We start from the raw sequence: 114031 nt of genomic DNA on the forward strand, positions 1-114031 counted from the left end.
ATGCCCAGTGGCCGGGATATCGAGCCAGGGGTGCTGAAAAGTGCCGGTGTAGTATCCGCCGCATCCGACCCAATCGCGCCCTTCGGGTGTGGGGCCTGCCACCACGATGTAATCGCGCCGCTCAAGGTCCGGGATCGCGGCCAACAAAGGCGCGTAGGCTTTGGCCACATAGGCATCCACGCCCGACGTCGTTTCGAACGGAAAGGCCAGATGGAACCGAACATCTGCATCACAGATCGCGCCAAGGGCGGCGCGCACGGCATCGATGTCAAAGTCATACATCGCCGCCCTGACCGGGGCCAAAAGCGCCTTGTGGCGGGAGTGCGGATCGCTCATGCCGCAGGCTCCCGCACGCGCGCAAACAGATCGACGCCCATTTGCGCAAACAGATGCACCATATCCACGAACACCCAGTTTTCAGTGAATTGGCCGTCGGTGCGCAGCCAGAAATCAAGGCCAGACACTTCGATCCGTGCCCCGCTTGGCGGATGATCAAGATAAGGGCCGGTATGCGTGGCCACCACACCCATGGGGCCAGAGGCCGCAACCATGCGATCTTCGGCAAAGAGGCTTTCCAGATGCATCACCTTGCGGTCGGGAAAGGCGGTCAGCCAGGGGCGTTGATGCAGGGTTTCGAATGCGCTCAGCGACAGGCAGGCCCCGATGCCGCCGGGGCCATACCATTTGACGTCGGGATGAAAGAACCGCGCCATGCCCATGCTGGACAGATCGGTTTCATCAAAGCGGTTGAGACCGCCAAAGATGAGGGCGCGCCCTAGCGCCATGCTGGCATCAGTGGCGTTGTTGTCCTGAGGTTCCAGCAGCACGCCATCATAGGCCGTCGGAGCCGGAAAGACATGCGCCGCCCCTCGCGGCGCGGGCAGAGCCGGCAGGCCGATCTGATCGAACCAGTCCACAAAATCCCAGATCGTCTGGGCATGGGTCACCCGCCCCTGCGCGTCAAAACGCAAGAATTCCCCCCAACGAATGCGCAGGTCGTGATCGCGTGCAGGGATGCCAAAGGCAGGGGCGGTGGCGCGGCCCGTGTAATAGCCCGTTCCGGCCACCCACCAAGCCCCATCGCCGTGCCCGTCCTCATGGGCGTTGGACTGGCCGCCCATCAGAATGTGTGTCTCGCGGCGTAGATCGGGGATGGCGGCGCGCAAAGGCGCGAACAGGGCTGCGACGATGTCGGCGGCTTGGGTGTGGATGCCGATCGGCGCGGGCCCCTGCCATTGTTCCAATGCGTCAAGCAAGGGCAGTGCCGTGTCCGGATCGCGGTCAAGGGCCGCCCACAAAGTCAACGCTGCTGCTTTGTTCCTTTGATTGATGTCGCTGCCCATCGGGTCATCTTCTCTGATTTCAAAAATCCTTGGGGGTAACCGCAGGACAGAGGCAAAGCCGCCTATTCCGCAGCATCCCGCGCAGGCGCGCCTGTGCCGTAGGGTACGTTCACCCCGCCATAGCGGCGCACCCGCAGATTGCATTGTTCAGCATGACCCACGAACCCTTCGAGCATGCACAGGCGCGAGCCATAGGCGCCGATTTCTGCCGCGGCGGCGTCGGTGGTCACCTTCTGATAGGAGTGGGTCTTGAGGAACTTGCCGACCCACAGACCACCCGTGTAGCGCCCCGCCTTTTTGGTGGGCAGCGTGTGGTTGGTGCCGATCACCTTGTCCCCGTTGGCCACGTTGGTGCGTGGCCCGAGGAACAGCGCGCCGTAGCAGGTCATGTTCTCAAGGAACCAATCATCGCGATCCGTCATCACCTGCACATGTTCCGAGGCGATGTCATCGGCCACCGCCAGCATCTCGTCATAGGTGTCGCACAGGATCACCTCGCCGTAATCCTCCCAGCTTTTGGCGGCCGTGTCGGCGGTCGGCAGGATGGTTAGGATACGGTCAATCTCGACCAATGTCGCCTCGGCCAGCTTGCGCGAGTTGGTGAGCAGCACGGCGGGCGAGTTATAGCCATGTTCGGCCTGCCCCAAGAGATCGGTGGCGCACATTTCGGCGTCCACTGTGTCATCGGCGATCACCATGGTTTCGGTCGGACCGGCGAACAGATCAATCCCGACTTTACCGAACAGCTGGCGCTTGGCCTCAGCGACAAAGGCGTTGCCGGGGCCGACCAACATGTGCACGGGGTCGATGGTTTCGGTGCCGATGGCCATGGCCCCGACGGCCTGAATGCCGCCCATGACATAGATTTCGTGCGCACCGCCAAGGTGCATCGCCGCAATCACAGCCGGGTTCGGCTTGCCCTGCCAGGGCGGGGTGGCCGCGATGATGCGGGGCACGCCAGCGACACTCGCCGTCGCCACGGACATGTGGGCCGAGGCCACCATGGGGAATTTGCCCCCCGGCACGTAGCAACCCACGGATTGCACGGGGATGTTCTTGTGGCCCAAGATCACGCCGGGCATCGTCTCGACCTCGATATCCAGCATCGAGTCGCGCTGCGCCTGGGCAAAGTCGCGCACTTGAGCTTGGGCGAACTTGATGTCCTCCATCTCGCGCGGGGTCAGTTCGGCCATCAGCGCTTCGATCTCTGGCAGGGTCAGGCGGAAGCTGGCGGGGCTGTAATTGTCGAACTTTTCGGACAATTCACGCACCGCCACGTCCCCGCGCGCGGCGATATCGGCAAGGGTTGCCTCCACGACGGCCCGGGTCTTGGCGTCATCTTCGGCCCGCTCGGCCTCGGGCTTGCCGCGTTTCAAATGTTCAATCGTCATCTCGTCACCTCATACGTCCGGGCGCGGCGGGGTTTTGTCGCCGCGATCAAAGGCTTCCCAGCCCTCACCATCAAAAACGTCCCGGCCCAGCTGGGCGAGAACATGGGGAAAATCGACCATCACGTAATTGTCCGTGATGCGGCCATCCTCAACTTTCCAGAAATCCATGTAGCGGATTTCGATCCGTTTGCCGGTCGCGGCAATCCCCATGAAATCACCCGCATGGGTCGCCTCTTGCCGACCAAAGGCCGCCGCCCATTCGCCCATGTAAAGGCGGGCCTCGTCAACGCAGACCTTGTCGCTGAACGCCGCCTGAAACGGGCGCTGCCAATTGTCCTGAAACTCCTGCAGGCCCGTCTTCGACCCACAGCCCGCGTTGCCCATCCAGCGAAAGGATTTTGCAAAGAACTGGCCGATATCGTCGATGCGGTGATCGTTGAGGCCATCGACCATCCCCTCGATCACCGCGCGGGTCTCGTCCGTTTTGGACATGTCGGTGTCGTGTGTCAGGACGGCCTGTTCGGGGCGCGCGCCCTTCATGGCAAACTCCCGGAGTGTTGCAGAGTGCGGGTGCCTCCGGCGTGAGTTTATTTTGCGAGATGAAGCGGAACGTCATCCCTTGACCGCCCCCGCAGTGAGGCCCGAAACGATCTGGCGCTGGAAGACCATCACCAGCAGGAACAAGGGGGCCGTGATGCTGACAGCCGCTGCCACGGCTTCGACCTGATCTGTTGTGGTGGTTTCGCGGTTGAAATAGCCTGCAATGGCCGGAACCATCGTCTGGTTCTGCGCATCCAGCAGCAGGGCCGTCACAAGGAAGTCATTATACCCCAGCAGGAAGCTGAAGAGGCCCGTGGTAATCACCCCCGGCCACATGACGGGCATGATCACGCGCCGGAATGCCTGGAAGTGGGAACAACCATCGACACGGGCTGCTTCGTCCAACTCGCTTGGAATGTTCTGGAAGAACGAGCGCAGCATCCAGATCGTAAAGGGCTGGTTGATCGCCACAAGCACCGCGATGATCGCCCAGGGCTGACCGTAGAGCGTAGGCGCCAGATCCCCCAAGATCGGACGCAGGATTTCCGCCGAGTTGATGAACCACGGCAAGTACCCCGCCACCAGAACCGAGTGCGGCAACGCGCGAAACACCAGCGCGACGATCAGCAGCCAGAAGGCAAGGTTCGACCCCGACCGGGCCAGCCCGTAGCCTGCCAATGTGCCCACTGTCAGCGAAACTGTTACAACGCCAGCCGTCACGATCATCGAGTTCATGAAATTGCGGTAAAACTGGTTCTCGCCCCAGACGGCCACGTAATGTTCGGTGGTGAGGCCGATGATCGGCGTGCCAAGCGGGCCAAGGATGCTGTTGAGCGCCCCGGACACGTAAGGCAGCACCCCAAAGAAAATCAGCACGAACAACAGGCCATAGGCTGCGGCCCCGATGATCCATCCAAGCGCGATCAGGCCCGGGGGCGTGAACCGCTCGACCAGCCCGGGCAGCCGCGTAAAGGCCCAGCGCACGGCAAAGAAAAGGACGACCAGACCAAGTGCGATGTCGATCACACTGAGCCCATTCCCGCTTGCGCGCGTTGCAGGGCCGGTGATCACGTCCCACGCGCTGGCGGCAAAGGCGTCGCGCGGGGATTTCACGCTCATCACCGCGATCCAGGCGATGGGAAAGGCCGCAATCAGGCACCAGAAGGCGAGGAACGCACTGGAGGCGACCTTGAGTGACAGCGGTTGTGCTGTGGCTTTACTGCTCATTGCGGTTTTCCTTTGGAAAAACGGACATCAGTGTGCGCCCCCTTGTGGTCGCGCCATGTGCGGCGCAATGGCATGATCAGCAGGATGACGATCCCGATCATGGTCAGCATGGAGCTTGCCGCAGCCCGGCTGATGGCCCGGTTGCCCGCATCATCCGGCGTGAGGAAGTTGAATGTCAGCCACTGCAGCGAAATCACATGCGCTTCGCTGCGGAAGCCGATGATCTCGTCAAAGACGCGGTAGCAGTCCATCAGATGGATCAGCGCGATGAAGATGATCAGCGGCATCAGGTGCGGCACGATCACGTAGCGCAGGCGTTCGAACCGGTTGGCCCCGTCGATGATCGCGGATTCCAGCGTATCCATATTCACCGTCTGAAGGCCCGCATAGAAGATGACAAAGGCAAAGGGCGCCACGTGCCAGACCCGGTAGAAATACATGAGCAGCTCGATCGTCCAGGCCTGAGCGAACATCGCGATGTCCTGCCCAGTCCAGCGTTCAAGCGTGGCTGTCAGGATACCGTCGCCCACGAACAGCCAGTAGATCGACAGCGATCCGATCACGGGCGTGATGATGAACGGCAGCAGTGACACAAAGATCACCGGCCCTTTGAGCGACTTGGCCGCGTTGTTCACCGCCAGCGCAATCAACAGGCCCACGCCGACCACCAGCGGCAGGGTCAGCAGTGTGAACATGAGTGTAAAGCGCAGGGCGCGCCAGAAATCGATTTGCAGGATGTCGCGGAGCGCGCCGTCACTGACTGCGTCCCACACCTTGTCCATTTGCAGCACGTTGCGATAGCTTTGCAGACCCACCCACGATGTCGTTGTGATGGTCTTACCTGTGTCCTCGTCTATTGTCGGCACAGTCTTGATCTCGGTCGTGCAGGTCTGGGTGAGGAAGCCCGGGGTGCAGGTTTCCACCTCGACCTGCTGCATGACGGGTTGTGTCACCTGAAAGGACTGGATGAAGACCGACACAAGAGGGGCGGCGATGAACAGCAGCATCATGAAAACGGATGGTGCGACGAACCAGAAAAATGTCTTGAATTTCATGCGGCAAGCCTTTCTGCGGCAGCGGCGGCCAAAACGATATGATCGAATTCGGTTTGCATCGGTCCCCCCGGGGAAAACTGGCCGGGAGTGTCCCCGGCCAGCCTTGTGGTTTGCTTATTCCAGCACGCCGGCCTCTTTTGCCGAGGTGGTGTAGGCTTCTTCGATGGCCACAAGCGTGGCCGCCGCGTCGCGCTCACCTGTCAGGAAGGCAGGCAGTTCATTGCCCAGAGCGGTGTGCAACAGGCCCATCTGCGTGGTCGACGGATAAGGTGGAGCAGCAGGCGTGGCCGTGGCCGTCGCAATGGCACCCGCAGCCAGCGGACCGGGTTCGTACCCTTTCACCAGCCAGATCGCAGCCTCGTTGTTGGCTTTGACCATCTCTTCATCCATGCCCTCCATCGCCAGACGGAAGGCGGCGTCGGCCTCTTCGTCGGTGATGTTGGCCGCGATCACGATACCGTCCCACCACAGCGTGGTGGCTGGCGCGCCGCCTTCAACTGCCATGGGGGCTGCGGCCATCTTGACCTTGCCCACAACCGAGCTTTCGGCTGCATCGTCCATGGCGCCGCCGCGGCTGGCCCACAGGTTGGACATGGCGATCTTGCCCTGCTGGAACTGCTGCTGGACGTAGGTTGAGTCGCTGACAAGCACTTCGGGATCCGTGTACTCAAGCGTTTTGGCCATCGTCTCCAACGCCATGAGACCAGCATCGGAATTCACCGCCGCAGTGTTATCCGCGTTGAAGAACGCACCGCCAAAGGCCGGATACATGTTCACGAATTCCTGCGCGAGGTTCCAGCCAGATTTCATGGTGGCGCCAATGGCGTGATCCACAACGCCTGCTTCCTTGATGGTGTCCGCCGCGGCAAACACTTCGTCCCATGTTGTGGGCACGTCCAGACCGAGGTCGTTGAAGATGTCTTCGCGGTACATCAGGTGCTGGGTGTTGACCATCATGGCGACGGCCATGATCTGTCCGTTGACGCGGATCAGCTGGTTGGGCGACAGGTTCTGCCCGTATTTTTCAACCAGATCATCGAGCGGGCGGATGGTGCCTGCGTTCAGCAGCGGTGTGATGGTGCCGTTGGACACGCCACCGATATGATACAGCGACGGGTTCGCCTCGAAGGCGGCGGGCTGTTTGGTGCGGAATTCCTGATCCAGCTCAGCCTGGAAGTTTCCACATTCGGCCATGGCGTCAGTGACGGCTTTCCACGCCTCAAAACCCGCGCTCAGTGATTTCAGCGGCACGGTGTTTTCATAGGAACACGCGGCAAAGGCCGATGTGCCCATGAGCGAGACAGCGCCCGCCAGTGCCAGTTTCTTAAGATACATTTGCAAACTCCCTGTTGCGTTTGTGTCGGTGCATCTTGCAAGTCTGCACCGACCTGGATTGGCCCAGCACCCCGGGTGCCCCCGGGGACCGGGCAGGTGCGTCAGCCGAGGCGTTCGCCTGACGTGCTGTCAAATGCGTGACAGATCTCTGCCGGGATCGAGAATGACACGGTGTCACCGATCTCTGCCCGGAATTCCTTGTGTGCTTTGACGGAGACCAGCTGCCCACCCGCCCGCACGGTCAGCATGGTCGCATCGCCCAGCAATTCGATGGTGTAGATGGGGGCCGTGATCTGGCCATCCGCCTCTGCCAGTGCCGCGTCTTCTGCCCGAAAGCCCATGGTGACGGGGCCATCCGGCGCATTGATGCCGCTGATCTTGACTTTGTCACCGGTGAACGTGCCGCCCGACATCGCGCCGTCCATTAGGTTCATGGCGGGCGAGCCGATAAAGCTGGCAACAAATGTGTTCGCCGGGTTGTCATAAATCTCGGTCGGGGTGCCGACCTGCTGCACCTTGCCCTGTTTCATCACCACGACGCGGTCGGCGAGTGTCATCGCCTCGATCTGGTCGTGGGTCACGTAGACGGTGGTCACCTTCAACTCGTGGCTGAGGTTCTTGATCTGCGCACGGGTGCTGACCCGCAGTTTCGCATCAAGGTTGGACAGCGGTTCGTCCATCAGGAACACATTGGGTTCGCGCACAATGGCGCGCGCCAGGGCGACACGCTGGCGCTGGCCACCAGACAGTTCGGCGGGCTTGCGATGCAGGAATTCATCCAGTTCCACCATCGCACTGGCGCGGCGCACCCGTTCGTCATGGGTGGACGGATCGGCCTTGCGCACTTTCAGCGGAAAGCGGATGTTTTCATAGACATCCAGGTGCGGATAAAGCCCGTAGGACTGAAACACCATGGCCACGTCGCGGTCCTTTGGGTCCAGATCGTTCACGCGTTTGCCATCGATGATGATGTCGCCGTCGGTGGCATCCTCAAGACCTGCAATCATGCGCATCGTCGTCGTCTTGCCACAGCCCGACGGCCCCAGAAGCACAAGAAATTCCTGATCGGCGATGGTCAGGTCAAAGTTGTCGACCCCCACAAAACTGCCCCAGCGCTTGTTGATGTTGCGTAGCTGAATTTCGGCCATAGGAGTCCCTCGCACCAGCGTGATACACGAGGCTAGTCATCGCCTGCACGGCTTGGCAACTGTTTTTTGCACACGTGTGCAAAAAGGCGCGCACAAGCGGACAAGGTGATGAAAGCAGGCGTTTTCCACTCTGCCGCGCACAAGAGTTGCGCAGCTCAGGCACGCTACTTTGCCGAGATCAACTCTGCCGCAGCCATGCGAATCCCTGCCTCGGACGGCAAAGTATCTGCATATGCACGCCCGGTCGCGATGAAACTGTCATCCGCGGTGTAGCGCGCGATTTGGCGATGCCCGGCCTCAAAAAGGGCTGTCATCACCCCTTCGGCGACCCCACCGGATCGGCGTGTCTCATCCACCACGAGGATGTGTTTGCATCCCTTCACAGCGCGAAGAAGGCTGTCGATGGGCAGCGGTGCAAGCCAGCGCAGATCAATCAGCCGGGCGTTTGGAACTTGCGCCTGTGCTGCCAGATACCGGCCATTGGCAAAGGTCACGATGGCCAGATCGCCCTCCCCTTCAACGCCAACCTCGCCCAGCGCGATCCGCTGATCCGGCGCGGGGTAGGTCCGCATCCACGCCCCGTCCCCCGGATGCACGTCGCGCATCGAATAAAGGGCGATGGGTTCGACAAAGACGCACAGGCGATTCTCCTCGCGCGCAAGGCGGTGGCATTCGCGCAGCATTTTGACGGCCTCGGCCCCGTCCGAAGGACACGCAAGGATCAGCGCCGGAATATCGCGCAGCACGGCCAGCGCGTTGTCGTTGTGAAAGTGCCCGCCAAAACCTTTTTGATACCCAAGCCCCGCAATGCGCAGCACCATCGGGTTGGCCCATTGCCCGTTTGAGAAAAACGGCAGCGTCGCCGCCTCGCCCCGGATCTGGTCTTCGGCATTGTGCAGGTAGGCAAGGAACTGGATTTCCGGCATCGGGACAAAGCCATTGTGGGCCATGCCAATCGCCAACCCCAGAATGGATTGTTCGTCGAGCAGGGTATCGATCACACGGGACGGACCAAACCGCCCCAGCAGCTTTTGAGTGACGCCGTAAACCCCGCCCTTGCGCCCCACATCCTCGCCCATGATCACCGTTTCCGGGTGGGTCAGCATCAGATCCGTCAGCGCCCAGTTGATCAGCCGCGACATCGGCTGAGGGGTGTCCATCTGGGCCAGATCCGATCCAAACGTTTGTGCCCGCGTATCTGCATCCGGGCCGTTGGTCTGCGTATGTGTGCGTTCGGGCGGAATGATCGCGGCCATCACGGCGTCGGCCCCGCTGAGTGGAGCGGCCTGTGCCACATCTGCGGCTTCGGCGCGGGTACGGGCCAGCGCGGATTCATAGATCGCAAGCAAGGTATCGGGCGTTTCGCCTTGGCCGATCAGCCCCGCCGCCGTGTGCAACAGCGGATCGTTTGCCTCATCCGCCTCGACCTCGGCGCGCGGCAGGTAACTGGTCGCCACATCCGCGCCGGCATGCCCGTATAGGCGCACTGTGCGCAGATGCAGCACAGCCGGTTTGCGATGGGTGCGCACGAAGGATGCAGCGGCGCTGGCCGCCCGGTATGCATCCCACAGATCACAGCCATCGCCTGCAAAATAGGTCAGACCCGGACGATGCGCGAGGCTGGCAGCCACCCATCCAGCCGGCGTTTTCGTCGAAATCCCGATCCCGTTGTCCTCGCAGATGAGCAGCAGGGGCAAGGGCACGCCCTGCACGCTGGTCCACCCGGTGGCATTGATGGCCCCCTGGGCCGTGGAATGGTTCAGCGACGCATCCCCAAAGCTCGCCACGGCGATCCCGTCCGATGGCAGGATTGCCGCATCAGGCCGATTGCGCCGGGCCAGACCGATGCCGTAGGCCGCGCCAAGCGCCTTGGGCAAATGGCTTGCGATGGTCGAGGTCTGGGGCGGGATGAACAGATCGCGACTGCCCAGCACTTTGTGACGCCCGCCGCTGGTGGGATCATCCGCCGCACAGGCATAGCTGAGCAGCATATCGCGGCACATGTCCTGCCCTCTTTGCGCGGCACGCGCCACCTGAAACGCGCCATCACGGTAGTGCAGGAACGCGATATCGTCAGGGCGAAGCGCATGGGCCACCGCCGCCATCCCCTCGTGCCCGGATGAACCGATGGTGTAAAACCCCTGCCCCGCCTTCTGCATCTCGCGGCTGACGATATCGAGGGCGCGGGTCAGGCACTGGTGTTCGAACAGAGCGCGCGAGGCATCTGCATTCAGCCCCTGAGGTTTGACCTCGGGCAAATCGCGCGCGGCCACCCGGGCGAGAAAGTTGTCGTGAACGATTGAAACGCGGTCCATGAGGCCCCTGTCGGAATTTGGAATTCATGCCTCCGGCGGTGGTATTTTCGATCAGAAGAAACAGAACTCAAGTTCCTCCTGACCCGAAATACCATCGAGGGCAGACAGCCCCCGATCCCGACTTTAGAAAAAAGCCTGCAAGCCGGTCTGCGCACGCCCGAGGATCAATGCGTGCACATCATGGGTGCCCTCGTAGGTGTTCACCGTTTCAAGGTTCATCAAATGGCGCATCACCTGAAATTCACCGGAAATCCCGTTGCCGCCGTGCATGTCACGCGCGTGGCGCGCGATGTCGAGCGCCTTGCCACAGTTGTTGCGTTTGACGATCGAGATCATTTCGGGCGCGGCTTGGGCTGCGTCCATCAGACGGCCCACCTGCAACGAGGCCTGCAGGCCCAGCGCGATTTCGGTCTGCATATCCGCCAGTTTTTTCTGAAACAGTTGGGTCTGCGCCAGAGGCTTGCCGAACTGCTTGCGATCAAGCCCGTATTGGCGCGCCGCGTGCCAGCAGAATTCAGCCGCGCCCATCGCGCCCCAGCTGATCCCGTAGCGGGCGCGGTTCAGACAGCCAAACGGCCCCTTGAGGCCCTGCACATCCGGCAGCAGCGCCTCTTCGCCCACTTCCACGTCTTTCATCACGATTTCGCCTGTGATCGAGGCGCGCAGGGACAGCTTGTGCCCGATCTTGGGTGCGCTCAGACCTGCCATCCCCTTTTCCAGCACAAAGCCGCGGATCTTGCCGTCATGTGCGTCTGATTTGGCCCAGACCACGAACACATCGGCGATGGGCGCGTTGGAAATCCACATCTTGGCGCCGTTCAGCACATAACCGCCTTCTGTTTTGCGGGCCGTGGTTTTCATGCCTGCGGGGTCTGACCCGGCATCCGGCTCTGTCAGGCCAAAACAGCCGATCCACTCGCCGCTTGCAAGTTTGGGCAGGTATTTGGTGCGCTGCGCTTCCGAACCATAAGCATAGATCGGATACATCACGAGGCTCGATTGCACCGACATCATCGACCGATACCCCGAATCGATCCGCTCCACCTCGCGCGCAACAAGGCCGTAGGACACGTAAGAGCCGCCCAGCCCGCCATATTCCTCGGGAAGGGTCACGCCCAGCAGGCCCATCTCGCCCATCTCGCGGAAAATCTCGGGGTCGGTGGTTTCTTCCGAAAAGGCGTCCATCACGCGCGGTGCCAGCTTTTCCTCGGCATAGGCCGCAGCCGAGGACTGTATCATCCGCTCGTCCTCGCTCAGTTGCTGGGACAGGCGAAACGGGTCTGCCCAGTCAAAGCTGCCAAGGTCCGGAGCGTCCTTGGCTTTGAGAATTTTGGCTTCGGCATTCATGAGGTGGCTCCTTTGCGGATGTGGCGCGAGGGGCAGTATGGCAGATGTCAGTGCAACCTTCCAACGCAAGGCCGTTGTGCCGCAAAGTCGGGCGCGAATGCAATGTCGGCAACGTCGCATTCCTGACAATAATCTATTCCATATCCTGCAACGCAGGCCATGGACCAAGCGCGCGCATTGCGCACAACTGCCCAATCGCCGACGCCCTCTTGCCCCATTTTTGCCCCAATATCCGTACATACACTCACAAATATGATTCTGACTTTCGGGTGGGGCCGAAACGAGTAAAGGAGTGCTGCCATGAAGCGCGCGTTTTCCATAGTGGCAACGGTTGCCGCCCTGTCTGTCGCAACATCAGCGGCTGCCACTGAACACACAATTCTGATCCTGCCGGATGCCTATTTCCCGCAGATCACCTATCTGGATGAAGGCGACTCGGTCCGCTTCGTCAACATGTCGGGCCTTGAGCACAACATCGTTGCTGCCGATGCCGGATGGGAAATCGGCCCGATCCCCGATCAGGGCGAAGCTGTCCTTGAAGTCGACTCGGTCGGCGAAAAATCATTCTTCAACAAGGACGCCGTGAACGAAGACGGCGAATACTTTGTTCAGGGCGACATGAGCTTTGACTCCGCACCGCTGAACTAAGTCGGCCAAGGGTCGAGCGGTTCGATCAGATCGGGGCCTTCTGCCCGGTTTGAGTTGACAGCAGTATCGACCCGGTGCCAGCGCAATGCATTATCCGGGGCCGCACGCATCAGCGTTGCGGCCCCTTTCCCCTGTTCGCCAAGCCATAACGCGATGTCGTCCGGTTCAAGGATCACGGGCATACGGTGATGAATGGCAGACATCGCCACATTGGCGCCGGTCGTGACGATGGCCGCCGTGCGCATGTCATCGTCTACGTCCTTCGGCGACCAGGATTGCCAGATCGCCGCAAAGGCCAGCGGCGCACCATCCGCACGCGTGATGTACCATGGCAGGCGCAGGTCGCCATCCCGTGTCCATTCGTAAAACCCCGACGCGATCATCACCGCCCGGCGTTCCCGACAGGCTGCGCGAAACGCCGGCTTTTCGGCAATCGTCTCGGCCCGGGCGTTGATCAGCAGCGGCCCGTCATTCGGTTTCTTGTACCAGTGCGGAATGAACCCCCACCGCATCGCGCCCAACCTGCGCATGCCGTCCTGAGCCGTGATCATATGCACGGCGTTGGTCGGACAGACATTGTAATTGGGCACATCCGGCAGGTCATTGGCGGGCACTGCATTGAACAGTTGCGCCATGGCCTCAGGCGGCAGGGTAACGGAAAAACGTCCACACATTGGTCTGACAATGGATCGGAGGCGCAGCGCAGGCAAGCCATCGGGGCCAAATGAACCCATCCCTCACTGCAAGACCCCCGTCAGCCTGTGCCAGCGGGGGTCGTGGTGGTTTCAGCGGATGCACCCAGGTGCGTCCAAATGATTACTTCGCAGAAATGCGTCCGTCGGTATAGGGCGTGAACGGCCCTTTCGCGGCAAGGAACTCCGCCGTGACATCGGCGAGGTCTGGGCCGAAGTCATAGGCGTTTTGTGCGTCCTTGAACATCGCATAGCCGTCGCCGCCGTTGCGCACGTAGTTGTTGGACACAACGCCGTACAGCTTGTCCGGATCAATCGGCGCACCGCCAACCATCACATCACTCACGCGGCTGCCCGCAGGTTGGGACGCATCAAAAGCATAGCTCATCCCCGCCACTTGCGGGAAACGGCCAGCACCGTCCTCGATCTGGCTTACACCGTTTTCAAGGGCTGCGACGATGGTCGACCCACTCACCTGGAATGTGGACAGTGTGTTCTGGAACGGCAGCACGGTCAGCACCTCACCCATGGTGACGGGCCCTGCATCAATCGAGGCGCGGATGCCGCCACCGTTCTGAATGGCGATCTCAATGCCCTGATCCTTGACCCGGTCCAGCATCGCGTCAGCGATAAGCGATCCCATCGGGCACTCCTGCGCCCGACAGGTGTCGCGCCCGCCCTCAATGGCTTCGGCGGATTCGGCCACGACGCGTGTCTTCATCTCTTCGATTGGCGCGCCCATTTCAGCGATGCGGGCCAGGAACGCTTCGTTCGGGGACACGGACGCATCGAGCAGGATCGGATCGCCGGAGGCCGCCGTGACGTTGCCGTCATCATCAAAGTTCACAGTGAGGTGGCCAAGGTACTTCGTATAGGCATAGGCCTGCGCAACGGGTGTGCCATCCACCATCTCGGGATAGGCAGGCGTGCCGTCGTCGTCGTTGGACATCAGCGTGTGGCTGTGTCCGCCGATCACCACATCGATGGCCGGAACGGCTGCGGCGATTTCGCGGTCCCGGTTCAGCCCCACATGGTTCAGCGCGATGATGATATCGACGCCTTCAGCTTCAAGGGCGGCGGCATCCGCACTCAACGCCTCGATCTCGTCCTGAAACACCACGTTCTCGCCGGGGCTTGAGGTTTCGACTGTATCCGTCGCCAACGCCGAAATGATGCCGACACGTTTGCCACCGACCTCAAGGATCACATGGTCTTCGACCTTGCCCGCCAGCGACGCTTCGCCCGCGACATCGATATTGCCCGAAATCACCGGAAAGCTGACCGCATCCACGAACCCAGCCAGCCCTTCGGGGCCGTCGTCGAATTCGTGATTGCCCACCGCCATCACGTCATAGCCCATCTGTTCCATGAACTCGGCTTCGGCCGCACCTTTGTAGGTGGTGTAGAACAACGATCCCTGAAACGGGTCGCCCGCGTCCAGCACAACCACGTTCTGATTGCCAAGGGCCGCCTTCTTGTCGTCGATCGCTGTCTTGACCCGGGCCACCCCGCCAAAACACTCGCCCGCTGTCTCGCCCTCGGCATTGCAGGTTGAATCAAAACGGTTGATCGATTCGATCCGGCTGTGCATGTCGTTGGTGTGCAGGATGTGAAGCGTGTATTCGGCCGAAGCCATACCGGCGCTCAGAGCCAATGCGGCAGTGCCCATCAAAAGTCGGGTCATGTGGTGTCTCCCAGGTTGGTTATGTCGGCATCGTGACTCCAAGTCGCGCCGAGAGTCAAAGCCAGATATGGCCTGCTGACGCAACGACCGGATGACAACACGCACTTGACCGTTTGGTGGGCGACAGGCATCAGGTGCCCATGCTGATTTACAAGATTTTCCGCGCCAATGAATGGGCCGCCCTGCGCCGCGAGGGGACCACCGCAGGGGCTCCCATCGACATCACCGACGGCTATGTCCACTTTTCCACCGCCGCGCAGGCCTCCGAGACTGCCGCCAAACACTTTGCAGGTGTGGACAACCTGTTCCTGATCGCCGTCGAGGCCGATGCGCTTGGCGACGCCCTCAAGTGGGAAGTGTCGCGTGGTGACGCACTTTTCCCCCATCTCTATCGCGAGATGCGGATTGCAGACGTGCATTGGGCGCAACCTCTGCCCCTTGTGGATGGCGTCCACCAGTTTCCAGCCGGGGCCGGGTTCGCCACATGAGTGACGATAGCTTCGTCGACCCGACACGCGCACAGTTTGATGCGTTCAAGGCCCTTGATCGGGATCAGCCCATCGACATGCTCAACCTCGTGCGCTTTCGCGATCTGGCCAATTATCCCGGCGATCACGAACTGGCCCGCGACGGACTGACGGGCGCCGAGGCCTATGGTCTTTATGGCAAACACACCGCCGCCATTCTGAAAAAAGTCGGCGGCAGCATCCTCTGGCGCGCTGGTTTCGAGGCGACACTCATCGGCCCGGATGGCGAGGCATGGGATGCGATGTTCATTGCACACTATCCAACCGCTCATGCGTTCCTCGCCATGATCTCGGACCCGGTCTATCAGCGCGCCGTTGTGCACCGTCAGGCCGCCGTGGCCACATCACGCCTGATCCGTACGAGGCCTGCGGGCGGCGGGGACAGTTTTGGATGAAGCGGGCCATTGAACAGCTTGGCGTCGCTGCGTTGCGCCGCCTTGATCCGGAAACCGCGCACGGGCTGGCCTTGCGGGCGCTGCACACGCCACTGGCGCACCTCCCCGGCGCTGTGACCAGCGACCGGTTGCGCACCTCGATTGCCGGCCTGACATTGCCCAATCCCGTGGGCCTTGCTGCCGGGTTTGACAAGAATGCGACAGCTATCGCGCCCTTGTCGCGCGCCGGGTTCGGATGGCTCGAGGTGGGGGCCGCCACCCCCTCGCCCAGCCCGGCAACCCGCGTCCGCGCCTGTTCCGGCTGAGCGAGGACGCCGCAGCAATCAACCGCTTTGGTTTCAACAATGACGGGATGGAGGCGATTGGCGCGCGCCTGAAAAAACGCCCAAAGGGCGTACCTGTCGGCCTCAACCTCGGGGCCAACAAGGACAGCGCCAACCGCGCCGAAGACTTCGCGCGGGTCCTGCAGCATTGCGCGCCCTTCATCGACTTTGCGACTGTGAATGTATCCAGCCCCAACACCGAAAAACTGCGCGATCTGCAAGGGCCTATGGCGCTGGCCGCCCTGCTGGACGGCGTGATGCAGGTGCGCGGCAAAGTGCCCGTGTTCCTGAAAATCGCGCCCGACCTCACCGATCAGGACCTCGCCGACATCGCCAAAGTCGCAACAGACGCACGGGTGGCGGCGATCATCGCAACCAACACAACGCTGGACCGCGGCGGCCTGCGCAGCGCACATGCGCAGGAAAAGGGCGGGCTGTCAGGCAAACCGCTGTTCGCAAAATCCACCCGCGTGCTGGCAAAACTGCACAGGCTGACCGGTATCCCGCTGATCGGCGTGGGCGGGATCGGCTCGGCCGAGGATGCCTATGCGAAAATCCGCGCCGGAGCGTCGGCGGTGCAACTCTATACTGGTCTCGTCTATGGCGGGCTCAGCCTCGCCGCCACCATCGCACGCGACCTCGACACTCTGCTGGCACGGGATGGCCATGCCTCCGTCGCCGCAGCCGTCGGCACAAACATCAAGGACTGGCTCTGATCCAACTTCATCTCGCCAGATAAACTCCGGGGTCTGGGGCAGCGCCCCAGTCCTCACGCAGCCCCACGCTCCAACGCCGGATAGCGCGCACCCAGCGTCACACCGCGTGCCACAAAGGATATGAGAAGGGCCGCCCAAAGCCCGTGATTGCCCATGACCGGCAGCAACACCAGAATGGCGACCCAATAAATCACGAAAGACAGCGCCATCATGTTGCGCATGTCCCGCCCGCGTGCGGCCCCGATGAATATCCCATCCAGCATCCACGCCGCGCACCCGACCAGCGGGGCGGCCACCATCCACCACAGGTAGTCGCGCGCTTCGATCTGCACATCCACATCCTTGGCCATCAGATCGATCAGCCACGGACCGGCCAGCAGAAAGGCACCGGCCGTCAGCACACAGACCACCATCCCCCACATCCCGGTCATGATGGCGGATTTGCGCACACGCGCACGATCCTTGCGCCCATAGGCGCGCGCAATCAGCGTCTCGGCCGCAAAGGCAAACCCGTCCATCGCATAGGCGGTGATGTACATGAACTGGATCAGCACCTCGTTTGCCGCCAGCGTGACATCGCCAAAGCGCGCACCGATAAAGACAAAGCTGGAAAAGATGATCATCAGCATGGCCGAGCGCAGCAGGATATCGGTATTGAGCAGTGCCATGCGCACCAGTTTGGCCCGTTCCAGCACCCGCGCCCGGTCCCGCCACGCGGGGCGCGCAAATGCCCCTCGACAGAACCAAAGCCCCAGACCGGCCCCCAGCGCTTCGGCGATGACCGTGGCAATGGCGACGCCTTCGACCCCCCAGCCAAGGCCAAGCACAAAGACAAAGTTCAGCGCGATGTTGACCCCGTTCATGCTCAGTTGAATCCAGAATACCGCGCCTGTCCGCTCCATCGCGATCAGCCAGCCCGTCAGCGCATAGACAGCAATGGCGGCAGGGGCCGTCCAGATGCGGATGGCAAGGTAGCCGCGCGCGAGGTTTTCGACCTCTTCACTGGCCGGAGAAAGCTGGAAGGCCGCCCAGAACAGCGGCACCTGCAACAGGATCAGCCCCAGACCACCAATCCCCGCCACAAGAAGCGCGCGGGTCAGCCACGCAGACACTTCATCATAATCCCCTGCGCCTGCGGCCTGCCCGACCAGACCCACGGTGCCCATGCGCAGAAAACCGAAAATCCAGTAGACCGTGGTCAGAATAATCGCGCCCATGGCGACAGCCCCGATTGGCGCGGCCTCGCCCATCTGTCCGACCACACCGACATCGACGGCCCCGAGTATCGGCACGGTTGCGTTCGACAACACAATCGGCAGTGCGATCTTCAGAACCCTGCGATGGGTCAGCGGCGCCGGTGGCGCAGTCGGGGCAGCAGGCGCTTTCACCGACGCTGCGGCATCACGAAATGGCCTGTGCCTTGCGCAAACAACCGCTCACGATTGTCCTGCCAGCCTTCCACATGCACGCTTGCATAGCGCCGCCCGGCCCGGTTGATGCGCGCCCGCGCATAAGCATCGCGCGGCAGGCCCGAGCGCAGGTAGTCGACCGAAAAATCCACAGTCTTGGGCAAACGCGGCAAGGGCGGGCCGGTCTCCACTTCGAAATCCAAGGCCCCGCTTTCGATGTCTTCCCACAGGTATGACCAACTGAGGGTGATCACCGCCGTCACCTCAAGAAAGGCCGCCGTGACGCCACCGTGCAGCGCGGGCAGCATGGGATTGCCGATCAGCTTGTCGGCAAACGGCAACACGGCTGTCAGCTCGTCCCCGCGCCGGTCGATCTGCACGCCGAGGTACTGGATGTAAGGCACCCCGTCGACCAGGGCACGCAGGGCCGCATCGCGGCGTTGTTTGACCACCTGCACCGGCTCGGGGCGTTTCATCGCACGCCCTCCACGGTAAACGCACCCGTGGCGCTTGCCACCGGGTTGTCAGTGTCCTCATCCGTTGCCGTGGCGCGCACAAAGGCGACAGAGCGGGTCACGTGGTAACAGATCGCGCGGGCCGTGATGGCCTGCCCGGGCGTTGCGGCCCGCATGTAGTCGATGCGCAGATCCAGCGTCGCGGTCCCGCCCCGGTTCGCCGGATGGCTCATCACGGCGGCACCGCAACATGTGTCCATCACCGCCGATACCGCCCCACCGCTGATCACCCCGGTGTCGGGATCCCCGATCAGGCGCGGGTCGTACGGCATGACGATCACCGCCGCGCCCTCTCCGATCTCGGTCAGCTCCATGCCCAGATCGCGGGAATGCGGGATGGCTTCGATGAACTGTCGGGCCGCCTTGGTTTTATCGGACATCGGGTGCTTGCCTTAGTGCGTTGTCATCACGTTATGGGCGCGCACCCGGATCAGGGCAAGGCACCTGTTGCCCTCCGGGCTGTCCCGCCTTAGGATTCAACCCAGGGAGAGAGTTAAGCCATGGCAGACGACCGCTTGAGCTTTAAGCAGATGTGCGCAGAGTTCGACGTGACGCCGCGCACGCTGCGCTATTACGAATATATCGAGCTGTTGAAGCCCGACCGCGAAGGGCGGTCACGGTTTTACGGCGCGCGCGAACGGGCGCGCATGAAGCTGATCCTGCGGGGCCGCAAATTCGGCTTTCAGCTCGAAGACATCCGTCAGTGGCTTTTGATCTATGAAAAAGAAGGCAACGAGGCGCAGATGCGCGCCTGGGTCGAACTGGCCGATGGCCAACTGGCCGAGCTGGAAGAGCAACGCAAACAACTGGCCGATGCCACGGCCGAATTGAAGGACCTGCGCGACAGCGTTGCGTCCGAACTTGCCGACAAATAGCACATCTGACGCGCGGCATTCCGCGATTTAGCCCTAAGCGACAGCGCGTGGGTTTGACCTGCGCCTTGGCCGTCCTACACCATACCGGGCACGGGCAAAGGTGAAGACGGCAATGACAACTGCAGCAAAGACAGTGCTGATCCTTGGCAGTGCCCCCAATGTGCTTGCCGCGCGCGATCTGCCCAAATCCCTGTTTTCGTCGATCGTCGCCATCAATAACGCTTGGAAAGTGCGCAGCGATTGGGACTATCACATTTCGCCCGACGATTTCCCAACTGACCGGATGCCAACCGCTGTGCAGTCTGACCAGTCGCTTGTCGGGGCGTCTGATTACGTGCCTGCAAACAACGCCTATGGCGGTATCATCTATGCCGGTGCGACAATGGCGTTCACCGCCGGATACTGGGTGCTGGCGGCGTTGCGCCCATCTGCCATGGTCTTTGTGGGCTGCGACATGGTCTATTCGAACTCTGCCGCCCCGCATTTTTACGGCAAGGGGTCTGCTGATCCGCTGCGCGACGATATCACCCTGCGCAACCTCGAAGCCAAGTCCGCCCGCCTGATGCTGCACGCCTCGCAACAGGGATGCGCCTGCGTGCGCGCGCCCGGCGGCGACAGCAGGCTGGTCTTTCCCTCAATGGCGCTTGAAGAGCTTGGGCAGATCGACATGCCGCGCGTCCGCGCCAACCCGACCGCCTTTAATCGGGCGCAAAGCTATGAAGACAGCCTTGGGTATTTTGTCGAATCCGGGCGGTACTGGGATGTCGCGCCCGACTATTCAACGGACCACCTTGATGCGATTGACCAGTTGTGGATGTCGGCAGGGAACAGTTCGGACCGTGCCGATCGGCTGTCTGTCTAACGTGCACTGAGGGAAATCCCGCACCAGCCTACCGCAAAAAAGATGCAAGTTTTTGCCGAATTCACGCTTGACGCAGTTCACAGGTGCGTCAACTTTCAAAGTGACGCAACGTACGACTTACGTCAACGTCACAGTTTGGTTGCATCGCGCACAATCCTGTCCCATGTCATGCCCGTAACAGGATAGGCGAGTGATCCAGATGACCGAAATAACGATGACAATCCGCGAGATGTGCGACGCCTTTGACGTCACGCCGCGGACTTTACGATTTTACGAAGCCAAGGAACTGCTGTTCCCGATCCGGGATGGGCAGAAACGCCTGTTCACCAAGCGCGACCGGGCCCGCCTGAAACTGATCCTGCGCGGCAAGCGCTTTGGCTTCAGCCTCGAAGAGATACGCCAGCTGCTCGACCTCTACGACATGGGCGACCAGCAACAGACCCAACTGGCCCGCACCTTCGAGATCGCCAGCGACCGGCTGGCCGATATGGTCGCCCAGCGCGACGAACTGAACGAAGCGATCGAAGACCTGCAAGATCAGCTGAAATGGGGCGAGAAGATGCTTGCCTCGATGAACACCGCGAAAAAGGTCGCTGAGTAAGCGCCGCTGCACCTTTAGGGAGAGAAAACATGCCCAGCTACACACCGCCCACCAAAGACATGCAATTCATCCTGCACGATGTCCTCAACGTCACCGGCAGCGACATCCCCGGCTATGACGAGCTTGAGGCAGACTTTACTTCAGCCATTCTCGAAGAAGCAGGCAAGCTGACGTCCGGCGTCCTCGCCCCGCTCAATGTCGTCGGCGACACCGAAGGTTGCCGCCTCGAAAACGGCATCGTGTACACCCCCACCGGGTTCAAGGAAGCCTTCGAGCAGGTCAAGGAAGGCGGCTGGCCCGGTCTCGACATGCCTGAGGAATTTGGCGGTCAAAACATGCCTTACGTGATCGGCACAGCTGTGGGCGAGATGTTCTCGTCGGCCAACATGGCCTTTACCATGTATCAGGGCCTGACGCATGGTGCGGCATCTGCAATCCTCGCGCACGGCAGCCAGGAACAAAAGGAAACCTATCTGCCCAAGATGGTGTCCTGCGAATGGACCGGCACGATGAACCTGACCGAACCGCATTGCGGCACCGACCTGGGCCTGATGCGCACCAAGGCGGAACCACAGGACGATGGCAGCTACAAGATCACCGGACAAAAGATCTTCATCTCGGCCGGTGAACACGACATGGCCGACAACATCATCCACCTCGTGCTGGCGAAAATCGTCGGCGGCCCCGAGGGGATCAAAGGTGTGTCGCTGTTTATCGTGCCCAAGTTCCTCGTGAACGAAGATGGCAGCCTTGGCGCACGCAACGGCGTGGCCGTCGGCAACATCGAAGAGAAAATGGGCATTCACGGCAACTCGACCTGCGTGATGAACTATGACGGCGCCACCGGCTATCTGGTCGGCGAAGAGCACAAAGGCATGCGCGCCATGTTCACGATGATGAACGAGGCTCGTATCGGCGTCGGCATGCAGGGCCTGTCTCAGGCCGAAGTCGCCTATCAGAACGCGCTGGATTACGCCAAGGACCGCCTGCAAGGGCGCGACGTGACCGGCACCAAGAACCCGGACGGCCCTGCCGATCCGCTGATTGTGCACCCGGATATCCGCCGTTCATTGATGGATCAGAAATCCTTCGCAGAAGGCGCGCGCGCGTTCATCCTGTGGAGTGCAACCATGATCGACGCCGCCCACCGCGGTGAAGACAAGGACGCGGACGGCATCGTATCGCTGCTGACCCCGATCATCAAAGGGTTCCTGACCGATCAGGGCTATGACATGACGATCAAGGCCCAGCAGGTCTATGGCGGCCATGGCTACATCGAGGAATGGGGCATGTCGCAATACACCCGCGATGCCCGTATCGCAATGATCTATGAAGGGGCCAACGGCGTGCAGGCGCTCGATCTTGTGGGGCGCAAGCTGGCACAGGATGGCGGCAAGCACGTGATGGCGTTCTTCGAGCTGGTTAAATCCTTCATCAAGGACAATGCCGGTCAGGACGAAGCGTTTGACAAGGAATTCCTCGATCCGCTCAAGGCAGCATCCAAGGACCTTCAGGCGGCGGGGATGTATTTCATGCAGAACGGCATGAGCAATCCCAACAATGCGCTGTCGGGGTCTTATGACTTCATGCACATGTTCGGCCATGTCTGCATCGGCCTGATGTGGGCGCGGATGGGCAAGGCGGCGCGCGCCGCGCTGGCAGGCGGCACGTCCGATCCTGATTTCTACGAGACGAAACTGGCCACGGGGCGCTACTACATGGCGCGCCAATTGCCCGCCACTGCCCTGCACCTGACCCGCATCCAGTCGGGCGGTGACACAGTGATGGCGCTGGAGGCGGCAAACTTCTAAGGTTGGGGCGGGGACATTCCCCGCCCTACTCTTTTTTGGAGGTGTGCATGGCGTCATTTCTGGGTTTTGTCAGCACAATCAGTGGTATCGCGTTTATCCTGTTGCTGGTGCGGGCAGGATATGGCGTGATCGCAAGCGATTTCGAGGCAGGCGGCGGCCCACCCGATTTTGACGGACTGGTGCGTCCCTATTTGATATATGCAGGCATCGCCCTTGCCCTCAGCATCGTGACCCACCAGATCAAAAAGCGGATATAACATGCCAAAACGCTTTCGCCTGACCCGCCGCTTTCCGGTGGCCATGACCGAAGACGGCTATCGCCGCCTCAAGCGGTTCGCCGCCGAGGCAGGATTGGATGAGGGCGAGGCGCTGTCCTTTCTGTTTGAAAATTTCGACAGTGTGACGAATGGCGAAAATCTGACGGCGCGGCTGCGCCTGTTCAACTCCGAACTTGACGCCCGCAAACGCTGACCATCTTCTTCTGGGGAGGAGAGATATGAAAGACCTGGATCACGGCCCCGCAGGCTGGATGAGCGACGAACACCAGATGATCGCCGACATGACGGCGCAATTCATCACCAACGAGTGGGCACCGCATTTCGAACGCTGGCGCAAACAGGGCGAGATGGACCGCAGCACATGGGGTCAGGCGGGCGAGTTGGGCCTGCTCTGCCCGTCGATACCTGAAGACTTCGGTGGCGCGGGTGGCGATTTCGGGCACGAGGCCGCGATCCTGATCGAAGCGGCGCGCTGCAATCTGGCCGCATGGGGGCACGGCATTCATTCGGGCATCGTGGCCCACTACATCCTGGCCTACGGCACCGACGATCAAAAGGCGCGCTGGCTGCCCAAGATGATCTCGGGCGAACTGGTCGGCGCTCTGGCCATGACGGAACCCTCGACCGGCTCGGATGTGCAGGCGATCAAGACGCGCGCGATCCGCGACGGAAATGCCTACAAACTGACCGGGTCAAAGACGTTCATCACCAACGGGCAACACGCCAACCTGATCATCGTCGCGGCCAAAACCGACCCAAACCTCGGATCCAAGGGCGTGTCGCTTGTCGTGGTCGAAACCGACGGGGCCGCAGGGTTCGAGCGGGGTCGCAACCTCGATAAGATCGGCATGCACGCCTCTGACACGTCCGAGCTGTTCTTCGACAATGTCGAGATCGCGCCAGAAAATATCCTTGGTGGCGACGAGGGACAGGGATTTTACCAGCTCATGCAGCAACTGCCGCAGGAACGGATGATCATTGCCTGTTCTGCGGTGGGTGCAATGGAAGGCGCTGTGGAGCGTACGATAGCGTATTGCAAAGAACGCGAGGCCTTTGGCGGCCCAATCATGCAATTCCAGAACACCCGCTTCAAACTGGCCGAGGCCAAAACCAAGACGATGGTCAGCCGCGCGTTCTTTGATGAATGCATGGCCGAGCATTTGCGCGGTGAACTTACTGTCGACAAGGCCGCCATGTGCAAATACTGGACTACGGACACTCAAGCCTGGGTTCTGGACGAGTGCCTGCAATTGCATGGTGGCTACGGGTTCACGCAAGACTATGACATCGGCGGGATGTGGACGGATGCGCGCGTACAGCGTATCTACGGTGGCACTAACGAGATCATGAAAGAGCTGATTGCGAGGGCGTTTTGATGCCCGGATCGTCACGACCTATTGCCAGCCGACCCTCCGGGGGGAGTTTTCCTGGCGAGATGAAGACAGGATATGGCGCGCGATCCACCCCGTCCTCCGGCCAAAAACGTGCGGGAGTCCGGGGCTTCACCTCGCATATGGCTCAACTCTCCAGTCTGCCATACAAGCCACAGACTGGGCGATTAACCTTAATACACAGTAAAACCGACCCATCTTCATCTCGCAAAATAAACTCCACGGGGTCCGGGGTGTGAAACCCCGGTCCTGCCCTGGATCTACCATTACAAAGGCCAGACGATATGACCCTCAAACTGCACTGCTTCGGCGAAAGCGGAAATTCCTACAAGGCCGCGCTGGCGCTGGAACTGTCTGGCCTCGAATGGGAGCCCGTTTTTGTCGATTTCTTCGGGGGAGCGGCCCGTTCGGATGAATTCCGCGCACTCAACCCAATGGGCGAAGCGCCCTTGCTTGTAGATGGCGACAAAAAGATCAGCCAGTCGGGCGTGATCCAGCAATACATCACCGATGTGTCCGGCAAACATGGCGGACCGCCTGAGGACAAGTACGAAGTGCTTCGTTGGGTGCTGTGGGACAATCATAAGCTGTCATCCATGTGCGGTGTCACGCGTTTTCTCATGAACTTCCTCCCCGAGGAAAAGCGTCCGCAAGAGGTCATCGCGTTCAACCAGGGCCGCCTGAAGGCGGCCTATAGCGTGCTGGATGCCCATCTGGCAGGGCGTGACTGGATTGTCGGGGACGGCGTCACGAATGCGGACATCAGCTGTTGTGGCTATCTCTACTATCCCGAACCCTTTGGGTTTGAGCGTGCTGCATGGCCCAACATTGACCGTTGGCTGAGCAATATTCAGGGCCTCGAAGGATGGAAGGCCCCTTATGATCTGATGCCCGGATCACCGGCGGATCGGGCCTGACTGAAAGTTTACGTGAAACGCCGCAACGTCACCCTTGATTAGACCGACTGGTCCAGCCCACCTAAGGACAGAACACGACGCCTCTGGCAAAAGGACGAACACCATGACCGAAGCCTATATCTACGACGCGATCCGCACGCCGCGCGGCAAGGGCCGCAAGGACGGCAGCCTGCACGAGGTCACATCGCTGCGCCTCTCAGCCCAGACCCTGAACGCCATCAAGGACCGCAATGGCTTTGACGGCCACGCAGTCGAAGACGTGATCTGGGGCAACGTCACCCAAGTCATGGAACAGGGCGGCTGCCTTGCACGCTCTGCCGTGCTGGCCTCTGACCTTGATGAAAAGATCCCCGGCCTTGCGATCAACCGTTTTTGCGCTTCCGGCATGGAGGCTGTGAACCTTGCCGCCAACCAGGTGCGCGGCGGGGCGGGCGATGCCTATATCGCGGGCGGCGTCGAGATGATGGGCCGCGTGGCCATGGGGTCCGACGGGGCCGCGATTGCCGCCGATCCCAGCATCGCTATGGACACCTATTTTGTCCCCCAAGGCATCAGCGCCGATATCATCGCCACCGAATACGGGTTTACCCGAGACGATGCTGACCAATTGGCCGTTGCCAGCCAGCAGCGTGCCAAGGCCGCCTGGGACGACAACCGCTTTGCCAAGTCGGTGATCGAGATCAAGGACGTCAATGGCCTGACCATTCTGGATCACGACGAATACATGCGCCCGCAGACCGACATGCAGTCGCTTGGCAGTCTCAACCCCGCCTTTCAGGCGATGGGAGAGGTCATGCCCGGTTTCGACAAAGTCGCGCTGATGAAATACCCCCACCTTGAGCGGATCAACCATATCCATCATGCCGGAAACTCCTCCGGTATCGTGGATGGCGCTGCCGCCGTGCTGATTGGCAACAAGGAATTCGGCGACAAATGGGGCCTGAAACCCCGCGCCCGTATCCGTGCCACGGCCAAGATCGGAACTGATCCGACCATCATGCTGACAGGTCCGGTGCCGGTCACCGAAAAGATCCTGAAAGATCACGGAATGGATATCAAGGACATCGATCTGTTCGAGGTCAACGAGGCCTTTGCCAGCGTCGTTCTGCGCTTCATGCAGGCGTTCGATGTGGATCACGACAAGGTCAACGTCAACGGCGGCTCCATCGCGATGGGTCACCCGTTGGGCGCGACAGGTGCGATGATCATCGGCACATTGCTGGATGAGTTGGAGCGAGCCGACAAGGAAGTTGGTCTTGCAACGCTGTGCATTGCATCCGGAATGGGGGCAGCCACCATCATCGAGCGCGTGTGATGGTTGCAGGTTCTGGCCCCCAGGTTCAGCACGCAGAAGCGATGCTGCTGCTGCAAGAGGTGCTCGACATTCAGTCGCGCGCCTTGCTGGATGGTGACGTGGCCACGATGCGGGCCACGGTGAACCTGCCTTACCGTCGCATAACCATGGACATGGACATGATCATGGAGACCGAGGCTGACCTCGAACTCGGGATGGAGGCGTTTACCGGCTCGCTCAGAAGTCTTGGGGTCAACCACTTTATCCGACTTGCGTCGGACGCCGAGTTTCTGAACGACCACATCATCGAAGGCCACTATGTGACCCATGCCTTGCGCAATGCGACACAGATGGTGCCCAGCTATCACAACCGGATCGTGCTGCAGAATTTTGACGGGACCTGGCGCCTGATCGAGGTGGCCAGCGAGCTTGAGGCCAAACGATGGCCCATCAGCCTGCTGCGGGTCGCGGAGTCAGGCATGTTGCGCACTCAGAAATCCGAGCATGATGCGCGGCGCCACACCGATCACCCGCTGCCCGTCTATCAGCGTTTCCTTGACCAGTTGACCAGCGCAACTGTCGATCAGAATTTCGACGCCTACATCGCGCTATGCGACCTGCCCTACACGTCCCATGGCAACAACGTCGACACATTGATGGCCTCGCCCGAGGATGTGCGCCCGTTCTTTGACCTCACCGTTGACCTGATCAACGGCGAAACTGCCGATACATTTGTGCGCAGTGCTGACAATGCCCAGTTTCTGGGGTCGGACATGATCTGCGGATATCACAAAAGCCTGTTTCTCAAGGCCGGTGAAACCGCCCTGCCCGCAATCAAATCCCGCATGATCCTCAAACACACCGGCATGGGGTGGAAACTGAAACACGTGACCAACGCCATCGCCAACAAGACATACCCATATGGCGCGCCAGAGCCGACAGATGCCCTGCCGACGCACCGTGAAATCCAGGAAAGGACCAAATCATGGCAGACTTTAAACTGAACAAGGACGCCGAGGGCATCGCCACGATCACGTGGGACGTCGATGGGAAATCGATGAACGTGATGTCTTTCGAGGGGCTCGAAACCCTGAACGCCATGATCGATGACGTGCTGGCCGATGATGCGGTCAAGGCCGTGGTGATTACCTCGGGCAAGGACACGTTTGCAGGTGGCATGGATTTGAACCTGCTTGCAAAGATGAAAGAGGCCGCAGGCGACGATCCGGCCAAGGGTCTGTTCGAGGGCACCATGAAAATGCACGGCCTTCTGCGCAAGATCGAACGCGCAGGCATGGACCCCAAGACCAACAAGGGCGGCAAACCGATTGCCGCTGCCCTGCCCGGCACTGCCGCTGGCATCGGTCTGGAACTGCCGCTGGCCACGCACCGCATCTTTATCGCCAACAATCCCAAGGCCAAGGTCGGCCTGCCGGAAATCATGGTCGGCATCTTTCCCGGTGCCGGTGGCACCACGCGCCTTGTGCGCAAACTGGGCGCGATGGCGGCGTCCCCGTTCCTGCTGGAAGGCAAGATGGTCAGCCCGGACAAGGCCAAGGGCACATTGGTCGACGAAGTCGTGGACGACCCGGTCGCGGCAGCCCGCGCATGGGTGCTGAACGCCTCGGATGCCGACATTCTGAAACCGTGGGACGCCAAGGGCTACAAAATGCCGGGCGGCGCCCCCTATCACCCTGCCGGATTCATGACCTTTGTGGGTGCGGCCGCCATGGTCAACGGCAAGACCCAAGGGGTCTATCCGGCGGCTAAGGCGTTGTTGAGTGCCGTCTATGAAGGCGCGCTTGTCCCCTTCGATACCGCGCTCAAAATCGAGGCACGCTGGTTCACCAACATCCTGCTTAACCCGTCTTCGGGCGCGATGATCCGTTCGCTCTTCCTCAACAAGGAAGCGCTGGAAAAAGGGGCGGTCCGCCCTGAAGGTATCCCCGATCAGCGGGTCAAGAAGCTGGGCGTTTTGGGCGCGGGCCTGATGGGCGCGGGCATTGCGCTGGTGTCCGCACAGGCGGGCATCGAAGTTGTGCTGATCGACCGCGATCAGGAGTCTGCTGACAAGGGCAAGGCGTACACGCAGAAATACATCGACGGCGGCATCAAGCGTGGCAAGACCACGCAGGAAAAGGGCGACGCCCTGCTTTCTCGCATCACGGCAACGCCTGATCTGGACGCGCTCAAGGGCTGCGATCTGATCATCGAAGCGGTGTTCGAAGACCCCAAGGTCAAGGCCGAGATCACGGCCAAGGTCGAAGCGGTCATCCCCGAGGATTGCATCTTTGCCTCCAACACCTCGACCCTGCCGATCTCCGAGCTCGCCAAGGCCTCAAAAACCAGGATCAGTTCATCGGCATCCACTTCTTCTCGCCTGTCGAGAAAATGCTGCTGGTCGAGATCATCAAAGGCAAAGAGACCGGAGACCGGGCCGTGGCCAAGGCGCTCGACTACGTGCGCCAGATCCGTAAGACGCCGATCGTGGTCAACGACGCGCGCTTCTTTTATGCCAACCGCTGCATCATTCCTTACGTCAACGAAGGCGCGCGGATGGTCACCGAAGGGGTCGAACCTGCGCTGATCGAGAACGCGGCCAAGCTGGTGGGCATGCCCCTTGGCCCGCTGCAACTGACGGATGAGACGGCCATCGATCTAGGCGCCAAGATCGCGCGCGCGACCATGGCGGCGATGGGCGATGATTATCCCAAATCCGGTGCGGATGACCTGATCTTCTGGCTGGAAGAAGAAGGGCGTCTGGGGCGCAAGGCCAATGCGGGCTTTTATGAATACGACGAAAAGGGCAAGCGCACCGGCCTGTGGAAAGGTCTGAATGAAAAGTACCCGCTGGCCGATGAGCAGCCCGAGGTGGTCGAGGTCCAGCACCGTCTGCTGTTCTCTCAAGTCCTCGAAGCGGTGCGTGCACTGGAAGAAGGTGTGCTGATGGACATCCGCGAAGGCGACGTGGGCGCGATCCTTGGCTGGGGCTTTGCGCCTTGGTCGGGCGGCCCTCTGTCATGGCTCGACATCATCGGCGCACCGTATGCCGCCGAACGCTGCGACCAGTTGGAAGCGAAGTACGGCGAACGGTTCAAGTGCCCCGCCCTGCTGCGCGAAATGGCCGAGAAAAACCAAAGCTTCTATGGACGTTTTGGCCTGAAAGACGCCGAAGCAGCTTAAGCCACGCATATCCAAACAAAAAAAGAGGCCTCGCCAAGCGGGGCCTCTTTTCTATTGCCTGACGTGTCTGTCAGCGGCCCTTCCCGACCCACCCAGTCACTGTCCTGCAGTAGCGCTCAGGCAGCAGCGACAATCCCGTCTTCGACCATCATGCATTCCACCAGAAACCTGGCCTCGTCGGCTGGAATGACGTCGTAGATGTCCTTTTGCAGGCCGATATCCGAAATGCGGACCTCGACTGGCGGGCAGTGAACCAGAGCACCACCTTGCGCATAGATCACCTCGGCACGTTCAAAGACCAGTGTGATCACTTCGATGCGGGTCTTGGATTCGATCCGCGAAATCCCGCGATACCCGGCAAGCGCCTTGGCAGGGACGATGGCAAACGGATCGCCGTGGGCATCGCACGCCGCTTCGCTTTCGATCAGGACTCCCTGATCGGGCAGCAATTCGAGATCCTGCGAGTTGCCCAAAGCGCCCGAAGGTACAAAAACGGAGGCGTAAGACGCAGGGGCCATCATGTCGGCCACCCAGAACGTCTCGCGGTGCACTTCCATCACCGGGCGCAGTCCGTGATCGAATGTCAGCACCAGATCACCGGCAGCGATTGCTTCGACCGGGCGCCAGCCCATTGCAGTGGCGATGTGCCCACCCGCTAGCAAACCGCGTGTTTTCAGCGCTGCTCCGTCGCTCGCCGCAGAGGTATCTGCCATGTAGCGTGGCGCGTTTTTCGTAGCCCATCCAAACATCTCATCCATCCCCATGGTGACAGCGCTCGTGTCAGCGCCGGTTGCATTTGATGAATTCAGTTGGAGTGATTCCCGGGGCAATCGCGCGCCGCGAATTGGGCAGAATTTGGGCACTGTCGCCGCAGCGCATGGTAATTCTGAGGCCGCAGCCAGAACTGTCCCCTCATTCGCGACAATTTTTAGGCAAATTCAATTTGGACGGGATCAATCGAAGCTGTAGCCGAATCTTTCGATGTCCGCGGCACAGGCTTGCGCGACGGCGTCGCGCGCGGCCACGTTGTAATATGTGCGGAAATCGCGCATGCGCGCAGATGCATTGGCGCGTGGCAGATCAAGCGCAAAGCCCAGATGGTCCCAAAGCGGTGCCGCATCAGCCTGGAACTCCTCAAGCCGGATATACACATCGCACCGTTCATCCCCCTGCCCGTTCGTCATGTAGTGTTGTGCCGGACTGGCCTGCATTGCGGCGCGCATCTGCGGCGCACATGTGAAATCCACAAACTCCATCCGGGCTGCAAGCCCCACGGCGGGATGATCGAATGTCTGCTCTTGTAGCCAGTAATAATAGCTGACCATCCGGTCCCACGGATTGCGCACAAGGGTGAAGGCAAAGAAGCCGTCCAGCGATGGCACAAGACCGTCGATGTCCGCCAGTGTCGAATGTTTCCAAAGCCTGCCCCGGGTCTGTGCGTCCTTGACCCGGTGGCGCCGCTTGCGCGCCTTGGGTGTGTCGCCCAGCATGATGTCATCCTTCATCGCCCGCCCTTCAAGCGCCAGCGCCATCGAGGTGCCCCCGGTTTTCGGAGCATGGATAAAGACGTATTTACGGCCCGGGCTCAGGATCATGGGCGCAGCCTAAAGATGCGGGCGCGAAGGTCCACTGCTTTGCGGCGCATCCTCTCTTTTCATCCCGCGCGCACCTCGCCATAGTTTATCGGCATCGTGTTGCGGCAACGGGGAGGAACGTGATGGGTTGGATGGCGGACGAAACCGGTCTGGACAAAACGGATGCAAACTATGTGGCGCTGACGCCCCTGTCGCATCTGCGCCGCGCCGCTCAGGTGTTTCCCAATGTGACCGCAGTCATCTATGGCGCGCACCGTGTCACCTATGCCCAGTATTATGATCGGTGCACGCGGCTGGCCTCGGCACTTGCCGCGCGGGGGATCGCCCCCGGTGATGTCGTCGCCACCCTGATCCCCAACCTGCCCGCGCAGGCCGAGGCACATTTTGGCGTGCCCGCCTGCGGTGCGGTGCTGAACACGATCAACACGCGGCTGGATGTCGATACGGTGTCCTACATCTTTGAACATGGCGGGGCCAAGGTGGTTCTGGTCGATCCGCAATTCCTTGATCTGGCCGAGGCGGCAGTGGCAGCGATGGACGGGGCGAAACCCGAACTGATCGAAGTGGCCGACGCCCCGGCAGGGTGGCCCGCATCAGAGCGCCATGCCGCCTATGAGGACGTCCTGGCGGAAGCCAATCCGGATTTTGACTGGATCATGCCCGAGGACGAGTGGGAGAGCCTTGCGCTGAACTATACCTCCGGCACGACGGGGCGACCCAAGGGCGTCGTCTATCACCACCGTGGCGCATATCTGATGACCATGGGCACGGTGATCAGCTGGCGTATGCAACTGAACCCCGTTTTCATGGCCATCGTGCCGCTGTTTCACTGCAACGGCTGGAACCACACATGGATGATGCCCCTGTTGGGGGGCACGCTGGTCTGTTGTCGCGACATCACCGCGCCTGCGATCTACAACGCCATCGCGGACGAAGGGGTCACGCATTTCGGCGGCGCGCCCATCGTTCTGAACATGCTGGTCAATGCCGACGCAAGCGACCGGCGCCCTTTTGATCACGTGGTCGAAGTCTTTACTGCGGGCGCGCCCCCTGCCCCTGCAACCTTGGGCAAGATCGAAGCGTTTGGGTTCAACGTCACCCAAGTCTATGGCCTCACTGAAACCTATGGCCATGTGACCGAATGCATCTGGCGCGGCGCGGACTGGGACGATCTGGCGCAAGACAAAAAGGCCGGGATCAAGGCGCGTCAGGGCGTGGCCATGCCGATGATGGAGCATATCACTGTCATGGACGCCGATATGACCCAGGTGCCCATGGACGGAAGTGTTCAGGGTGAGATCATGATCAAGGGCAATTCAGTGATGAAAGGGTATTTCAAAAACCCTGCCGCAACAGCCGAAGCGTTCGAGGGGGGATATTTCCATTCCGGCGATATCGCGATCCAGCATCCCGACGGCTATATCCAGATCGCGGACCGGGCCAAGGACATCATCATTTCGGGGGGTGAAAACATCAGTTCGGTCGAAGTCGAAGGCGTGCTGATGGCCCATCCGGATGTCAATCTGGCCGCCGTCGTGGCCAAGCCGGACGAAAAGTGGGGCGAGGTGCCGTGCGCGTTTGTCGAACTGAAACCCGGCACCGCCCCAAGCGAGGCGGACCTGATCGCCTTCAGCCGCGAAACCCTTGCCGGGTTCAAGGCCCCCAAGAAAGTCGTGTTTCAGGAACTGCCCAAGACGTCGACTGGTAAGATTCAGAAATTCGAATTGCGAAAGCAGGCTGCGAGCCTTTAGCCCTCAGGCGGCGCCATACCCGGCGCGGCGGCCAAAGACGGCACCGGAGGTCAGGCCCGACCCACCGGGGTAGCCTGCAAAGAACACACCGCCCACCATCTCGCCACAGGCAAACAGGCCCGGGATTTGCGCGCCATCGGCGGTCAGCACATGGCCGGTCTCGTCCACTTTCACACCGCCATAGGTAAAGGTGATGCCGCCGGTCACCGGAAAGGCGCGAAACGGGCCGGTATCGAGTTTTTGCGCCCAGTTGGACTTGGGCGGCGTCAGGCCGGTTGTGCTCTTGCCGTCCAGTGCCGTCGGATCAAAGGCCGTGTTGGTGTCCACAGCGTCGTTATACGCGGACAAAGTCGCCAATGCCCCCGCCTGATCCACGCCCTCCATTTTGGCCACCAAAGCCTCCAGCGTGTCGCCTTCGACGAAATGCGCGTCAAAGAAGCGGTATTCCCCATAGAGCAGGTCAAACACCTTTGCGTCGAACACCTGCCATGCAAATTGCCCCGGCTGTTCGAGGATCGCAGCACCATATTGCGCATAGGTGTAGTTGCGGAAATTGGCGCCTTCATCGACAAACCGATCTCCGTTCGCGTTCAGCATAACGCCAAGGAAGTAGGAAATCTTGCGATAATTCTTGCGCTCGCCCGGAGGTAGATCAAGGTTACCGAAATCGGCCATGTGCAAGTCCATCGGCGTTGCGTGGCAGCCTTTGAACAGTCCATTCTGCGCCGCCCCCGCTTTGATCGCCATGCGCAGGCCATCGCCTGTGTTGTGCGGTGTGCCGCGCACCTTGGCCGCCTTCCAGTTGTCCCCCATGTGGGCCACGCGCATGTCCTCGTTCGCCTCGAAGCCGCCCGAGGCAAGGATGACGGCATCTGCAAGAACCACTTCGTCGCCGACCTGCACCCCAACGACGCGCGCGCCGTCCATGACCAACCCGGTCACCGCACTGTTGTAGCGCACGGTGCCGCCCATGCGCTTGACCGCCGCAAGCTCCATGTCGAACAGGCCCACGCCTTCATTCTCTGCCGCCAGCGTCAGGCCACCCCAGAACACGTGACGCCCGTCCTTTTCGAAACTCTGGCGACTGTAGATCGGTTCGAATTTCACATCATGTGAGGCGAGCCACTGCATGGTGTCCAGCGATGTGTTGACCAGTGCCTGCTGTTCGTCCGACAGGGGACGACCATCGTTAAAACCCAAAAGGTCAGCCCCGAATTTCTCAGTCGTGTAGCTGCCAAAATCGGTGCTGGGCAGGTGCGCATCGCTTCGATCACGCAACAGCGGCATCAGATCATCTGCGCCATCATATGCAAACCGCATCGCACCTGCGGTGTATTTCGTGTTGCCGCCTGCAAGGGCCTCATCCGCCTTTTCCAGCAAAGTCACGGACGCACCTTTTTCCAGCGCGGCCATGGCCGCACATAGCGCGGCGTTCCCTGTCCCGACGACAATCACAGATTTTGACATTGGCGTCTCCTGCAGCTACTTTTGTATCCAAGCGGATACAATTTATCTGTGACTAAATCGATAAGCTGCGATTGGCAAGCCCCGATTCCGGGCCATCGCTTATGCAAGGAGGCAGCATATATGCCCGACGACTTGAACGGCCTGGCCCGAAACGGCGTGCTGCGCGTCGCCATCAACACGGGCAATCGCGCCCTTGTGCAACAGGACGGCGACACGCTGGGTGGCGTCAGCCCGGCACTGGCCCGCCGCTTGGCGGAGGAGATCGGGGCACACATGCAGCCTATGATCTATGACGGCGCTGGCAAAGTGTTCGCCGATGCGGATCGCGACAAGTGGGATGTCGGATTTATGGCCATCGATGCAATGCGGGCCGAAAAGATCGCCTTTACCGACCCCTATATCGTGATCGAGGCCACCTATGCGGTGCGCGCGCCTTCGGCGTTTCACCATATCGAAGACGTCGACAGCGTAGGCGTGCACATCCTGACGGCGGCGGGTTCAGCCTATGACATGTACCTGACCAAGTCCCTTGAGCACGCCACGCTCGAACGCTTCGGCACGCCGCCGGAAAGCTTTGCGGCGTTCAAGGCAGGTCGCTGCGATGCGGTGGCAGGCGTGCGTGCCTCGCTCGACGCGTTTTTCGATGGGGACCCGGACGTGCGCATTTTGCCCGGTGCGTTGACGTCGGTCCGTCAGGCAATGGTGCTGCCCGATCGCGATGACCCGCGCGTTGCGGCGCTGAACGACTTTGTACAACGTGCAATGACCAGCGGTTTCGTGGATGCCGCCAAGGCGGGTTAACCGGCTGGGCCACGCCAGACAGCGGTGGGCACGAACACCTCACCCGCCGCCAGTTTGCGGGCCGTGCGCACGAGGCCTGCCGATTTGACCACAAACCCGGCGTCGGTCTGATCGTAATCCACCACGACATCGATCTGCCCACTGGCATGTTCCAGCGTGATCGTCACTGGTGCCTCATTGGGTTGGGCCGCCAGCCCTGCGGCCACCGTACCCGGCGTCAACACGCAGGATGCAAGGCACTGCGCCCCGGTCACCGCCATGGCCGGATGCGTGCGCCACGGCATAAAATACCGCGCCGCGATGGTGCCCCCGGCCTGTGCGGGTGCCAGCAACCCGAATTTCGGAGTTACTGAGTTGCTTACATCCCCCATGCCCATCAGCGCGCCCGCCTGTCGGCGCACGGCCTCCATCCGGGCAAAGAAATCGCTGTTTTCGTCGAGGTCCGCCGCGGACTCACGCCCGCTCAAACCGAAACTCGACGCCTTTGCGATCACCATGGGCATGGCAACATCCATGCAGGTGATTTCGATCCCGTCCACGATGTCGATCAGATTGCCCGTGGGCAGAAAGGCCCCGGTGACGCCGCCAACTGTCTCCATGAATTGCAAGGCAACGGGTGCGGCAGTGCCCGGCACGCCATCAATCTGCACCGACCCGTCATAGCGGACCACGCCGCCGGGGGTCTGAACCACGGCAGCCACGCGCGCTTCGGTATTGACGGCACGGATGTTGACGGTTGTTTCATCGCCGGTCGCCGCGATCAGCCCCATTTCGATCGCGGCAGGGCCAACACCCGACAGGATATTGCCGCAGGTCGGTTTGAAATCGACGGTCTGGTCATCAACGCTCACCTGGGCAAAGAAGTAGTCGACATCGGCCCAATCGTCTTCTGAGCGCGACAGCATTGCGACCTTAGTGGTCACTGCCACGCCGCCCCCAATCCCGTCGATGTTCATGGCATGGCCAGAGCCGACAATGGCAATCAGCACTTGCGCCAACGTGTTGAGATCCTCGGGCAGATCGGCGCGGTTCATATATGGCCCACGCGACGTCCCGCCGCGCATGAAAAGAAAGGGGATCGCTGTCTGGGTCATGTGAGCGGCCATGGCAGATCGACATATTCCTGTAGCAGTCCGGGCGGGAAGTCACGGTTCAGCAGCCACGCCATGGTGCACATGAACGCAATGCCTGCGCCGGCATAAGCCGCAGCCATCGGTGCCTTGAGGCCCGCACGTATGAGCATGAAGCTGAACAAGAAGACTGCCAGTGCCAGAATAAAGCCCAGCAACGACGTAAGCACCAGCAGGGCGGCAAACCAGCCAAGCGTCGCCCACAGACCGTGCGTGGCCTCGGCATCATCCCCTTCCCGCTCGCGATCCGCAAAGATCACATCGGTCTCCGGCTTTAGCATCATGCGGATGATCAGGACGGCGCAGCCGACAAGGCAGACGCTGGCCACAAACATCGGGAACACCCGGTCACGGCTGAAGCTGGGGATCGAAGCGGCATCGAACAGCGCATAGGCGATGTAACCAGCGATCAGCAGCATGAACACGAAAGGCGCACGTTTCGAACCGGATTTCACATCCCCTTCGGCCATGATGTGTTTGGCCTGCCGTAGCCCGATCACAACCGACACAACGGTGATGATCAGCAGGACGATCACGATCGGGGTAAAGATGTATTCGATCCCTTCGCCAAAGCTTTTGCGAAAGCGCGAGGATGCGATCTGTACGGCCTGGTTCGCATATGTCTCGGCCGGGTTGGACAGCACGAAACCGATCAGGAAGGCCGGGCGCGACCAGTCAAAACGGCGCATCATGATGCCCAATAGGCCGATGCCGAACAGGGCCACGAGGTCCATCAGGTTCTGGCCCGACTGGAACGCCGCAAAGCTGATGATCATGAACAGGAACGGGGCCAGCAGCACGAACCGGATCGTGGTAAGCTTGGCAATTCCGCCCGAGGCCGCGATGCAGATCACTGTGCCCACCACGTTGGCCAGCGCCAGCAGCCAGACGATGGCATAGGTGATGTCGAGGTTGTTCTTGAGCATCGCGGGCCCGACTTCGATCTGGCCCGATCCCAGCAGGGCAATCGCGCCGATAAAGATCGCCATGGACCCCGATCCCGGGATGCCGAACAGCAGCGTGGGCACGAGGCCGCCGCCTTCCTTGGCGTTGTTCGAACTTTCCGGCCCGATCACGCCGCGCACTTCGCCAGAACCGAATTTGGACTTGTCCGGTGTTGTCTGCACGGCGTGTCCATAAGCGATCCAGTCCACCACGGACCCGCCAAGGCCGGGGATCACACCCACGACCACACCGATGATCGAACAGCGCGCGGACAGCCAGATATTGGCAAACCAGTCGCGCACGCCGACGATCCAACCGCCCCCCAGTTGCGGGCGATCCGCAATCGCACGGTCCTTGCGCAGCAGGGAAACGATTTCCGGGATGGCAAAGATACCAAGGCCTACGATCACCAGTTTTAGCCCGTCGGTGAGGTAAGGAAAATCATAGGACGACATGCGCAGATCACCCGATGACGCGCCTTCGCCAATGGTACCGATCAGCATGCCCAGACCAGCGGCAACAATCCCCTTGATCGCCACGCGGCCTGCGAGGATGCCGACCATGGACAGCCCGAAAATCGTGATCATCAGCAATTCAGGCGTGCGGAATTCCAGCACGATGGGCCGCGCGATCAGGATAAAGATCGTGAGGAAACTTGCCCCCACAAGCCCCCCGAACAGGGACGAGGCAAAGGCAGCCGACAGCGCGCGTGCCGCCATCCCCTTTTTGGCCATGGGAAAACCGTCAAGCACGGTGGCCTGCGAAGCGGACGACCCCGGTATCCCCATAAGAACGGATGCAAACGTGTCGGATGTGGGCACGACAGCCACCATCCCGATCATCAGGGCAAGGCCCAGAACAGGCTCCATCCCGAACATGAAAGGAAGCAAAAGTGACAGACCGGCGATCCCGCCAAGGCCGGGAAAGACGCCGATGCACAGGCCCATCACAACACCCAGCACCAGATATCCCAGCACGACCGGCTGCAGGATCAGCCCCCATGCATCGCCGAACGCTGGCAAGGCCTCCATGATGACTTCCATGACGCCGCCCTCCCCTTCACTTGGCAAAACGCCCCGACCTATCGGGCGGGGCGCTCAAAAAGCAAAGGATCAGTTCAGCGACACGCCGTATTTTTCCTGCAGCCAGTTCACGATGAACTCTTTGGCTTCGGGCGACACTTGCGTGGCACTTGCCTTGGCAGTCTGTGCGGCTTCGCCCGTCATCTGGGGGTATTTGCCCAGACGCTTGCCCGAGATTTCAGCGAAATCCACGCGCGCTTTCACGTCTTCAAACGCCTTGGTGTACGTCACGATTGCGTCGTTGCTGGCCCCGTTGGGCAGGAACACCATCTTTTGCGCAGGGAACCCGGCGATAAAGAAGGCTTTCCATGCATCCCACTTCTCACCCGAGGTTTCGCACCCGGCTGTGGCTTCGCAGACTTCCTTGAACGTCGGGATGTCCGGGAAAGTCGGGTCGCGCACGATGTCACCTGCATCATCCAGTGCACCCCAGGTCATCATCGGCACGGCTGTGCCCGCTTCGACCAGTGGTGTGACGCCCGACAGGTAGGACGAGGATGTCTGATAGTCGATATTGGCCTCGCCCCGCTCGAACATCAACCGGCCGTCGCCGCGGCCCTTGATGCCCATGACGGATTCGACGTTCAGACCCAACATTTCCCATGCCAGCGTTGGCACGAGGTCAAGACGGGTCGCGCCCTGGTTGCCGTAGATAAAATCCTCGCCCTGCAGGCCAGAGGCATCCATGCCATCCATCTTGGCGGCCAGATCCGGCGGCAGATAGGCGACACCGCCCGTGCCCGAGGCCAGAACGACATTCCAGTCCGCATAGTCATATTTGACGCGCGGGTCGCCCAGCAGGAACGGGAATTGCGTGGACCCGGATGAACCGAAAATCAGCGTGCCGTCCTCATAGCTCTGTTCCTGGAAAAAGTTCGCGCCCTTGGTCGACCCGGCACCGGGCATGAATTTCACGACAACTGTCGGCTGGCCCGGCAGCGCTTCGGACAGCAGGGGCGCATAGAAGTTCGCCCATTTGGCCGATCCGCCGGTTTCGGAGAACGGAATGATCCATTCAACGGTCTTGCCTTCCAGATCAATGCCGTGACCGCCCGCATAGGCAGTGGTGGCGAATGTAGCGGCAGCCGTGGCCATAAGGCTCAAGGCCACGCGGCGCGTGGTTTTCGAAGTGGACATATGTTCCTCCCGGTTATGTAAAACCCCCTCTCCCAAAGGGGTTCAGATTCGAATCGTGCAGGGGTGTCCGCCCCTGTTGATGTATCAGTCTTGACCTGCGAACCTTGCGCCAGACTTGCACGGGCAAAAAGAAACGATGCGCATCACATTGGTCGAAGACAACGTGAGCCTCGCCAAGGGCATCACCTACCGCCTTGAAGATGCAGGGCATGCCGTGAACGCCCTGCGTGATGGTGGTGCTGCGGAAACCTACCTGAGAGACGATGGCGCGGACCTTGTGATCCTTGATATCAACCTGCCGGGCACCGATGGGCTGACGTTGCTGTCGGACATGCGCCGCCGTGGTGACAGCCGGCCTGTAATCCTGTTGACGGCCCGTGCGGACACCGATGACCGGGTGCGGGGGCTGGACGCAGGCGCAGACGATTACCTGATCAAACCCTTCGAGATGGCCGAGTTGGAAGCAAGGGTGCGCGCGCTGTTGCGCCGCCGCGACGTGCCGCAACAGCAACTGCGCGCCTTCGGCCCCCTCGATTATGACGCAAGTGCCCGCCAGCTTTTCTCGGACGGGCAAGAGCTGGACATCCCGCGCCGTGAATTGTCCGTCTTTGAATGCCTGCTGATGGCCGATGGGCGTACCGTGTCGAAATCCGCTGTGCTTGATCATGTCTATGGGGTCGGTGCGGATGCCGAGGAAACCGTAGTCGAAGTCTACACCTCGCGCTTGCGCCGCCGCCTCAAACCCTTTGGCATCGTGATCCGCACCCGGCGCGGCCTTGGCTATCAGATGCAGGTCGAGGCCGGGGCATGATCCCCAATTCGCTGCGCGCCCGTCTGATCCTGATCATCCTGACGCCATTGCTGGTGATCGCGCTGGTGACCGCCGCATGGCAGTTTCGCAATACGACCATTCGGGCCGCCAATATCTTTGACCGCGGCCTGCTTTCTGCTGCACTTGCCATTTCGCGCGATGTGGCCGTGTCGGACGGTGACGCCCTCAGCCCGGCGACGCGCGCCCTCGTGAACGACACGTCGGGGGGCGAGTTGTTCTATCATGTCTACGCACCTGACGGCGTGTTCGTGACCGGATATTCCACGCCCCCGGTCCTGCCACCCGACACGCCTGAGGATCTGACCGAACCGCTGTTTTACGACGGGCGCTATCAGGGGACGGACGTGCGCGTTTTGCGCTTTCAGGACGTGACGGTGGTCAGCGGGATTGCGGGCGTGTTCAACATCACCGTCTGGCAAAGTGCGCAGGTGCGCCAGACGTTCGTGCGCGATGTGCTCACGCGGTCTTTTGCCGTCATCGCCCTTCTTGTGCTGAGTGTCGGCGTTGTCGTTTGGTTCGGTGTGCGGCTGGGTCTGCGACCCCTGCTTGACCTTGAGCGCGCCATTGCCAAACGCACCCCGACAGAGCTGGAACCGATCCAGCGCGCAGTTCCGGTCGAGGCGCAGGGCTTGGTCACAACCCTGAACAGCCTGCTGGACCGGATCTCACGGCGGATAAGTTCCAAGGACGAGTTCATTTCGAACGCCGCGCACCAGCTTCGAAATCCGGTCGCGGGCGTGCTTGCCCTCGCCGAAGCGGTGCAGAATGCGCCGAATTCAAAGGCGGCCAAGGCGCGCAGCACTGAGCTGGTGCAGGCAGCCCGCGAGGCCAGCGAGTTGACCAACAAACTGTTGTCCTTTGAACGGGCCAGCGCGACGGACATGCGACAGGCGGGCGAGGTGCTGGACCTGTGCGCGCTGATCCGGCAAGTCAGTGCGACCTATGCCAGCGCCATGGGGGCACGGGCGGCGCAGCTGCACCATGATCTGCCGGACACGCCTGTCCACATCAGGGGTGAGGCGGTCATGCTGCACGAAGCGATCCTGAACCTGCTGAACAACGCATCGACCCATGGCGGCCCGGACCTGAGCAGCATTGACCTTGCGCTGACGACGCACAGTGGCCGCGCCATTCTGACCGTGACAGACAACGGCGTTGGCATTCCTGCCGACAAGCGTGTCGAGGCGATCAGCCGGTTTGCGCAAGCCGGTGGTGGGCCGGGTTCCGGCCTTGGCCTCCCGATTGCCCTGCGGGTAATGGAAAGCCACGGTGGCAGCCTTGAGATACTGGATCACGCAGGCGGGGCCGCCATCAGGCTGGTGTTACCACTGGCCTGAGGCACGATACCCAAATCAGCCCTTGGCCAATCCGATAGTCTGAAGTGCATCCCTGATCTCGTCCAGAATGGCCGGGTCATCGATGGTCGCGGGCATCTTGAAGGGCTGATTGTCCGCAATCTTGACCACGGTGGACCGCAATATCTTGCCCGAGCGGGTCTTGGGCAGACGATCCACCACCAGCGCGAGTTTGAAGGCCGCAACCGGGCCAATCTGCTCACGCACCCGCTTGACGCATTCCGCGACGATCTCGTCATGGGGTCGGTTCACGCCTTTGGTCAGGCACAACAGGCCAAGCGGGGCCTGCCCCTTGAGCTGATCCGCCACGCCGACGACGGCGCATTCGGCCACATCGGGATGACCTGCCAGCACTTCTTCCATCGCGCCGGTGGACAGGCGGTGGCCTGCCACGTTGATCACGTCATCGGTGCGCGCCATGATGTAAAGATACCCGTCCTCATCCATCATCCCCGCATCGCCGGTCTCGTAATAGCCCGGAAAGGCATGAAGGTAGGACTTCTTGAACCGGTCTTCGGCATTCCAAAGCGTGGGCAATGTGCCCGGGGGCAGCGGCAGCTTGATCGCAATCGCACCCAGCGTGCCCGGCCCGACGGGGTGGCCCGCATCGTCGAGGATTTGCACGTCATAACCGGGCATCGCCACAGTGGGTGAGCCGATCTTGACTGGCAGCGCTTCAAGCCCTGCGGGGTTGCCCGCGATGGTGTAGCCCGTTTCGGTTTGCCACCAGTGATCATAGACGGGCACGCCCAACAGGTCCTGCGCCCATTCGATCGTGTCCGGATCGGCCCGTTCACCGGCAAGGTACAGGGCGCGCAGGCCGGACAGATCATATTTCGCCCGCTCCAACCCTTTGGGGTCTTCGCGTTTCACCGCGCGGATGGCCGTGGGGGCCGTGAAAAAGGATTTGACGTCATGTTCCTCGATCACCCGCCAAAAGGTACCGGCATCGGGGGTGCCGATGGGCTTGCCCTCGAACACAACGGTGGTGTTGCCGTGGATCAGCGGCGCATAGCAGATATAGCTGTGACCAACGACCCAGCCCACGTCTGATGCGGCCCAGAACACCTCGCCCGGCTCGACCTGATAGATGTTCTTCATCGTCCAGTTCAGCGCGACCAGATGCCCCCCGGTGGGTCGCACAACACCCTTGGGCGCGCCAGTCGTGCCCGATGTATAGAGGATATAGGCGGGGTGATTGCCCGGCACTGGGACACAATCCGCCGGTTCGACACCCTCCTGAAAGGCATGCCAGTCGACGTCACGCGCGCCAATCTCGCACGGGCCTTGGTCGCGTTGAAGGATCACACAGACCTCCGGGGTATGGTCGGCCATGTCTATGGCGCCATCCAGCAGAGGTTTGTAGGCAACGGTGCGACCGGGTTCGAGGCCGCAAGAGGCCGCAATGATCGCCTTCGGGGTGCAGTCATTGATCCGCACCGCCAACTCATTCGCGGCAAACCCGCCGAACACAACCGAATGGACCGCCCCAAGACGGGCACAGGCCAGCATTGCCACAAGGGCTTCGGGCACCATGGGCATGTAGATGATGACGCGGTCACCGGCGGCGATGCCCTTTGACGCCAGTGCACCGGCAAGAGAGGCGACTTGGGACTGCAACTGGGAATACGTGGTTTTAGAAGCTGATCCAGTGATCGGGCTGTCATAGATGATGGCGACCTGATCGCCGCGCCCGGCCTCGACATGGCGGTCCACCGCGTTCCAGCAGGTGTTCACCTCGCCATCCGCAAACCATTCATAGATGTGGTCGCCGCGATCAAACAGGGCTTTGCTGGGGGCCTTTGACCAGTCAATCGCCTCGGCTGCGTGCATCCACCATGCTTCCGGATCGGCCTTCCAGCTTTCATATTCCGCGCGATATCCCATGGAGTCCCTCCCTCAGTGTCTTGCGAAACAGGGTTACGCCCGGTCAGGGGGAATGAGCAAGGGCTGTGAGCGCAATCAGGTCCGGATTAAGGTGTCACCGGAAAAGGCCGGTGCCTTCAATCCATTCCTGTTCAATGACGGAGATGCAATCGCGATCATCCGTGGCCGAACAACTGATGCGGTTCGTCCCGTCGACAATCACACGACGGTCATACGTGCGCCCGTTGGCGGAATAGGTGCGGGTCAGCGTAACATACTCTCTGCCAAGATAACTGAACGTACCTTGGGTTTCGGAAACGACTTCGGTACACGCCGCCGTCGTCAGACAGGCCAGAACTACACTCAATCGCTGGAAAATCGGACTATCCCCTAATGACAATGGGGATAGCGGACAAAAAAAGGGGCGTGGCGTCAAGGTTTTTGAACCCCGGCACTGTCTGCGGATCCGCACCGCATTACCAATTGGCAGCGGATGTTTACCGGTTGTCGAAGTCGTTACGGCGATCACGCAGGGCAGCGGCACAGTCAAGATCATCCGTGACCGAACAACTCACCGTGCGCACACCGTCAAAGATGACGCGACGATCAAAAACGCGACCGCCCTGATCATAGGTGCGTACCTCGGCGCGCAGCACGTCGCCACGGTAGGTGAACGTGGTATCGCGCGTTGCAACGGTTTCGCCGCACGCGGTCAAAACGAGGGGCAGGATCAACAGTGACGTTCGAAGCATGGCGCGCATTCCCTTGTGAGGCGAAACATAAGCGAATACGTAGGCGCGCAGGCCGGGTTTCAATAGGCGCACACGCGGGCGTGACGCGAAAGGCGTGTATCGCTCAGCCGTAATGGGTGACCGGCGTGCCCGCCACGGCCGACATGTTCAAGAGCCCGCGCGCGGTGATCGAGGGGCTGACGATATGCGCCCGGTTGCCCATGCCCATCAGGATCGGGCCAACCTCAAGCCCGCCGCCCTTCATCTTGAGAATGTTGCGCACGCCCGAGGCTGCGTCGGCATGGCCGAAGATCAGCACATTCGCCGCCCCTTCCATCCGGTTGTCAGGCAATTGGCGCGCGCGCAGCTCTGCATCAAGAGCAGAGTCCACGTTCATTTCACCCTCGTAGCAAATATCATGTTCCTGGGCGTCCAGAATGGCGATGGCCTCGCGCAGGCGGTTGCCCGACCCTTCGCCCTGATTGCCGAACTGCGATTGCGAGCAAAATGCGATCTTGGGGGTCACGCCAAACCGGCGCACGTGGCGGGCAGCGGCCACTGCCGTTTCGGCCAGTTGCTGCGGTGTAGGATAGACGTGCACATGGGTGTCGGCGATGAACAGCGGCCCGTCCTCGAGGATCATCATCGACAGCGCGCCAACCGGGTGCAGGCCGTCGCGGCCCAGCACTTGGGTGATGTAGTTGAGGTGCCAGCGGAATTCGCCAAACGTGCCGCAGATCATGCTGTCTGCCTCGTCCCGGTGCACCATCACGGCCCCAATGGCGGTGCTGTTGGTGCGCATCACCGCGCGCGCAATGTCAGGCGAGACGCCACGGCGGCACATCAGTTTGTGGTAGGTTTCCCAATAATCACGATAGCGCGGATCGTTTTCGGGGTTCACCAGTTCGAAATTCTCGCCCAGGCGCAGGTTGAGGCCAGCACGCTCAATCCGGGCCTCGATCACTTCGGGGCGTCCAATCAGGATCGGGGTTTCGGTGGTTTCCTCGATCATTGCTTGAGCGGCGCGCAGCACACGTTCCTCCTCGCCTTCGGCAAAGACGATGCGGCGCGCCTTGGCGCGCGCAGCCTCGAACACCGGGCGCATCAGCAGCGCGGATTTGAAAACCGAACCATCAAGTTTGATCTTGTAGGCCTCGAGATCGTCGATAGGGCGCGTGGCGACACCGGTTTGCATCGCGGCGCGGGCAACGGCAGAACTGACAATGCCCACAAGGCGCGGATCGAAGGGTTTGGGAATGAGATAGTCGGCCCCAAAAGTCAGTTGCTCACCCTGATAGGCGGCGGCGGCTTCGGCACTTGTCGTGGCGCGCGCAAGGGCGGCGATACCGTCGATACAGGCCAATTCCATCTCGTCATTGATGGTGGTTGCCCCGACATCCAGCGCGCCACGGAAGATGAAGGGAAAACAGAGTACATTGTTGACCTGGTTGGGAAAATCCGAGCGCCCCGTGGCGATGATCGCATCCGGTGCCACTTCGCGCGCAAGGTCGGGCAGGATTTCCGGGGTCGGGTTGGCCAGCGCAAAGATGATGGGTCGCTTGGCCATTTTGGCGACATGTTCCTGCGTCAGCACGCCGGGACCGGACAGGCCAAGGAACAGGTCTGCGTCATGAATGACATCGTCCAGCGTGCGCTTGTCACTGGCCTGGGCAAATTCGGATTTGACCGGGTTCATGTCAATCTCGCGCCCTTCGTAGACGAGGCCATGTATATCGCAGAGCCAGACGTTTTCGCGTTTGACCCCCATTTTGAGCAGCATGTTGAGGCAGGCAATGCCCGCAGCCCCGCCACCCGTGGACACGATCTTGATATCCTCGAATTTCTTGTCCGCCACGTGCAGCGCGTTCGTGGCCGCAGCCCCCACCACGATGGCGGTACCGTGCTGGTCGTCGTGGAAAACGGGGATGTTCATCCGCTCGCGGCAGAGCTTTTCGACAATAAAACAGTCCGGCGCCTTGATGTCTTCGAGGTTGATGGCACCAAAGGTCGGTTCGAGCGCGCAGACGATATCGGCCAGCTTTTCCGGGTCACTTTCGTCCACTTCGATGTCGAAACAGTCGATAGAGGCGAATTTCTTGAACAGGACGGCCTTGCCCTCCATCACCGGTTTTGAGGCAAGCGCGCCGATGTTGCCAAGACCCAGCACTGCCGTCCCGTTGCTGACCACTGCCACCAGATTGCCCCGCGCCGTAAAGCGTGACGCATTGGTCGCGTCCTCTTTGATCTCAAGGCAGGCTTCGGCCACACCGGGCGAATAGGCGCGCGCCAGATCACGCCCGTTGGCCATCGGTTTGGTGGCGCGGATTTCGAGTTTCCCGGGCTTGGGATATTCGTGATAATCGAGGGCGGCCTGGCGCAAGGTTGGTTGATCTGACATGTGTCCCCCGATATTGAATTTGGTTTAGCGTTAAACTATTTTTTCGATCTCAACAATTGACCTTTGGCGCCGCCGCCAAGAAGTGATCGAAATGCGCGTGTGCCGCGCACGACATTGTCAGGGGGCCAGCCCCCATTGCTTTCGCAATTCCCCCGGAGTTTATTCGGCGAAGTGAAAGGGATTGGAATGGCTGAGGTCCGCGCAGAGATACGGTTGCCGACGCAGGAATTGCGCGATGACATACCGTTTTTCACCAAGGTGTTGGGGATGCGGATGGACATGATCTATCCGGCTGACGATCCTTCGGTGGCCGTATTTTCGGGCCATGGGGTGCGGGTGCGGATCGAGGCGGGTGCGCAAGAGCCCCCCGGAACCTTGCGCATTCTGAGCGACGATCCGGACGGCTTTGCGAAAGGTCAGCGGGTGATCACGGCCCCCAATGGTACCCGGGTCGAGATTGCCGAATTGAACCCGCCCCTTGAGATGCCTGAGACTGTGCACAGTTTCGTGGTGCGCCGTCTTGCCGATCAGGCCCCATGGGTGATCGGGCGCGCGGGCATGCATTACCGTGATCTGATCCCGGATCGCCTTGGCGGGTCGATCATCGCCAGTCATATCCGGATCCCCGATGGCGGGCCGGTGCCCGATATGGTGCACTATCATACCGTCGGATTTCAGTTGATCTTTTGCTACAAAGGGTGGGTCGATCTGGTCTACGAAGATCAGGGGGAGCCGTTTCGCCTGCATGAAGGGTGTTGTGTCATTCAGCCCCCGGAAATCCGCCATCGGGTGCTCTTTGCGAGCGACAATATCGAGGTGATCGAGATCGGCGTGCCTGCCGAACATGTCACGACGATTGATCACGACATGGAGCTTCCGAACGGGCCACCCGATCCTGATCGCCGCTTTCAGGGGCAGCGATTTGTCCATCACACTGTTGCGAATGCCGTGTGGCAGCCGTTTCGTCTGCCCGGCTTTGAAGCCCGCGACACAGGGATTTCTGACGGGACAAACGGGGTGGCTGGCGTGCAGGTTGCACGGCGCAGCACCGGCGACACGGGATGGAGTGCGCATGACAGCGATATCCTGTTCACCTTTGTTATGACCGGAACCATGACACTGGAGAGCAAGGGCAAGGCACCTGTTGCTCTGTCGCCGGGCGACGCGTTTGTCATCCCGCCCGATATGTCCGTGCGCTACGGCGCGCCATCCGACGATCTGGAATTGCTGGAAGTGTCACTGCCGGGTGTTTTCGAAACCCGGACGACCTAGTCCAGTTCCTTCAGCGCAGCGATACGGTTGCGGGCTTGCTTTTCAGTTAGGGAGGCATCGAACACCTCGTTCTTTTCTTCGCAAAGCGCGCGCAGTTCGGCCGCCGTGGGTTCCGTCATTTCATCGCTGTCCGCTTCGGGCAGGTCGGTATCCAGACCGGGTGCGGCCACACGAAATGAGTTCTGAGATGTATTGGACATTTGCGTTCTCCTTTAACAAGTGATCAAACCGTAAACGACCAAAAGCGGCCAAGAGTTCCCCGCAGCGAGGACAGTGATGAACGAGTTGAAGGCAGCAGCCCTGAGCGTGCGGGACAATGCGCACGCCCCATATTCCGGATTTCAGGTCGGCGCGGCGATCCAGACCGAATCCGGTGCGATCTATGCCGGCTGCAACGTTGAAAACATCGCGTACCCCCAGGGGACCTGCGCCGAAGCCGGGGCAATTGCCGCAATGGTTGCAGCGGGCGAGCGCAAGATCACAGCCGCCTATGTCGTTGCTGGCAGCCCGATGCCCGTCACCCCATGCGGCGGGTGCCGCCAGAAACTGGCCGAGTTTGCCAGTGGGGATGTGCCCGTTACCATGGCCACCACTGGTGGAGTCGAGCAGGTGATGCGGATGGCAGATCTGCTGCCCGGCGCTTTTGGTGCGGCACATATGGACACATCATCATGAGCAACGCGCGCACGATCATTGCCAAATTGCGCAAACGCCAGACCCCGTCGCGCGATGAGTTGAACTGGTTCGCACGCGGTCTGGCCGATCAGAGCGTGACGGATGCGCAGGCCGGTGCCTTTGCCATGGCTGTGTGCCTGAACGGTCTTGGCGATGTCGGCCGCGTGGCGCTGACCATGGCGATGCGCGACTCCGGTTCGGTGCTTGACTGGAACCTGGCGGGTCCGGTGCTGGACAAACACTCGACCGGCGGTGTCGGGGATTGCGTAAGCCTTGTTCTCGCTCCCGCTCTGGCCGCCTGCGGGGCATTCGTGCCTATGATTTCGGGGCGCGGGCTGGGCCATACGGGGGGTACGCTGGACAAGTTGAGCGCCATACCGGGTCTGTCTACCCAACTGAGCACGGCGCAATTGCGCGACGTGGTCACCCGCGCGGGTTGCGCCATCGTCGGGGCCAATGCGGAAATCGCCCCGGCGGACAAGCGCCTTTATGCAGTTCGCGATGTAACTTCGACCGTGGACAGCCTTGATCTGATCACCGCATCGATCCTGTCGAAAAAGCTGGCCGCGGGTCTGGATGGTCTTGTGCTGGACGTCAAGGTCGGCTCGGGCGCGTTCATGAAGGACCGGCAGGCGGCAAGCGATCTGGCCGACGCCCTGGTCAAGACCGCCAATGCCGCAGGATGCAAGACCACGGCCCTGATCACAGACATGAGCCAGCCTGTCGCCCCCGCCCTTGGCAACGCCCTTGAAGTGGCCGAGGCGATGAAGGTGTTGACCGGACAAACCCGCGGCAAACTGGTCGAAATGTGTGCGAGCCTTGGGGGTGTGCTGCTGGCCAATGCAGGTCTGGCAGAGGACGTGCAGGCCGGTGCAGATGCCATCGCTGCGGCCATTGCCGACGGACATGCCGCCGAGCGGTTCGGCACCATGATCGCCGCCATGGGTGGCCCTGTTCAGTTTGTCGAAAGCTGGCCGCGCTTCCTGCCCGAAGCGACAGTCATCCGCGAAATCGCAGCACCCGCGTCCGGTCATGTGACGGCGATGGACGGCGAGGCATTGGGCCTTGCCGTGGTTGACCTCGGGGGCGGGCGCAAGGTCGAAAGCGATGAATTGAATCTGGCAGTGGGCCTGTCAGATGTCGTGCGGCTGGGCACGCAAGTCACCCGTGGCCAACCGTTGGCCGTGGTCCACGCAGGCCGCGCCGCCGACGCGGACCGCGCCGAAACCGCCCTGCGCGCCGCCATCACCATCTCGGCAAGTCCGACGGACAAGCCCAATCTGATCCTTGATCGGGTCGGCTGATGTCCCGCGCGTTTCTGGTTGTAATGGACTCCATCGGGATCGGCGGTGCGCCGGATGCCGACGCCTTTTTCAACGGTGAAGTGCCGGACACCGGGGCAAACACATTGGGCCACATTATCGAAGCTTGCGAGGCCGGGCGCGCGGACGATGAACGCAGCGGGCCACTGAACATCCCTACCCTCACGGAACTGGGCGTGCTTGAAGTCATGGCGCTGGCCAATGGCGGGATGGCACCCACAACCTTGTCCGGTGCCGCAACCGAACTGTCAAAGGGTAAGGACACGCCGTCGGGCCATTGGGAACTGGCCGGCGTGCCGGTGCCGTGGGATTGGCACTATTTCCCCAACACCGACCCCGCCTTTCCGCCGGACATCGTGCAGGCTGTGTGCGATGCGGCCGGGACAGACGGCATTCTTGGCAATTGCCACGCCTCGGGCACGCAGATCATCGCGCGCCACGGGGCAGAGCACATCCGGTCCGGCTGGCCCATTTGCTATACCTCGGCCGACAGTGTGTTCCAGATTGCAGCACATGAGGAACATTTTGGCCTTGATCGCCTGCTGGACCTGTGCGCGACCATTGCACCCCGGCTTCACCAGATGCGCGTGGGCCGCGTGATTGCGCGCCCGTTTGTGGGCGATGTCGGAGGGTTTTCGCGCACCACCAACCGCAAGGATTACGCCATCACGCCCCCCGCCCCGATCCTGTCGAACTGGGTGCAAGATGCGGGCAGACGCGTCTATGGCGTTGGAAAAGTGGGCGATATTTTTTCGATGCAGGGCTTTGATGAGGTGCGCAAAGGGGCTGATGCGGCATTGATGGGCCATTTGGGCGATCTGGTGGACAGCGCCGAAGACGGCAGCCTCACCTTTGCCAATTTCGTCGAGTTTGACAGCCTTTATGGCCATCGCCGGGATGTGGCGGGCTATGCACGACACCTTGAATGGTTCGACACCCAGATCGGCGCGCTACGCGCCCGTTTGCGCCCCGGCGATTTGCTGGTGATTACGGCCGATCACGGGAATGATCCCACCTGGGTCGGCACCGATCATACACGCGAACGGGTGCCGGTGCTGGTCGACGGCTATGACGGGCCGCCGCTAGGGTTGATCGGCTTTGTCGATGTTGCTGACCTTGTCGCGCGGCATCTGGGCGTTTCACCAAAATGAGCGCCTGACGGCGCGCGCGATTGTTTCGTTCTGACGCTTTGCCCCGGACCCACCATCAGACCAAGCGACAGGATGGGGATTGTCTCGCGCCGGATCGCGCGGCAGTAAGGGATCAACTGAAGGAGCCTGCCGCCATGTCCCAACACTTGACCATCGTCGATCACCCGCTGGTGCAGCACAAGCTGACCATCATGCGCCACACCGACACGCCAACTGCCGTGTTCCGCCAGCTTTTGCGCGAGATCAGCCAGTTGCTGGCCTATGAGGTCACACGGGATCTTGCGATGACGACCAAGCGTATTCCGACCCCGATGGCCGAAATGGACGCCCCGACACTGGCGGGCAAGAAACTGGCGCTGATTTCGATCCTGCGGGCGGGCAACGGGTTGCTGGACGGCGTGCTTGAGCTGATCCCGTCTGCACGGGTCGGTTTTGTCGGGCTTTACCGGGACGAAGAGACGCTGCAGCCGGTCCAATACTACTTCAAAGTGCCCGAAGCGCTGGAAGATCGACTGGTCATCGCCGTTGACCCGATGCTCGCCACCGGCAATTCATCCGTGGCGGCCATTGATCTGCTGAAAAAGGCCGGCGCCTCCAACATCCGCTTTCTCTGTCTGCTGGCAGCGCCTGAGGGAATCGCCCGCATGAAAGAGGCCCATCCAGACGTGCCAATCGTCACGGCCGCGGTCGATGAACGTCTGAACGAGGTCGGATACATCGTTCCGGGCCTTGGCGATGCGGGTGATCGCATGTTTGGTACCAAATAGCTGCGGTTGCGCTGAGACTCTGCGGAGCGTATGAGTCATCGTTTTGTCTATATCTTGTGGGGGATATGATGAGTTTTACAAGAATTGTTGCGATCGCTGTCGTTGGTTTCGGATTTGGGACTGGAGCCGTGCTGGCTCAGGATCTGAGCAGTGTTCAGACCCCGGCGGAATTGCCGCCAGCGTCCTATCGCGGTGCGCAATATGTCGACAGTAAAGGCTGCGTGTTCATTCGGGCAGGCATAGATGGCAACGTCACCTGGGTGCCACGGGTGAACCGGCAGCGCGAATTGATCTGCGGTCAGACACCGACACTGAGCGGCGCACAGCGCACCATTGCAGCCGATCCCGTGCGCCCACCCGTCGCTGCTGCGCCAGCGCCCACGGCGACCCAACCCGCACCGCAAGCAACACAGCGGCCCAGACCTGCCCCACGCCAAGTCACAACCGCCGCACCGCGCAGAACAACGCAACCCGCCGCGCCAACCGCCGTGCGACGCCCAGCAACGGTCCCCTCGCCCGCACCCGCCCGCACCGTTGTGCGCAAAGCGCCCGAGGTTGGCACTGTGCAAAGCACGGTCAGCCCAAAGACGCGGGTGTTGCCACGTCACGTTTATGACCAACGCGCCGCGCGCGGGACGTTTCCCGTTCCAAAAGGCTATCGCCCGGTCTGGGAAGATGATCGTCTGAACCCGCGCCGCGCCGAACAATCCCTTGAGGGGATTGCACGCACGCGCCTGATCTGGACACAGACCGTGCCACGCCGCCTTGTCGACACGGCAACCGGGCGGGATGTGACGTCGAAAGTTGCGCTGGTCTATCCCTATACGGACGCAGCAACGCAGCAACGCGAACTTGGCACGGTCACTTTGGTGCACCGCAATGGACAGTTGCAAAAGCGCATTGTGCGCAACAAGGCCAAGGCATCAGCCACCGCAGCCCCGGCACAGGCGGCACCCACGAGGGTCAAGGCATCATCGACGGACCGCTATGTTCAGGTCGGCACTTATGCTGTGCCCGCAAATGCGCAGGCTGCAGCACAGCGCATCCTGCGGGCCGGACTGCCCGCCCGGATCGGGCAGGTACAGCGCGGCGGCAAAAGCTATCAGGTTGTGCTGGCAGGACCGTTTGCCAATGGTGCGCCCCTCGCCCAAGGACTGCAAAAAAGCAAGGTTGCCGGGTTCCGCGACGCGTTCATCCGCTAAGGCAGAGGCGAGGGAACGCGCCTTAGTCTTCGCAGATCGCCTGTAGCTGCAGCCAGTCGCGGTCCGGCATGATCGGTTCGGGGACTTGCCCGGCCATTGGGTCCGCCTCAATCAGGGCAAGGGTCTGTTCACCCGAAATATCGCGGGCACGGGCATAGGCCGTGCTGCGCAGCGATGCTTCGGCAAAAGCCGGAAGGATTTCGTCCGCTGGCAGGGTCGGGGCAAAACGAGACAACTGCGCCGTCGTAAATGCATCCAGCGCGCTTGGCGGTACGACCCCGGTTGTCAGCAGCGTGGCGGAAGCCCGCACACCGGCATGTTCCAACAAGGCGCGCAAGGGCGGCTGGGATGCACTGCGCACATGTTCAACCAGCGCGTAACCGGCCGCGACATCGGGTTCTTCATAATCTTCGACGAGGGACCGGTTGAGCAGAACCGTGCCACCGGGCAGGGCCAGCGCCTCGCGCACGCCGCCGGGGACGATGACAATGCGCGTCGCCCCTGTGCGCTCTGCCAATGCGGCCAGCGCTTCGCGGGCGTCGGCGCTGCGGCACCGGGCACCTGACACACGTTCGATGCGCACCAAAAGGGCGGCGCCAATCTCGGCCTCTTTCACCGGGGGGACGACACGCATGGCATGATCAACCAGGGCACCGGGCAGCCAGATCACCCCGACTGCGGCAACCGCAAGAACCGACATCGCAGCGCCCAGCCACCGCAGACGGCCCGGGCGTGGGCGCGCGCGGGCAACGGCCTGACGCAGCGTATCGATGGCGTCGATCATCTCGGCTTCGGTCGCGGCGAATTCCAGCGTCTCGCCGGGATCACCATCGGGGAAAAAGACGGCGCGCCCATCCGTATCCGCGCTGCGCTCAATCGCGGCGAGCGACCAATGGGTCACGGCCCGATCATTGAGGTCCGATATCATCAGCGTCGCATCGCCGATGGACACGACAACTTCGCGCTTTTGCGCATCCGGCGTGCTGCGCCACAGGCCTGTCGCTTCAAGCCGGTCATATTTGCTGAGTGCCGTCATGTATCTGCGGGGCCCGCTCGTGCCTCTCGTTTATTGGCAAATTTCTAGCACGGGCGCGGCCTTGCGCCAAGCGATCACAAATGCGGGTGCGGGCAAAGCGTGATTTGACGCGTGCGATTTCGCCCGTAAGCTGGTCACAGGTCACAAGAAAAGGCACATACAATGAGATCAACGCAATTTGCGGCCCTTGGAACCGCGCTTATGCTGCTTGGCGCGCCGATCGGCGCATCCGCTGCAGAAGGCACGCGCATCCAGGTGACCGGAGAGATCATCGACACATGGTGTTATTATTCCGGCGTCATGGGCAGCCCGGATGCGGTCGTCGGTTCGGCCCACCACACCTGTGCATTGTGGTGCAGTGCGGGGGTATTCCTGTGGGTCTGCTGGCCGAAGATGGCACCGTCTACATGGTCCTCAAGGTCGGGGATGATGCCGAAGCCGCAGGCGGCGACACGCTGCTGAGCCTCGCGGCCCACACGGTCGAAGCCGACGGTATGCTCTATGAGCGGGACGGCCTCAAATACATCGTGGTGGCCGATGTGGTGTCTGACATGGATATCACCAACCAGAACCACAACGATTACGGCAACGTCCCCCCTTCTCGATCCCGGATCCGAACAAATGAAACATCTGATTGCAACTCTGGCCCTGATTGCCAGCCCGCTCGCCGCGCAAGACTTTTCCGACGGCTCCGAAGCCCGGTCCTGGAACCTTTATGCCGAAGTGCCCGCTAAGTTTGATGCCGAAGTCGTTGATGTCCTGTGCACGCTGACCGGCGATTGCCCTGATGATTGCGGTGCAGGCAAGCGCCAGCTTGGCCTTGTGCGCGCCGCCGATGGCGTTCTGGTTTTGCCAATGAAGAACAGCCAACCCGCCTTTACCGGTGCCGCAGTCGAACTGGCACCGTTTTGTGGGCAGACGGTCACGGTCGATGGTCTGATGCTGGACGATCCCGAACTGGGCGCGAATAACCTTTATCTGGTCCAGACAATTCAGGCCGCGGGGGCTGACAAGATCAAGGCCAATCAGTGGACCAAGGTCTGGGCCAAGAACCATCCCGACGCCAAAGGCAAAGGCCCGTGGTTCCGTCGTGACCCCCGGATCAACGAGATCATCGCGACCGAAGGGTACCTTGGCCTCGGGCTTGAAGAGGATCAGACCTATATCGAGGAGAATTTCTGAGCCATGCGCGCCCTGATTGCTGCCTTGTGTTGCGCCGCTTTGCCCGCATTCGGGCAAAGCCCGTTCCCGGTTGATATCGGTGGCCCGTTCACCCTGACCGACCAGCACGGCCAGACCCGGACCGAAGCTGATCCTGACGGGCGTGCACAGCTTGTGTTCTTTGGCTACGCCAATTGTCTCAACATCTGCTCAGCCGCTCTGCCCCTGATGGCAGAGGTCGTCGACGTGCTGGCGCAGGACGGCATTAATGTAACCCCGGTCATGATCACGGTCGCCCCCGATCAGGATCGGGTCGACACGATGGGCGCGCCACTTGCGGAAATTCATCGCGATTTCATTGGCCTGACGGGTGACGAGGACGCGTTGCAGGCCGCTTATGACGCCTTTGCAGTTGAGATCACGCCGCTGTTTCAGGATCCGGAATATGGCTGGATCTATGCCCATGGCAGTTTTGTTCATCTGCTGGACGGGGACGGTGAATTGCTGACATTGCTGCCCCCCATTCTGGATGTCGATGAGGCCGCAAGGATTGCACACGGATATCTTGCGCCGCGTGGCTAGGGCGCTTTTGGGGACTTTGCCCCGGGCCTTTCGGTCTCCCGCGTGGTATTTTTGGTCAAAAGAGGATCATGGACCTCGTCCTGTTCGAGGGTCAGGCCGTAGGGCTTTGCAATGTCCCAGACGTGCCGGGGCACCATGTTTTTCATCTTGGCAGGCATGGCCTGGCGCAGATGCAGGATCGTTTCTGCCGCCTTCATTTCGACCCGCGTGCGCGCAAATTCGAGGCCACGCGGACCGGTGCGTGGTTGCAACCAACTGACAATCGGGCGCACCCAGTTCGGCATCCGCCGCAAGGGCAGCCCGCCTGCTGCGCGTTTCGTGTTGGCGATGAACCCTTTGACGGCGGCCGCCCGTTTGCCTTTGGACCCCGGCGCGCTGAGCTCGATCCGGTCGCCTAGCCCCTCTAGCATCTCGGCCCCACGCGCATTGCGTACGATCAGCCATTGATCCCCGTCGCCCGCCATGTAGCCCACGGTGATGTCGGCCAGAACATTGGTGTAATCGACGCAGGTTTTACAGGTCAGCGGAAAGAAGTCTGGCGGCAGATCGGAAATCGGCAGGCTCAGGAACGGGATCAGACGCTGCCGCCCATCGGCAAAGCGCAATTCCACACGGTAGTCGGCGCGGAATTCGAGATAGGTGATGCTGTCCGGGTCTTCGTCCAGCAGGGCGAGGAACGTGTGAAAGTTCTCGGTACTCGTGTTGTCCGAACAGGGGGTGCCAATGACAAATAGTCGCTCCAACCCAAGCGAGGCCTCGAGGTTGCGCAATGCGTAGATCTGGCAGGGGATGCCGATCACGGCGAGGCGTTTGAAACCACGATCCTGCGCGTCTTCAAGCAATGCCAGCAAAGGTGCGTAGCCCATGCGCATTCCGCGTGCCTGTGCCATATCAGCGGCTTTGCTGATCAGCGCAGGCTGCGGTTTCCAGCGGTCCTGCGCGTCGGGCACCATGGTCAGCACCGCATCAATCTGGCCGCGTTCCAGCAGATCAGCGGCAAGCGAGGTCGTGATACCTGTCCATTGTGCCCCGTCTTTCGGTTGCGCCATGCGCGCGCGGTACATGGCCTGAAACGGGCCGAAGAACAGCTCGTCCCCCTCCCCCCGCGCCCGCCCGTGCACGGCGCGTTCCATGTCGGGATAGTCAGGCTTGATGAACTGGCACGCGGCACCGCACGCAGACGGGTCGGCCATGCGCGACACGCCACAATCGGTGCACAGTGATCGGGGCACCGGGTCACGCAAACTCACGTGAACTGCTCCGAAATCAACCGCTCCTCCAACCCGTGACCGGGATCAAAAAGGATGCGGTGAACGACGGCCGGTTCGGACTGGATTTCGACGGATACGACATTGCGGATCGACCTTGAATCCGCCTCTGCCATGACAGGGCGTTTGTCGGCCTCAAGCACGTCAAAACGCACATGGGCCATCTTGGGCAACAGCGCACCACGCCAGCGGCGGGGGCGAAAGGCGGCCACGGCTGTAAGTGCCAGAACGTCGGAACCGATGGGCAGGACTGGGCCATGGGCGGAATAGTTGTAAGCGGTCGATCCCGCTGGCGTCGCCACCAGCGCGCCGTCGCACACCAGTTCATCCATACGCAGACGTCCGTCCACCGTGATGCGCAACTTCGCAGCTTGCGCACCGGCCCGCAGCAGCGACACTTCATTGATGGCGAGGGCCTTGTGTTCTTCACCTTCTGCATCGCGTGCGGTCATGGTGAGCGGGTTCAACAACGCCTCTTCCGCCGCTTCAAGGCGCGCCTCGAGGTCGGTTTCACCGTATTCGTTCATCAGAAAACCGATTGTGCCCCGGTTCATGCCATAAACCGGCGCGTTCAGATGCTGCGAGCCATGCAGGGTCTGCAACATGAAACCGTCACCACCAAGGGCCACGATCACATCCGCCTTTTCCAGGTCCGCGTCCCCATACCGGGCCACCAAAGCCGCACGCGCCGTCTGGGCCACAGGCGCCGCGCTGGCAGCAAAGGCGATGTTCAGCGGCATGAGGCGTTTCCTATGGTGGCGTCTTCGTGCCGAAAGAACCATATATTTTCGCCCCTTACCAGCATTGCCGCCGCGCAGGGCCGAATAGTCGCTTTACATCCTTTGCCAAAGCCACCGTTTCCGATAGGAAACGATCCAAATTGACCCCGACTCGCATCCCAGGAGAGTGTCCATGAACGCGCCCCATCGTACCGACGGTTTCTTTACTCAAAGCCTTGCTGACCGCGACCCGGAACTGTTCGGATCGATCCGTGATGAACTGGGCCGTCAGCGGGACGAGATCGAACTGATCGCGTCCGAAAACATTGTCTCTGCCGCCGTGCTCGAAGCGCAGGGTTCGGTGATGACCAACAAATACGCCGAAGGGTATCCGGGCCGTCGCTATTACGGCGGGTGCCAGTATGTGGATGTGGCCGAAAACCTCGCCATTGAGCGCGCCAAGCAGCTGTTCGATTGCGGCTTTGCCAATGTGCAGCCGAACTCGGGCTCTCAGGCCAACCAGGGTGTGTTCCAGGCACTTCTGCAACCCGGCGACACGATCCTTGGCATGAGCCTCGACGCCGGTGGCCACTTGACCCACGGGGCCAAACCCAACCAGTCGGGCAAATGGTTCAACGCCGTGCAATACGGGGTGCGTCGCGACACGCTGGATATCGATTACGACCAGATCGAAGCGCTGGCGCTGGAACACAAACCCCAGATGATCATCGCCGGTGGCTCGGCCATTCCGCGCGTCATCGATTTTGCCCGCATCCGCGAGATTGCGGACAAGGTCGGCGCATGGGTGCTGGCGGATGTGGCACACTTTGCCGGGCTGATTGCAGCCGGCGAATACCCCAACCCGTTCCCACACGTCCATGTGGCCACCACCACCACGCACAAAACACTGCGCGGTCCACGCGGCGGCATGATCCTGACCAATGACGAGGCGCTGGCGAAAAAGTTCAACTCGGCCATCTTCCCCGGCATTCAGGGTGGCCCGCTGATGCATGTGATCGCAGCCAAGGCTGTGGCTTTTGGCGAGGCGCTGGAGCCATCCTTCAAAACCTATCAGCAGCAGGTGATCAAGAACGCGCAGGCGCTTGCAGACCAGTTGCACAAAGGCGGGCTGGATACGGTCACCCATGGCACCGACACCCACGTAATGCTGGTCGATCTGCGCCCAAAAGGGGTCAAGGGCAACGCCACCGAAAAGGCATTGGGGCGTGCTCGTATCACCTGCAACAAGAACGGTGTGCCGTTTGACGATGAAAAACCCACCATCACCTCGGGCATTCGCCTTGGCAGTCCCGCGGGCACCACGCGCGGCTTTGGCGAAGCCGAGTTCCGCCAGATCGGGGATTGGATCATCGAAGTGGTCGACGGGCTGGCCGCGAATGGCGAAGATGGAAATACGGCTGTCGAGGATAAGGTAAGGGGCGAAGTCGCAGAGCTTTGCGCACGTTTCCCGCTGTATCCCGGCCTCTGACGACAATCACAGGCAAAACGGAAAGCCCGCAGGTGATCCTGCGGGCTTTTTTGATCCGGCTTAGGCGATTGATTTATCGCAAGGCCGAGCGGCGCGCGATCTGCTCCTGTTCCGTCCGAAAAGGAGGGCGCGAAGATGGCCGCGACAAGCAAATCCGAACTGCTCGACATTACGCGCAAAGAGTTCGGAAAACTTGAAAAGCTGATGGACAGCATCGATGCGGACATGGCGATGCGGAAAAGAGATGACGATACATCGATCAAGGATGTCATCGCCCACCGCGCGCATTGGATTGATCTGTTTCTGGGCTGGTATGCGGATGGGTTGGCGGGCAAGACCGTCTTTTTCCCCGCCGAAGGTTACAAGTGGAACGACCTCAAACGCTACAATGCTGATCTGCGGAATCGCCAATCCGAATTGGACTGGCCGCAGGCCGTGGCGCTGTTGCGGGCGAACTGTGAAAAACTTACCGAGTTTATTGAAACCCGGTCAGAGGCCGAGCTTTATTCAGGCCCGATGAAGGGCGCCAATAATGCGTGGACACCCGGACGTTGGGCGGAGGCGGCCGGGCCAAGCCATTTTCGATCCGCATCCAAGTACCTGCGCAAATGCATAACGGACGCGCGTTGACCGGGTGGCGCGCCTTAGGCTGAGGAGCCGACCCGTTCGCGCCATCGTGCAGCATAGTCGGCCCACATCGCGCGCCCCTCCTCCACCGCGCCTGACATGGGCCGCAGGCGTGTCGCGTCATCGCTGAACAACAACGCAGCCCCGATAGCCGTGCCGGTTGTGGCCGCACTGTGCTGCACCGGTCGCCCGGTTGCCGACGCGAGCATGTTTTTGAAGGCCGCATTATGTGCAAACGGCCCTTCGACAATTGTTGGCCCGTCCCCCGAGACGAGCCGCAAACACGTGTCTGTCATCATGGCGAGATAGAAGGATAAAGCGGCGGCACGCTGGCCCGTACCAAGGGGCGGCTCCTTTGCGCTCCATGACATTGCACGCCCCTGGAAAGGGCCTGTTGTTGGTTCGACGGCGGGTAGGATCATCAGCCCCGCCTCAAGCACATCCGTGATATCGAGTTCGGTGGGGGTGGTCTGCTGGCCGCCCGCGATCACCTCGAACTCGCGCCCGCCCATGAATCGCGCTGACGGGACGGGGTCACCAAAGGCGTTTACGTTTACAAGCGTATCGCGCGCCGGGTCCAGATTGACGCGTCGCCCGCCCAAAGCCATCGCTATGACCCATGTTCCTGTTGAAACGACGGACAGTGGTGCGCTTTGACCGAGAATATGGGGATAAAGCGAGGCGTTTGAATCGTGGATACCAACTGCGACGGGCGTGTCCTTGGGCAATCCCGTGGCCATCGCGATCTCGGGCAGGATGACGCCCAAAACATCGCGCGGCAGGCGCACCGGCGCCATCTTGTCCGCAATCCCCAGACGATCCACGAGATCGGAAAATGTGCCTGCGTTCGGGGCCCAAAGGTCCGTATGACATCCGATCGATGTGACATCGCAGGCCACCTCGCCCGTCAGGCGGGCACCCCAGTATTGCGGATAGCCGACGATTGCGTGGGTGCGATCCCGCAGCCTGGCATCTTGGGAAAACTGATAGTGCAGTTGCGCGCCGACATTCAGCCCGCCTGCAAGACGCGGCGACCCGGTTTGCGCAAAATCAGGACGGATCGCGTCGTAGCTTTCGGCAATTTCAGCCGGGATCGGGTGTTCGTAGTCAAGGATCGGCGCGGCCAAACCGCCCGCCCGGTCCAGCAATGCGATACTGGCCCCGTGGGTTGTAACCGAAATCGCATCCACACCATGATCCCGATGAAAAGCGGACAGTGCATCCAGCAGAAAGGCCCAATGCCCCTCGGTGTCGAAATGCGGCCATGGCGGACCTGGCAAGACTGTATTAGGCCGCGTCACCACGGCAATTTCCGTCAACGTATCCAGATCGACCAGCGCGAGTTTGGCATTAGTCTTGCCAATGTCGATCACGGCGATGCGGCGCGACGTTCTCATGGCATGTGAAAGACGCGTGGCAAAGCAACGGCGACCGGCGCATTGTCGTCGCCCACTTCCATGATATCCGCCATATGCGCCCACCATTTCTGCATCACAGGATGGTCCGGCAACGCGTCCATTCCGTGATCGTCAGCGCGGATCAGAACGCCGATCAGCAGGTGCGTTTCAGGGTCCAGATGGATGCTGTAATCGCTGACACCTGCCGCGCGCAGCAGGTCCACCAGTTCAGGCCAGATCGCGTCGTGGCGACGTTCATACTCCGCCTCCATGCCCGGGGTCAGGCGCATCCGGAACACGTAGCGCGCGCTCATGACGTGCGCCTTGCCACGATCATCGACCACAGGCGCGGCAGGGCGATCACACCGATCAGCAGCAGGCCGATAAAGATCGACATCACGATACCGGGCACGTTGAGCAGACCCAGACCAAAAGTCACAAGGCCCATCACAAAGGCCGCGATGACGACACCGGGGATTGATCCGGAGCCGCCCAAAATGTTCACACCGCCAAGGACGACCATCGTGACAACCTCCAGCTCCATCCCAGTTGCGATGCTGGGTCGGGTCGAGCCAAGGCGCGACGTCAGACAGACCGCCGCAACACCCGACATCAGGCCCGTCAGCAGAAACAGGATGAATTTCACTCGCTGCACCCGGATGCCACTGAACAGCGCACCCGTCGGGTTGTTGCCGATTGCATAGACGGCGCGGCCGAAATTGGTCTTGTGCAGCAGCACGCCGTAGATCACCGCGATGATGACAAACAGCAGCATTTCGACGGTGAACACCCACCAGATGTATCCCTGCCCAAACCACGCAAAACTGGCAGGATAACCGCGAAACGCATCATCCCCGAGGATAATAAAGCTGATGCCGCGAAACAGGCTCATCGTGCCGATGGTCACGACGATGGACGGCAGGCCAAGGACTGTCACAAAGAACGCGTTGAATGCGCCACATAGCATTCCGACGGTGAGGCCGATGATTACCAGTTCTGGCGTCCCGGCCCCGTATTGTACGGCAAGCCCCATGGCCGTGCTTGCCAATGCGATGATCGACGCCACGGACAAATCGATTTCACCCGCAATGATCAGCAGCGCCATGGCAAAGGCGATCATCGCTTTTTCGGTGAAGTTGAAGGTCGCGTCACTCAGGTTCCAGGCATTCAGAAAATAAGGTGAGGCAAAGCTGTTGACGACAAAGATCGCGATGGCAACTGCCAGCAACAGCGCCTCCCAACTGCGGAAGGTGCGGTAAGCCCGGCTGTTCAGGCGGTCCGGGACATGGCGATGCAGGCTTGTGTCACTCATGATGTCACCTCGGCGGATTTCAGGATGATGCGCCCTTTCTTGCGGCCTGCATTGGCGTTGAATGCCACAGCGATGAGGATCGCGCTGCCCGAGATCGCAAGCTGCCAAAAAGGCGAGATGTTGACGACCGGCAGGGCGTTCTTGACCACCCCGAGGAAAATGGCGCCCAGGACAGCGCCCCCGACAGAACCAATGCCCCCAGCGATTGAGATGCCACCGATCACGCAGGCGGCCACGACCTCCAGCTCAAACCCACCGGCGATATCGACATAGGCCACGGCGTAGCGCGCAACCCAAAGATACCCTGTCAGCCCCGCCAGCGCGCCGGAAATCACAAAGGCCAGAAACTGCGTCTTGCCGACATTGATACCGGTATAAACCGCCGCGTGCGGGTTGCCCCCGACGGCAAAGATCGACCGCCCCAACGGTGTGCGCGCCATCATGACGGAAAATATGATCACAGTAACAATAGCCGCCCAAGACAACACGGGCAGTCCCAGCAGTTCGGCCCGCGGAAAGCCGGTGAAGGCCGGGCTCATCTCGTGACTGTTCACCCATTTCCCGTCCGAGATCAGAAAAATCGTGCCGCGAAAGATTGTCATCGTGCCCAGCGTCACCACAATGGGCGGGATCGACAGTTTCCAGACCAGAATGCCATTGATCGCGCCCATGGCCGCCCCCAGCATGATCGCAATGGCAATGATGATCGGGATGGGCAGTCCGGGCATGGCGACATTGATCATGGCAACGGCCATACCCGTCAGGGCAAGGTTGGCCGCAACCGACAGATCGATGCAGCGCGTGAGGATCACGACCATCTGCCCCAAGGCCAGAATGATCAGCGGAGCCGTGTCATTGAATACATTGGCAAGGTTGGCAGGTGCGACAAACCCGGAAAAGCGCGACGCAATCAGGGCCAGAAGGACGGCAATGGCGCCCGCCAGAATGGTCTCGCGCACGGGGATGGTCCGTGACAGCATCGCTCAGGCCTCTTCCAACTGGGCTGTGGCGGTGATGCCTGCCGCATGGCGCACAAGGGTTTCGGGGGTCAGGTCATCGCCTGCCACCTCGGCGGCGATCCGACCATCGCGCATTACGATCACACGGTCGGACATACCGATGACCTCGGGGATTTCGGAACTGACCATGATGACGGACAGACCCTGACTGGCCAGCTCGGCCATGAAGGCGTGCACAGCCGCCTTGGACCCGATGTCGATGCCCTTGGTCGGCTCGTCCAGAATGATGACCTGCGGCTGGGTGGCGAGCCATTTGGCGATAACCACCTTTTGCTGGTTGCCGCCCGACAGGTTGCCCACATCCTGATCCAGTGAGGCCGCGCGCAAATCCAGCCGCTCAGCAAATTCGCGGGCCAGTTTGAATTCCTCAGCCAGTTTCAGAAAGCCCGACCGGGACGTCCGTCTGAGGGATGGCAGCGTGATGTTCTGAAAGATCGGCAGACCGATCACGGCCCCTTGCTTGCCGCGATCTTCGGGCACGTAGACGATGCCGTTGTTCACCGCGTCGGCGGGAGAGCGGATGATACGGATGTCGCCATTGATCTTGGTCACACCTTTGCTGGGCTTGGTGATACCGAACAGCGCCTGCATGAATTCAGACCGCCCTGCCCCGACGAGGCCGTAAAAACCAAGGATTTCACCCTTTTTGAGGGTAAACCCGATATCGGCAAATTCAGTCGGATGCTCGTATCCAACGACTTGCAGAACATCTTCGCCAACCTCGTGCGCGCGCTGAGGGAAAATCTGATCAACGGAACGCCCGACCATCATCTGAACCAGCGCATCCTCGTCGATATCCGCAATCAGACCGTCCCCGACAAAGGCGCCGTCGCGAAAGACGGTGTAGCGATCCGCTATGCGGAAAATCTCGTCAAACTTGTGGCTGATGAACAGGATCGCCTTGCCCTGCGCGCGCAGAGTGTCGACCAGTTCATAGAGCTCTTCGATCTCTTTGTGGGACAGAGCAGCGGTGGGTTCATCCATGATCACCACGCGGGCATCGACGGACAGAGCCCGGGCAATCGCGACCAGATGTTTGCTGGCGATGCCAAGGTCACGCAACAGGGCGCTGGTGGCAAAGGGGGCGCCGATCTCGTCCAGTAGCAACCGGGCAGCGCGGTGCATTTCGGCCCGGTCTATCAGGCCCCACTTGGTGCGCGGGGCGTGGCCGATAAAGATGTTTTCGGCCACCGACAACTCATCAAACAGGACGGTTTCCTGATGGATCGCGGTGATCCCGGCGGCGGAGGCGTCATCGGGCGTGTTCAGTATGATCGGATCACCATTGATGCGGATCGTGCCGCCATCGGGCTGGTAGATGCCAGTCAGGATTTTGACCGTGGTGGATTTACCAGCGCCGTTCTCACCGACCAGCGCCGTGACCTGCCCGGGATAAAGGTCCAGGCGGACCTGATCGAGGGCCTTCACGCCGGGAAACGTCTTGGTAATGGCATCCATCGAAACGACGGGCGCAGAGGCAAGATCGGCACGCTCGGTCATATCGAGACACTTTCGAAAAGCGGGAAAGACAAGGGATCGGCCCGACACGGGAAGCCCCGCGCCGGACCAATCAGGGAGAACACCTTAGAAGATCGACTTGAACTGCTCGATGTTGCTGGCGTCATAGACAAACGGATCGGCCATTGCGCCTTCGTTGTTGTCATCCAGCGTGAGGGAGCCCATGCGGCCCATCGGCACTTCGACACCGGGTGCGGCTTCGACACCGTTCTGGCTCAACTCATAGGCCAGCATGGCGGCAGAATAGCCCAGATCGATGGGGTTCCAGATCGCAAAGGACTTGGATGCTCCGGATTCGATGGCACCCGCCATTTCCGATGGCAGGCCAAGGCCGGTCACGTTGACCTCGCCCACTTTGCCTGCATCCACAACGGCTTGGGCTGCGGCCACGATCCCGACGGAAGTCGGCGCGATGATCGCGTCCAGATCGGGGAAGGATTGCATGAGGCCCGTCGCCTCACGATAAGATTTGTCGGCAAGGTCATCGCCATAGACCGTCGAAACCACGTTAATGCCGGGATAGTTGCCCATCACCTTTGTCATCTCTTCGATCCAGATGTTCTGGTTCGTTGACGTGGTGGTCGCCGACAGCACCGCGACGTCACCACCATCGGGCAGGTGATCCGCGGCCAGCTTGATGATCATGTTGCCGATCAGCGGGTTGGACGATGGATTCAGGTGCAGTTGACGCCCTTCGGGCGCGACACCGGAATCCCAGCTGATCACTGTAATGCCGCGCTGCATGGCCCGCTTGAGGGCAGGCACAAGCGCGTCGGTGTCGTTGGCAGACACCGCAATCGCATCGACATTTTGCGCAATGAGCGAATTGATCACCTCGATCTGGCCTTCAGCCGTTGTGTCCGTCGGGCCAGTGTAGATGATTTCGACGTTGCCCAGCTCTTCTGCCGCCTCTTCGGCCCCTTGTGCCGCCGCCTCGAAAAAGCCGATGCCCAGTGCCTTGACGACCAGTGCGATACGCACGTCATCGGCCATGGCGGGGGCTGCGAACATCGCGCTGGCCAGTGCGGCCGATGCGATTACCTTCTTGAATACACTCATGGTTTCCTCCCTGAAGAGTGGTTTGGGTTGGCTTTCACGCCACCCCTTCTTTCTGCGTTGCCCCGGACGGGACAACGATCAGCGTGACATCAGCCGCGTCCAGCATATTTGCCGTGCGATCATCGATGCCGTCGTCGGTGATGATGGTGTCGATCCGGTCCAGAGGACACAGCACGAGGCTTGAGCGGGCCTTGAACTTGCTGCTGTCCACAAGAACGATCAGCTCGTCCGCCTGTCCGATCAGCTTTTCCTCGGCCTGGATCAGCAGCGGATCCTGTTCCATCAGGCCCAGCGGACCGATGCCCGAAGCCCCCATGAACATCCGCTTGGCGTAAAAGTTGCGCGTCACATCGTTGTCGAACGGGGACAGGATGATGTTTTGTTCGCGGTAGACGATCCCGCCCGACACCATCACTGTGTTGGTTGTGTTTTTCAGCAGGTGATCCGCAATCGGGAAAGAGTTCGTGAACACCTGCAAGCGCCGCGAGGCCAGCGGATGCACCATCTGGAATGTAGTCGTGCCGCCGTTGATGATAATCGGCTCACCATCTTCACACAACTCGACTGCGGCGGCGGCAATGGCCTGCTTTTCCGCCATGTTCATGGTTTCATTGACGCTGAACGGACGCCCGGCCAGGCCGACAAAAGGCTTGGTTGTCAGCGCCTCGGCACCCCCACGCACACGGCGCAGACGCTTTTGCTGATCCAGCGTGTTGATGTCACGGCGCACTGTCGCCTCGGACGCGCCGGTGAGCGAGCACAGATCGACAACAGTGACCAGCGACCTGTCCTGAACGGCGGACAGGATAACGCGGTGACGGTCTTTTTCATGCATGGCACGCCCTTTCTTTCGCCTTCAACGTGCCGTGAGTCGCGACAATCTGTCAATCATAATTTATCAACTTCAATCATTCTGCGATGCAGCATGACCGTTTATGACTTAAAGTGATTGACTTGAGGATCGCCAAAGGTCAGCCTGTGGCACAGAAATCCGCACCTTTCTGTCGCCCACGGAGACACAAATGACCACAGCGTCCGCCCCGCAAACCCTTGAAAACAAATGGGACGTCTCCCGCGCTGCTGCGATGAGCGAGATCCGAAAAGCTGCTTTATCGCTCAAACCTGCTCGGCTCTGACAAAAGAATCACGAATTACGGTGGCGGCAATACATCGGCCAAAGTGATGGAAACTGATCCGCTGACCGGTGAGACGGTCGAGGTGCTATGGGTCAAGGGGTCTGGCGGGGATGTCGGATCGATCAAGATGGACGGGTTTGCCACGCTTTATATGGACAAGCTGAACGCATTGCGCTGCATCTATCGCGGGGTGGCGTTCGAGGACGAAATGGTCGGCTTTCTGCCCCATTGCACCTTTGATCTGAACCCGCGCGCGGCCAGCATCGACACACCCTTGCACGCCTATGTCCCGGCCAAGCACGTCGATCATATGCACCCCGATGCGATCATCGCGATTGCGGCGGCCAAGGACAGCAAGGCCCTGACTGAAAAGATTTTCGGTGATACGATTGGCTGGTTGCCCTGGAAAAAACCCGGCTATGAACTGGGCCTCTGGCTGTCAGATTTCTGCGCCAAGAACCCGGCGGCCAAAGGGGTCGTTTTGGAAAGCCATGGGTTGTTCACATGGGCAGATGACGCACAGGACTGCTATGACCTGACCCTTGAGATCATTCAAACCGCCATGGATTGGTTTGCAAAAGAAACGAGCGGAAAGGACGCGTTTGGCGGCGCGGCCCATCAAAGCCTGCCCGCCCCGGACCGGCGCGCGACCGCAGCGCGGCTGATGCCCGCCATTCGCGGTATGGTGTCGGGCCAACAGCACATGGTCGGGCATTTTGACGACAGCGATGCCGTTCTGGAATTCGTGAACGCCAGAGACATGACGCGACTGGCGGCACTCGGCACCTCTTGTCCGGATCATTTCCTGCGCACGAAAATCCGCCCGCTCGTCGTTGATTTCGACCCCGCCAAGCCGGATGTGGACGCGACACTTGCAGGCCTCGCAAACGCTGTTGCGGCTTATCGCGACGGGTACAAAGCCTATTACGAGCGCTGCAAACATGCGGACAGCCCTGCGCTGCGGGACCCCAATGCTGTCGTCTACCTTGTCCCCGGTGTGGGCATGATCACCTTTGCCAAGGACAAGGCCACTGCCCGGATTTCGGGCGAATTCTATGTGAACGCGATCAACGTGATGCGCGGTGCGGATGCTGTGTCAGAGTATCAGGGCCTGCCCGAACAAGAGGCCTTTGACATCGAATACTGGCTGCTCGAAGAGGCCAAGCTGCAGCGCATGCCAGCGCCCAAATCCATGGCCGGGCGCGTGGCCCTTGTGACCGGCGGCGCGGGAGGTATCGGATCAGCCACGGCCGAGCGGTATTTGCGCGAAGGGGCCTGCGTGATGCTGGCCGATATCGACGATGCGGCCCTGAACGAAACAGCGGCCAATCTGGCACAGCGCTATTCAGCAGATGTGGTGCGCACTGTGCATATGAACGTGACGGATGAAGATGCGGTGGCGGCGGCCTACGACGCCATCGCCGCTGAATTCGGCGGGCTGGACATTCTCGTCTCGAACGCAGGCATCGCCAGTTCTGCACCGGTCGAGGACACGTCGCTGGACCTGTGGAACAAGAACATGGCGATCCTGTCGACGGGGTATTTCCTTGTCAGCCGCGCCGCCTTCAAACTGTTCCGGGTGCAGGACATTGGCGGTGCAGTGGTCTTTGTGGCCTCCAAGAACGGGCTGGCCGCGTCGCCGAACGCATCGGCCTATTGCACCGCAAAGGCTTCGGAAATTCACCTCGCGCGATGTCTGGCCCTTGAAGGGGCACCGATGGGTGTGCGCGTTAACGTGGTGAACCCCGATGCGGTCCTGAAGGGCAGCAAGATCTGGGAAGGCGAGTGGCTCGATCAACGCGCCGGCACCTATGGCACAGACAAGGACGGGCTGGAGGCGATGTACCGCGACCGTTCGTTGCTCAAGCGCTCCGTTTTGCCCGAAGATATTGCCGAAGCAGCTTACTTTCTGGCGTCGGATCAGTCTTCGAAATCGACCGGAAACATCATCAACGTGGATGCGGGAAACGTCCAGGCGTTCACACGGTAAGGGGGCACAGCGATGATCAATTCAGACGTGATACAGGCAGCGAACGCGAAAGCCGTCGACCGATTGGAAGCCGACTATGCAGCACTGGGCGCGCATCTGGACAGGCGTGGGATCGACATCGCCGCGATCAAGGCCAAGGTCGCCAAATACGGTGTTGCCATTCCCAGTTGGGGCGTGGGCACGGGCGGCACCCGCTTTGCCCGCTTCCCCGGCTCCGGGGAGCCGCGCGACATCTTTGACAAGCTCGATGATTGCGGCGTGATCCACCAACTGACCACTGCGACACCCTCCGTGTCCCTGCACATCCCTTGGGATGCCCAGCCCGCCGCCGATCTCAACAGCAAGGCCGAAGAGGTCGGGCTGACCTTTGATGCGATGAACTCGAACACGTTTCAGGACCAGCCCGATCAGACACACAGTTACAAGTTCGGATCGCTGTCCCACACCGATGCTGCGACACGCCAGCAGGCCGTGCATCACAACATCGCCTGCATCGAACTGGGCGCCCAGATCGGCTCGAAAGCCCTGACGATTTGGGTTGGGGATGGATCAAACTTTCCCGGCCAGACCAACTTTACCCGTCAGTTCGAACGCTATCTGGACGCGACCCGGCAGGTCTATGACACGTTGCCCGACGATTGGACGCTGCTGACCGAACACAAGATGTATGAACCTGCGTTTTACTCGACCGTCGTGCAGGACTGGGGCACGAACCTGCTGATCGCGCAGCAACTGGGGGACAAGGCCAAATGCCTCGTCGATCTGGGTCATCACGCACCGAATGTGAATATCGAAATGATCGTGGCCCGCCTGACCCAGTTCGGCAAACTGGGTGGGTTCCATTTCAACGATAGCAAATATGGTGACGACGATCTGGACACGGGCAGCATCGATCCCTACCGCCTGTTTCTGGTGTTCAACGAACTGGTCGAGGCGGAAAGCAATCCGGACTTCAACCCGATGCATATGCTCGATCAAAGCCACAATGTGACGGACCCGATTGAAAGCCTCATGGTCTCTGCCATGGAAGTGCAGCGGGCCTATGCGCAGGCCCTGCTTGTGGATCGCGCGGCCCTTGAGGGGTATCAGGACAGCAACGACGCGTTGATGGCGACGACCACGCTCAAGGATGGTTTCCGCACAAATGTCGAGCCGATCCTTGCCATGGCGCGCCTTGAAAAAGGGGGCGCGATTGACCCTGTAGCCGCATACCGCGCGTCCCGATACCGCGCACAGGTGTCTGAAGACAGGCCTGCGGTCAGCGGTGCGGGCGGGGGCATCGTGTGATTGGCTTACACCTCGGGCCCCATACAGTCATCTAGGTCGAGAAAAGCGGGAAGCTGACACCAAGCGCCCAGGCCAGCACCACGCCCAAGGCAAGGCCTGACGACAGCGGACCAGATCGCATCAAGGCGGCCCGCCCCATCGTTCCAAACACGGCATAGAAAAGGATCAGCACGGGCGCGATCAGGATGAGGAAAAAAAGACCCTCGAAATCCAGCGCAACAGCGATTGCGAGCGAAGCCAGAAAACTGACGCGGGTGCACAACCGCCCCCAAAGGCCCTGATTGGCGGTCAGAACGGAGTCCGCGATCATGTAAGGCAGCGTTCCGATCAACATCGCGGCAACGATCCACCACCGCGCATCCGTCGGCCAGAAATTCGCCGCGTACCGGTCCATGGCAAAGCCAAACACGGCGCAGGCCACCAACACCGCGACAAGTGCTGGCAGCACCAGCCGCCCGGCAGAGATGCGCCAGAGCCGCAACAGCGCCAGTTGCACGGTCCCGAACACAAGCATGTGCACAACCAGATAATCCGCCACGAGAATGGGCAGGATATCGGTGTTGAACAGAAACGCGCATAGCGGCGCGATCACCATCGGGCACAGCAACACAAGTGCAGTCTTGCCCGCGCTCAAGGGCTGACGGGGGACGTCGCGCTGCGGGATCACAACGCTCAAGGATCGAAAGATCAACACGAGGCCCGCGAGCAGACCAAGGATTGCCCAGCCTGTCGGCAAGATCGTGATGTCCGACGTCCGCCCATAAGAGCGGTCAAGCCACGCCAGCGCTTCGGCGCGACCCAAGCGGCTTTGCAGGACGGAAACATGTTCGGCGAATGGTGCAACAACTACGCGCCGCAAAACGCGGCCGTTTACCGCTGTGTCGCCTTCGGCGGCCGTGGGATCGACCATGTGCACGCTTGCTTGCGCGAACGCGCGCAGCCCGGGTTCCCATGCGCCGGTCACCTGCAGCATGTCACGCGGCGAAGTGGCGTCAATCTCGCGCGAGAAGGCGGAAATCAGGACCACCGGGCCAACATCGTCTCTGCCTGCCGCCACGCGCACAAGGACGTCCGTCGCCATCGAGTGACCGATCAGCGCAATCGGGACATCATCTGCAGCGACTGCATCCATCACTTTGCTGGTCTGATCCACCAAGAGCTGGGTCGTGCCATCCGCGGCAGTCACATCACCCGACATCGGCACCGGATGGCGACCATGGCCAAGAAAATCAAAGACATGCACCCTGTACCCCGCCCGGGCAAGCGGCAGCGCATAGCCCTGCATCATCTGTTGCGAGCCAGCAAAGCCGTGAGCGATGACGACGACAGGGCCATCGGCGTCAGGTCTTGCGTACTCTGCGACCGGCGTTGGTCCTACGCTCGTTCGGGTGATGGTGACGCCATGGCGGGCGAGTTCCAGCACTGCCAGCGAACTCAGGATCATCAATGCGGCAACGATATGCCTCAAGACTGTGCCTTTCGCGTGAGGACGGACCAATGGCTGCAAGCGCTGCAGTAGGCAGGCGTTCAAGAAACGCTGCCAGACATGTAGGTCGCACCAGTGCCTTGTCCGGCTACGAGATTGCTAGGGGGCGAAGTGCTTGCCACGAGCACCTTCAAATCCCGCTTACCGACGCTCCAACAGCGGAAGATCGAGCAGGGACTCCGTCAGCGGCTGGCGGAACTTTTTCGTACACTTTTTGATCTCGGCCTTGAGCGTCGTTGCAATCGGCTTTGTCACCTGTTCAGGCGGGGCATTGTCCCCGCTCAGCAAGAGGGACGCGAGCCCAGCTGCAGGCCGCACCAGATCGGGCGAGAGAAGTCTGTACTGGAACAGCACCTCACATTTGCTCAGCAGGTATTTGAGAACCAGCGACGGCTTGGCAGTGGCGATCCGCAGAACATAGTTGGACTTGAGAACGATATCGCGCGCATCCATGTTGATCACCGCAGCATCTGCGCCGTTGCGCACCGCCTTTTCCAACGTGGCAAAGATATTGCTGTCTATTGCTTTCAGTTCGGACTTGAACTCGGCCAGCGGTGCGGCGGGCGCACGGCCTGCGTCCTCGTCAGCCTGTTGCATCGCCTGCTGGTGCTGGGCGATGTAGTCATCCAGTTCGCGCCCTTCGAGAATGTCGCCTTTCACACAGATTTTCACCGTGTCTTTCAGATCATCCCAATGGGTCAAGAATTCACGGACTTCCTGCATCGTGATGACTTCTTCGAACGTGTCCGAACTTTGAGTTGCGCCGCCGTTGGCCAGAAATTCCTGAATGGTCTGGTTCTGCACCTTTTTGTAATCGACGACATCCTGCATGTTGATGCCGTCCATGACGTAGTAAACCGGCTTGCCCTCTTCCTTGGCGGCCCACAGGCCAGCCTTGCAGGCGATCATGCCCATCATCTTGCCGGAATCGATGCCGATAAGGTCGGACAGTTCAATCGCCTCGCCTGAGGGGCGGGTTGCGCCTTGTGCTGTCAGTGCCTGACGCGAAATGACGCCCTCGGGGATTTGTTTGGCGAATGTTTCAAGAAAGCTTTGCGCGGCTGTCACGAACGCCTTGATGTATGCGTTTTTCTTTGTGCCATCGTCACCTCGGGCGTGGGCATATTTGTCCTTGGTGGCAAAGTCGACGTCGATCTGTTTGACCGCTTCGGCAATCACTTCGCGGATTTTCTTGTCCGGGTTTTCAAGCAGTTCGACATAGTCGCCGGGTGACAGGATTGGTTTGACAGCCTCCCAGATTTCCATCATCCGCACGGGCTGCGTGCCTTTGTCGGTGTCGTGTGCGGCCTCAACAAACGGTCCGCGCACACGCTCAAATCCCCAGATGGTACCGGGATCGTCCTTGAACGCGTCCAGCAGTTCGGAATCCACCACGTCCTGCCAGTCTGTCAGTGTCTCTGCGGTGCCGCTTGTCTCCAGCGCTGCAAAAATTTGCTGCGCGCCGCGCACTTTGGCCCGTTTCTGATCGTCCCAGGTCTGTTCCTCCGGCGTACCCAGTTTGCGGATGTCGGACATATGTTCCTGGATAAGGTGCTGAAGCGGCATGACAAAGCCGCTGTAGGTTCCCATGTCACCGCCCTGAGCAAGTGCCGCGCGCTTGGTATCGACGCCCATGTCGATCAGGCCGCAAATCTCGTCAAATCCGCCGGAGTTCCAAAGACCTGCACACATCCGTGGCCCAAGCCCGCGTTCGGGCGCGCCCAGACCCCGGTTCGTATCATTCCAGTACTTTTGAGGAAGCTTTTCGGCGATCTCGGCAAAGACCGCCGGATCACGCGCAATCATCGGATAGCCGTTCTTGGCCCCGCGCATCATGAAACTGGGTCGGACCATGAAATCAAGCGCGTCCGACAGCACGTCAACTTTGCTGGGGGACAGCCGGTCTAGGTATCCGCACGCCTCCAGATCTTCGACCGTCGCGCTGGCCAGCATGTGTGCCGTCAGCGCAGGGTCATGACGCAACCTGTCATGATAGTCGTCCGAGGTGAGCATTTTCGTGACCATGGCCGCGCGCGCCTCAGGTGTGGCGTTGTCGCTGCGATATTCGTCGCGCAGATCATCCCATTTGCCCTGCGCAAACGCGGTATCGGCACGGGCAATGCTGGCAAGGGTCTCGGGTGACGGCGTGTCGTCGATGGCACTTTGCATCGAAAGCTCGTCGTCGGTTACGGAGCCTGTGACTGAACCCTCCAAGCCACCCTCTTCGCTGACCAGTTCTGATCCGAACGCGGACAGGAATTCATTGACGCTTTCGACGCTGACGTCACTGCCATCGCTGCTTGCAGTGCCTTCTGCATTCTCAAATTCGGTATTTGACATCAGGTAGCGCCCCCTGTTTTGGCAAGCTGGCCTTCCAGCCGGTCCAATGCTTCACCAAGGGTTGTTGCGACTGTGACCTGTACCTTCCAGGGATTCTGTATCGATGGCACGCACGCGCGCATCCTTGTCGAGCCATGCGCGCGCAGCCCCAACGGCCTTTTGCGCAGCAGTCTTGGCGGTGCTGTCGCCCGAGGATGCGTCAAAATTCTGCAGCGCAGCCATCAACTGGACGCGCAGCGGCGCCAGCAGTGTTTCCACCTCGTCGGCTACGCCCTGAACCTGCGGGATGGCCGTTTTGCGCAGCCGGTCAGACAAGGTGCGCAACTGATCGTCCACGCGGTCCTTGGCATCTGACCAAAGCCCGGTCATCGATGTGACCTTTTGCGTGTCATCCGAAGACGGGGATACGCCCAGATATGTCTGCACGAAAGTGCGTTGCAGGTCGTTCAAACTCTCTGCCATCGCTATGCAATCGCCCCCAGTTGTATCGGGCAGGGAACCATGCCGAGCATGCAAAATCAATGGCCGGGGCGGTAGAAACCGGAGGGCAATGGGCATCCCGGACGGCGCACGACATTTTCATCCCGAAGGTCGTCCCAGCGCATCCAACAGCATCATCAAATCCTGCAATCGGCAAAAAATGGGCGAAACGCCCCCCGCACCCAAAAACCCGTCAAAGTAGTGCTGGAAGGATGCTACGCTGATCCCATCAACTGGGGAGAATTCAACATGTCCATCCTGCTCGACCGTCGAGGGTTTCTTGCAACGTCCGCCAGCACCAGCCTTATCGCGCTGCATCCGTTTTCAGCACGTGCACAGACGGGTCAGGCGCATTTGCGCATCATGGAAACCACGGACGTGCACGTGCACGTGTTTCCGTATGACTACTATGGCGACCGTCCCGTCGACACGGTGGGTCTGGCGCGCACTGCCAGCCTGATTCAAAGCGTCAGGGATGAGGCCACGAATTCGCTCCTTCTCGACAATGGCGATTTCCTTCAGGGCAACCCGATGGGCGATTACATGGCCTATGAACGGGGCATGTCCGAGGGTGATAGCCACCCGATTATTGCTGCCATGAACACGCTTGGCTTTGACGCATCGACGCTGGGCAACCATGAATTCAACTACGGCCTCGATTTCCTGATGAATTCGCTGGCAGCGTCGGGTTTTCCGGTTGTCTGCGCCAATGTCGCGCGCGAGATGGGCGCGACACCCACCGATGACAAAACACTGCTGCCCCCCTTCGTCATTCTTGATCGCGAGATCGCGGACGGCGCGGGCGTGGTTCACCCGATCCGCATCGGAATCATCGGCTTTGTCCCGCCCCAGATCATGACATGGGATCGCCGCCACCTTGAGGGCAACGTGATGGCCCGCGACATCGTTGATGCGGCGCGCGCCTATGTCCCGCTGATGCGCGAGCAAGGAGCAGAGTTGATCATAGCGCTGTCGCATTCGGGGATCGGAGCTGCCGATCACAGCGATGGTATGGAAAATGCCTCTGTTCCGCTCGCGGCCGTCGATGGCATCGACGCCGTTCTGACAGGGCACCACCACCGCGTGTTCCCGGGCCCGGATTATGCCGACACGCCCGGCGTCGATGTGGACGCAGGTACGATCATGGGCAAACCCGGCGTCATGGCCGGGTTCTGGGGCAGCCATATGGGCCTTGTCGATCTGATGCTGGAACGTGACGGGGGCACATGGCGCATCGCCAGCCACACCTCCGAAGCGCGCCCGATTTCGCGCCGCGAAGCGGACCGGTCCGTCACGCCGCTAGTCGACAGTGCGCCGACAGTTCTGGCCGCCGTTCAAGCGGAACACGATGCCACGCTGGACTACATCCGGCGTGCGGTGGGGGAAACCGACGCGCCGTTGCACAGCTATTTTGCACTGGTTGCCGATGATCCATCGGTCCAGATCGTGTCGAATGCGCAGGTCTGGTACATCGAACAAATGATGAAAGGCACCCCGCATGAGGGCCTGCCGATCCTGTCGGCGGCGGCACCGTTCAAGGCCGGTGGTCGGGGCGGGCCGGAATACTACACCGAAGTGCAGACCGGCCCGATTGCGATCAAGAACGTGGCCGACCTCTACCTCTACCCCAATACGGTGCGCGCGGTGCGCATCAGCGGGTCAGAGGTGCGTGAGTGGCTGGAACGCTCAGCCGGGATGTTCAACCAGATCACGCCGGGTGAGGCCGATCAGGTGCTGCTGAACCCTGATTTCCCATCTTACAATTTCGACGTGATCGACGGCGTGACCTACCAGATCGATCTGTCACAGCCTTCGCGCTACAACAATGACGGCGAAGTGGTGAATGCGGACGCGCGTCGCATCGTGAACCTGACATTTGACGGGGGCCCCATTGCGCCGGATCAGGAATTTATCGTGGCCACCAACAACTATCGCGCCGGTGGCGGTGGCAGTTTCCCGGGTGCCTCGCCCGAAACTACGGTATTCCAGGGGCCAGATACCAACCGCGACGTCATCGTGCGCTACATTGTGGAGCAAGGCACGATCAGCCCGTCAGCCGATGCCAACTGGACCTTTGCACCGATGGCAGACACCACCGTTCTTTTCGACACAGGTCCCGCGGCCACCGCTTATGTTGACAGCGTCAAGGGTGTCAGTATCGCGCCTGCGGGTGATGGCCCTGACGGTTTCGCGCGCTATCGCATATCGCTGTGAGCGGATCGCAGGATCAGGGTCAAATCTGACATTCGGGCCATCATGGCACGTTTGTGCATGACGCCGTCATGTCCTATGCAGGCCTCGCACCTTGCTGAATTGGATGATCATGACCGACCGCGCACTCAAACTGATCGACATTTGTCACGAAGCCGGACAACTGGCGCTGAAATACTTCAGGGATCAGGACACGTTGGTCATTGATCACAAGGGCCATCAGGATTTTGTCTCTCAAGCGGACCGCAATGTTGAATTGCTGACGCGCGAATTGCTGGCCAAGACCTTTCCCAACGATGCAATCGTTGGTGAAGAACACGACCCAACCCCCGGCACATCGGGCTTCACTTGGGTGATTGATCCCATTGATGGTACCACCAACTTTATCAACGGCATACCGGCATGGACCGTCGTGATAGCGGGCGTGCAGGATGGTGCCACTCAAGTCGGCGTCATCCATGACCCGTGCAACGGCGAAACATTCGTGGCGACCAAAGGACAGGGCGCTCAGTTGAACGGTGTGCCCCTCGTGCTCGATGATCCGCGCGAGATGTCGCAAGGCACGGTTGGGGTCGGATACTCAAATCGGGTGGACGATCAGGGCATCATTCGCCTCGTTTCCGCCGTCGTGGGCGAAGGATCGATGTTCTATCGAAATGCCTCAGGCGCGCTATCGCTGGCCTATGTCGCGGCAGGTCGCCTGTTGGGATACACCGAAGAGCACATGAACGCGTGGGATTGCCTTGCCGGACAATTGATCGTGGCCGAAGCGGGCGGCATGGTTGAACCACAGGACGCCGATGCGATGATCCGGGATGGGGGCCGTGTGGTCGTCGGCACGCCAGTGGTGTTCGACCGGCTGCTGGAGATCTCAAAGACCGCATTCGATCACTCGACTTAGGCCTCGGGCAATAACACCGGCCCTTTGGCCGCAAAGCCCACGGTGACGTCCGCGCCGACCTCAAGCGGTGTGTCGACTTCGTCCTGCACAGCGAACATGGAACCGAAACTGGCCTCAAGCGTGTACTCCATACGCACGCCAACATATGTCGCCTTGGCGATGCGCGCCTGAAATCCGCGATCCGCACCAATCACCAGGCGCGATGGCCGGACGGCCAGTTTCGCCTCACCTACACCAAGGCCGCGCGCGGGCAGCTTGTGGCGATAGTCCTCGATCGCGATGGTCGCCGTGCCATTTTCGACGCTCTCGATCACACAAGGGATGATATTCGCCTCGCCGATAAAATCCGCGACAAAGCGGTCAACGGGCGCGTCATAAAGACTGCGGGGCGTGCCGATCTGCGCAATCGCAGCATTGCGCATCACCACAATTTCGTCCGACACGGCAAGCGCCTCTTCCTGATCGTGGGTCACGTAGACAACGGTCAGGCCGAGGTCCTGCTGGATCGCGCGGATGTCTTCGCGCACCTGACGGCGCAATTTGGCGTCCAGATTGGACAAAGGCTCGTCAAAAAGCAGTACTTGTGGTTCCAGCACGAGGGCCCGCGCAACAGCCACGCGCTGTTGCTGGCCGCCCGAAAGTTCGCTGGGCAGACGGCCATCAAAGCCTTTGAGGCCGACCAAGTCCAACCCCGCCAGCGCGCGGTCCCGCGTTTCGCCTTTGGAAAACCCTGAAAATGTCAGCCCGTAAGAGACGTTTTCCAGCACGCTCATATGCGGGAACAGCGCATAGGATTGAAACACCATGGAGACATCGCGGTCGGTCGCGGGCAAGGTCGTCACATCGCGATCCCCGATCAGGATGCGCCCGTCGCTGGCCATCTCAAGCCCAGCGATCATGCGCAACGTCGTGGTCTTGCCGCAGCCCGAGGGACCCAGCAGCGTCACCAGCTTGCCCGCCTCGACATGCAGATCAATGTTGTCGACCGCCACCACATCGCGCCCGAACCGCTTGGAGACATTCTCAAAACGCACGGGTGCCGCTTTGCTGGCAATGCGTGTTTCGCTCATGGTTTCTCTCCTGATCCGAATTGCGTGCGACGCCCGATTTTTGTCCGCCCGACCAGCACCTGCAGCAGGCCCACGGCGGTCAGCATCACGAAAATCAGCGTCGTGGAATAGGCAATCGCAAGGCCGTAATCGTTATTCTCCACCCGCCCGATAATATAGCTGGTGGCCATGTCGTATTCCGCCGAGACAAGGAAGATCACGGCCGAAATCGCCGTCATCGCTCGCACAAAACTGTAGACGAGGGCCGCAAGGATCGCGGGCGCAGCAGCGGCAGAATGATCTTGCGGAAAGTTTGCCATGAATTGGCCCCCAAGGTGAGCGAGGATTCATCCAGCGATTTGTCCAGCTGGCTCATGGAGGCGATGCCAGCCCGCACGCCCACAGGCATGTTGCGGAAGACAAAGCTGACAATCAGGATGATGCCCGTGCCCGTGATCTCGATCGGCGGCACGTTGAAGGCAAGGATATAACTGACCCCAATGACTGTGCCGGGAATGGCAAAGCTGAGCATGGTGCCGAATTCGAACGCGTTCTTGCCCGCAAAGGTTTGGCGCGTCAGCAGATAGGCGGTAATCAAACCGACAATGGCCGTCAGGGGGGCGGCGGCAGCGGCAATATAGATCGTCGTCCAGAAGCTGTCCCACGCGGCCCCCGTCCAGCGGATGCCGCTTTCCTCGAAACGGACGGAAAACGCGGTGACGTAATGCTTGAACGTCAACGTGTTGTTGACGCCCCACAGCTCGACCACGCTGCCGTAAAGGATCATCGCGTAGACCACGACGGTAAACAGACCCCAGATACCCGCCGTGATAAATACGGGAAGCGACAGGCCGGTTGGCATCAACGGATGCACCCCTGCATCCCCCTTGCCGGACACGGTGGTGTAGCTCTTTTTCCCCAGCCACATACGCTGTGCGTAAAAAGCCGACAGCGTGAAGAACAACAACACCATCGCCAGCACCGCCGCGCGACCCTGATCGTATTGGGCACCGACAATGGCAAAGAAAATCTCGGTCGACAGCACGTCGAAGTTGCCCCCCAGAACCAGTGGGTTGCCAAAATCCGCCATGCTTTCGATGAACCCCAGCAGGAACGCATTGGCAAGGCCGGGCCGCATCAGCGGCAATGACACAGTGCGAAAGGTCTGCCAGCGGTTTGCGCGCAGAGTCTGGGCGGCCTCTTCCATGGAGGGTGAGACCCCTTCGACGACGCCGATCAGAACAAGAAACGCGATGGGCGTGAACGCGAGGGTCTGCGCGATCAAGACGCCGGGCATGCCATAAAGCCAGCGTGTGGGCTGTATCCCGAACAGTTCAGCAAAGAACTGCGTGACTGACCCCGAAAGGCCGAACAGAAGGATCAGCGCCAGCCCAATCACGAAAGGCGGCGTGATGATCGGCAGGACCGTCAGCGCCCGCAACGCGCGTTTGTATTTGAACCCCGACCGGGTCACGACCAGCGCAAACACAAGGCCCAGAACCGTTGTCAGAATCCCGACTAGGATGGCCAGAAACAGCGAATTCCACGCCACGCCGCAGCGCCCACCGAACAGGCACCCCAGCCCCCACAGGCGGTCATCAAAGAACTTGGATCCGAACACAGCAATGGAATAGCCGCCTTCTTCGCTGATGAAGGCGGCCATCAGCATCTTGGCAATCGGGAAGAAGACGAATGTCGTGACAATCAGGATCACGCCGCCAATGGCACTGACCACAAAGACGTCGCCATTGATCGCGCCGCGCGCCGCAATGCCTTGGGTGAACAGAAACAGAAAGGCCGAGGCGACCAAAAGCGCGCCATACCCCATTCCGAACTGACGGTCCTCCAGATCACCGAACAGGGCCGTGAGCCAATCCGCTGTAAAGCCGCGGATGCCGATGCCGAAACCCTGCGCGATCAGCCATCCGAACCCAACTGCGCCCGACAGGATCAGTATCTTTGCATAAAGCGGATCGCTTTTCTTGCGCCCGATCACCAGCAGAGGCGCGGCCAGCGGCACCAGCATCGGGGCAAGCCACAGCTTTTCCCCCTGCCCGATCAGGAAGGCTGCCGGTGCAAAATCTTCGTCAAACGGATAGCCATCCAGCAGCCATACGAATGACAGAAACCCGTCCTCGACCCCGTACCAGGGCAAGAACAGATAGCCCACCCACCCGGCAATGATCCAGAAGATCAATGCCGGGGAGGCGGATGTTTCATTCAGGCTTTTACGCAAGATTTACTGCGGCAATGTGGAGACGTCTTCATCCCATTTTTGCAGCAGACGCTTACGCTCGTCCGACGAACCATAGGTCTTGAAATCGTAATCGATCAGCTTGATCGTCGACATGTCCGGCGCAGAGGGCGATGTTTCGGCCCCCTTGTTGGACGGCACCTGAAACGCGTTTACCTGCAAGGCGAGGTTTTGCGCGTCGGCAGAGAGCGCCCAGTCATAGAACTGTTTGGCTTCGTCCATATTGCGCGCGCCATCGATGATCGACATGGACCCGATTTCGTAACCCGTGCCCTCGCAAGGGGCGACGACCTTCACTGGGAAACCCGACACGGCTTGTGCCACCGCGTCGTGCATAAACACGATACCGATGGTGTTTTCACCACGTCCTGCCGCCTTGATCGGGGCTGAGCCCGACTTGGTGTACTGGTTGATGTTGGTGTGCAGGCCCTTCATGAATTCAAAGCCTTCGTCCTCGCCAAAAAGCTGAACCATCGACGCCAGCGTCGTATAGGCCGTGCCGGACGAGTTTGGGTTCGCCATCTGAACATGGCCCTTGTATTCAGGCTTCAGCAGGTCCTTCCAGCACGCGGGTTCGGGCAGATTGTTGGCGGCAAGCAGTTCGGTGTTGTAGCCATAGCCAAGGGCGCCGGAGTAAATGCCGATCGTCTTGTCACCGGCACTCGTCGCCTGCGAGATCGCCCAATCGTGCAGTTCGGATCGCATCGGTGAAACATACGCTGCCGTCAGGTTTTCTTCGGCGGCCTGAAGGTGCGGGTCACCCGTACCACCCCACCATACGTCGCCCTTGGGGTTTGATGATTCCGCCTTGATCTGCGCAAATGTCTCGCCCGACGATTTGCGGGTCATGTTGACGTCGACGCCGGTTGCATCCTCAAAGCTGCGCGCCATCAACTGGCACCAGTCTTCCTGAGCTGAACAATAGAGCGTCAGCTTGTCGGCTTGCGCCGCAGATACGCCAGCCGTCAGCGCCACGACCGACGTGATCGCGAATGTACTTAATTTCTTCATGGTCGTCCTCCCTTGGTCGAGTCCTTTGGACTCATTTTATTCATCCCCAGCGCCGGTTTTTTTGCTGTCGATGGGGACAGTCCGGCCGAAATCTGGGAACGGTCCGAACGTCGTAGGTTGGATCAGCCTAGCGACATTTCGCAGTATTGAAAGAAAAACAAATGGGGCGTGCACAAAACGTCAGATGCTATCGCGTCATAAGGCGTGGCGCTGATCGGCGGCGCGGTCTAAACAGCACCATGCCAAACGTAAAAGCCATCGTCTTCGATCTTGACGGCACGCTTATTCACAGCGCGCCGGACCTGCAACTTGCGGCGAATGCAGCACTTCACGCCATTGGACGTGCGCCACTTGATCTGGCAACAATCATCTCGTTCATCGGCGACGGGGTCGAGGCCTTGGTCAGGCGTGCATTGGATGCGACAGGCGGGGCGGATGACGCGCTGTTTCAAACTGTGCTGGCGCATTTTCTGGACGTGTATGCACAGAATGTGACGACACATACACGACCGTACGTTGATGTGATCGCAGCTCTGGAACAATTCCGTGCGGCAGGCATTCCCCTTGGCATCTGCACCAACAAGCCCACAGGACCAGCGCGTGCCATTTGCGAACAACTGGCTTTGGCCCCGTATTTCGACGTGATTGTGGGCGCAGAGCCCGGCCAGCCCAAGAAACCTGACCCCGCATCCCTGCTGGCATCTATCAAGGCGTTGGGGTGCGATCCGGATCAGGCCTTGTATGTGGGCGACAGCGCCGTCGACTATCAGACCGCACGCAATGCGCAGGTCCGGTTCCGGCATTTTTCAGGCGGATACCTGAACACGGCACTGCCGGAACTTGGCGACGCTGACCGCTTTGACGATTGGGCAAAGCACGGAATTACACCCACCGGTCGGTGCCCTTCGAATTTGCTTTAAGTCTTCAAAGCTTCCCGCTAGCGTCAAAGACTTGGGAGGATTTCTAATGAAACTAATGAACTCACTTTTGTCCGGCGCTGCGCTGGCGTTGATCATGTCGATGGCTGGCCCTGCGGCAGCACAGGATTGCCCGCGCGGCGACTTGGACGAACGGTTTTGCGATGTGGACGGCGACCTGATCGCGGATACACCCACCGATCCGGCCGATCTGGTTGACCCTGACACGCTGATCTTTGCCTACACCCCGGTCGAAGACCCCGCCGTATACAAGACCGCATGGTCCGATTTTCTGACCCACCTTGAGGCGGAAACCGGCAAGGACGTCGTGTTTTTCCCGGTCCAGAACAACGCCGCCCAGATCGAGGCGATGCGTTCGGGCCGCCTGCATATTGCGGGCTTCAACACCGGCTCGAACCCGCTGGCGGTGAATTGTGCGGGCTTCAACCCGTTCACGATCATGGCGTCCGAAGACGGCAATTTCGGCTATGAGATGGAGATCATCACCTATCCCGGCTCCGGCATCGAAAAGGTCGAAGACATCAAAGGCAAGCAACTGGCCTTCACCTCGCCAACGTCGAATTCGGGTTTCAAAGCACCGTCTGCCATCCTGAAGGGCGACTTTGACATGCTCCCGGAACGCGACTTTGAACCGGTCTATTCGGGCAAACACGACAACTCGATCCTTGGTGTGGCCAACAAGGACTATGTGGCGGCCTCGATCGCAAACTCGGTCAAATCGCGCATGATCAGCCGCGATGTGATCACCGAGGATCAGGTCAAGGTGATCTACAAATCGCAGACATTCCCGACCACCGGTTTTGGCACGGCCCACAACCTGACACCGGAACTGAAAGAAAAAATCCGCAACGCGTTCTTCAACTTCGAATGGGAAGGCACGTCGCTTCAGGCCGAGTTTGAAAAGTCGAACGAGGGCCAGTTCCTTGAGATGACCTATCAGGAGTTCTGGGAAGTGATCCGCAAGATCGATGCGGCCAACGGCGTCAGCTACGCCTGCGAATAATCCTTGATCGGGCGGGCCCTTTGGTCCGCCCTTTCCAACTAGAAATACTGGGGCGGGGAGGCTTTCATGCTGCGGCTTGAGAAGCTTGTGAAGACGTATAAGACAGGCGATCAGGCCTTGAAGGCAGTCGATCTGGAGATACCGGAAGGCCAGGTTCTTGCCCTGATCGGTCCGTCCGGCGCAGGCAAATCCACACTGATCCGATGCATCAACCGTCTGGTCGAACCGACCTCGGGCAATGTCTATCTGGGCGATGTCGAACTGACAGGGCTGTCATCGGGTGCGCTGCGGCGCGAACGGCGCCGTATGGGAATGATCTTTCAGGAATATGCGCTGGTTGAACGATTGACCGTGATGGAAAACGTGCTGTCGGGTCGTTTGGGCTATGTCGGGTTCTGGCGCAGCTTCCTGCGCAGGTTTCCGCAATCGGACGTGGACGAGGCATTTCGCCTGCTGGACCGCGTCGGACTTGCGCATATGGCTGACAAACGCGCCGATGAACTGTCGGGTGGGCAGCGTCAGCGGGTCGGCATTTGCCGGGCCCTGATCCAGAATCCGGCGCTGTTGCTGGTGGACGAACCCACCGCCTCGCTGGATCCCAAGACATCGCGCCAGATCATGCGTCTGATCTGTGAGCTGTGCAAGGAACGCGGGCTGGCCGCGATCATCAACATCCACGATGTCGCCCTCGCCCAGATGTTCGTGCAGCGCGTGATTGGCCTGCGCTTTGGTGCGGTCGAATTTGACGGCCCGCCCGACGGTCTGACACCCGAAGTTCTGACCACGATCTATGGCGAAGAAGACTGGGAAGCGACCATAGAGGCCGTGGATGACGACGAAGAGGAAGAGGTTGCCGCGCAATGAGCGACACCGATTTTGATGTAAACGCGCGCCTCGGTCAGCCCTGGAAAAAGCCGCCCTTTGTTCAGCGCCCATGGCTGCGCTGGACGTTGCTGATCGGGTTCGTGGCCTATCTGGTCGCCGCCTATCTGACAATCGAAGTGAACTGGGCGCGGGTCTACGAGGGGCTTGAGCGTGGCAAGAAATTCATTCTGGCCTTTACCAGCCCCGATTTTTCCACCCGCTCGTCGGACATCTACGAGGGCATGGTTGAAAGCATCGTGATGACCGTGGCGTCATCCGTGGTCGGTATCGCGATTTCGATCCCGATTGCCTTGGGTGCCGCGCGCAATGTCGCCCCCCTGCCGGTCTATCTGGTCTGTCGCGGCATCATCGCGATCAGCCGCGCTTTGCAGGAAATCATCGTCGCCATACTGCTGGTGGCCATCTTTGGCTTTGGGCCACTGGCGGGTTTCCTGACGCTCAGCTTTGCGACCATCGGCTTTTTGTCAAAGCTGCTCGCCGAAGATATCGAAAGCATGGACAAGGTGCAGGCCGAAGCGATCAAAGCCTCGGGCGCACGCTGGACGCAGTGGATCAACTACGGGGTGCAACCACAGGTGATGCCACGCCTGATCGGCTTGTCGATCTATCGTCTCGACATCAACTTTCGCGAAAGCGCCATTCTCGGACTGGTGGGCGCTGGCGGTATCGGCGCCACGCTGAACACCGCTTTTGACCGCTACGAATACGACACGGCGGCGGCCATTCTGCTGATCATCATCGTGATCGTCATGGCGCTCGAATACCTGTCTGGCATCATCCGGGCGAGGGTTCAGTAATGCCGACACGGGACGCAAACGGACTAAAACTGTGGCAACGCCGCACGGGGCGCGAAAGCCTGTTTCACTGGATGCTCTGGTTGATCGGCATCGCCATCTTTGCCTATTGCTGGCAGCAGATTTCGAATGCGACGACGTGGTTTTTCGTCTGGGATGCACCGCGCATCGCCAACGACATCTGGACGCGGGCGACCCCACCAAAGTGGGACTACATCACCCAATTGGGCAAGCCGATCTGGGACACGCTGAACATTGCGACCCTTGGCACCATCTTTGCTCTGATCCTTGCCGTTCCGGTGGCGTTTCTTGCGGCGCGCAACACAACGCCTTCGCGCTTTCTGATCCGCCCGATTGCCTTGCTGATCATCGTATCCACACGCTCGATCAACTCGCTGATCTGGGCGCTTTTGCTGATCGCCATCATTGGCCCGGGGGTCTTTGCCGGTGTCATTGCCATCGCGATCCGGTCCATCGGGTTCTGCGCCAAACTGCTTTATGAGGCGATCGAAGAGATCGACGAAACACAAGTCGAAGCGATCACGGCAACCGGGGCCTCGCGCTGGCAGGTCATGGCCTATGGCATCGTACCGCAGGTGCTTCCTGCCTTTGCCGGGATCGCCGTCTTTCGCTGGGACATCAACATACGCGAAAGCACCGTGCTGGGACTGGTCGGGGCGGGCGGCATTGGTTTGCAACTGTCCTCATCGCTCAATGTTCTGGCGTGGCCACAGGTGTCGTTGATCCTTCTGGTGATCCTTCTGGCGGTTGTCACATCCGAATGGGTTTCGGCCAAAGTGCGTGGCGCAATCATTTGACGGACTCTGACACTTGAATACGACCGAAGCCTTTGACGCCTACGAGCGCGTGCGCCACCGCCTGCCTGCTGTTCAAAGGCAGGGTGCATGCCAACGCGTGCCCAATCTCGACGCCCTGACGGATGACATCGAAACATTTCTGCTGGATGCATTTGGCGTTCTGAACATCGGCGAGACGGCCATTGACGGCGTGCCGGAGCGCGTGGCCCGCCTGCAAAAAGCGGGCAAGCGCGTGCTGGTGGTGTCCAACGCCGCTGGCTATCCACACAGCGATCTGATGGCAAAATACGCCCGCCTTGGCTATGATTTCGATGCCGGTGACGTGATCACCAGCCGCAAGACCATTCTGCACGGGCTTGCATCCGACCCGTCCCGAAAATGGGGCCTAATGGCGACGCAAAGCCTTGGACGCGCCGATCTGGAACACCTCGATGTGACATACCTTGCCGAAGACCCGGCAGCCTATGACGCAGCCGAGGCGTTCATCCTGCTGGGCAGCGCGGTTTGGACAGAGGCAAGGCAGGCATGTCTGGAACAGTCCTTGCGTGACACCCCGCGCCCCGTTTACGTGGGCAACCCGGACATCGTGGCCCCCCGCGAAACCGGGTTTTCAACGGAGCCCGGCCACTACGCACACCAGCTTGGCGATGCGACGGGAATTGAACCCGAATTCTTTGGCAAACCCTTTGCCAACATCTTCGATCTGGCCTTTGAACATCTGGGTGACTTCGACCCTGCCCGCACTGTGATGGTCGGCGACAGCCTGCACACCGATATCCTCGGCGGACAGGCCGCTGGCCTGAAAACCGCGCTGATCTCGGGATACGGATTTTTCGCCGGGCACGACGTGGATGGATTCATCGATGCGTCCGGCATTCAACCGGACTACATTCTCGACCGTCCGTAAAACACTTTGCCGATCCGCTCCCGCGAAGGTGGTTCGCGATGGCGCGCGACCCCTTCTATCGCGACCCGTTCGTGAACCTTTTGCGCCGTTCGCGGATCTTGGCGTCAGAGGTCATTGTCCCATCGTGGAACGATCCAAACCACTTGTCCCAGGGCAGTTCGAGCGAGCCGTAGTTACACTCGAAATACCGGTGATGCATCTGATGGTGGAAAGTGCCGAGCTTCAGCCGGTTCTTGTCCTTGACCACCATAGCCTCGAACCCGGTATGCGTCGTGGCCGCCGTCAGCGCGTAATATTGCAGATGGAACAGAATATGGACCGGGTGCGCCGCCACAATAAAGTGGATCAGGACTGACCCCAGAAAGATCAGATGCTCGACCGGGTGCATCGCCATGCCTGACCACGGGCCCACGTTGATGTTGCGATGATGCAGGGCGTGTACGTGTTTGTAGAAAAACGGAATGTGCAGAAACCGGTGAATCCAGTAGAAGTAAAAGCTTTCCCAGACCGGGATCAGCAGGAACAGCGCGATGAACCAGATCGGATGCGCGGCCCATGTCAGCACTGGGGCCACGCCGTTGGCCATGGCCCAGAACATCAGCACCTCGTATGCGGTCCAGACGGTCACCCCGCTTGCGATGGTCCAGAATATGTTGTCCCTGATCTGGCTGCCCAGCGTGAACTGCCGCCCGTTTTTCATCAGCGGGCGCGGGTCATATTTCAGCTTTTGCCCCTGTTTGGTGAAAGTGTAGAAATATAGGTGCAAACCGCCTGCCACAAGGCTCATCAGGATCACGTTGCGCGCGAACATCTCGGCGATCCAGCCAATCGCGAGGGTCTGCGTCTCCTCCAGCGGCGGCTGGAACCAGTAAAACGAAATGCAGGCGATCGCGACGATGATCAGTCGCTCGGTGATAAAGAACCAAGAATTCCAGACCCACGCCAACATCCGCATCGGACGCGGCGGCCACTGAAAGAAGGGAGAGACCTGCAGCGGCACGTCAGGGATGTGGTTCCAGCCTTTGAGCGGCGCGTCGGACACTGTGAACCTCATGATGATGGCAGCGTCTTCAGTCTGGCACGATTTCGGGTCTTGGAAAAACGATAAAAAGAGGGAAACAGGGTTTCTTCAAGATCGAACACGCGGGCAGTGATCAGGTTGACGACGTCGGGCGCGAGGCAACTACGGCCGAGGATTAGGGGAACCCGATCAGACCCCAGATAAACGATTGTTGCCGACCAAAATTATATCCGAACCCGACGCACGGCAAGTGCCAGCACGTGAATTCCCACGGCTATTCCAGTTACGTCGGATGCACGGCGGTATCAGTCTGAATTTTTGCAATGCGACGTTTAAAATGCTGACGCCGAGCACGTTCATGACACTGGCGATGAACAATACAGACAGCGCCACCCATCATTTCGCGGGAGGAGGAAGTCGGAGTTCAGGCAGGGCACTCCAGTGATGTTGCATGCAACATGATTTGCATCGCTTCTGGCGTCCGCTTTTTTAAGTGTTGCATAAGGCTGATAAAACCGCGCCATGAGACAAGATCACCGACTGTCCGGGGTGTTCCATCCTCACATGAAGGGCCGAGTGATTGTGGCGGATCTGACCTGATAACCGGAGCGGTGCGGCGACCTGACCCAAGCCCTGCGTTCAGCGCGCCGCTAGTAAAGGGTTAGCCCCTTCGGGCCACTGCTGCGCTGACTTGTGTGGCCTTCGCATTGCTCTTCTCGCTTGCGGCGCTGACCATTATCCTTGCGCTGACCTTCGACTACGAAATCCCGACTTTGCGCACAGCACTTTCCTAAAACTACACTGGCGCTTGGGTACTGCCATTTCATCGACAGCAGCCAATACGCCGGGCCCGTGACACCTGCGCTCTTGGCACGCGATTTGGCTCAGCCAGCGATGCTCACCTTTTGTCCGGATTGCAGCACGCCACCTGTCACGACTTCGGCATAAACACCCATATCCATATGCCCAAATTCCTTGCGCAGCAGATATGGCAGCTTCAGGTCGCGCTCAGCAGTGACGGGGTTCACTTCGGTGGCCGCGCACCGTTTGGTGCGTTTGATCAGCCGCAGACTGACGTCGCCAAGGCGGAGCGTTTCACCAATGTGCTCAAGCTCCCATCCGGGCGGCAGCCCATCGATCTCAAGGTTCGCACGGAACCGGGCCGGGTCGATGTCCCGATCAAGACGTGTGGCCAGATCCCGGACCGAGCTGAGGTTCAGGATCGATACCGCGTGCATCATTTGCGGTGAGACAACCGAGACATCGGTGAACCGATGCGGAAAGGCCGAGACAAATTGCGGGTCGGAGACATCCATGAGACCGATATACGTCGAAAGCCATGCCCCGGCGCGGTCACGCGCGGCCTCATCAGTCATATCAAACGCCTCGCGCGCATCGGCATGCGCAATCTCAAGCTGCCGTGTTTCAGGGTCGAACTGCGTTTTCAAGCCAGCCAGTGCTGCCTGCGTAAGCAGGACGACAAAGCGGTCCTTGGGCAAAGGTTGAGGGTTCGCGGGATCAAAGCCCGATCCGTGACGCGCAAATCCGAACATCCGGTCACCGGGCACGCCCGATCCTGGCGTCAGGGTGACCCGGGGCATCTGTTCCGCCGACAAACCCTTGATGGGAAACCGCTGAATGCGTTGCAGGGTGATCGCCATGTTACGTCGATGCCTCAAGCAACTCTTCCAGCCGCGTAGCAACGCCCAGCAGATCAAGGTCACCGCCGTGCCTGCCAATCACCTCCAGCCCGATGGGCAGACCGTTCAACCGCCCGGCAGGCACCGAAATCGACGGATTGCCGGTGATTGAGGCGACCGCCGCGCGCCGCGTCATTGCGGTGAACAGATCGACGGCCTCACCGTTGATCTGGCAGGTGTCCGTATCTCCGATTTTCGGGGCCGTGGTGGGCAGTGTGGGCATGACGAGGCCGTCCAAACCATCAAGCAACGCCGAAACGGTGTCACGAATGGCTTCGCGTTTCGGCCCCACCATATCGGCATATTCCGCGTCCGAAGGGGCAGCCTCATCCACAATCATCTGGAAGATGCCAGCGACATCCGGGCTGGCGATACGGGCCGGAAAATCAGCCAGGTCCTGATGTCTTGCAGACAGAAAGCGTGTCCAGAAGTGTTTGGTTTCATAGAGAACGATGCCAAGGGCTATGTCACCACATTGCTCCAGCAGGTCAGCAGAACTCAGAGGGACAAGTTCGACGCCTCTTTCGGCCAGCCCATCGAGCTTCGCGCGGCATGCTTGCTGCATCTGTGCATCGACACCCTGCAAAAGCGCGTCGTCGACCACGCCAAGGCGCATGTTCTTTTTCTCTGCGAGCGGCTTTAGAGCAGAACCGGCCAATACCGCGTCCAACTGTGCAATTCCCGCCACGTCTCGCGCCATCGGCGTTATGGTGTCAAAGCTGGTGGACAGTGTCAGCACGCCCTGCCCCGGATAGCGCCCGTACGTGGGGCGAAAGCCGACGCAACCGCACATCGCCGCAGGCAGGCGCCCCGACCCGCCCGTGTCAGAGGCCAGACCCATTGGCACCGCACCACCCGCCACCGCCGCCGCCGTCCCGCCAGACGAGCCGCCCGCCATATGCGCCGGGTTGGCCGGATTCCCGACAGGGCCATGGTGAAGGTTGTGACTGGTGATGCCGAAGGCCAGCTCGTGCATGTTGCTTTGTCCCACGATAACTGCCCCGGCTTCAAGCAAGCGTTCCACAGCCGGAGCGGACCGGCTTGCGATATTGTCAACAAGCGCGGGGGACGCGCCACAATGCGGCAGCCCTTCGATGGCAATGTTTGCTTTGACCACGACGGGTACGCCGGCCAGCGGGCCATCACGCTTAGCACTCCGCGTGAACGGTGACCGGACCAGCGGGTTCAGATCGGCCATTGCGTTCAGTGCGGCGATGGCCATGTCTACATCCCTGGACAAACGCCTACTCCGCTGTTGAACCCTGACGTGTGTTCATACTGTTTAACAGATCGCGGGCACCCTGCATCATCTCTCTGACGATCTCCGCTGCTGGCTGAATGTCGCTGACCTGACCAACCCCCTGCCCGGCCAGCCACGCCATCTCTTCAAAATCGCCGGTGGTGTCGGACGTGGGAAGGATGACATCAAATCGTCGTTTCGTGTGGGGCTGGCCCATGAATATGGTTTCACCGATCACAGGCTCATTGTCGCGCTCCATCGGGACATCCTGCAAACGGCCCTCGAACTCTTCGGTGACCCGCACCTTGAGCAGACGCATCGGATTGAAATCGGGCATCTCGGGTCCAAAAACGCCAGAGCGGGTTGTGTCCGCCCCTTGCGCCGCGATCAGCCGCCTGTGGTGTTCGGGATGCACGTTCGCCTCAGCGCTGGCAACAAGGCGGGTGCCCACCCAAACGCCGTCCGCCCCCAGCACCAACGCAGCGGCGGCAGCCCGCGCATCCGAGATGCCGCCTGCTGCCAGAACCATCGCACGATCACCCACCGCATCGACCATGGCCGGGATCAGCGCCATCGATCCCATGCCGCCATAGTTGTGACCGCCTGCTTCCCAGCCCTGCGCGACGATCACCTCGGCCCCGTATTCCACTGCTTTCAAACCGTCCTCGACACTGCCCACCTGCACCCAGATCGAACATCCGGCGTCTTTGAGCATCGCGGTCTGCGCGGGCGGGGGATGGCCCCAGTGGAATGATGCAATCGGCACTTTCTCTTCTGCCGCGACCCTGACCTGTTCATCGTTGCCAAAGCAGGTGATGAAGTTGACGTTGAACGGCGCATCTGTCGCTGCGCGGATCGTCCCGATCATATCGCGCAGCACCTCGCCGGGCGTGAACCCCACCCCGATGGATCCGATGCCGCCGCCCTTGCACACTGCAATTGCCAGTTCCGGCTTTTCCCCGGCAAAGGCCATGCCAGCCTGCGCCAGCGGGTGCTTGGTGCCAAAACGCTCTGTGAACCGCGTCGAAAACCCTGTCATTGGTCGTCCTTCCCGTAAGTCCGCGCGTCAGTGCGCAGTCAGGGAAAGCCTAAGGGTGCGATACCGGTGTGGAGTAGGACGGCAGCGAAAAGACTCTAGGACAAATGCGCAATCGGCGCTTTGCCCTGCGCCTGCCGGAATGCCCGGGGCGAAAGCCCGAATCTGCGCGTGAAGCGGCGGGTGAAGTATGAGGGATCACTGAACCCGACTTGCCATGCGATGTCGGAGACGGACACCGCGCCGTCCTTGGCTGCCATCAGCAGCTTGAGCGCTGCATCCAGCCTGACCTCGTTGATATATTCCGACACCGTCTGGCCGGTGGGTTCGAACACCTGATGCACCCGCCGCACAGACATGCGGAAATGTGTGGCCAGCCGCCCCGCACGCAGATCAGGCTGGGCATAATGGCGCTGGATATAACCTTGCAGCATTTCGACACTGGTCCGCCTGTCCTCGTCACTGTCATCAATCCGGCGCAACAGGCCGAGGCTGTGGCGAAGTTGTTGCGCCACGGCGGATCGTTGGTCATGCTCAGAGGTATCCGTTTGCAGCAGCAGATTGGCCAACCCCCAGAAAATACCTGATAACTCGCGCCCCGCTGGTGTTCGGCTGAGGGCGTAATGCCTACCTGGGTCGGTATCGACCCAATCCGCTGGCACCGCGATCGACACCAGTTGAAACGGCAAGTCCTGCCGGAGCGCGTAAGGTTCGCGCGTGTCGACGATGGACACGTCCATGGGCACAGCCTCGAATTCCGCACCTTGCGAGACCAGACTGCGCCCCCGGCTAAGGATGTTGACGAATTTGATATCCGCCGAACGCCGCCCGATGTGATGCCGCAAGCGCCGTACTTCGTGCCCGTTGGAAGTGACCATCGACACGTTGAGATCGGGCGTCGAGACTTGCCTGATCTGGCCGAAAAACCCGTTCTGCGACGTGGCAAACGGTTCGAGCTGCACGAAAGCTTCGTGCAGACCGTCGGCCCATTTCGCAAGGCCCGACCGGGCATCATCCGAGGTGACTTGCCATGTTTTCATCAACCGCAGTTTATCACAGTGACGAATTCCGATGAAGTCTTCGGGGCTTGTTGACCGGGCCTGTCACTTGGGTGGCCGTGTCAGGCCACGCAACGGCGCTTACCCGGCAATCAGATGCCCGCCATCGACATCCAGCACATGGCCCGTGGTGAACCGGTTCGTGCTGAGAAACATCGCGGCCTCGGCGATATCGGCGGCATCTGCCACCCGCTTGACCGGAAGACCATCGGCGACTGATCGAAACATCGCTTCTCTGCGAGCCGCAGGCATTGCGGCGTAGGCGTCGGTTCTGGCCATCCCGGGTGCTACGGTATTGACCCTCAGTCGCGGTCCCAGCTCCAGCGCCAAAGCGCGGCCAAGGCCCTCAACCGCAGCATTCACAGCGGCCAACCCGGCCCCGTTGCGCCCAGGCCTGCGGCTCAGCACGCCGGAGAAGAAGGTGATCGATCCACCCTCGCGCATTTTAGGCAGCGCCTCGCGGACAAGGACGAACGGCCCCATGAACTTTGAGGCGAACATCGCCGTGACATCCGCAGTCTCTGCCGTCTCGAAGGGGCCGTGCACCGCGTTTGACGCGGATATGACAAGCGCATCAATCGACGCATCGGCCTTGTCGGCAAAGAAATCCTTAACTGCTGGTTCGTCCGTCATATCCAGCGAAGTGGTTGTCAGGCGGTCCGAGGCCAACAGCTTGGCGGCGGCGTCTAATTTGCCTGCACTCCGACCAATGATTTCAACCGATGCGCCCCGTGCCAGCGCCAATTCGGCTGTCGCAAGGCCCATGCCGGACGACCCGCCGACGATCAGATAGTGCTTGTCTGTCAATTCCATGGCTCTTCTCCTCAGATTGGTTTGTCGGCAGGGTTGATCAGGTTCATCACCGTCATCGCATCCGCGCCAGAAAAAAGCTGTTTGATGACAACGGCTGCAATGGCCTCAAGCTGATAGGCAAATTCATTGCCACCAAGCAAAAGAGGCTGCGCGCCCGTATCGGACACAAGGGTCGCCGTAACCTCCGCCGCACCGTCGTCTGCGGTGAAGCCAACGACCAGCGGGCGGCCATCCCATGTCATGTCTTCACGGCTCCAAACCCGTGCTTGGGACATGTTGAATGCCTTGGACACATGTGCACCGGGAAGCGCGTCGGCGATGGCTTCAGTCAGGGATCGCCCGTCGGTGCGGGTTGTCAGGAATGTCTCGGTCGAAATTGGATTGTTGATGTCGACCACGACTTTCCCGGTGAAAGCGGCGGCACCGCCCGCTTGTTCGATTATGTCAAAGACGGCCGTGTTATGTGTGGCAAGGATGATCACATCGCCAAAGGCAGCGGCCTCTGCCGCAGACCCGGATCCGCCGCCGTGTTTCGCCGCAAGTGCCGCTGCCTTTTCCGCAGACCTGCCGCCAAAGAACACGTCATGTTTCCGGGACCATTTGCTGGCCAGTGCATCCGCCATGTTGCCGTAACCCAAGAATGCAATCTTCATCGCTGTATCCTTTTCAAGATGTCTGTTGCGTTGAATTGGAATATGGACGCACCTCGGTCATTGTTGAAATTGATTATTGGTATATGCTTCATTGACATGAGGAATGTTGATGCGCTCGATCTGAACCTGCTCAAGGCCTTTTCGGCCCTCTACGCCCAGCGCAACGTCACCCGTGCGGCGGCAACAATCGGTTTGGCGCAACCGTCGATGAGCAATGCGCTGGCGCGGCTGCGCGCGGTGCTGGATGACGCATTGTTCGTGAAATCACCTCAGGGGATGATCCCAACCGCGCGGGCCGAGGCGCTGGCTCCGAAGGTGGATGCCGCCCTTGGTCTGATTTCGGAAGCGTTCGAAACACCCGCGACCTTTGATCCGAAAACAGCCAAGGCCACCATCAGGATCGCAGCCCCCGACAATCTGGTGATGCGCCTCGCCCCGCTGTTGGCTGCACATCTGGCGGCAGAGGCACCGCTGTTTGATCTGCGATTTGCGGGCTTTCATAAGGACACCATTTATGGCGCACTTGACCGTGGCGAGGTCGACATCGCGCTGGCGCGCTTTTCGGATATCCCCGCCCGCTTTCATCAACGTGACTGGCTGGGCGATTCCTTTGTCGTCGTCGCGCGCAAAGGGCATTTTGATGAAGAACGCCCGCTGACCCTTGACCGGTATTGCGATGCAAACCATTTGCTCGTCTCCTTTCGCCCCGACGGGCGCGGCGCGATAGATGATGTATTGAACAGCCTTGGGCGAACACGTCGCGTGGCGCTGGTCGTGTCGCAATTCGCAGTCGTGCCCGACATTGTTGCACGCAGCGGTGTTCTCGCGACGATCCCGGCAAGCGTTGCAGATGGGCTGGCCGAGCGCGCGGGGTGCGACCTTCATGCCCTTCCGTTTGCCCAAGACGGGTGGACAAACCAGGCGATCTGGAGCGCGCAGACCAACGCGGACGCGGCAAAGCGGTTCGCGGTGGAGGCGATGCTCGGCCTGTCCGATCGAGGACCCTAACTATCGCCCGTCTTGCAGGTACAATCGCATCAAGCGCGTCTGTCGCTCACTGGCATGCTTGCGCTCTGCCACCCGGGTCACGCACTCCCTTTGCAGCGCGCATCCATGCAAGTCATGCTTCGTCGTTCAACCCAGCACCGACTTGGGGAAGTAAAAGCTCACCACCCAGTTGGGCATGTCCACGATTTCTGAAATCCGCAAATCGCCAGCAACGCTGCACAGCATGTAGGCCTCGACAGGGGAGACTTTAGCCGTTGCACAAATCCAGTCGATCATCTGGCGCACGGCATCACGCGCGGATTGCATCAGGTCGGGGCCGATGCCGGTCGTGACGCGGTATCCTTGCTGGTCGATATGGTTGGTGACAGGGCCACTGGTTTCGAGGCGGGGATAGGGGAATTCTGCGTTCTTGATCAGGTCGACCTTGATCTCAACATCCATCGGGCTTTCGATGGCAGTGCCGCAAATCTCGCCGTCGCCTTGTGCTGCGTGGGTATCGCCAAGGGACAGCAGGCCACCCTCCACTTCGACCGGCAGATAGAGCGTTGTTCCCCGACAGTTGTCGCGGATATCGAGGTTGCCACCCACGCGACGGGGCGGCACGACGCTATGGTGCCCGACCTCGGCCAGCGCCAGACCAATCGTGCCGACGAAGGGTTTGAGTGCCACTTGCCCGAATGGCGCGAAAACGGCGGGTTTCGTAAGGCCCGTATCATAGGTCCACACATGCAGCGCGGCCTCGGGAAACTCGTCCGCCAGCAGCCCAAAGCCCGGAATGTTTGCTGTCCATCCCCACCCCGAAGCATGGAATTCTTGAAAGGTGATCGCAATCGCGTCCCCCGGTTCCGCCCCCTCGACGTAGATAGGCCCGGTGACCGGGTTCACCTTGTCGAAATCGAGGGCCTTGAGATCATCAAGCGTCGCCTTTGCGTGCAACTGTCCGCCAGAGGCATCAATCGTTTCGACCGCGATGGTCTGACCCGACGAGACGCTGAGCACGGGCTCGATTGAATTGTCCCACCCCAGATGATGCTGGTGTTTGTGGATCGTGTGATTGCAGCTCATTTCAGCCTCCCATTGATGCGACGTCGTCCCCGCGCGTGCCTGATCTTACCCGTTCAGCCGGATGGGTCCATGCAGCGCATAGGCATCGACTGGTGACGGGTTGTCGGGTGCAGTACAGCCGCCGAAATGGGTGATGATGCCCGCAACCGCGTTCAGCGACGTCTGAACCGCCCCCTCGACCCAGGCCGGTGTCCAACTGACCCCATCGCCCGCGATAAAGATACCGCGCTCGGCGGCGGGCATATCGCCTTGCACGAAATGGCCGAACATGCGGTGATTGTAACGATAGTGCCCCGGCAGCGCACCCTTGAAGGCCCCCAGAAAATTGCGATCCGCTTCCCAACTGACCGTGATCGGATCGCCGATGATATGCCCGCGGATATCAACACCCGGGTAAATCTTTGCCAGAGCGGATAGGGCCAGGTCCACGCGCTGCTCCACGGGAAGTGGCAGAACCTTGAGCGCGTCAGTCATCCACGCATAGCTGAGGCAAATGACCGAAGGTCTGTCCGGGCCATTGTCGAACAGATACGTCCCGCGCGTCATGCGATCCGTGAGCGTCATCGACATCGTATCGCGCCCAGTCGCAGGGTCCTTGTCCTTCCAGAACGGTCGGTCAACCATCACGAATGTCTTGGCCGATTGCATGTAGCGGGTGCGGTCCAGCGCCATCCACAGGTCTTGGGAAAACAGCGTTTCTTCGGTATCTATCTGGGTGGTCAGCAGGTGGGTCTGGCAGGTGACAAGCACGGCGCCAAAACCTTCGGTCCGGCCCCAACTGTCCGTGACTTCGATCTGATCATCGCTCAACCGCCGGATACGTTTCACCCCAGCGCGGGTGGCACCCCCATTCAGTTGGCGCAATGTCGTACCGGCAGGCCAATGCACAATCTGGTCCGGCGCGTGCTGCCAAAGTCGGCGCGGCACCTGTTCGACGCCGCCGACAATGTATCGCTGGTGGTCATCGCATTCCGTCACGTTGACGCGCAGGATTTCGAGCATGGAATTGGGAAAATCGCTGTCCCAGCCGCCGGTGCCAAACCCCACCTGTCCAAACACCTCGCGGTGGTGGAAGGACAGCTTTTGAAACGCCTCTGAAGAGACCACGAAGTCATAAAAGGTCCGTTCATCCCAAGCAGACACAAGCGGGTTCCAGATGTCCTTGATGCGAGGAATGTCCCTGTCGCGGATCGCTTGTTTGAGGTCGGCAAAACGCGCTCCTTCTTCAAGCGCTGCGTCATAGGCCTGCGCGACCTCCTGAAAAAGCGGCGGAAGGTCTTGGAGAGTGTGCGCGTAGTAAGTCTGCCCTAGCAGGTCGATCACCGTGGACCCGGCGGCTGGGGTCAGTGGATTGGGAAACGGCGCACTGTCGAGGCCGAGCAGGTCGACATAGTGGTAGAACCCGGAACCCGAGACCGGAAAGCGCATACCACCCAGTTCGGCGATCACGTCTTCGGCCCCCTCAAAGGGTTGCGAGCGCAGGCGTCCACCGAATTGGCCGGATTCGAACAGGATTGGCCGCAGGCCGAGTTTCATCAACTCATAGCCTGCGATTACACCGGCAGCGCCCGCACCGACGATGGCGACTTTGTCACCGTGCGCCTCTTGCGGCAACGATCCCAACCCGCCGGGGTGTTTGATCCAGTCGTCATAAGCAAAGGGGAAGTCGGGACCGAAGACGGTGACAGGCTTCATCCCAGGTCTCCGTAAAGGTCAGCGCGGCGGTCGGTTAGGTGGGTTTGAGCCTTGCGTGCGGCGTTCAATGCCGCGCGGTCCAGAGTGGCGTACAGCATATCGTCGGCTTCCGCCCCCCGGACGAGATCGTTGCCGTCCGGCGCGGCAACGCAGGACAGGCCGTTGTAGGCAAACTGCCCTTCTGCCCCGACGTAGTTGCAATAGGCCATGTAGATCGCATTTTCCTCGGCTCGCGCGGGCACAAGGCGGGTGGCGACACTGTCGAACGGGGTCATGTTGGCGGTGGGGCAGATGATGGTTTCAGCCCCGCGCAGGGCCAGCGCACGGGTCAGTTCGAGGAATTCGACGTCATAGCAGATGGCGAGGGCGACCTTCCAACCATTCAGATCAAAGACTGGCGAAAGCGCATCGCCCGCCGTAAACTGCGTGCGGTCCACGCCACCAAACAGATGCGTCTTGTGATAGCGCGCAACCTCTTCGCCGGTCTTGTCGATGGCGACGCAGGCGTTGTAGGGGCGCGGGTTGCCGGGAAGGGCAAGGCCCGCGACAAGTGCAATCCCTCTCGTCTTGGCAATCGCCTTGAGGCTTTCTACAACAAAAGGGGCTTTATCTGCGTGCGCAGCGGTGCGTTCCGCGCCGATATTGTAACCACCCACGTACATCTCGGGCGTCACCAGAAGATCTGCACCTTCAGACGCAGCTATTTCGGCAACATCGCTCAGCGCTTTCAATGCTGCCTCAATGCCTGAAACGGGTCGGGTCTGCCAAAGCGCCAGTTTCATCAGCCTGCCCTAGTACGTTTCCGCATAGGCGGCGCATTTGGCGGCCGTGTCCATGTCTGCGACATGCGCGATCTCCGCCTCTTTGTGGGCGCGGTAGACGTCCGAGAATTGCGCGGGAAACCAACCTGTGACCGTGGCATTGCCGGTAAATGCATCCAGTGCCGCCTCCAAGGTCTCGGGCAGCCGGGTAAAGCCACGTGCTGTCAGTTCTGCAGGCGATAACAGCGACAGGTCATCCTCGGTCGCGGCAAGCGCACGCAGCCCGTCCTCGATCCCCTGACATCCCGCATGCACGACCGCCGCCAGCGCCAGATGCGGACAGGCTGCGGCATCCGCCGCGCGGTATTCGATGTTGAATTGCTTGGCGATTGAGGCGGGGTCCTTTGACGTGACCGGGCAAACCCTCAGCGATGCTTCGCGGTCGCGAAACCCGAGATTGTTGTAGGCCGCCGACCAGCGATGCGGGGTGAGCCGTTCATAAGACACCACAGACGGCGCGGTGAGTGCCAGAATGTTCGGCATGTATGTCAACACACCAGCAGCGAACGCATCTGTGAGCTCCGACATGCCGCAGGGGCCGTTTTCATCATAGGTGAGCGGTGCGCCGTCCTCATCCTGAAAACTCAGGTGAATATGAACACCATTGCCGACTGAGGCCGTGTCGAGGATCGGCGCAAATGTTGCCTCTTCGCCCACGTGCCGGGCGGCAGAGCGGGTCAATTCACGCAGGATCACCGCTTGGTCGGCAGATGTCACGCCGATCACCGGGGCGACGACAACCTCGAATTGGTTGGGCCCGTATTCCTTCATGACGCTGTCGGGGGCCAGGCCTGCCGCCTTGAGCGCACCCATCAGGGTTTGCAGCAGCGCGCGCTGGCCTTCAAACGCGTTGCGACCAAATCCTTCGTTAGGCAGATCTGCGCCTTTCAACTGAAATTCATGTTCAAAGGCGGAAAACAGACGCGCGCCGCTTAGCCTGTGCAGACGGTCCAAAGCGTCGCGCAACAGATGCCGGGTGCAGAACGCCCAAGGGTCACCGTCGAGCGTTACGATGTCGCCCAGCATGAAGTGTTCCGGGCTTTTGTCACCGAAGGCGACGTTCACCTCGCAATCGGGATCGGGGACCAGCAACAGATCACCCAAAGACCCGAACGGGCTTTCCCCAATCCCGTCAAAACACGTGATCTGCACGTTTGTGGGCACCCACCCCACCCCGCGGCTCAGGCGTTTTTCAAGTTGGTCGGCGGGAAAGGCCTTGCCACGCAATTTGCCTGCAAGGTCGCAGGTTGCCGCGAAAATCAGGGGCATCGGGGTCATTCGGTCGTATCCTTCGAGGTGACGCGCAGGCTGTCCCAGCTTTCGATCCGGGTGCGAGTGTGTTCCCAGTTGTCTTCGGCAATGCGGGTCACGATGGCTTCGATAATGGCGAGGGCAGAGGAGTATGTGTCCCACAACGTACCGGATTCGATGGGCACTGGCAGAACGTCGGTGGCGTGGCGCGCGACTGGTGAAATCCACTTGTCGGTCATGACGATGACGCGGGCGTTGCGTTCATCGCGGGCCAGTCGAGCAACAGATGCCAGCGACGTTTGATAACGTCGAAAATCCACGACGAAAAAGATATCCCCCGCCTTCATCTGCAACAGGTATTCCGGCCAGGTTTCGGGGTCTGACGGCAAGTGAAAGACACTGCGCCGCGCCTGGCGCAGGTGAAAGGACAAATGGGCGGCAATCGTATCACTGATCCGCCCGCCGATGACATAAACGCTGTGTTTCGGATTGGTGAGCAAGGTGCAGACGCGATTGAACTGCTCTTCGGTGATGGCGTCGCCGGCAATCGCCATTTGCGCGCTGGCCTTGGCGAGGAAGTCCGACAGATAGTCCCCTTCGATGTGGCGGCCACGCTCGTGCACCTCTACCGGGCTGCGGTCGCCGTCTTTCAGTTCGGCAATCAGAGAGCGTTGGAATTCCTGATACCCAGCCAACCCGATCTTGGTCATGAACCGCGAAATGGAGGGCGCTGACACCTCTGAGCGTTCGGCAAGGTCCTGAATGGAGGACAGACCCGCGTAGGGATAGTCCGACAGGATCGCAGCGGCCAGCTTGCGCTCTCCTGCCGTGAAGCCATCGGATGCCTGTTCGATCTTCTTTCTGATCTGCACTGTTGTCACGCATTCGCCTTGTATATGGCACCAGCGTTTCTGAAAATTTTCTTTCAGTCAACTTGAATTACTTGACTTTGGAATTTCTCATTCGTCTACTTTGGGCAGAACTTGGGGGAGCGACCGTGAGTCGATCTGACGTCATCAGCCACGCGACCAGCGGTTTGACCGCAACTGCCAACCTGCTGGGTGCCGGTGATCCTGACCCGGTGGAGGTGTGCCATGCGCAGGCCGCTTCGCCACTCTTGCTGCTTTGCGAACACGCGGGCCAGGCGGTGCCGCGTGCGTTGCACGGCCTGGGGTTGCCAGACGGCGCCATTGACCAACACATCGGCTGGGACATCGGTGCAGAGGCGTTGGCGCGCGCAGTTGCGAACCGCCTGCGCTGCCCGCTGATCATTCAGCGCTACAGCCGCCTCGTCATGGATTGCAACCGTCCGCCGGGGTCCAAAGGGTCAGTTCCGGAGATCAGCGATGGCGTCCGCGTTCCGGGCAACGAACGGCTCAGCGCAGAGGATCGCGCGCTCCGGAAACGGGCGATATTTGATCCTATGAATGACGCAATCACAGAGGCATTCGATGCCCATCCGCGCAGGGCTGCATTTGCGATTCACTCATACACCCGACATTTTCAGGGCCACGATCGCCCGTGGGATGCAGGATTTCTCGCGCGGCGTGACATAGCGACGGCCCGCGCTTTGATGGAGTCGATCTCCTCCAACGCACCTGACATGAAATTGGCCCTGAACGAGCCCTACCAGATTGACGATGCTAGCGACTGGTTCATCCCGCGCCACGCGGAAACCCGCGGCGTGCGACACACGTTAATCGAAGTCCGAAACGATCATCTGAGGGATGACGCCGGGATCACGCGTTGGGCTGACCTTTTGTCGAATGCGATCCGCTCGGTACTGGAGAACAGCCAATGACCCTCACCCGCGACCTGCCGCTTGTGCCCGCAGATGCCGCTCTGCTCTTCGTCGACGTTCAGAACTTTGCCGCGCACCGCGACGGCGGGGAATTCAAGGACATGCCGAAAGCTGCATTTGCCGCCAAATATGGTTGGTTCTTTGACGAACTGGACGCCCGGGTCATCGCGAATATGCAGGCCATTCAGACCGCCTGCCGCGCCGCTGATATCGAGGTGATGTATACCACGATAGAAAGCCTCACGCTGGACGGGCGCGACCGGTCACTGGATTACAAGATCACCGGATTCAACGTGCCCAAAGGGTCATGGGACGGCAAGGTGATTGATGAAATCGCGCCAGTGGGTGACGAGATGGTGTTCGCCAAATCCTCCTCCTCGGTCTTCATCTCGACCCATATCGATTATGTCCTGCGCAATCTGGGCGTCAAACAACTGGTGATCTCAGGGTTGATCACCGATCAATGCGTCGAAAGCGCCATCCGCGATGCCTGTGATCTGGGCTATCTGGTCACGCAGGTGACGGACGCCTGCCTCACTTACACGCCCGAGCGCCACGCTCATTCGATCCAGACGATCAAAGGGTATTGCCGACAGGTCACCACGGCAGAACTTGTCGCGGAATTGGCAAGCGCATGACCGTCCCCATTCCCCAAACCGGTCAGAGGCGCCCATGTTGGAGTTGAGCGGTGTCAGCAAATCCTTTGGCGGAGTACAGGCCGTCCGCGACGTGTCCTTCGTATTGGAAACCGGCGAGGTGCGCGGGCTGATCGGTCCGAACGGTGCGGGCAAATCGACACTTGTGAACCTGATCTCGGGACTTTTGGTGCCCACGACAGGGACCATGACGCTCGACGGCACTTTGCTGACGGGCAAGACCGCCCATCAACGCGCACGGCTGGGCATCGCGCGGACGTTCCAGAACCTGCGTGTCTTTCCAAGCCTGAGCGTCGAGCAGAACATTGATGTCGCCCGCTATGCCGCCGGAAGTGCGGCGCTGCCCGACGCCGCGATCCAGGAATTTGGTCTTCAAGACAAACTCACGTCACCGGCCAATGCCTTGTCCTACGGCGATCAGCGGCGGTTGGAGATCGTGCGCGGTTTGGCGCTCAGGCCCAAGGTTCTGATGCTGGATGAACCCGCCGCGGGCATGAACGAGGAAGAAACCGAAACACTCGGTCGTGCTTTGAAATGGGTGCAGCGCGAGGCGGATTGCGCGCTTTTCGTCATCGATCATGACCTGAAATTCATCATGACCCTGTGTGACCGCATCACCGTGCTCGATATGGGCGCGATCATTGCCGAAGGCAGTCCGCAAGAGATCACCAAGAACCCCAAAGTCATCAGCGCCTACCTCGGAGAAGAGGTGGACGCCGTTGCGTAAATTCACAAGACCCCCAACAAGGAGACGAACATGAAAAAGAGTATCCTCACGGCCCTCGCGTGCACCGCATTGGTGACACCGGCCTTCGCGCAAGAGACGATCAAGATCGGCCTTGGCGTGCCAATGACAGGTGACTACGCGCCATATGCAGAATGGCAGGGCGCGCGCTGCATGGCGGAAATGATCAATGCCGACGGCGGCGTAGACGGCAAGATGATCGAGATTCTGGTTCAGGACTCCGGAGCGGACACGCAGACCGCAATTTCCTTGGCGCAAAAGTTCCTCGACGAAGGCGCGGTGATGCTGGGCACCATCCCCTTTTCCGACACGATGATCCCGGTGGCCCAGATCGCGCAAGGCTATGGCGTGTCGATTTTCCAGCCACAGTCTACCCAAGTTGAAATGCACGCAGGCATCGTCGACAACTTCTTTACCGGAGTGTCGCCTGACCCATTCACCGCAACGGCTGCGGCGAACTACGCGCTGGAAAATGGGGTCAAGAACGTCGTTCTGCTGACCTCTGACGAAGGCGGCAGCTGGTCTGCGAAAACCCCGCTGTGGTTTGGCGACGTCATCGAAGCAAATGGTGGCAAGGTGCTGAGCACCCTGAACTTCAGCTTTGGCACGTCGGACTGGTCGCCCCAGATTGCCGAGATGCGCGCCTTGGGTGAAGAGATCGACGCAGTCTACATTTCCTCCATCATGCCGGACGTTGGTGTACTGGTCCGCCAGTTGCGCAGTGCGGGCATTGACGCATGGGTCGTGGGGTCTGACGGCTTTGACGATCCATCGCTGGACGCCATCGGTACGGACGATCCTGCAATCCTCGACAAGGTGTTCTTTGCGACGCTGGCCCCAAGCCAGGCCGACAGTGCCGTGGTGAATTTCATGTCCGAGTGTAAGGAGTTGGGTGTTGACGTGCCGGGCCTGTTCCCCGCGACTGGCGCGGACACAGTCAAGGCCGTTGCCTGGGCGGTCGAGCAATCGGGCAGCACCGATCCCGCAACCATCGCAAAAACCATCCGCGAGGCGGACAGCATCCCGGTGCTGACGGTCGACAGCATCTCTTTCAAGGACACCAAGACTTATGCGCAGCGCACCATCCCCGTGATTGGGTATAAAGACGGCAAGCGTGTTCTCGTGTCGAATGTGGTGCCGGACAACGTACCGTCCGACTGGTAAACAACGCGGGGTGCGACCCAACCGGTCGCGCCCCTTCCCCACCATGCTGAAAATCCAGAACCTTCACGTCTTTCACGGCCCCATCGAGGCGGTGCACGGCATTTCCCTGAGCGTGGGCACAGGGCAATGCGTGGCGCTGCTTGGACCCAATGGCGCCGGTAAAACCTCCACAATTTCAGCAATTTGCGGGATTGCACAGGCAAAGGGCACCATCGCCCTGGAAGGATCCGATCTGGCCAAAGTGTCCGTCGAGGACCGCATCGGTCGCGGCATCGCCGTATCCCCTGAAGGGCGCCGCATTTTCAGCAATCTGAGTGTTGAGGCAAACCTGCGCATCGGTGGCGGCATCCGGGCGGATCGCGAAAACGTGCAGGCCGATATTGAGCGGTGGTTCGAGACATTTCCCATCCTTGGTGAACGGCGCACTCAACCGGGCGGCACCCTTTCGGGAGGCGAACAGCAAATGCTGGCCATTGCACGCGCGCTGATGTCCAAGCCAAAAATCCTGCTGCTGGACGAACCCAGCCTCGGGTTGGCCCCGCGTATCGTCGCGCAGGTGTTCCAGATGATCGCAAAGCTGCGAACCGAAGGTATGACGATCCTGCTGGTTGAGCAAAACGCGCGGCAGGCTCTGCAGATCTCGGACTATGGCTACCTGCTGAACAATGGCCGGATACAGGCCGAAGGCACAGCGGCGGAACTGGGCGGAAGCACGGACATGATGGCGAAACTGACGGGGCTGGGCTGAGATGGACTACGTCGCACAACAGATCATCAACGCCCTGTCGTTTGGTGCAGAATACGCGTTGTTGGCGCTGGGCCTCGCCATTGTCTTTTCGGTGATGGGGCTGGTCAACTTTGCCCATGGCGAAGTGATCGCGGTGGGCGGCTATACCATGGTTGCCTTCGCAGCGCTGGTGACGGCCAATCCACTGATCATCATCGTTGGGGCCGTGGCGGCGACTGCGCTGACTTCGGTCGCGCTGGAGCGCGTCGCGTTCCGACCAGTGCGCTATGCCGATCCGACAACGGGGCTTCTGACGGCCTTCGGCGTCTCCATCGTGCTTCAGAACCTTTTTCTTTTATTCATCTCGCCCCGCCCGATTGCAGTGACGTCGCTCTATTTTCTCGACGCCCCGGTGATGCTGTTCGGGGTGCAGATCTCATCGCTGCAAATATTCGAATCCGTCACAACCGTCGTGGTGATCATCGGCCTCGTGCTGTTCCTGCAAAGAACCACCCTCGGGCTCGCGATGCGGGCGGCCTCGCTGGATTTCGAGATGGTGCGGCTGAGCGGCATCCGCGCCAACCGGGTCTTTGCGCTGGCCTTCCTGATCTCGGGGCTGCTGGCTGGCCTCGCCTGTATCTTCATCATGGCGCGGCGCGGGTCGGTCGATCCGCATTTCGGGTTCAACCCGGTGCTCAAAGCCTTTGTCGCCTGCGTCGTCGGCGGGTTTGGCAGCCTGCCGGGCGCTGTGCTGGGCGGATTCCTGCTGGGTGCGGTCGAGGTGGGCATGCTGGTCCTGCTGCCGCAGGATTACGGCGGTCTGAAGGACGCGTTTGTCTTTGGCATCATCGCGCTGATCCTCGTCTGGCGCCCTGATGGCATTCTCAGCCCCGCCAAGGAAAAGGGGGACAAGCATTGACCCTTACCCGAAGCCAGAAACGCGGTGTTGTCGGTGCGTGTATGCTGGCCGCCATTCTGATCGCAATTGGGGTGCTGGCCACCTTCTTCGCATCGAACTATCAACTCCGGTTGGTTTACAGCGCCTTTGTGAATCTGATCGTCGTGCTGGGCCTACAGGTGTTCATGGGCAATTCCCGGCTGACCAACCTCAGCCACAGCGCTTTCATGGGCATCGGGGCCTATGCCGCAGCAATCTGTGTGACCCCGGTCGCGATGAAGCAGATCGCCTTGCCCGATGCGCCCTGGGGCCTCAACGCCTTCGCGCTTGATCCCATCATGTCGGCCATCGTCGCGCTGATCATTACCGGAAGCATCTCGCTTCTGGTGGGGGTCTTCATCGTACGCATGACCGGCACAGGGGCCACGATCGCAACGCTGGCGGTACTGGTGATCGTGCATTCGATTTTCCTCTACCGGACCGACATTTTCAAAGGCAATCAGGCATTCTTTGGCATCCCGCAGGTGTTTTCCCTGACCTCCATCGTGGTGCTTGCCGTTGTCGTGGTGTTCATCGTGCGTGGCTTTCGCGAAAGCCACTGGGGCGTGATGCTGCGCGCCTCGGCCGACGACGAAACGGGGGCAGCAGCCATGGGCGTGAACGTCACACGCCTCCGGCTGATCGCCTGGGTCCTCTCCGGGCTGATCCTCGCCTGCGCTGGAATCGCCTATGCCTATTTCCTCGGCACGATTTCGGCACGGCCCTTCTACTTCAACCACGTCTTTCTGACCCTCGCGATGCTGATCTTCGGCGGCATGCGCACGGTGACAGGTGCGGTTCTGGGCACCTTCGCGATCTCATTCGGACTGGAGGTGGTCCGCTGGCTGGAAACAGGACCCGTCGTGATCGGCATCGATCTGCCAGAGGTACTGGGACTTTCGGGCGTCATGCTGGGGCTGGTCATTGTGCTGACAATGGCGTTGCGACCTGTCGGGGTGATGGGCGACCGAGAGATTGAGGAATTGGTTTTGACGGGCAAATAGCGCTTGTTTTCAACGGTTGGCTCTAACCCCAACGGATGTTTTTTGATCCTGCGAAGGGACTGGAGCGGTTTTATCCATTGCGTGTCCAAGTCATGGAACGGGCCCTTATGTCACGCCCAATCAATGTCTCTGATACAGCACCGGGATCAAGTGTCTTTTTTTCCGTGTCACCGGTCTCGCCGCTACCAATATGAGCGGTGGTCTCTGCGGTCTTTTTTGGCTGTTCGGCGTTCTTACTCCACGGCTTTTGCCATGCTTCCAGCGTCGCACAAACGGTTCCGATTTACCCGGACCGCCAATGCAGAAAGGCGCAGTTGAAAGTTTACTCAAAACTGCTGCGCCCGTGTGACCACCCGATTGCCGTCGCAAACTGCGATTTTCATAAATAGGCCGCAACAAACGACCTTACTCTGTCCGAGTGAGCAGCAATTTTCGACAACGGAGATAAAAGTGGTGCCCGGGGCGGAATCGAACCACCGACACGAGGATTTTCAACCCTTTCTGAATGATTTTCATAGCTGAACATAAACAAACACAAGTATATGATTTAACTATATAATTACTGAAAACCTGAACATAGAAGAACACTGCATAACACCCAAACACGCGCTTTTTCTGAGCCTTTAGTGAGCCTAAGAATGCCATCCGTTGCCCTGTCTGACCGCACATTGAAGTCCCTCTCAGTACCCACATCGGGACAAATAACCTTCTGGGATGAAGGTCTGTCTGGGTTTGGAATTCGCGTGTCTCAAGGCGGCACAAAGAGCTTCGTCGTGGTGTATGGCCCCAACCGAACCCGCAGGACCATTGGTCGCTACCCCACAGTCAGCCTCAAACAAGCGCGCGACAAAGCCAAAGAACTGCTGGCCGAATTCACGCTGGGCCTGGACGCGAAGCGATCAATCACTTGGTCAACTGCTCGAGATCAGTTCCTGACGGACTGCGAACGCAAGAACAAGCCAAACACTGTAGTCTATTATCGGAAGCGTCTGGATGCCCACTTCAAGTTTGGCCAACGAAACTTAGCAGACATCAGCAAGCAAGACGTGCTCCATCGCATTCGTGGCATTAAGACTTCCGCTAGTGAACAACATCATGCATTTGTTGCCGCGCGCACTCTTTTCAATTGGGCCATTCGCGAAGACCTGCTAGCATCTAGCCCATTGCAGGGAGTTAAAGGGTTCAAGCCAGCGCAAGCCCGCGAACGGGTGCTCAATGACCAGGAGCTAAGGTCGGTCTGGAGTGAAGCGAAACGAGCCCCGTATCCGTACGGACCCATTGTCCAAGTATTGATCCTGACGGGATTGCGCCGGAACGAAGCCGCCAACCTGCAATGGGGCTTCCTTGATGAAGTTGAAGGCACGATCAGCCTTCCGGCGGAACTCACGAAAAATGGTCGAGCACTCACCATCCCCATCGGAGCGTTATTCGAAGATGCGCTAACCGGACTCCCACGGATCAACAGCTATCTTTTCCCGTCCAGTCACGCAGCGGGTACGGTGTTCAATGGCTGGGGCAAAGCCAAATCACGGTTCGACGCAAACCTTGAAGACGTCGCGCCATACACTTTGCATGATCTGCGGCGCACATTTGCAACGACACATGCCAAAATCGGCACACCTATCCATGTCACTGAAAAGCTACTCAATCACGTTTCTGGGACGATCAGCGGCGTGGCCGCGATATACAATCGGCACACGTACCTAGAAGAGATGAAAGTCGCAGTGACATCGTATGAAGCTCACCTGGGGCGTTTATTTGACTCTTGACAGATTCTGTTTTGTGACTCGCAGTTGGATTCGAAAAATGCCAGTTTTTTGTTAGATTCCAAGTATATGAATACATCGACAAATTTAGATTATGTAATGGAAGAGCGGTTTCTGGCCGAAGAAGCCCCGTCCATTGTCTCCGAGGTTTTGCGGTACAAAGACGCTGAGAATATGAGAAGTGCACTCGATATCATTGCAGACGAGTGCTACTGGCGAGATCCAAACAACGTGCGATATGATGTTGATCGATGCCGTTTTCCGCGAGTGTCGGATGAAGAAGAAGCAAGCAATCGTGCTTCCATACCGGCAAACTGCAAGATCGGTGAATTCTTGAAAGTGGTTATCTAGCGGAGTAGCGTGGGGGTCTCTCGGGAGATTTGTCGAAACCCGAGCATCGCGATGCTCTTCATTCATGGAGAGATCGTGATGAGGATACTATCAAAACGCCAGGTCAAGGAGTTGGTTTTGTACTCACCGCAACACATCGGGCGTCTGGAGAAGGCAGGCCAATTCCCTAAGCGGGTACAGCTGGGCCCAAACCGGGTCGGTTGGTTGGAGAGTGAAGTGCTGGACTGGCTCAATGAACGTTTGGCGCAGCGTTAGAACCAAACCGGCACTCCTGATTTCAGGAGCTGGGTGGCCGGGGTTGCAAACCCAGCCATCCGACACTGGGCGGCCTAGTGCCGCCTTCCGCTTCGCGCGAAAGTTGCCGCAATCTCAACCTGCACAGTGGGTATTTGCTTCACGCGCTCGATTTGGGTAGGCGTCGCGGTCCGCTATGCGGACAAACCGGACTTATGCAGGTGCGGCTCTTGCTGGCGCGGTATCCGTTCGCATGTGCAGCACGTGTATTGCTGTCGTGCGGCAGATTTCTCCAGACCGATCACTAATAGGCGGCAAATGTTCAAAACCTGAACCGCACCTTCGCGGCAAACTGATCTTACAGGTCAGACGCGGGACAAAGCAGCCAATGCGGTTTCCTGATCCGAAGGCGGCTTAGAACTGAACGATCCATGCGCTGTTGAACTTGACTGTGTTCAGACAGCTACTGATGATTGGGAAACGTTGAACTCCTAGAAAGAAATTAATTGCTCCAGAGTACGAAAAGATACGTTGCTCTGAGGTTTTCCCAGTTAGAGAGTGTTATACCGTCTTAGGCCTCCGCTCTCTGAGATAATGGCTTAACAATGCCTGAAATAGCCTTTGTGAGCCGTAACAGCTGGCATTGTCTACCGCACTATTCCTACCTCTTGTGCCGCGCGTTTGAGCACATCGTCGACCAAAGGACGAAACGTGCTTCGTCGAATGCGATCGCTACTCGGAACGAAGAAGTCAACATACTCGTCCTTCCAGCTGGCAAGTTCTCGATACCGATCAACGTTTGCACGCAATAGGAAGCTAGAAGAGGGCCCTCGGTTTTCCACAAAGGCCTCGTCGTTGAACCTCTGCCAAACCCTCAAGAATTCGTCCGACCACAAGAAGCCGTTGGCAAATACCAATTCGTCACAGCGTCTCTTAGCATCACGGGCATCGCCCGGAGACAGAATGCGCCAGTCACCAACGTAGCAATGGAACTTTGTTAATAAGTTCAGGTTAGTTGCTAGTTCACGGAAGGTTTCAGTCCGCCAAGTTATACCCATTTCATAAGCGAAACGGCGGCGTTCAAGTGAATCCACATAGCGTTTCCCCAGTATGGCGATTATTGCGATTACCAAAGGCACAAGAGCATCAACCCCAAGCCCCAGCCATTCATATAAGGAGATTTTATCCAACTGTTTTCCTCTCAAACACACTATTGGCAGCAAATCGGTGGCTAGTACGAACAAACTGGTTTGGGTCAGTATTTTGCAGAATTACTTCGACATCCCGTGTAGCGGCTCGAGGACAAATAACCTCCACTACGTGATCAAAAAAGTAGTGATTTTGCACTGTTGCAAGCAGAGCGCACTCACTAAGGATCGTTGGCGTGAAGAACGATGTATCAATCAACGAAAGGACATCGCGAACCTCTAGGATTGCTGGGTGCGAGGTATCGTCCAAACCAACAACTTCGCGGTCACCGAATTGCATTCGGCCCACGCGCCATTCATTTTGCATATAGTAACTCAGCGTACCAATTTGCGCCTGTCCATCTGCGGTCTGAAAATGGTCGCCAAAATGATCGAGCCAGTCGATCAGGTTCCATGACGTAGATCTCGGAAGCTCCGTTACTGCGTCGAAGAGTTGTTTCCGAGTGGTTTTCGGCAGGGCTTCGATTAACCGAACAGCGCGCTCTGAAGTCGTTGAAACATATCCGCTTGCTCGTAGTTCATGTGTAGTTCGGAACTTGTCTGGGGCTCCGACAGACGCTTCAAGATATGCTAGTACACCTAGCAGAGCGCGGACCTCTTCCATCTTCTCTTGTATTTTCTCCGAAAGACTGTCGGCTAGTTCCGACCGATAGTGATAAACTACAGGCTGCAGTCCGACTGTCCGCGCAGCAGCCTGCGAGATCCCAATTGCAAAGGTCCCAAACAAATCAGAATGAGATACGTCTAGGCTTTGGCCGCCGACGACACGCCGTTTAGCGGTGGTCAACTCGTTGCGAGTGGTCAGTGTGAAGCATGCTCGGCAGCTTTGCCGAGAACTGCGGGTTTGTGAGGTTTCCGGTGTCAGAAGAAGCCCGAATTCCGCTATGCAGCGCAGAATGGACACACCTTTTGCCCGCTGTTCCGTAGAACTTCGCCTGTCCGAAACCCGCGGCCTTGGGAAGCAGTGATAAAACTTCTGCATGTCGGGTTTTGCCGCAAACGTTACCGGGCAGAGCTTTGAAGCGCACCTGCATAGCGACGCCAGTCTTGAAGATTCTGTTCCATAATCTGATCGGTAGACATCGAAGACATGAAAGCACGCCAACTGTTGGGATCGACCGCTTTAGCGTGTCTCAAAAGTGCCAGTGTTTCGAACGCGATCTCTGCGCGTGTGATAGCCTGTGCTCCTTTTTGACCGATGGACATGAAGTCCAAGTTCCCGTTTTCCATAAGTAGGCTGTCAGGATTGAGCCTCAAAAGCGATGCTTCGCGGATTGCATTCTCGTATAGCTGAGGGAAAACCTCCTCAGAGAGAAAAATGCAGTCTGCCGGAGGATTTGGGCCAAGACATGCGGCAGTCGCTTCGGCGGCTTGAAGATAGAAGTCCATAACAATCTCGGCTGACAATGCCGAAACACTGGTAACTAAGGCAGTATCTTGGCCATCTCCGATCGACCAACGATTGCGCGTCATTATTCCATCAATACCCAGCTCGTTACTGCTAACTATAGCTTCAAATCGGACGCCTACATCCGATATAATCCAGCTGTCGTCAGTTGTGTTGCTAGTCCGCGAAACGCCATTCTGGCGGTTAATCGCATCGGCGAAACCAGTGATTTCGCCCGATTCACAGCTATTGCAGAGGTCAGCGAACCTCAACGCGTAGTGGATCGGCGTCCCCGCAATTTCAATCGCAGACACTTCCTCTTGATCCTGAAATATCACCATACCTGCTTCGGCCGCCCATTGGTTTATACTTGTGGCGCTGTTCAGCGTGCTGTCGTTGATATCGGACGTCAACGAGTATAGGCTCGTGGCTCCCGCGTCTGCGATAAGCGCGAGAGGAAGTAGATCTGAATAACGAATCGAGTAAGCTAGCTGCGCAGACCCAGTACGGAGAGCGATGTATCCGGGATATCCCCGCCGAGGAATTGGCAAAATCCCACTGATTTCGAAGATCTCTCCATCCAGCGTTATGACGTCGGCTTGCGACACGACGCCGCGAAAACGCCCCACAACGCTCGCTCGAAAAACACGGGTTCCGGTTTGATGAAAAGTTGATCCACTGCGACTCATGGTGAGCCGGCCGTCAGAAAACT

General features: G+C 60.0%; 104 protein-coding genes and 4 pseudogenes (2 of these 108 running past the window's edge). 51 read left to right on the plus strand and 57 right to left on the minus strand.

The features are described 5' to 3' along the window. From ACERZ8_RS00375 to ACERZ8_RS00420, 10 genes are all read right to left on the minus strand, one after another. Positions 1-336, minus strand: the 5' end (the start) of a protein-coding gene (locus ACERZ8_RS00375) for an ester cyclase (protein ID WP_407590149.1). Its footprint begins 714 nt before the window's first position; the window shows 336 of its 1050 coding nt (coding positions 1-336); it begins with the start codon at positions 334-336; its stop codon lies beyond the left edge, outside the window. Then, complete coding sequence (locus tag ACERZ8_RS00380; RefSeq protein WP_407590150.1) at positions 333-1343, minus strand: nuclear transport factor 2 family protein; 1011 nt, start codon at positions 1341-1343, stop codon at positions 333-335. Before ACERZ8_RS00380 ends, ACERZ8_RS00375 begins: the two co-directional genes overlap by 4 nt. Positions 1344-1405: 62 nt before the next feature. Continuing rightward, entirely contained in the window at positions 1406-2734 is a 1329-nt protein-coding gene (gene hisD / locus ACERZ8_RS00385) for a histidinol dehydrogenase (protein WP_407590151.1), read from the minus strand. A 9-nt stretch (positions 2735-2743) separates the two neighbouring features. Continuing rightward, positions 2744-3274: an ester cyclase gene (locus ACERZ8_RS00390; protein ID WP_407590152.1), complete on the minus strand. Its 531-nt coding sequence runs from the start codon at positions 3272-3274 to the stop codon at positions 2744-2746. Between the two features lie 72 nt (positions 3275-3346). After that, positions 3347-4501, minus strand: a complete 1155-nt coding sequence (locus ACERZ8_RS00395; RefSeq protein ID WP_407590153.1) for a carbohydrate ABC transporter permease — start codon at positions 4499-4501, stop codon at positions 3347-3349. Next, on the minus strand, positions 4498-5556 hold the full coding sequence (locus ACERZ8_RS00400; protein WP_407590154.1) for a carbohydrate ABC transporter permease: 1059 nt from the start codon (positions 5554-5556) through the stop codon (positions 4498-4500). The genes ACERZ8_RS00395 and ACERZ8_RS00400 overlap by 4 nt, the downstream gene beginning before the upstream one ends. 114 nt (positions 5557-5670) lie before the next feature. After that, entirely contained in the window at positions 5671-6891 is a 1221-nt protein-coding gene (locus ACERZ8_RS00405) for an ABC transporter substrate-binding protein (RefSeq protein WP_407590155.1), read from the minus strand. Between the two features lie 101 nt (positions 6892-6992). Beyond that, positions 6993-8039, minus strand: a complete 1047-nt coding sequence (locus ACERZ8_RS00410; protein ID WP_407590156.1) for an ABC transporter ATP-binding protein — start codon at positions 8037-8039, stop codon at positions 6993-6995. Positions 8040-8203: 164 nt separating this feature from the next. Further along, complete coding sequence (locus tag ACERZ8_RS00415) at positions 8204-10354, minus strand: thiamine pyrophosphate-dependent enzyme (RefSeq protein ID WP_407590157.1); 2151 nt, start codon at positions 10352-10354, stop codon at positions 8204-8206. A 123-nt stretch (positions 10355-10477) separates the two neighbouring features. Then, positions 10478-11701 carry an acyl-CoA dehydrogenase gene (locus ACERZ8_RS00420; RefSeq protein WP_407590158.1) on the minus strand — a complete coding sequence of 408 codons (1224 nt, stop codon included), beginning with the start codon at positions 11699-11701 and terminating at the stop codon, positions 10478-10480. A gap of 300 nt (positions 11702-12001) precedes the next feature. Between ACERZ8_RS00420 and ACERZ8_RS00425 the strand changes: the two genes are divergently transcribed. Beyond that, a complete protein-coding gene (locus ACERZ8_RS00425) occupies positions 12002-12349 on the plus strand; it encodes a hypothetical protein (protein WP_407590159.1) in 348 nt (115 codons plus the stop codon). Here ACERZ8_RS00425 and ACERZ8_RS00430 read toward each other — a convergent pair. Both ACERZ8_RS00430 and ACERZ8_RS00435 read right to left on the minus strand, forming a co-directional pair. Further along, positions 12346-13023: an SOS response-associated peptidase gene (locus ACERZ8_RS00430; protein WP_407590160.1), complete on the minus strand. Its 678-nt coding sequence runs from the start codon at positions 13021-13023 to the stop codon at positions 12346-12348. The two genes, ACERZ8_RS00425 and ACERZ8_RS00430, sit on opposite strands and share 4 nt — an antisense overlap. A 142-nt stretch (positions 13024-13165) precedes the next feature. Next, positions 13166-14725, minus strand: coding sequence for a bifunctional metallophosphatase/5'-nucleotidase (locus ACERZ8_RS00435; protein WP_407590161.1), 1560 nt, complete (start codon positions 14723-14725; stop codon positions 13166-13168). A gap of 140 nt (positions 14726-14865) precedes the next feature. Between ACERZ8_RS00435 and ACERZ8_RS00440 the strand changes: the two genes are divergently transcribed. The 3 genes and pseudogenes from ACERZ8_RS00440 (at position 14866) to ACERZ8_RS00450 (ending at position 16686) form a co-directional block, all read left to right on the plus strand. Continuing rightward, positions 14866-15213 (plus strand): DUF952 domain-containing protein, encoded by a 348-nt coding sequence (locus ACERZ8_RS00440; protein WP_407590162.1) that lies wholly within the window; start codon positions 14866-14868, stop codon positions 15211-15213. After that, positions 15210-15647, plus strand: coding sequence for a DUF1330 domain-containing protein (locus ACERZ8_RS00445; RefSeq protein WP_407590163.1), 438 nt, complete (start codon positions 15210-15212; stop codon positions 15645-15647). The genes ACERZ8_RS00440 and ACERZ8_RS00445 overlap by 4 nt, the downstream gene beginning before the upstream one ends. Further along, a pseudogene (locus ACERZ8_RS00450) lies at positions 15644-16686 on the plus strand (quinone-dependent dihydroorotate dehydrogenase). The gene ACERZ8_RS00445 and the pseudogene ACERZ8_RS00450 overlap by 4 nt, the downstream one beginning before the upstream one ends. A gap of 53 nt (positions 16687-16739) precedes the next feature. Here ACERZ8_RS00450 and ACERZ8_RS00455 read toward each other — a convergent pair. The 3 genes from ACERZ8_RS00455 to ACERZ8_RS00465 form a co-directional block, all read right to left on the minus strand. After that, positions 16740-17999, minus strand: a complete 1260-nt coding sequence (locus ACERZ8_RS00455; RefSeq protein ID WP_407594114.1) for an MATE family efflux transporter — start codon at positions 17997-17999, stop codon at positions 16740-16742. A gap of 71 nt (positions 18000-18070) precedes the next feature. Beyond that, positions 18071-18571: a PaaI family thioesterase gene (locus tag ACERZ8_RS00460; RefSeq protein ID WP_407590164.1), complete on the minus strand. Its 501-nt coding sequence runs from the start codon at positions 18569-18571 to the stop codon at positions 18071-18073. Continuing rightward, positions 18568-18990: a PaaI family thioesterase gene (locus ACERZ8_RS00465; RefSeq protein ID WP_407590165.1), complete on the minus strand. Its 423-nt coding sequence runs from the start codon at positions 18988-18990 to the stop codon at positions 18568-18570. The genes ACERZ8_RS00460 and ACERZ8_RS00465 overlap by 4 nt, the downstream gene beginning before the upstream one ends. A 120-nt stretch (positions 18991-19110) precedes the next feature. On the opposite strand from ACERZ8_RS00465, the gene ACERZ8_RS00470 reads away from it, so the two are divergent. From ACERZ8_RS00470 to ACERZ8_RS00520, 11 genes and pseudogenes are all read left to right on the plus strand, one after another. Beyond that, the gene (locus tag ACERZ8_RS00470) at positions 19111-19485 is read left to right on the plus strand and encodes a MerR family transcriptional regulator (RefSeq protein WP_407590166.1); all 375 of its coding nucleotides are present in this window, start codon (positions 19111-19113) and stop codon (positions 19483-19485) included. A 112-nt stretch (positions 19486-19597) separates the two neighbouring features. Further along, the gene (locus ACERZ8_RS00475) at positions 19598-20347 is read left to right on the plus strand and encodes a hypothetical protein (protein WP_407590167.1); all 750 of its coding nucleotides are present in this window, start codon (positions 19598-19600) and stop codon (positions 20345-20347) included. A 199-nt stretch (positions 20348-20546) separates the two neighbouring features. Then, positions 20547-20948, plus strand: coding sequence for a MerR family transcriptional regulator (locus ACERZ8_RS00480; RefSeq protein WP_407590168.1), 402 nt, complete (start codon positions 20547-20549; stop codon positions 20946-20948). Positions 20949-20977: 29 nt separating this feature from the next. Beyond that, complete coding sequence (locus tag ACERZ8_RS00485; protein ID WP_407590169.1) at positions 20978-22759, plus strand: acyl-CoA dehydrogenase C-terminal domain-containing protein; 1782 nt, start codon at positions 20978-20980, stop codon at positions 22757-22759. A gap of 47 nt (positions 22760-22806) precedes the next feature. Then, on the plus strand, positions 22807-23016 hold the full coding sequence (locus ACERZ8_RS00490) for a hypothetical protein (protein WP_407590170.1): 210 nt from the start codon (positions 22807-22809) through the stop codon (positions 23014-23016). Between the two features lies 1 nt (position 23017). After that, the gene (locus tag ACERZ8_RS00495; RefSeq protein WP_407590171.1) at positions 23018-23230 is read left to right on the plus strand and encodes a hypothetical protein; all 213 of its coding nucleotides are present in this window, start codon (positions 23018-23020) and stop codon (positions 23228-23230) included. A gap of 25 nt (positions 23231-23255) precedes the next feature. Then, positions 23256-24413: an acyl-CoA dehydrogenase family protein gene (locus ACERZ8_RS00500; protein WP_407590172.1), complete on the plus strand. Its 1158-nt coding sequence runs from the start codon at positions 23256-23258 to the stop codon at positions 24411-24413. Positions 24414-24712: 299 nt separating this feature from the next. Beyond that, positions 24713-25345, plus strand: a complete 633-nt coding sequence (locus tag ACERZ8_RS00505; RefSeq protein ID WP_407590173.1) for a glutathione S-transferase family protein — start codon at positions 24713-24715, stop codon at positions 25343-25345. Between the two features lie 103 nt (positions 25346-25448). Continuing rightward, positions 25449-26660 carry an acetyl-CoA C-acetyltransferase gene (locus ACERZ8_RS00510; RefSeq protein ID WP_407590174.1) on the plus strand — a complete coding sequence of 404 codons (1212 nt, stop codon included), beginning with the start codon at positions 25449-25451 and terminating at the stop codon, positions 26658-26660. Continuing rightward, a complete protein-coding gene (locus tag ACERZ8_RS00515; RefSeq protein ID WP_407590175.1) occupies positions 26660-27643 on the plus strand; it encodes a hypothetical protein in 984 nt (327 codons plus the stop codon). The genes ACERZ8_RS00510 and ACERZ8_RS00515 overlap by 1 nt, the downstream gene beginning before the upstream one ends. Then, positions 27625-29822, plus strand: a pseudogene (locus tag ACERZ8_RS00520) (3-hydroxyacyl-CoA dehydrogenase NAD-binding domain-containing protein). Before ACERZ8_RS00515 ends, ACERZ8_RS00520 begins: the two are co-directional and overlap by 19 nt. 116 nt (positions 29823-29938) lie before the next feature. Here ACERZ8_RS00520 and ACERZ8_RS00525 read toward each other — a convergent pair. Together ACERZ8_RS00525 and ACERZ8_RS00530 are read right to left on the minus strand one after the other, a co-directional pair. Continuing rightward, positions 29939-30535: a Hint domain-containing protein gene (locus tag ACERZ8_RS00525; RefSeq protein WP_407590176.1), complete on the minus strand. Its 597-nt coding sequence runs from the start codon at positions 30533-30535 to the stop codon at positions 29939-29941. A 240-nt stretch (positions 30536-30775) separates the two neighbouring features. After that, the gene (locus tag ACERZ8_RS00530; RefSeq protein ID WP_407590177.1) at positions 30776-31417 is read right to left on the minus strand and encodes a sulfotransferase family 2 domain-containing protein; all 642 of its coding nucleotides are present in this window, start codon (positions 31415-31417) and stop codon (positions 30776-30778) included. Positions 31418-31539: 122 nt separating this feature from the next. On the opposite strand from ACERZ8_RS00530, the gene ACERZ8_RS00535 reads away from it, so the two are divergent. Further along, complete coding sequence (locus ACERZ8_RS00535; RefSeq protein ID WP_407590178.1) at positions 31540-33168, plus strand: AMP-binding protein; 1629 nt, start codon at positions 31540-31542, stop codon at positions 33166-33168. A 3-nt stretch (positions 33169-33171) separates the two neighbouring features. Here ACERZ8_RS00535 and tcuA read toward each other — a convergent pair whose 3' ends face one another. Further along, complete coding sequence (tcuA, locus tag ACERZ8_RS00540; protein WP_407590179.1) at positions 33172-34635, minus strand: FAD-dependent tricarballylate dehydrogenase TcuA; 1464 nt, start codon at positions 34633-34635, stop codon at positions 33172-33174. Positions 34636-34755: 120 nt separating this feature from the next. Here tcuA and ACERZ8_RS00545 point away from each other — a divergent pair, with 120 nt between their 5' ends. Then, the gene (locus tag ACERZ8_RS00545; RefSeq protein ID WP_407590180.1) at positions 34756-35436 is read left to right on the plus strand and encodes a transporter substrate-binding domain-containing protein; all 681 of its coding nucleotides are present in this window, start codon (positions 34756-34758) and stop codon (positions 35434-35436) included. On the opposite strand, the gene ACERZ8_RS00550 is transcribed toward ACERZ8_RS00545, so the two are convergent. The 3 genes from ACERZ8_RS00550 to ACERZ8_RS00560 form a co-directional block, all read right to left on the minus strand. After that, positions 35433-36530 carry a 4-oxalomesaconate tautomerase gene (locus ACERZ8_RS00550; RefSeq protein WP_407590181.1) on the minus strand — a complete coding sequence of 366 codons (1098 nt, stop codon included), beginning with the start codon at positions 36528-36530 and terminating at the stop codon, positions 35433-35435. The genes ACERZ8_RS00545 and ACERZ8_RS00550 overlap by 4 nt on opposite strands. Beyond that, positions 36527-38554, minus strand: a complete 2028-nt coding sequence (locus tag ACERZ8_RS00555; RefSeq protein ID WP_407590182.1) for a tripartite tricarboxylate transporter permease — start codon at positions 38552-38554, stop codon at positions 36527-36529. The genes ACERZ8_RS00550 and ACERZ8_RS00555 overlap by 4 nt, the downstream gene beginning before the upstream one ends. A gap of 69 nt (positions 38555-38623) precedes the next feature. Beyond that, on the minus strand, positions 38624-39730 hold the full coding sequence (locus tag ACERZ8_RS00560) for a tricarboxylate transporter (protein ID WP_407590183.1): 1107 nt from the start codon (positions 39728-39730) through the stop codon (positions 38624-38626). 136 nt (positions 39731-39866) lie between these two features. On the opposite strand from ACERZ8_RS00560, the gene ACERZ8_RS00565 reads away from it, so the two are divergent. Beyond that, positions 39867-40541: a response regulator transcription factor gene (locus tag ACERZ8_RS00565; protein WP_407590184.1), complete on the plus strand. Its 675-nt coding sequence runs from the start codon at positions 39867-39869 to the stop codon at positions 40539-40541. Further along, a complete protein-coding gene (locus ACERZ8_RS00570; RefSeq protein WP_407590185.1) occupies positions 40538-41899 on the plus strand; it encodes a sensor histidine kinase in 1362 nt (453 codons plus the stop codon). The genes ACERZ8_RS00565 and ACERZ8_RS00570 overlap by 4 nt, the downstream gene beginning before the upstream one ends. Before the next feature lie 15 nt (positions 41900-41914). Here the strand turns inward: ACERZ8_RS00570 and ACERZ8_RS00575 are convergent, their stop codons facing one another. From ACERZ8_RS00575 to ACERZ8_RS00590, 4 genes are all read right to left on the minus strand, one after another. After that, a complete protein-coding gene (locus ACERZ8_RS00575; protein ID WP_407590186.1) occupies positions 41915-43804 on the minus strand; it encodes an AMP-binding protein in 1890 nt (629 codons plus the stop codon). A gap of 94 nt (positions 43805-43898) precedes the next feature. Beyond that, the gene (locus ACERZ8_RS00580; RefSeq protein ID WP_407590187.1) at positions 43899-44150 is read right to left on the minus strand and encodes a hypothetical protein; all 252 of its coding nucleotides are present in this window, start codon (positions 44148-44150) and stop codon (positions 43899-43901) included. Positions 44151-44280: 130 nt separating this feature from the next. Beyond that, positions 44281-44535, minus strand: a complete 255-nt coding sequence (locus tag ACERZ8_RS00585; protein WP_407590188.1) for a hypothetical protein — start codon at positions 44533-44535, stop codon at positions 44281-44283. A gap of 103 nt (positions 44536-44638) precedes the next feature. Next, on the minus strand, positions 44639-46912 hold the full coding sequence (locus ACERZ8_RS00590) for an NADP-dependent malic enzyme (protein WP_407590189.1): 2274 nt from the start codon (positions 46910-46912) through the stop codon (positions 44639-44641). Between the two features lie 186 nt (positions 46913-47098). On the opposite strand from ACERZ8_RS00590, the gene ACERZ8_RS00595 reads away from it, so the two are divergent. Beyond that, on the plus strand, positions 47099-48184 hold the full coding sequence (locus ACERZ8_RS00595; protein WP_407590190.1) for a cupin domain-containing protein: 1086 nt from the start codon (positions 47099-47101) through the stop codon (positions 48182-48184). Here the strand turns inward: ACERZ8_RS00595 and ACERZ8_RS00600 are convergent. Next, positions 48181-48384: a hypothetical protein gene (locus ACERZ8_RS00600; RefSeq protein WP_407590191.1), complete on the minus strand. Its 204-nt coding sequence runs from the start codon at positions 48382-48384 to the stop codon at positions 48181-48183. The genes ACERZ8_RS00595 and ACERZ8_RS00600 overlap by 4 nt on opposite strands. A gap of 76 nt (positions 48385-48460) precedes the next feature. Between ACERZ8_RS00600 and ACERZ8_RS00605 the strand changes: the two genes are divergently transcribed. The 5 genes from ACERZ8_RS00605 to ACERZ8_RS00625 all read left to right on the plus strand — a co-directional run bounded on the left by ACERZ8_RS00605 (position 48461) and on the right by ACERZ8_RS00625 (position 53301). Next, positions 48461-48859 carry a cytidine deaminase gene (locus tag ACERZ8_RS00605; RefSeq protein ID WP_407590192.1) on the plus strand — a complete coding sequence of 133 codons (399 nt, stop codon included), beginning with the start codon at positions 48461-48463 and terminating at the stop codon, positions 48857-48859. Next, positions 48856-50163, plus strand: a complete 1308-nt coding sequence (locus tag ACERZ8_RS00610) for a thymidine phosphorylase (RefSeq protein ID WP_407590193.1) — start codon at positions 48856-48858, stop codon at positions 50161-50163. Before ACERZ8_RS00605 ends, ACERZ8_RS00610 begins: the two co-directional genes overlap by 4 nt. Then, positions 50163-51332, plus strand: a complete 1170-nt coding sequence (locus ACERZ8_RS00615; RefSeq protein WP_407590194.1) for a phosphopentomutase — start codon at positions 50163-50165, stop codon at positions 51330-51332. Before ACERZ8_RS00610 ends, ACERZ8_RS00615 begins: the two co-directional genes overlap by 1 nt. Positions 51333-51466: 134 nt before the next feature. Continuing rightward, positions 51467-52099 (plus strand): uracil phosphoribosyltransferase, encoded by a 633-nt coding sequence (gene upp / locus ACERZ8_RS00620; protein ID WP_407590195.1) that lies wholly within the window; start codon positions 51467-51469, stop codon positions 52097-52099. Positions 52100-52227: 128 nt separating this feature from the next. Beyond that, positions 52228-53301 (plus strand): SPOR domain-containing protein, encoded by a 1074-nt coding sequence (locus ACERZ8_RS00625; RefSeq protein ID WP_407590196.1) that lies wholly within the window; start codon positions 52228-52230, stop codon positions 53299-53301. Between the two features lie 22 nt (positions 53302-53323). On the opposite strand, the gene ACERZ8_RS00630 is transcribed toward ACERZ8_RS00625, so the two are convergent. Further along, positions 53324-54337 carry a hypothetical protein gene (locus tag ACERZ8_RS00630; protein WP_407590197.1) on the minus strand — a complete coding sequence of 338 codons (1014 nt, stop codon included), beginning with the start codon at positions 54335-54337 and terminating at the stop codon, positions 53324-53326. Between the two features lie 162 nt (positions 54338-54499). Between ACERZ8_RS00630 and ACERZ8_RS00635 the strand changes: the two genes are divergently transcribed. The 3 genes from ACERZ8_RS00635 (at position 54500) to ACERZ8_RS00645 (ending at position 56080) form a co-directional block, all read left to right on the plus strand. After that, positions 54500-54799 carry a hypothetical protein gene (locus tag ACERZ8_RS00635; RefSeq protein ID WP_407590198.1) on the plus strand — a complete coding sequence of 100 codons (300 nt, stop codon included), beginning with the start codon at positions 54500-54502 and terminating at the stop codon, positions 54797-54799. Positions 54800-54958: 159 nt separating this feature from the next. Continuing rightward, a complete protein-coding gene (locus tag ACERZ8_RS00640) occupies positions 54959-55519 on the plus strand; it encodes a hypothetical protein (protein WP_407590199.1) in 561 nt (186 codons plus the stop codon). A 3-nt stretch (positions 55520-55522) separates the two neighbouring features. Continuing rightward, positions 55523-56080, plus strand: a complete 558-nt coding sequence (locus ACERZ8_RS00645) for an SCO family protein (protein ID WP_407590200.1) — start codon at positions 55523-55525, stop codon at positions 56078-56080. Here the strand turns inward: ACERZ8_RS00645 and ACERZ8_RS00650 are convergent. Together ACERZ8_RS00650 and ACERZ8_RS00655 are read right to left on the minus strand one after the other, a co-directional pair. Next, entirely contained in the window at positions 56077-57330 is a 1254-nt protein-coding gene (locus ACERZ8_RS00650) for a Coenzyme F420 hydrogenase/dehydrogenase, beta subunit C-terminal domain (protein ID WP_407590201.1), read from the minus strand. The two genes, ACERZ8_RS00645 and ACERZ8_RS00650, sit on opposite strands and share 4 nt — an antisense overlap. Further along, positions 57327-58088 (minus strand): NAD kinase, encoded by a 762-nt coding sequence (locus ACERZ8_RS00655; protein ID WP_407590202.1) that lies wholly within the window; start codon positions 58086-58088, stop codon positions 57327-57329. Before ACERZ8_RS00655 ends, ACERZ8_RS00650 begins: the two co-directional genes overlap by 4 nt. Positions 58089-58260: 172 nt before the next feature. Here ACERZ8_RS00655 and glyA point away from each other — a divergent pair, with 172 nt between their 5' ends. Further along, the gene (gene glyA / locus ACERZ8_RS00660; protein WP_407590203.1) at positions 58261-59556 is read left to right on the plus strand and encodes a serine hydroxymethyltransferase; all 1296 of its coding nucleotides are present in this window, start codon (positions 58261-58263) and stop codon (positions 59554-59556) included. 135 nt (positions 59557-59691) lie between these two features. Continuing rightward, positions 59692-60186 (plus strand): ClbS/DfsB family four-helix bundle protein, encoded by a 495-nt coding sequence (locus tag ACERZ8_RS00665; RefSeq protein ID WP_407590204.1) that lies wholly within the window; start codon positions 59692-59694, stop codon positions 60184-60186. A 14-nt stretch (positions 60187-60200) separates the two neighbouring features. Here ACERZ8_RS00665 and ACERZ8_RS00670 read toward each other — a convergent pair whose 3' ends face one another. The 7 genes from ACERZ8_RS00670 to ACERZ8_RS00700 all read right to left on the minus strand — a co-directional run bounded on the left by ACERZ8_RS00670 (position 60201) and on the right by ACERZ8_RS00700 (position 67323). Next, complete coding sequence (locus ACERZ8_RS00670; protein ID WP_407590205.1) at positions 60201-61580, minus strand: FGGY-family carbohydrate kinase; 1380 nt, start codon at positions 61578-61580, stop codon at positions 60201-60203. Further along, positions 61577-61894, minus strand: a complete 318-nt coding sequence (locus ACERZ8_RS00675) for an L-rhamnose mutarotase (protein WP_407590206.1) — start codon at positions 61892-61894, stop codon at positions 61577-61579. Before ACERZ8_RS00675 ends, ACERZ8_RS00670 begins: the two co-directional genes overlap by 4 nt. Further along, a complete protein-coding gene (locus tag ACERZ8_RS00680) occupies positions 61891-62892 on the minus strand; it encodes an ABC transporter permease (RefSeq protein ID WP_407590207.1) in 1002 nt (333 codons plus the stop codon). The genes ACERZ8_RS00675 and ACERZ8_RS00680 overlap by 4 nt, the downstream gene beginning before the upstream one ends. Further along, positions 62889-63872, minus strand: coding sequence for an ABC transporter permease (locus ACERZ8_RS00685; protein WP_407590208.1), 984 nt, complete (start codon positions 63870-63872; stop codon positions 62889-62891). Before ACERZ8_RS00685 ends, ACERZ8_RS00680 begins: the two co-directional genes overlap by 4 nt. Positions 63873-63875: 3 nt before the next feature. Next, complete coding sequence (locus tag ACERZ8_RS00690; RefSeq protein WP_407590209.1) at positions 63876-65411, minus strand: sugar ABC transporter ATP-binding protein; 1536 nt, start codon at positions 65409-65411, stop codon at positions 63876-63878. A gap of 84 nt (positions 65412-65495) precedes the next feature. Continuing rightward, a complete protein-coding gene (rhaS, locus tag ACERZ8_RS00695) occupies positions 65496-66488 on the minus strand; it encodes a rhamnose ABC transporter substrate-binding protein (RefSeq protein WP_407590210.1) in 993 nt (330 codons plus the stop codon). Positions 66489-66522: 34 nt separating this feature from the next. Beyond that, positions 66523-67323: a DeoR/GlpR family DNA-binding transcription regulator gene (locus ACERZ8_RS00700; RefSeq protein WP_407590211.1), complete on the minus strand. Its 801-nt coding sequence runs from the start codon at positions 67321-67323 to the stop codon at positions 66523-66525. 187 nt (positions 67324-67510) lie between these two features. Between ACERZ8_RS00700 and ACERZ8_RS00705 the strand changes: the two are divergent. Both ACERZ8_RS00705 and rhaI read left to right on the plus strand, forming a co-directional pair. Then, a pseudogene (locus ACERZ8_RS00705) lies at positions 67511-69614 on the plus strand (bifunctional rhamnulose-1-phosphate aldolase/short-chain dehydrogenase). 12 nt (positions 69615-69626) lie between these two features. Next, the gene (gene rhaI, locus ACERZ8_RS00710; RefSeq protein ID WP_407590212.1) at positions 69627-70901 is read left to right on the plus strand and encodes an L-rhamnose catabolism isomerase; all 1275 of its coding nucleotides are present in this window, start codon (positions 69627-69629) and stop codon (positions 70899-70901) included. Between the two features lie 31 nt (positions 70902-70932). Here the strand turns inward: rhaI and ACERZ8_RS00715 are convergent, their stop codons facing one another. The 3 genes from ACERZ8_RS00715 to ACERZ8_RS00725 all read right to left on the minus strand — a co-directional run bounded on the left by ACERZ8_RS00715 (position 70933) and on the right by ACERZ8_RS00725 (position 75189). Next, positions 70933-72369, minus strand: coding sequence for an alpha/beta hydrolase (locus ACERZ8_RS00715; RefSeq protein WP_407590213.1), 1437 nt, complete (start codon positions 72367-72369; stop codon positions 70933-70935). Positions 72370-72528: 159 nt separating this feature from the next. Then, positions 72529-74727 carry a hypothetical protein gene (locus ACERZ8_RS00720; protein WP_407590214.1) on the minus strand — a complete coding sequence of 733 codons (2199 nt, stop codon included), beginning with the start codon at positions 74725-74727 and terminating at the stop codon, positions 72529-72531. A gap of 51 nt (positions 74728-74778) precedes the next feature. Beyond that, the gene (locus tag ACERZ8_RS00725) at positions 74779-75189 is read right to left on the minus strand and encodes a hypothetical protein (RefSeq protein ID WP_407590215.1); all 411 of its coding nucleotides are present in this window, start codon (positions 75187-75189) and stop codon (positions 74779-74781) included. Positions 75190-75456: 267 nt separating this feature from the next. Here ACERZ8_RS00725 and ACERZ8_RS00730 point away from each other — a divergent pair, with 267 nt between their 5' ends. Further along, positions 75457-77421, plus strand: coding sequence for a bifunctional 2',3'-cyclic-nucleotide 2'-phosphodiesterase/3'-nucleotidase (locus ACERZ8_RS00730; protein ID WP_407590216.1), 1965 nt, complete (start codon positions 75457-75459; stop codon positions 77419-77421). 109 nt (positions 77422-77530) lie between these two features. Then, the gene (locus ACERZ8_RS00735) at positions 77531-78319 is read left to right on the plus strand and encodes an inositol monophosphatase family protein (protein WP_407590217.1); all 789 of its coding nucleotides are present in this window, start codon (positions 77531-77533) and stop codon (positions 78317-78319) included. On the opposite strand, the gene ACERZ8_RS00740 is transcribed toward ACERZ8_RS00735, so the two are convergent. The 3 genes and pseudogenes from ACERZ8_RS00740 to ACERZ8_RS00750 all read right to left on the minus strand — a co-directional run bounded on the left by ACERZ8_RS00740 (position 78316) and on the right by ACERZ8_RS00750 (position 82633). Continuing rightward, positions 78316-79389 carry an ABC transporter ATP-binding protein gene (locus tag ACERZ8_RS00740; protein WP_407590218.1) on the minus strand — a complete coding sequence of 358 codons (1074 nt, stop codon included), beginning with the start codon at positions 79387-79389 and terminating at the stop codon, positions 78316-78318. The genes ACERZ8_RS00735 and ACERZ8_RS00740 overlap by 4 nt on opposite strands. Next, positions 79386-81604 (minus strand): annotated as a pseudogene (locus ACERZ8_RS00745) (ABC transporter permease). Before ACERZ8_RS00745 ends, ACERZ8_RS00740 begins: the two are co-directional and overlap by 4 nt. A 3-nt stretch (positions 81605-81607) precedes the next feature. Continuing rightward, complete coding sequence (locus ACERZ8_RS00750) at positions 81608-82633, minus strand: ABC transporter substrate-binding protein (protein WP_407590219.1); 1026 nt, start codon at positions 82631-82633, stop codon at positions 81608-81610. Positions 82634-82872: 239 nt separating this feature from the next. Here ACERZ8_RS00750 and gph point away from each other — a divergent pair, with 239 nt between their 5' ends. The 6 genes from gph (at position 82873) to ACERZ8_RS00780 (ending at position 87978) form a co-directional block, all read left to right on the plus strand. Then, positions 82873-83553: a phosphoglycolate phosphatase gene (gene gph / locus ACERZ8_RS00755; RefSeq protein ID WP_407590220.1), complete on the plus strand. Its 681-nt coding sequence runs from the start codon at positions 82873-82875 to the stop codon at positions 83551-83553. A 46-nt stretch (positions 83554-83599) separates the two neighbouring features. Next, a complete protein-coding gene (gene phnD, locus ACERZ8_RS00760; RefSeq protein WP_407590221.1) occupies positions 83600-84574 on the plus strand; it encodes a phosphate/phosphite/phosphonate ABC transporter substrate-binding protein in 975 nt (324 codons plus the stop codon). Between the two features lie 66 nt (positions 84575-84640). Continuing rightward, positions 84641-85438, plus strand: a complete 798-nt coding sequence (gene phnC, locus ACERZ8_RS00765; RefSeq protein WP_407590222.1) for a phosphonate ABC transporter ATP-binding protein — start codon at positions 84641-84643, stop codon at positions 85436-85438. Next, positions 85435-86256 carry a phosphonate ABC transporter, permease protein PhnE gene (gene phnE, locus ACERZ8_RS00770; protein WP_407590223.1) on the plus strand — a complete coding sequence of 274 codons (822 nt, stop codon included), beginning with the start codon at positions 85435-85437 and terminating at the stop codon, positions 86254-86256. The genes phnC and phnE (ACERZ8_RS00770) overlap by 4 nt, the downstream gene beginning before the upstream one ends. After that, positions 86256-87071 carry a phosphonate ABC transporter, permease protein PhnE gene (gene phnE / locus ACERZ8_RS00775; protein ID WP_407590224.1) on the plus strand — a complete coding sequence of 272 codons (816 nt, stop codon included), beginning with the start codon at positions 86256-86258 and terminating at the stop codon, positions 87069-87071. Before phnE (ACERZ8_RS00770) ends, phnE (ACERZ8_RS00775) begins: the two co-directional genes overlap by 1 nt. Before the next feature lie 13 nt (positions 87072-87084). Beyond that, positions 87085-87978 (plus strand): HAD-IIA family hydrolase, encoded by an 894-nt coding sequence (locus ACERZ8_RS00780; protein ID WP_407590225.1) that lies wholly within the window; start codon positions 87085-87087, stop codon positions 87976-87978. Between the two features lie 55 nt (positions 87979-88033). On the opposite strand, the gene ACERZ8_RS00785 is transcribed toward ACERZ8_RS00780, so the two are convergent. From ACERZ8_RS00785 to ACERZ8_RS00815, 7 genes are all read right to left on the minus strand, one after another. Continuing rightward, positions 88034-89020 (minus strand): sterol desaturase family protein, encoded by a 987-nt coding sequence (locus ACERZ8_RS00785; protein ID WP_407594115.1) that lies wholly within the window; start codon positions 89018-89020, stop codon positions 88034-88036. Positions 89021-89883: 863 nt separating this feature from the next. Further along, entirely contained in the window at positions 89884-90660 is a 777-nt protein-coding gene (locus tag ACERZ8_RS00790) for an MOSC domain-containing protein (RefSeq protein WP_407590226.1), read from the minus strand. A 1-nt stretch (position 90661) separates the two neighbouring features. Continuing rightward, positions 90662-91921 carry an amidase family protein gene (locus ACERZ8_RS00795; RefSeq protein WP_407590227.1) on the minus strand — a complete coding sequence of 420 codons (1260 nt, stop codon included), beginning with the start codon at positions 91919-91921 and terminating at the stop codon, positions 90662-90664. A 22-nt stretch (positions 91922-91943) separates the two neighbouring features. Beyond that, entirely contained in the window at positions 91944-92978 is a 1035-nt protein-coding gene (locus ACERZ8_RS00800) for an NAD(P)H-dependent flavin oxidoreductase (RefSeq protein ID WP_407590228.1), read from the minus strand. Positions 92979-93073: 95 nt separating this feature from the next. Further along, positions 93074-94015 carry a helix-turn-helix domain-containing protein gene (locus tag ACERZ8_RS00805; RefSeq protein WP_407590229.1) on the minus strand — a complete coding sequence of 314 codons (942 nt, stop codon included), beginning with the start codon at positions 94013-94015 and terminating at the stop codon, positions 93074-93076. Positions 94016-94114: 99 nt separating this feature from the next. Continuing rightward, positions 94115-94846 carry an SDR family oxidoreductase gene (locus ACERZ8_RS00810; protein WP_407590230.1) on the minus strand — a complete coding sequence of 244 codons (732 nt, stop codon included), beginning with the start codon at positions 94844-94846 and terminating at the stop codon, positions 94115-94117. Positions 94847-94857: 11 nt separating this feature from the next. Continuing rightward, on the minus strand, positions 94858-95499 hold the full coding sequence (locus tag ACERZ8_RS00815; RefSeq protein WP_407590231.1) for an NADPH-dependent F420 reductase: 642 nt from the start codon (positions 95497-95499) through the stop codon (positions 94858-94860). A 96-nt stretch (positions 95500-95595) separates the two neighbouring features. Between ACERZ8_RS00815 and ACERZ8_RS00820 the strand changes: the two genes are divergently transcribed. Further along, positions 95596-96507: a LysR substrate-binding domain-containing protein gene (locus ACERZ8_RS00820; protein ID WP_407590232.1), complete on the plus strand. Its 912-nt coding sequence runs from the start codon at positions 95596-95598 to the stop codon at positions 96505-96507. A gap of 126 nt (positions 96508-96633) precedes the next feature. Here ACERZ8_RS00820 and ACERZ8_RS00825 read toward each other — a convergent pair whose 3' ends face one another. The 5 genes from ACERZ8_RS00825 to ACERZ8_RS00845 are packed head-to-tail and all read right to left on the minus strand — an operon-like array spanning position 96634 to position 102220. Next, positions 96634-97572, minus strand: coding sequence for an acetamidase/formamidase family protein (locus tag ACERZ8_RS00825; RefSeq protein WP_407590233.1), 939 nt, complete (start codon positions 97570-97572; stop codon positions 96634-96636). 45 nt (positions 97573-97617) lie between these two features. After that, positions 97618-99267, minus strand: a complete 1650-nt coding sequence (locus tag ACERZ8_RS00830) for a flavin monoamine oxidase family protein (protein WP_407590234.1) — start codon at positions 99265-99267, stop codon at positions 97618-97620. After that, positions 99264-100049 (minus strand): carbon-nitrogen hydrolase family protein, encoded by a 786-nt coding sequence (locus ACERZ8_RS00835; RefSeq protein WP_407590235.1) that lies wholly within the window; start codon positions 100047-100049, stop codon positions 99264-99266. Before ACERZ8_RS00835 ends, ACERZ8_RS00830 begins: the two co-directional genes overlap by 4 nt. A gap of 9 nt (positions 100050-100058) precedes the next feature. Continuing rightward, on the minus strand, positions 100059-101366 hold the full coding sequence (locus ACERZ8_RS00840) for a type I glutamate--ammonia ligase (RefSeq protein ID WP_407590236.1): 1308 nt from the start codon (positions 101364-101366) through the stop codon (positions 100059-100061). Next, the gene (locus tag ACERZ8_RS00845; protein WP_407590237.1) at positions 101363-102220 is read right to left on the minus strand and encodes a MurR/RpiR family transcriptional regulator; all 858 of its coding nucleotides are present in this window, start codon (positions 102218-102220) and stop codon (positions 101363-101365) included. The genes ACERZ8_RS00840 and ACERZ8_RS00845 overlap by 4 nt, the downstream gene beginning before the upstream one ends. Positions 102221-102336: 116 nt before the next feature. On the opposite strand from ACERZ8_RS00845, the gene ACERZ8_RS00850 reads away from it, so the two are divergent. The 10 genes from ACERZ8_RS00850 to ACERZ8_RS00895 all read left to right on the plus strand — a co-directional run bounded on the left by ACERZ8_RS00850 (position 102337) and on the right by ACERZ8_RS00895 (position 110745). Continuing rightward, positions 102337-103140, plus strand: coding sequence for an N-formylglutamate amidohydrolase (locus ACERZ8_RS00850; RefSeq protein WP_407590238.1), 804 nt, complete (start codon positions 102337-102339; stop codon positions 103138-103140). After that, complete coding sequence (locus ACERZ8_RS00855; protein WP_407590239.1) at positions 103137-103778, plus strand: isochorismatase family cysteine hydrolase; 642 nt, start codon at positions 103137-103139, stop codon at positions 103776-103778. The genes ACERZ8_RS00850 and ACERZ8_RS00855 overlap by 4 nt, the downstream gene beginning before the upstream one ends. A gap of 34 nt (positions 103779-103812) precedes the next feature. Further along, positions 103813-104523, plus strand: coding sequence for an ABC transporter ATP-binding protein (locus tag ACERZ8_RS00860; RefSeq protein ID WP_407590240.1), 711 nt, complete (start codon positions 103813-103815; stop codon positions 104521-104523). Between the two features lie 30 nt (positions 104524-104553). After that, the gene (locus ACERZ8_RS00865; RefSeq protein WP_407590241.1) at positions 104554-105705 is read left to right on the plus strand and encodes an ABC transporter substrate-binding protein; all 1152 of its coding nucleotides are present in this window, start codon (positions 104554-104556) and stop codon (positions 105703-105705) included. 43 nt (positions 105706-105748) lie between these two features. Then, complete coding sequence (locus tag ACERZ8_RS00870; RefSeq protein ID WP_407590242.1) at positions 105749-106453, plus strand: ABC transporter ATP-binding protein; 705 nt, start codon at positions 105749-105751, stop codon at positions 106451-106453. Between the two features lies 1 nt (position 106454). Continuing rightward, on the plus strand, positions 106455-107351 hold the full coding sequence (locus ACERZ8_RS00875) for a branched-chain amino acid ABC transporter permease (RefSeq protein ID WP_407590243.1): 897 nt from the start codon (positions 106455-106457) through the stop codon (positions 107349-107351). Continuing rightward, positions 107348-108373, plus strand: coding sequence for a branched-chain amino acid ABC transporter permease (locus tag ACERZ8_RS00880; RefSeq protein ID WP_407590244.1), 1026 nt, complete (start codon positions 107348-107350; stop codon positions 108371-108373). Before ACERZ8_RS00875 ends, ACERZ8_RS00880 begins: the two co-directional genes overlap by 4 nt. Before the next feature lie 638 nt (positions 108374-109011). Then, a complete protein-coding gene (locus ACERZ8_RS00885; RefSeq protein ID WP_407590245.1) occupies positions 109012-110142 on the plus strand; it encodes a tyrosine-type recombinase/integrase in 1131 nt (376 codons plus the stop codon). 66 nt (positions 110143-110208) lie between these two features. Continuing rightward, a complete protein-coding gene (locus ACERZ8_RS00890) occupies positions 110209-110490 on the plus strand; it encodes a hypothetical protein (RefSeq protein WP_407590246.1) in 282 nt (93 codons plus the stop codon). 78 nt (positions 110491-110568) lie between these two features. Beyond that, complete coding sequence (locus ACERZ8_RS00895; protein WP_407594117.1) at positions 110569-110745, plus strand: helix-turn-helix transcriptional regulator; 177 nt, start codon at positions 110569-110571, stop codon at positions 110743-110745. 626 nt (positions 110746-111371) lie between these two features. Here the strand turns inward: ACERZ8_RS00895 and ACERZ8_RS00900 are convergent. From ACERZ8_RS00900 to ACERZ8_RS00910, 3 genes are all read right to left on the minus strand, one after another. After that, positions 111372-111914, minus strand: coding sequence for a hypothetical protein (locus tag ACERZ8_RS00900; RefSeq protein ID WP_407590247.1), 543 nt, complete (start codon positions 111912-111914; stop codon positions 111372-111374). Next, entirely contained in the window at positions 111907-112719 is an 813-nt protein-coding gene (locus tag ACERZ8_RS00905; RefSeq protein ID WP_407590248.1) for a hypothetical protein, read from the minus strand. The genes ACERZ8_RS00900 and ACERZ8_RS00905 overlap by 8 nt, the downstream gene beginning before the upstream one ends. Positions 112720-112934: 215 nt before the next feature. Further along, a protein-coding gene (locus ACERZ8_RS00910; RefSeq protein WP_407590249.1) for a hypothetical protein crosses the window boundary here: on the minus strand, positions 112935-114031 show its 3' portion. 139 nt of this gene lie beyond the right edge of the window; 1097 of the gene's 1236 nt are visible here — the last part of the coding sequence; the start codon falls outside the window, past its right edge; it ends in the stop codon at positions 112935-112937.

This window comes from Tateyamaria armeniaca (assembly GCF_045797845.1).
Classification (GTDB): Bacteria; Pseudomonadota; Alphaproteobacteria; order Rhodobacterales; family Rhodobacteraceae; genus Tateyamaria; species Tateyamaria armeniaca.

What these genes read in the sequence shown, in the direction of transcription:
- ACERZ8_RS00485 (WP_407590169.1), top strand. Translation starts at nt 20,978, where the DNA reads ATGCCCAGCTACACACCGCCCACCAAAGACATGCAATTCATCCTGCAC.
- ACERZ8_RS00545 (WP_407590180.1), top strand. Translation starts at nt 34,756, where the DNA reads ATGCCCGACGACTTGAACGGCCTGGCCCGAAACGGCGTGCTGCGCGTC.
- ACERZ8_RS00410 (WP_407590156.1), bottom strand. Translation starts at nt 8,039, where the DNA reads ATGGCCGAAATTCAGCTACGCAACATCAACAAGCGCTGGGGCAGTTTT.
- ACERZ8_RS00600 (WP_407590191.1), bottom strand. Translation starts at nt 48,384, where the DNA reads ATGTCCAATACATCTCAGAACTCATTTCGTGTGGCCGCACCCGGTCTG.
- ACERZ8_RS00630 (WP_407590197.1), bottom strand. Translation starts at nt 54,337, where the DNA reads ATGACGGCACTCAGCAAATATGACCGGCTTGAAGCGACAGGCCTGTGG.
- ACERZ8_RS00725 (WP_407590215.1), bottom strand. Translation starts at nt 75,189, where the DNA reads ATGGCAGAGAGTTTGAACGACCTGCAACGCACTTTCGTGCAGACATAT.
- ACERZ8_RS00460 (WP_407590164.1), bottom strand. Translation starts at nt 18,571, where the DNA reads ATGAAACGCCCCGAGCCGGTGCAGGTGGTCAAACAACGCCGCGATGCG.
- ACERZ8_RS00605 (WP_407590192.1), top strand. Translation starts at nt 48,461, where the DNA reads ATGAACGAGTTGAAGGCAGCAGCCCTGAGCGTGCGGGACAATGCGCAC.
- ACERZ8_RS00655 (WP_407590202.1), bottom strand. Translation starts at nt 58,088, where the DNA reads ATGCCGCTGAACATCGCCTTTGCTGCCAGCGCGGCGCCTGTGGCCCAG.
- hisD (WP_407590151.1), bottom strand. Translation starts at nt 2,734, where the DNA reads ATGACGATTGAACATTTGAAACGCGGCAAGCCCGAGGCCGAGCGGGCC.
- ACERZ8_RS00835 (WP_407590235.1), bottom strand. Translation starts at nt 100,049, where the DNA reads ATGAAACTGGCGCTTTGGCAGACCCGACCCGTTTCAGGCATTGAGGCA.
- ACERZ8_RS00510 (WP_407590174.1), top strand. Translation starts at nt 25,449, where the DNA reads ATGACCGAAGCCTATATCTACGACGCGATCCGCACGCCGCGCGGCAAG.
- ACERZ8_RS00735 (WP_407590217.1), top strand. Translation starts at nt 77,531, where the DNA reads ATGACCGACCGCGCACTCAAACTGATCGACATTTGTCACGAAGCCGGA.
- gph (WP_407590220.1), top strand. Translation starts at nt 82,873, where the DNA reads ATGCCAAACGTAAAAGCCATCGTCTTCGATCTTGACGGCACGCTTATT.
- tcuA (WP_407590179.1), bottom strand. Translation starts at nt 34,635, where the DNA reads ATGTCAAAATCTGTGATTGTCGTCGGGACAGGGAACGCCGCGCTATGT.
- ACERZ8_RS00635 (WP_407590198.1), top strand. Translation starts at nt 54,500, where the DNA reads ATGAGATCAACGCAATTTGCGGCCCTTGGAACCGCGCTTATGCTGCTT.
- ACERZ8_RS00805 (WP_407590229.1), bottom strand. Translation starts at nt 94,015, where the DNA reads ATGAAAACATGGCAAGTCACCTCGGATGATGCCCGGTCGGGCCTTGCG.
- ACERZ8_RS00495 (WP_407590171.1), top strand. Translation starts at nt 23,018, where the DNA reads ATGCCAAAACGCTTTCGCCTGACCCGCCGCTTTCCGGTGGCCATGACC.
- glyA (WP_407590203.1), top strand. Translation starts at nt 58,261, where the DNA reads ATGAACGCGCCCCATCGTACCGACGGTTTCTTTACTCAAAGCCTTGCT.
- upp (WP_407590195.1), top strand. Translation starts at nt 51,467, where the DNA reads ATGTCCCAACACTTGACCATCGTCGATCACCCGCTGGTGCAGCACAAG.
- ACERZ8_RS00830 (WP_407590234.1), bottom strand. Translation starts at nt 99,267, where the DNA reads ATGAAGCCTGTCACCGTCTTCGGTCCCGACTTCCCCTTTGCTTATGAC.
- ACERZ8_RS00395 (WP_407590153.1), bottom strand. Translation starts at nt 4,501, where the DNA reads ATGAGCAGTAAAGCCACAGCACAACCGCTGTCACTCAAGGTCGCCTCC.
- ACERZ8_RS00500 (WP_407590172.1), top strand. Translation starts at nt 23,256, where the DNA reads ATGAAAGACCTGGATCACGGCCCCGCAGGCTGGATGAGCGACGAACAC.
- ACERZ8_RS00585 (WP_407590188.1), bottom strand. Translation starts at nt 44,535, where the DNA reads ATGCTTCGAACGTCACTGTTGATCCTGCCCCTCGTTTTGACCGCGTGC.
- ACERZ8_RS00890 (WP_407590246.1), top strand. Translation starts at nt 110,209, where the DNA reads ATGAATACATCGACAAATTTAGATTATGTAATGGAAGAGCGGTTTCTG.
- ACERZ8_RS00895 (WP_407594117.1), top strand. Translation starts at nt 110,569, where the DNA reads ATGAGGATACTATCAAAACGCCAGGTCAAGGAGTTGGTTTTGTACTCA.
- ACERZ8_RS00855 (WP_407590239.1), top strand. Translation starts at nt 103,137, where the DNA reads ATGACCCTCACCCGCGACCTGCCGCTTGTGCCCGCAGATGCCGCTCTG.
- ACERZ8_RS00815 (WP_407590231.1), bottom strand. Translation starts at nt 95,499, where the DNA reads ATGAAGATTGCATTCTTGGGTTACGGCAACATGGCGGATGCACTGGCC.
- ACERZ8_RS00430 (WP_407590160.1), bottom strand. Translation starts at nt 13,023, where the DNA reads ATGTGTGGACGTTTTTCCGTTACCCTGCCGCCTGAGGCCATGGCGCAA.
- phnE (WP_407590224.1), top strand. Translation starts at nt 86,256, where the DNA reads ATGCCGACACGGGACGCAAACGGACTAAAACTGTGGCAACGCCGCACG.
- ACERZ8_RS00810 (WP_407590230.1), bottom strand. Translation starts at nt 94,846, where the DNA reads ATGGAATTGACAGACAAGCACTATCTGATCGTCGGCGGGTCGTCCGGC.
- rhaS (WP_407590210.1), bottom strand. Translation starts at nt 66,488, where the DNA reads ATGAGTGTATTCAAGAAGGTAATCGCATCGGCCGCACTGGCCAGCGCG.
- ACERZ8_RS00730 (WP_407590216.1), top strand. Translation starts at nt 75,457, where the DNA reads ATGTCCATCCTGCTCGACCGTCGAGGGTTTCTTGCAACGTCCGCCAGC.
- ACERZ8_RS00590 (WP_407590189.1), bottom strand. Translation starts at nt 46,912, where the DNA reads ATGTCAGATCAACCAACCTTGCGCCAGGCCGCCCTCGATTATCACGAA.
- ACERZ8_RS00515 (WP_407590175.1), top strand. Translation starts at nt 26,660, where the DNA reads ATGGTTGCAGGTTCTGGCCCCCAGGTTCAGCACGCAGAAGCGATGCTG.
- ACERZ8_RS00475 (WP_407590167.1), top strand. Translation starts at nt 19,598, where the DNA reads ATGACAACTGCAGCAAAGACAGTGCTGATCCTTGGCAGTGCCCCCAAT.
- ACERZ8_RS00795 (WP_407590227.1), bottom strand. Translation starts at nt 91,921, where the DNA reads ATGGCCATCGCCGCACTGAACGCAATGGCCGATCTGAACCCGCTGGTC.
- ACERZ8_RS00555 (WP_407590182.1), bottom strand. Translation starts at nt 38,554, where the DNA reads ATGGAAGTCATCATGGAGGCCTTGCCAGCGTTCGGCGATGCATGGGGG.
- ACERZ8_RS00440 (WP_407590162.1), top strand. Translation starts at nt 14,866, where the DNA reads ATGCTGATTTACAAGATTTTCCGCGCCAATGAATGGGCCGCCCTGCGC.
- ACERZ8_RS00595 (WP_407590190.1), top strand. Translation starts at nt 47,099, where the DNA reads ATGGCTGAGGTCCGCGCAGAGATACGGTTGCCGACGCAGGAATTGCGC.
- ACERZ8_RS00405 (WP_407590155.1), bottom strand. Translation starts at nt 6,891, where the DNA reads ATGTATCTTAAGAAACTGGCACTGGCGGGCGCTGTCTCGCTCATGGGC.
- ACERZ8_RS00885 (WP_407590245.1), top strand. Translation starts at nt 109,012, where the DNA reads ATGCCATCCGTTGCCCTGTCTGACCGCACATTGAAGTCCCTCTCAGTA.
- ACERZ8_RS00380 (WP_407590150.1), bottom strand. Translation starts at nt 1,343, where the DNA reads ATGGGCAGCGACATCAATCAAAGGAACAAAGCAGCAGCGTTGACTTTG.
- ACERZ8_RS00645 (WP_407590200.1), top strand. Translation starts at nt 55,523, where the DNA reads ATGCGCGCCCTGATTGCTGCCTTGTGTTGCGCCGCTTTGCCCGCATTC.
- ACERZ8_RS00820 (WP_407590232.1), top strand. Translation starts at nt 95,596, where the DNA reads ATGAGGAATGTTGATGCGCTCGATCTGAACCTGCTCAAGGCCTTTTCG.
- ACERZ8_RS00720 (WP_407590214.1), bottom strand. Translation starts at nt 74,727, where the DNA reads ATGTCAAATACCGAATTTGAGAATGCAGAAGGCACTGCAAGCAGCGAT.
- ACERZ8_RS00415 (WP_407590157.1), bottom strand. Translation starts at nt 10,354, where the DNA reads ATGGACCGCGTTTCAATCGTTCACGACAACTTTCTCGCCCGGGTGGCC.
- ACERZ8_RS00870 (WP_407590242.1), top strand. Translation starts at nt 105,749, where the DNA reads ATGCTGAAAATCCAGAACCTTCACGTCTTTCACGGCCCCATCGAGGCG.
- ACERZ8_RS00400 (WP_407590154.1), bottom strand. Translation starts at nt 5,556, where the DNA reads ATGAAATTCAAGACATTTTTCTGGTTCGTCGCACCATCCGTTTTCATG.
- phnD (WP_407590221.1), top strand. Translation starts at nt 83,600, where the DNA reads ATGAAACTAATGAACTCACTTTTGTCCGGCGCTGCGCTGGCGTTGATC.
- ACERZ8_RS00740 (WP_407590218.1), bottom strand. Translation starts at nt 79,389, where the DNA reads ATGAGCGAAACACGCATTGCCAGCAAAGCGGCACCCGTGCGTTTTGAG.
- ACERZ8_RS00565 (WP_407590184.1), top strand. Translation starts at nt 39,867, where the DNA reads ATGCGCATCACATTGGTCGAAGACAACGTGAGCCTCGCCAAGGGCATC.
- ACERZ8_RS00680 (WP_407590207.1), bottom strand. Translation starts at nt 62,892, where the DNA reads ATGAGTGACACAAGCCTGCATCGCCATGTCCCGGACCGCCTGAACAGC.
- ACERZ8_RS00525 (WP_407590176.1), bottom strand. Translation starts at nt 30,535, where the DNA reads ATGGCAGATACCTCTGCGGCGAGCGACGGAGCAGCGCTGAAAACACGC.
- ACERZ8_RS00665 (WP_407590204.1), top strand. Translation starts at nt 59,692, where the DNA reads ATGGCCGCGACAAGCAAATCCGAACTGCTCGACATTACGCGCAAAGAG.
- ACERZ8_RS00550 (WP_407590181.1), bottom strand. Translation starts at nt 36,530, where the DNA reads ATGACCCAGACAGCGATCCCCTTTCTTTTCATGCGCGGCGGGACGTCG.
- rhaI (WP_407590212.1), top strand. Translation starts at nt 69,627, where the DNA reads ATGATCAATTCAGACGTGATACAGGCAGCGAACGCGAAAGCCGTCGAC.
- ACERZ8_RS00530 (WP_407590177.1), bottom strand. Translation starts at nt 31,417, where the DNA reads ATGATCCTGAGCCCGGGCCGTAAATACGTCTTTATCCATGCTCCGAAA.
- ACERZ8_RS00505 (WP_407590173.1), top strand. Translation starts at nt 24,713, where the DNA reads ATGACCCTCAAACTGCACTGCTTCGGCGAAAGCGGAAATTCCTACAAG.
- phnE (WP_407590223.1), top strand. Translation starts at nt 85,435, where the DNA reads ATGAGCGACACCGATTTTGATGTAAACGCGCGCCTCGGTCAGCCCTGG.
- ACERZ8_RS00480 (WP_407590168.1), top strand. Translation starts at nt 20,547, where the DNA reads ATGACCGAAATAACGATGACAATCCGCGAGATGTGCGACGCCTTTGAC.
- ACERZ8_RS00560 (WP_407590183.1), bottom strand. Translation starts at nt 39,730, where the DNA reads ATGTCCACTTCGAAAACCACGCGCCGCGTGGCCTTGAGCCTTATGGCC.
- ACERZ8_RS00790 (WP_407590226.1), bottom strand. Translation starts at nt 90,660, where the DNA reads ATGGCGATCACCCTGCAACGCATTCAGCGGTTTCCCATCAAGGGTTTG.
- ACERZ8_RS00685 (WP_407590208.1), bottom strand. Translation starts at nt 63,872, where the DNA reads ATGCTGTCACGGACCATCCCCGTGCGCGAGACCATTCTGGCGGGCGCC.
- ACERZ8_RS00670 (WP_407590205.1), bottom strand. Translation starts at nt 61,580, where the DNA reads ATGAGAACGTCGCGCCGCATCGCCGTGATCGACATTGGCAAGACTAAT.
- ACERZ8_RS00860 (WP_407590240.1), top strand. Translation starts at nt 103,813, where the DNA reads ATGTTGGAGTTGAGCGGTGTCAGCAAATCCTTTGGCGGAGTACAGGCC.
- ACERZ8_RS00570 (WP_407590185.1), top strand. Translation starts at nt 40,538, where the DNA reads ATGATCCCCAATTCGCTGCGCGCCCGTCTGATCCTGATCATCCTGACG.
- phnC (WP_407590222.1), top strand. Translation starts at nt 84,641, where the DNA reads ATGCTGCGGCTTGAGAAGCTTGTGAAGACGTATAAGACAGGCGATCAG.
- ACERZ8_RS00750 (WP_407590219.1), bottom strand. Translation starts at nt 82,633, where the DNA reads ATGAAGAAATTAAGTACATTCGCGATCACGTCGGTCGTGGCGCTGACG.
- ACERZ8_RS00825 (WP_407590233.1), bottom strand. Translation starts at nt 97,572, where the DNA reads ATGAGCTGCAATCACACGATCCACAAACACCAGCATCATCTGGGGTGG.
- ACERZ8_RS00875 (WP_407590243.1), top strand. Translation starts at nt 106,455, where the DNA reads ATGGACTACGTCGCACAACAGATCATCAACGCCCTGTCGTTTGGTGCA.
- ACERZ8_RS00690 (WP_407590209.1), bottom strand. Translation starts at nt 65,411, where the DNA reads ATGACCGAGCGTGCCGATCTTGCCTCTGCGCCCGTCGTTTCGATGGAT.
- ACERZ8_RS00840 (WP_407590236.1), bottom strand. Translation starts at nt 101,366, where the DNA reads ATGACCCCGATGCCCCTGATTTTCGCGGCAACCTGCGACCTTGCAGGC.
- ACERZ8_RS00490 (WP_407590170.1), top strand. Translation starts at nt 22,807, where the DNA reads ATGGCGTCATTTCTGGGTTTTGTCAGCACAATCAGTGGTATCGCGTTT.
- ACERZ8_RS00610 (WP_407590193.1), top strand. Translation starts at nt 48,856, where the DNA reads ATGAGCAACGCGCGCACGATCATTGCCAAATTGCGCAAACGCCAGACC.
- ACERZ8_RS00615 (WP_407590194.1), top strand. Translation starts at nt 50,163, where the DNA reads ATGTCCCGCGCGTTTCTGGTTGTAATGGACTCCATCGGGATCGGCGGT.
- ACERZ8_RS00445 (WP_407590163.1), top strand. Translation starts at nt 15,210, where the DNA reads ATGAGTGACGATAGCTTCGTCGACCCGACACGCGCACAGTTTGATGCG.
- ACERZ8_RS00465 (WP_407590165.1), bottom strand. Translation starts at nt 18,990, where the DNA reads ATGTCCGATAAAACCAAGGCGGCCCGACAGTTCATCGAAGCCATCCCG.
- ACERZ8_RS00435 (WP_407590161.1), bottom strand. Translation starts at nt 14,725, where the DNA reads ATGACCCGACTTTTGATGGGCACTGCCGCATTGGCTCTGAGCGCCGGT.
- ACERZ8_RS00420 (WP_407590158.1), bottom strand. Translation starts at nt 11,701, where the DNA reads ATGAATGCCGAAGCCAAAATTCTCAAAGCCAAGGACGCTCCGGACCTT.
- ACERZ8_RS00865 (WP_407590241.1), top strand. Translation starts at nt 104,554, where the DNA reads ATGAAAAAGAGTATCCTCACGGCCCTCGCGTGCACCGCATTGGTGACA.
- ACERZ8_RS00425 (WP_407590159.1), top strand. Translation starts at nt 12,002, where the DNA reads ATGAAGCGCGCGTTTTCCATAGTGGCAACGGTTGCCGCCCTGTCTGTC.
- ACERZ8_RS00535 (WP_407590178.1), top strand. Translation starts at nt 31,540, where the DNA reads ATGGGTTGGATGGCGGACGAAACCGGTCTGGACAAAACGGATGCAAAC.
- ACERZ8_RS00700 (WP_407590211.1), bottom strand. Translation starts at nt 67,323, where the DNA reads ATGCATGAAAAAGACCGTCACCGCGTTATCCTGTCCGCCGTTCAGGAC.
- ACERZ8_RS00800 (WP_407590228.1), bottom strand. Translation starts at nt 92,978, where the DNA reads ATGACAGGGTTTTCGACGCGGTTCACAGAGCGTTTTGGCACCAAGCAC.
- ACERZ8_RS00390 (WP_407590152.1), bottom strand. Translation starts at nt 3,274, where the DNA reads ATGAAGGGCGCGCGCCCCGAACAGGCCGTCCTGACACACGACACCGAC.
- ACERZ8_RS00575 (WP_407590186.1), bottom strand. Translation starts at nt 43,804, where the DNA reads ATGGGATATCGCGCGGAATATGAAAGCTGGAAGGCCGATCCGGAAGCA.
- ACERZ8_RS00470 (WP_407590166.1), top strand. Translation starts at nt 19,111, where the DNA reads ATGGCAGACGACCGCTTGAGCTTTAAGCAGATGTGCGCAGAGTTCGAC.
- ACERZ8_RS00675 (WP_407590206.1), bottom strand. Translation starts at nt 61,894, where the DNA reads ATGAGCGCGCGCTACGTGTTCCGGATGCGCCTGACCCCGGGCATGGAG.
- ACERZ8_RS00640 (WP_407590199.1), top strand. Translation starts at nt 54,959, where the DNA reads ATGAAACATCTGATTGCAACTCTGGCCCTGATTGCCAGCCCGCTCGCC.